80 protein-coding genes and 1 riboswitch (1 of these 81 running past the window's edge) are annotated in these 90868 nt (G+C 71.3%); of the genes, 32 read left to right on the top strand and 48 right to left on the bottom strand.

What is annotated here, in order from left to right; genetic code table 11:
• Positions 1-79 precede the first annotated feature (79 nt).
• Positions 80-217: a hypothetical protein gene (locus G6O68_RS21680; RefSeq protein ID WP_165250740.1), complete on the top strand. Its 138-nt coding sequence runs from the start codon at positions 80-82 to the stop codon at positions 215-217.
• Positions 218-306: 89 nt separating this feature from the next.
• On the opposite strand, the gene G6O68_RS21675 is transcribed toward G6O68_RS21680, so the two are convergent.
• Positions 307-1119, bottom strand: coding sequence for a glycerophosphodiester phosphodiesterase (locus G6O68_RS21675; protein ID WP_165250739.1), 813 nt, complete (start codon positions 1117-1119; stop codon positions 307-309).
• Between the two features lie 104 nt (positions 1120-1223).
• Positions 1224-2450, bottom strand: a complete 1227-nt coding sequence (locus G6O68_RS21670) for an FG-GAP repeat domain-containing protein (protein WP_165250738.1) — start codon at positions 2448-2450, stop codon at positions 1224-1226.
• Positions 2451-2625: 175 nt separating this feature from the next.
• Here G6O68_RS21670 and G6O68_RS21665 point away from each other — a divergent pair, with 175 nt between their 5' ends.
• Positions 2626-3087 carry a hypothetical protein gene (locus G6O68_RS21665; protein WP_165250737.1) on the top strand — a complete coding sequence of 154 codons (462 nt, stop codon included), beginning with the start codon at positions 2626-2628 and terminating at the stop codon, positions 3085-3087.
• 16 nt (positions 3088-3103) lie between these two features.
• On the opposite strand, the gene G6O68_RS21660 is transcribed toward G6O68_RS21665, so the two are convergent.
• Complete coding sequence (locus G6O68_RS21660; RefSeq protein ID WP_165250736.1) at positions 3104-3991, bottom strand: S1 family peptidase; 888 nt, start codon at positions 3989-3991, stop codon at positions 3104-3106.
• 251 nt (positions 3992-4242) lie between these two features.
• Here G6O68_RS21660 and G6O68_RS21655 point away from each other — a divergent pair, with 251 nt between their 5' ends.
• Positions 4243-4695: a TIGR03067 domain-containing protein gene (locus tag G6O68_RS21655; protein WP_165250735.1), complete on the top strand. Its 453-nt coding sequence runs from the start codon at positions 4243-4245 to the stop codon at positions 4693-4695.
• Between the two features lie 30 nt (positions 4696-4725).
• Here G6O68_RS21655 and G6O68_RS21650 read toward each other — a convergent pair whose 3' ends face one another.
• From G6O68_RS21650 to G6O68_RS21615, 8 genes are all read right to left on the bottom strand, one after another.
• Positions 4726-6411, bottom strand: coding sequence for a hypothetical protein (locus tag G6O68_RS21650; RefSeq protein WP_165250734.1), 1686 nt, complete (start codon positions 6409-6411; stop codon positions 4726-4728).
• 390 nt (positions 6412-6801) lie between these two features.
• Positions 6802-7218: a hypothetical protein gene (locus G6O68_RS21645; RefSeq protein ID WP_165250733.1), complete on the bottom strand. Its 417-nt coding sequence runs from the start codon at positions 7216-7218 to the stop codon at positions 6802-6804.
• 19 nt (positions 7219-7237) lie between these two features.
• The gene (locus G6O68_RS21640; protein WP_165250732.1) at positions 7238-8041 is read right to left on the bottom strand and encodes an inositol monophosphatase family protein; all 804 of its coding nucleotides are present in this window, start codon (positions 8039-8041) and stop codon (positions 7238-7240) included.
• A gap of 78 nt (positions 8042-8119) precedes the next feature.
• Entirely contained in the window at positions 8120-9694 is a 1575-nt protein-coding gene (locus G6O68_RS21635) for a hypothetical protein (protein WP_240911427.1), read from the bottom strand.
• A gap of 108 nt (positions 9695-9802) precedes the next feature.
• Complete coding sequence (locus G6O68_RS21630; protein WP_165250731.1) at positions 9803-11002, bottom strand: S8 family peptidase; 1200 nt, start codon at positions 11000-11002, stop codon at positions 9803-9805.
• 167 nt (positions 11003-11169) lie between these two features.
• A complete protein-coding gene (locus tag G6O68_RS21625) occupies positions 11170-12135 on the bottom strand; it encodes a ComEC/Rec2 family competence protein (protein WP_240911426.1) in 966 nt (321 codons plus the stop codon).
• Positions 12132-12377: a DUF3006 domain-containing protein gene (locus G6O68_RS21620; protein WP_165250730.1), complete on the bottom strand. Its 246-nt coding sequence runs from the start codon at positions 12375-12377 to the stop codon at positions 12132-12134. Before G6O68_RS21620 ends, G6O68_RS21625 begins: the two co-directional genes overlap by 4 nt.
• A gap of 30 nt (positions 12378-12407) precedes the next feature.
• Positions 12408-13211, bottom strand: a complete 804-nt coding sequence (locus G6O68_RS21615; RefSeq protein WP_165250729.1) for a hypothetical protein — start codon at positions 13209-13211, stop codon at positions 12408-12410.
• 376 nt (positions 13212-13587) lie between these two features.
• Here G6O68_RS21615 and G6O68_RS21610 point away from each other — a divergent pair, with 376 nt between their 5' ends.
• Positions 13588-14574: an alpha/beta hydrolase gene (locus tag G6O68_RS21610; protein ID WP_165250728.1), complete on the top strand. Its 987-nt coding sequence runs from the start codon at positions 13588-13590 to the stop codon at positions 14572-14574.
• 44 nt (positions 14575-14618) lie between these two features.
• Here the strand turns inward: G6O68_RS21610 and G6O68_RS21605 are convergent, their stop codons facing one another.
• From G6O68_RS21605 to G6O68_RS21550, 12 genes are all read right to left on the bottom strand, one after another.
• Positions 14619-15005: a PilZ domain-containing protein gene (locus G6O68_RS21605; RefSeq protein ID WP_165250727.1), complete on the bottom strand. Its 387-nt coding sequence runs from the start codon at positions 15003-15005 to the stop codon at positions 14619-14621.
• A 158-nt stretch (positions 15006-15163) separates the two neighbouring features.
• Positions 15164-16171 carry a 2-hydroxyacid dehydrogenase gene (locus G6O68_RS21600; RefSeq protein ID WP_165250726.1) on the bottom strand — a complete coding sequence of 336 codons (1008 nt, stop codon included), beginning with the start codon at positions 16169-16171 and terminating at the stop codon, positions 15164-15166.
• A 61-nt stretch (positions 16172-16232) separates the two neighbouring features.
• A complete protein-coding gene (locus tag G6O68_RS21595; protein ID WP_165250725.1) occupies positions 16233-16604 on the bottom strand; it encodes a response regulator in 372 nt (123 codons plus the stop codon).
• Positions 16605-16626: 22 nt separating this feature from the next.
• Positions 16627-17679, bottom strand: coding sequence for an ATP phosphoribosyltransferase (gene hisG / locus G6O68_RS21590; protein WP_165250724.1), 1053 nt, complete (start codon positions 17677-17679; stop codon positions 16627-16629).
• Complete coding sequence (locus G6O68_RS21585; protein WP_165250723.1) at positions 17676-19238, bottom strand: ATP phosphoribosyltransferase regulatory subunit; 1563 nt, start codon at positions 19236-19238, stop codon at positions 17676-17678. Before G6O68_RS21585 ends, hisG begins: the two co-directional genes overlap by 4 nt.
• Entirely contained in the window at positions 19235-20605 is a 1371-nt protein-coding gene (hisS, locus tag G6O68_RS21580; RefSeq protein ID WP_165250722.1) for a histidine--tRNA ligase, read from the bottom strand. The genes G6O68_RS21585 and hisS overlap by 4 nt, the downstream gene beginning before the upstream one ends.
• A gap of 169 nt (positions 20606-20774) precedes the next feature.
• Positions 20775-22400: a hybrid sensor histidine kinase/response regulator gene (locus G6O68_RS21575; protein ID WP_165250721.1), complete on the bottom strand. Its 1626-nt coding sequence runs from the start codon at positions 22398-22400 to the stop codon at positions 20775-20777.
• 9 nt (positions 22401-22409) lie between these two features.
• Complete coding sequence (locus G6O68_RS21570; protein ID WP_165250720.1) at positions 22410-23933, bottom strand: ATPase domain-containing protein; 1524 nt, start codon at positions 23931-23933, stop codon at positions 22410-22412.
• Positions 23930-24349, bottom strand: coding sequence for a hypothetical protein (locus G6O68_RS21565; protein ID WP_165250719.1), 420 nt, complete (start codon positions 24347-24349; stop codon positions 23930-23932). Before G6O68_RS21565 ends, G6O68_RS21570 begins: the two co-directional genes overlap by 4 nt.
• Before the next feature lie 286 nt (positions 24350-24635).
• A complete protein-coding gene (locus tag G6O68_RS21560; RefSeq protein WP_165250718.1) occupies positions 24636-26768 on the bottom strand; it encodes an alpha/beta hydrolase in 2133 nt (710 codons plus the stop codon).
• Positions 26769-26788: 20 nt separating this feature from the next.
• A complete protein-coding gene (gene solA / locus G6O68_RS21555) occupies positions 26789-27919 on the bottom strand; it encodes an N-methyl-L-tryptophan oxidase (RefSeq protein ID WP_165250717.1) in 1131 nt (376 codons plus the stop codon).
• A gap of 232 nt (positions 27920-28151) precedes the next feature.
• On the bottom strand, positions 28152-28814 hold the full coding sequence (locus G6O68_RS21550) for a 3-keto-disaccharide hydrolase (protein WP_165250716.1): 663 nt from the start codon (positions 28812-28814) through the stop codon (positions 28152-28154).
• Positions 28815-28996: 182 nt separating this feature from the next.
• Here G6O68_RS21550 and G6O68_RS21545 point away from each other — a divergent pair, with 182 nt between their 5' ends.
• The 3 genes from G6O68_RS21545 (at position 28997) to accC (ending at position 32186) form a co-directional block, all read left to right on the top strand.
• Positions 28997-30094 (top strand): M24 family metallopeptidase, encoded by a 1098-nt coding sequence (locus G6O68_RS21545; protein WP_165250715.1) that lies wholly within the window; start codon positions 28997-28999, stop codon positions 30092-30094.
• Positions 30095-30235: 141 nt separating this feature from the next.
• The gene (gene accB / locus G6O68_RS21540) at positions 30236-30751 is read left to right on the top strand and encodes an acetyl-CoA carboxylase biotin carboxyl carrier protein (RefSeq protein ID WP_165250714.1); all 516 of its coding nucleotides are present in this window, start codon (positions 30236-30238) and stop codon (positions 30749-30751) included.
• A gap of 79 nt (positions 30752-30830) precedes the next feature.
• The gene (gene accC / locus G6O68_RS21535) at positions 30831-32186 is read left to right on the top strand and encodes an acetyl-CoA carboxylase biotin carboxylase subunit (protein WP_165250713.1); all 1356 of its coding nucleotides are present in this window, start codon (positions 30831-30833) and stop codon (positions 32184-32186) included.
• A 21-nt stretch (positions 32187-32207) separates the two neighbouring features.
• Here accC and G6O68_RS21530 read toward each other — a convergent pair whose 3' ends face one another.
• Positions 32208-32804, bottom strand: a complete 597-nt coding sequence (locus G6O68_RS21530) for a PEP-CTERM sorting domain-containing protein (RefSeq protein WP_165250712.1) — start codon at positions 32802-32804, stop codon at positions 32208-32210.
• Between the two features lie 306 nt (positions 32805-33110).
• Between G6O68_RS21530 and G6O68_RS21525 the strand changes: the two genes are divergently transcribed.
• A complete protein-coding gene (locus G6O68_RS21525) occupies positions 33111-33662 on the top strand; it encodes a PEP-CTERM sorting domain-containing protein (protein WP_165250711.1) in 552 nt (183 codons plus the stop codon).
• A gap of 150 nt (positions 33663-33812) precedes the next feature.
• A complete protein-coding gene (locus G6O68_RS21520; protein ID WP_165250710.1) occupies positions 33813-35153 on the top strand; it encodes a glycoside hydrolase family 71/99-like protein in 1341 nt (446 codons plus the stop codon).
• Between the two features lie 15 nt (positions 35154-35168).
• Here the strand turns inward: G6O68_RS21520 and G6O68_RS21515 are convergent, their stop codons facing one another.
• The 3 genes from G6O68_RS21515 to G6O68_RS21505 all read right to left on the bottom strand — a co-directional run bounded on the left by G6O68_RS21515 (position 35169) and on the right by G6O68_RS21505 (position 38421).
• A complete protein-coding gene (locus tag G6O68_RS21515; protein WP_165250709.1) occupies positions 35169-35912 on the bottom strand; it encodes a hypothetical protein in 744 nt (247 codons plus the stop codon).
• 337 nt (positions 35913-36249) lie between these two features.
• Positions 36250-37650, bottom strand: coding sequence for a mercuric reductase (locus G6O68_RS21510; protein ID WP_165250708.1), 1401 nt, complete (start codon positions 37648-37650; stop codon positions 36250-36252).
• A 90-nt stretch (positions 37651-37740) separates the two neighbouring features.
• Positions 37741-38421 carry a peptidoglycan recognition protein family protein gene (locus G6O68_RS21505; protein WP_165250707.1) on the bottom strand — a complete coding sequence of 227 codons (681 nt, stop codon included), beginning with the start codon at positions 38419-38421 and terminating at the stop codon, positions 37741-37743.
• A gap of 368 nt (positions 38422-38789) precedes the next feature.
• Here G6O68_RS21505 and G6O68_RS21500 point away from each other — a divergent pair, with 368 nt between their 5' ends.
• The 7 genes from G6O68_RS21500 (at position 38790) to fabF (ending at position 45714) form a co-directional block, all read left to right on the top strand.
• Positions 38790-39395, top strand: coding sequence for a hypothetical protein (locus G6O68_RS21500; protein ID WP_165250706.1), 606 nt, complete (start codon positions 38790-38792; stop codon positions 39393-39395).
• A gap of 99 nt (positions 39396-39494) precedes the next feature.
• Positions 39495-39950 (top strand): hypothetical protein, encoded by a 456-nt coding sequence (locus tag G6O68_RS21495; RefSeq protein ID WP_165250705.1) that lies wholly within the window; start codon positions 39495-39497, stop codon positions 39948-39950.
• A gap of 285 nt (positions 39951-40235) precedes the next feature.
• Positions 40236-40928 (top strand): DUF6985 domain-containing protein, encoded by a 693-nt coding sequence (locus tag G6O68_RS21490; protein ID WP_165250704.1) that lies wholly within the window; start codon positions 40236-40238, stop codon positions 40926-40928.
• Between the two features lie 195 nt (positions 40929-41123).
• Positions 41124-42149 (top strand): 6-phosphofructokinase, encoded by a 1026-nt coding sequence (locus G6O68_RS21485; protein ID WP_165250703.1) that lies wholly within the window; start codon positions 41124-41126, stop codon positions 42147-42149.
• Positions 42150-42847: 698 nt separating this feature from the next.
• Complete coding sequence (gene fabG, locus G6O68_RS21480) at positions 42848-43624, top strand: 3-oxoacyl-[acyl-carrier-protein] reductase (RefSeq protein ID WP_165250702.1); 777 nt, start codon at positions 42848-42850, stop codon at positions 43622-43624.
• A 453-nt stretch (positions 43625-44077) separates the two neighbouring features.
• Positions 44078-44317, top strand: coding sequence for an acyl carrier protein (gene acpP / locus G6O68_RS21475; protein WP_082858282.1), 240 nt, complete (start codon positions 44078-44080; stop codon positions 44315-44317).
• A gap of 137 nt (positions 44318-44454) precedes the next feature.
• On the top strand, positions 44455-45714 hold the full coding sequence (gene fabF / locus G6O68_RS21470; protein WP_165250701.1) for a beta-ketoacyl-ACP synthase II: 1260 nt from the start codon (positions 44455-44457) through the stop codon (positions 45712-45714).
• An 82-nt stretch (positions 45715-45796) separates the two neighbouring features.
• Here fabF and G6O68_RS21465 read toward each other — a convergent pair whose 3' ends face one another.
• The 3 genes from G6O68_RS21465 to G6O68_RS21455 form a co-directional block, all read right to left on the bottom strand.
• On the bottom strand, positions 45797-46234 hold the full coding sequence (locus tag G6O68_RS21465) for a hypothetical protein (RefSeq protein WP_165250700.1): 438 nt from the start codon (positions 46232-46234) through the stop codon (positions 45797-45799).
• A gap of 276 nt (positions 46235-46510) precedes the next feature.
• Positions 46511-49468 carry an MMPL family transporter gene (locus G6O68_RS21460; RefSeq protein ID WP_165250699.1) on the bottom strand — a complete coding sequence of 986 codons (2958 nt, stop codon included), beginning with the start codon at positions 49466-49468 and terminating at the stop codon, positions 46511-46513.
• A 213-nt stretch (positions 49469-49681) separates the two neighbouring features.
• Positions 49682-51004 carry a M48 family metallopeptidase gene (locus G6O68_RS21455; RefSeq protein WP_165250698.1) on the bottom strand — a complete coding sequence of 441 codons (1323 nt, stop codon included), beginning with the start codon at positions 51002-51004 and terminating at the stop codon, positions 49682-49684.
• A 254-nt stretch (positions 51005-51258) separates the two neighbouring features.
• Between G6O68_RS21455 and G6O68_RS21450 the strand changes: the two genes are divergently transcribed.
• On the top strand, positions 51259-52242 hold the full coding sequence (locus G6O68_RS21450; RefSeq protein ID WP_165250697.1) for an NAD(P)H-quinone oxidoreductase: 984 nt from the start codon (positions 51259-51261) through the stop codon (positions 52240-52242).
• A 25-nt stretch (positions 52243-52267) separates the two neighbouring features.
• On the opposite strand, the gene G6O68_RS21445 is transcribed toward G6O68_RS21450, so the two are convergent.
• From G6O68_RS21445 to G6O68_RS21420, 6 genes are all read right to left on the bottom strand, one after another.
• Positions 52268-52978, bottom strand: coding sequence for an ABC transporter ATP-binding protein (locus tag G6O68_RS21445; protein ID WP_165250696.1), 711 nt, complete (start codon positions 52976-52978; stop codon positions 52268-52270).
• A gap of 46 nt (positions 52979-53024) precedes the next feature.
• Positions 53025-54245: an ABC transporter permease gene (locus G6O68_RS21440; protein WP_165250695.1), complete on the bottom strand. Its 1221-nt coding sequence runs from the start codon at positions 54243-54245 to the stop codon at positions 53025-53027.
• A gap of 166 nt (positions 54246-54411) precedes the next feature.
• Complete coding sequence (locus tag G6O68_RS21435) at positions 54412-58023, bottom strand: Tex-like N-terminal domain-containing protein (protein ID WP_165250694.1); 3612 nt, start codon at positions 58021-58023, stop codon at positions 54412-54414.
• A 347-nt stretch (positions 58024-58370) separates the two neighbouring features.
• The gene (locus G6O68_RS21430) at positions 58371-58895 is read right to left on the bottom strand and encodes a hypothetical protein (RefSeq protein WP_165250693.1); all 525 of its coding nucleotides are present in this window, start codon (positions 58893-58895) and stop codon (positions 58371-58373) included.
• A gap of 129 nt (positions 58896-59024) precedes the next feature.
• Positions 59025-60083, bottom strand: coding sequence for a hypothetical protein (locus G6O68_RS21425; RefSeq protein WP_165250692.1), 1059 nt, complete (start codon positions 60081-60083; stop codon positions 59025-59027).
• A 274-nt stretch (positions 60084-60357) separates the two neighbouring features.
• Positions 60358-61236, bottom strand: coding sequence for a hypothetical protein (locus tag G6O68_RS21420; protein ID WP_165250691.1), 879 nt, complete (start codon positions 61234-61236; stop codon positions 60358-60360).
• A 420-nt stretch (positions 61237-61656) separates the two neighbouring features.
• Here G6O68_RS21420 and G6O68_RS21415 point away from each other — a divergent pair, with 420 nt between their 5' ends.
• Positions 61657-62451, top strand: a complete 795-nt coding sequence (locus G6O68_RS21415) for a hypothetical protein (protein ID WP_165250690.1) — start codon at positions 61657-61659, stop codon at positions 62449-62451.
• Between the two features lie 47 nt (positions 62452-62498).
• On the opposite strand, the gene G6O68_RS21410 is transcribed toward G6O68_RS21415, so the two are convergent.
• From G6O68_RS21410 to G6O68_RS21390, 5 genes are all read right to left on the bottom strand, one after another.
• Positions 62499-63806: a DUF1501 domain-containing protein gene (locus G6O68_RS21410; protein WP_165250689.1), complete on the bottom strand. Its 1308-nt coding sequence runs from the start codon at positions 63804-63806 to the stop codon at positions 62499-62501.
• 67 nt (positions 63807-63873) lie between these two features.
• On the bottom strand, positions 63874-65829 hold the full coding sequence (locus G6O68_RS21405; RefSeq protein WP_165250688.1) for a DUF1549 domain-containing protein: 1956 nt from the start codon (positions 65827-65829) through the stop codon (positions 63874-63876).
• Between the two features lie 144 nt (positions 65830-65973).
• Positions 65974-66300: a TMEM14 family protein gene (locus tag G6O68_RS21400; protein WP_165250687.1), complete on the bottom strand. Its 327-nt coding sequence runs from the start codon at positions 66298-66300 to the stop codon at positions 65974-65976.
• A gap of 206 nt (positions 66301-66506) precedes the next feature.
• Positions 66507-66950 (bottom strand): hypothetical protein, encoded by a 444-nt coding sequence (locus tag G6O68_RS21395; RefSeq protein ID WP_165250686.1) that lies wholly within the window; start codon positions 66948-66950, stop codon positions 66507-66509.
• 292 nt (positions 66951-67242) lie between these two features.
• Complete coding sequence (locus G6O68_RS21390) at positions 67243-69201, bottom strand: Nramp family divalent metal transporter (protein ID WP_165250685.1); 1959 nt, start codon at positions 69199-69201, stop codon at positions 67243-67245.
• 293 nt (positions 69202-69494) lie between these two features.
• On the opposite strand from G6O68_RS21390, the gene G6O68_RS21385 reads away from it, so the two are divergent.
• The 4 genes from G6O68_RS21385 to G6O68_RS21370 all read left to right on the top strand — a co-directional run bounded on the left by G6O68_RS21385 (position 69495) and on the right by G6O68_RS21370 (position 75358).
• Complete coding sequence (locus G6O68_RS21385; protein WP_165250684.1) at positions 69495-70079, top strand: hypothetical protein; 585 nt, start codon at positions 69495-69497, stop codon at positions 70077-70079.
• Positions 70080-70207: 128 nt separating this feature from the next.
• A complete protein-coding gene (locus G6O68_RS21380) occupies positions 70208-71731 on the top strand; it encodes an RNA polymerase sigma factor (RefSeq protein WP_165250683.1) in 1524 nt (507 codons plus the stop codon).
• A gap of 680 nt (positions 71732-72411) precedes the next feature.
• A complete protein-coding gene (locus G6O68_RS21375; RefSeq protein ID WP_165250682.1) occupies positions 72412-73524 on the top strand; it encodes an MlaD family protein in 1113 nt (370 codons plus the stop codon).
• A gap of 115 nt (positions 73525-73639) precedes the next feature.
• Entirely contained in the window at positions 73640-75358 is a 1719-nt protein-coding gene (locus G6O68_RS21370; protein ID WP_165250681.1) for an ATP-binding protein, read from the top strand.
• Positions 75359-75373: 15 nt separating this feature from the next.
• Here the strand turns inward: G6O68_RS21370 and G6O68_RS21365 are convergent, their stop codons facing one another.
• The 3 genes from G6O68_RS21365 to G6O68_RS21355 all read right to left on the bottom strand — a co-directional run bounded on the left by G6O68_RS21365 (position 75374) and on the right by G6O68_RS21355 (position 78796).
• Complete coding sequence (locus G6O68_RS21365) at positions 75374-76177, bottom strand: class I SAM-dependent methyltransferase (RefSeq protein ID WP_165250680.1); 804 nt, start codon at positions 76175-76177, stop codon at positions 75374-75376.
• A gap of 271 nt (positions 76178-76448) precedes the next feature.
• Positions 76449-77342: a glycosyltransferase family 2 protein gene (locus G6O68_RS21360; RefSeq protein WP_165250679.1), complete on the bottom strand. Its 894-nt coding sequence runs from the start codon at positions 77340-77342 to the stop codon at positions 76449-76451.
• 179 nt (positions 77343-77521) lie between these two features.
• Complete coding sequence (locus tag G6O68_RS21355) at positions 77522-78796, bottom strand: hypothetical protein (protein WP_206108172.1); 1275 nt, start codon at positions 78794-78796, stop codon at positions 77522-77524.
• 255 nt (positions 78797-79051) lie between these two features.
• A riboswitch (cobalamin riboswitch) is annotated at positions 79052-79205 on the top strand.
• 146 nt (positions 79206-79351) lie between these two features.
• Between G6O68_RS21355 and G6O68_RS21350 the strand changes: the two genes are divergently transcribed.
• The 5 genes from G6O68_RS21350 (at position 79352) to G6O68_RS21330 (ending at position 84337) form a co-directional block, all read left to right on the top strand.
• Positions 79352-80203, top strand: coding sequence for a DUF4465 domain-containing protein (locus tag G6O68_RS21350; RefSeq protein ID WP_165250678.1), 852 nt, complete (start codon positions 79352-79354; stop codon positions 80201-80203).
• Between the two features lie 577 nt (positions 80204-80780).
• Entirely contained in the window at positions 80781-81437 is a 657-nt protein-coding gene (locus G6O68_RS21345; RefSeq protein ID WP_165250677.1) for a HEAT repeat domain-containing protein, read from the top strand.
• A gap of 115 nt (positions 81438-81552) precedes the next feature.
• Entirely contained in the window at positions 81553-82773 is a 1221-nt protein-coding gene (locus tag G6O68_RS21340) for an MFS transporter (protein ID WP_240911425.1), read from the top strand.
• 20 nt (positions 82774-82793) lie between these two features.
• Positions 82794-83636 (top strand): GNAT family N-acetyltransferase, encoded by an 843-nt coding sequence (locus tag G6O68_RS33350; protein WP_165250676.1) that lies wholly within the window; start codon positions 82794-82796, stop codon positions 83634-83636.
• Between the two features lie 17 nt (positions 83637-83653).
• Positions 83654-84337 carry a GNAT family N-acetyltransferase gene (locus tag G6O68_RS21330; RefSeq protein WP_165250675.1) on the top strand — a complete coding sequence of 228 codons (684 nt, stop codon included), beginning with the start codon at positions 83654-83656 and terminating at the stop codon, positions 84335-84337.
• Between the two features lie 51 nt (positions 84338-84388).
• On the opposite strand, the gene G6O68_RS21325 is transcribed toward G6O68_RS21330, so the two are convergent.
• Together G6O68_RS21325 and G6O68_RS21320 are read right to left on the bottom strand one after the other, a co-directional pair.
• Complete coding sequence (locus G6O68_RS21325) at positions 84389-84862, bottom strand: hypothetical protein (RefSeq protein WP_165250674.1); 474 nt, start codon at positions 84860-84862, stop codon at positions 84389-84391.
• Positions 84863-84866: 4 nt separating this feature from the next.
• Entirely contained in the window at positions 84867-85442 is a 576-nt protein-coding gene (locus G6O68_RS21320) for a DUF5658 family protein (protein WP_165250673.1), read from the bottom strand.
• A 153-nt stretch (positions 85443-85595) separates the two neighbouring features.
• Here G6O68_RS21320 and G6O68_RS21315 point away from each other — a divergent pair, with 153 nt between their 5' ends.
• From G6O68_RS21315 to G6O68_RS21295, 5 genes are all read left to right on the top strand, one after another.
• Complete coding sequence (locus tag G6O68_RS21315) at positions 85596-86072, top strand: MarR family winged helix-turn-helix transcriptional regulator (protein ID WP_165250672.1); 477 nt, start codon at positions 85596-85598, stop codon at positions 86070-86072.
• A gap of 64 nt (positions 86073-86136) precedes the next feature.
• Positions 86137-86832, top strand: a complete 696-nt coding sequence (locus tag G6O68_RS21310; protein ID WP_165250671.1) for a pirin family protein — start codon at positions 86137-86139, stop codon at positions 86830-86832.
• A 260-nt stretch (positions 86833-87092) separates the two neighbouring features.
• Complete coding sequence (locus tag G6O68_RS21305; RefSeq protein WP_206108171.1) at positions 87093-87530, top strand: DoxX family protein; 438 nt, start codon at positions 87093-87095, stop codon at positions 87528-87530.
• 162 nt (positions 87531-87692) lie between these two features.
• A complete protein-coding gene (locus G6O68_RS21300) occupies positions 87693-88412 on the top strand; it encodes a zinc metallopeptidase (RefSeq protein ID WP_165250669.1) in 720 nt (239 codons plus the stop codon).
• A gap of 104 nt (positions 88413-88516) precedes the next feature.
• Positions 88517-89491 (top strand): DUF1559 family PulG-like putative transporter, encoded by a 975-nt coding sequence (locus tag G6O68_RS21295; protein WP_165250743.1) that lies wholly within the window; start codon positions 88517-88519, stop codon positions 89489-89491.
• 18 nt (positions 89492-89509) lie between these two features.
• Here the strand turns inward: G6O68_RS21295 and deoC are convergent, their stop codons facing one another.
• Together deoC and G6O68_RS21285 are read right to left on the bottom strand one after the other, a co-directional pair.
• Positions 89510-90199 (bottom strand): deoxyribose-phosphate aldolase, encoded by a 690-nt coding sequence (gene deoC, locus G6O68_RS21290; RefSeq protein WP_165250668.1) that lies wholly within the window; start codon positions 90197-90199, stop codon positions 89510-89512.
• A 104-nt stretch (positions 90200-90303) separates the two neighbouring features.
• Positions 90304-90868 carry the 3' end of a hypothetical protein gene (locus G6O68_RS21285; protein WP_165250667.1) on the bottom strand. The gene runs 1253 nt beyond the window's last position, so 565 of the gene's 1818 nt are visible here — the last part of the coding sequence; its start codon lies beyond the right edge, outside the window — the gene reads right to left on this strand; it ends in the stop codon at positions 90304-90306.

Below are 90868 nucleotides of genomic sequence, written 5' to 3'. Positions count from 1 at the left end.
GGGATGATGCCTCACGATCGCCGATTGCGGGCACTTCGCCGAGATTCGGCCGTCAGGGGTACGCCGGGCCGGGGTTATCATGGCTCGCGCGGCCGACGGCACCTCATGGACCCGTGCCGCATCCGGGGCGTCGGCTCCTCCTGCAACGCCGCCGTACTACGACGACGGCTCGCACGACTTCCAGCTTCGCACGTTAGGCTGGAAGGCCGACGCCTGAGGGGGAGGATCTCTAGCGACTCCCCGCTCGGGCCGCCTTCCCCGCGAGGGGGGAAGGACCCTTGGCTCATCCGATCGAAATCCGGCGGTTCACTCGCCGGCGAGCTGTTTCTTGAGCCATTCGGCCTTGTTGGTGGTGATGCCGTCGACGCCGGCGGCGGCGAGGCGGCGGGCGACGGCGGGGTCGTCGACGGTCCAGACGTAGAGGGCCAGGCCCTCGGACTTGACGCGGTCGACGAAGGCGCGGTCGATGGGGCCCTTGAAGTCGAGGTCCAGGCCGTCGGCGTTCAGCTCCTTGGCCCTGGCGATCAGCTCGTCGAGGGTCGGCTTGACGGCGCCGGTCTCCTTGTCGGTCTTGAAGCTGGCGAGGTAGTACGCCTTCAGCTCGGGGAGGCGCTTCTTGGCCTCGGCCACGGTGTCGGCGTGGAAGCTGATGATCACGAGCTGCTCGGGCTTCTTGCCGCTCTTGCGGACGGCCTCGACGACCGCCGGGACGACCTCGGGGCCGGTCTTCAGCTCGATGAAGCAGCGGCCGCCGTCGGGGATCGTCGCGAGCGAGGCCTCCAGCGTGGGCATGGTCTCGCCGACGAACTTGGCGTCCTTCCAGCGGCCGGCGTCCAGGTCCTTCAGGTCGGCCCAGTCGGCCTCCTTGATCTTCCGCTCGACGCCCGTGACGCGCTTCGTGTCGGGGTCGTGGGTGACGACAAGGACGCCGTCGCGGGCGAGGTGAACGTCCAGCTCGATGGCCTCGACTTTGCGGCTCCAGGCCAGGTTGAAGGCGGCCAGCGTGTTCTCGGGCGCGTCGGCCGATTCGCCGCGATGCGCGACGATCTCGACGGAAGGCGGCTCGGCTCCCAGCGTCCCCATCGTCACCACCATGAGCAGGCTCGACATCCAGGCCATCGGCGATCACCCTTCGAAACAGGTCTCGTTCAGTCCTTCGGGATCGTCGAGTGTCCCAGATCCGCCCGGGATTGCAACGGCCCCCGAAGGTCTTCACGAGATCCTCATCGGGGCCGATTCCAGTAGATCCGGACGTTGTGGGTGGCCCGCCCGCCGGCGATCACGTCCGGCCGCCCGTCGCCGTCGAGGTCGGCGGCGACGGCGTCCTCGCAGGCCATGCCGCCGTCGTCGATCGCGTGCCGCTCGAAGCTCGACCCCTCGTCCCCGGCGGGGCCGGGGGCGAAGGCGAACACGCCGGGGCCCCTGGGGGCGTCCGATCCCTCGCGGTTCGGGTCGCGCTGGCCGATGATCAGGTCGTCGTCGCCGTCGCCGTCGAGGTCCGCGCACCAGACGGCGTGGCCCCAGGCGACGGGCGCGGCGACGACCTTCCGGCGCCAGAGCGGCTCGCCTTCCTTCGGGGGCGAGTAGACGACCACCTGGTTGCCGTGCCAGGGCTCGATGGTGGCGATGTAGCGGGAGCCGTCGGCCAGCCGGCCGACCTTGACCTCGCTGGCGCCCTTGAACGGGTCGCCGGCCTCGTCCCCCGCGCCGAGCTTGGTTCGCGCCCAGTCGTTCTTGCCCAGGCGGTCGAGGGCGAACACCCCCTCCCACGCGGCGACGACGATCTGGTTCCGGCCGTTGCCGAGGACGTCGACGACCTGGGCGTTGTGGGTCGTATGCAGCGTGTGGTCGGCGACCTCGGACCGCCAGTGGGGGTGCGTCGGGTCGCCGGGGACGTCGTAGACCACCACGTTCACTCCGGCCCCCGCGCCGAAGTTGGGGCCCTTCGCGCCACGGCCCTGGAGCGGGACGACGACGAGCTGGGGCTTGCCGTCCCCCTTCAAGTCGCCCCAGCGGACCCGGTGGATGGTGGGCTCGTCGCACTCGATGGGATGGACCTGCCAGTCGCCGCCGGCGTCGCGGCCGAGCCACTGGAGGGTTCCGGCGTGGGCCGTGTCCGAGGGCTTCCAACCGGCTCCCAGCGTTAGATCGATGCGGCCGTCGCCGTCGACGTCGTGGGCCTGGATGCAGACGTTGTCCCGCTTCGTGCGGCCCCGGACGACCTCGTGCTTGCTCCAGGACGGGTTTTGATACCAGACCACCGCGTCCTCGGAGGCGGCGACGACGTCGGGCTTGCCGTCGCCGTCCACGTCGGCGACGGTCACGGCGTAGCAGACCTCGCCCACGTGGGGGTCGATCTCCTGCACTTCGAACCGGGGGAAATCGGCCGCGCGGGCGGCGGGCGCGAAGGCGGCCAGCGCGAGGGCCGCGGCGAGGGTCGGGGTGCGCATGGTGGCTCCTGGGGGTGAGAGGTGCCTCCATGGTAAGCGAGCGGCCGGGAGGTCGAAAGGTCCGGGGGAGGGAGGTGGGGCGGTCGGGCCTTCGCGTGCTTCCGCCGCGTCGCGGGGTCGCGTATCCTGGCGGGGTCGAGGCCTCGATCGAGGCCCGTCGCGAGGAGGAGAGCCCGTGAGCGTCCCGACCGAGATCGAGGTCCGCTACGACTGCCCGCACTGCCGGGTCGGGCTGATCGCCGACGCCGACCGCTGGAGCGGCTGGCGGCTCTGCCCGGCCTGCGGCAAGTCCGGCCTGCCCCCGGCTCGCCGCGCGAAGCGGGCGAGGCTCCTTCCCGCCAACCTGCCCGCGAGGGGCTCCGGTCGTCGGGCCGAGGCCTGGATCGCCTCGGGCGACCTCGTCGACCCCGATCACGCCGCCTGGCAGGTCGGTTACGCCAGGGACCTCCCCAGGCCGACGCCGGTCTCCAGGGTCGTGACGGTCGCGATCGCCGCCGGCCTGGCGATCTCCGTGTTCCTGCTGCTGGTGGCCTTCCTCGACCGCAACGGGACGCTCGCCGGTGGCGCCGGCCTGGCCGTCCTGCTCCTGTACTGGGCCAGGGTGCGCCTGCGGGCGCAGGCTCGACGCGGCTGGTGACGAAAGCCGCGCGAGGTCAGTCGCGCCCGGGGTCCGCCGCCGGCGCGAGGCCCCGACGCGGCGCCTCGGCGCGCGGGGCCGATCGCGAGACGGCGGACGCGAGGTCGTGCTCGCGCAGGAGCCGTCGCACGCTCTCGATGGAGGCGAAGACGCCCATGCGGCGGCCCTTGATCATCTCGGCGTGCCCGACGCAGACGCCGACCAGGCGGCCCTCCTGCGTGAACAGCCCGCCCCCCGACCGGCCGTGCTCGGGGATCTTCAGGGTGATGAGGAACGGCCGCTCGACCTCGCCGTTCTCCAGCTGCAACCGCGCGGTCTCGACCACCTTCGTCTTCCAGCTCGACAGCCGGTTCCCCAGGTCGACGCCCAGCGAGGTGACGAGCGTTTCGGGCCGCGGCGGGCCGTCCCCGGACTCGTCGAGCCGGGCGACGTAGGGGAGCTGGAGCGGCTTGCGGACCTTGAGGACGGCCACGTCGCCCGACGGGTCGTCGGCGACGACCTCGGCCGAGACGATCAGGGGCCAGCTCCCGTCCGCCTCGCGCTCCAGGCCGACGTTGTAGCGGTGAAGCTCGATCGCGATCGGCCCCTCGTCGCGGAGGACGTGAGAGGCGGTCAGGACGAGCGTCCCCCCCGCGGACGAGGCGATCACCGTCCCGCTCCCCTGCGAGCCTCCCCTGCGGATCAGGACCGTCGGCCGGAACGTCAGGTCGTCGCCCGGCGCGACGGCGTCCCGGCGACGGGTCGGGACCAGCGCCTCGGCGCGGCGCGTGGGTCGGACCTCGACGTGGGACTCGTCGAGGCCGGGCCGACGCGAGGTTTGCGCGGGCAGGCGAGCCGGCGACCCGACGAGGGCCGCGGCCAGGACCGACGCCAGCTTCGCCCAGAACCTCGAACTGCCTGGCATGCCGGAAGCCGATCGCCGCATGTCGAGCCGCCGTGGTGAAGATCCGCGTACAGGAGGTGGGGGACGCGGCCGCGTCGCCGCCCCGACCCTTGCCACGATACCGACTCGGTGGGCCTCCTGGCGAGATCCCTCCCCGGCGTCGCCCCAGGCTTGCCTCCGCTCCGACGGCGTGCTCCAATCCGTTCGGCGAATCCCGGCGCGGAACGAGCGCCCGCCCTCTTCCCACTGGCCCGATACCGGAGCAATCCCCGATGCCGACCTCGCACCTCTCTCGAATCGTCGCCGTCGCCGCGTTCGCGGCCTCCGCGTGGCTCGCCGGCCCGTCGCCCCGCGCCTCGGCCGACGAGGCGACGACCTCTCCCGCGCTGAAGTCCGTGCAGGGCGTGTGGACGAGCCGCGACGACGCCGAGGTCGCCGCCAAGTGGACGATCAAGGGCGACGTGTTCAAGGCGACGGTCAACGGCGTCGAATACCTGGGCAAGGTCTCGGTCGACGACGCGGCGAAGCCCCACCCGAGCTTCACGATCGACGTGACGGACGGGCCCGGCGAGGTGAAGGGGAAGACCGCCAAGGGGGTCTACAAGATCGAAGGGGACCAGCTGATCGTCAACCTGAGCGTCCCGGGCGGTGATCGTCCCACCGGCTTCGACCCCAACGGCCAGGATGTCTACCTGTTCGAGCTGACGAAGAAGAGCGCCCAGTGATCGACCCCCGCGCCGGGGGATCCCCCCCCGTCAGCGGGGATCCCTCGGCCGGAAGATCCGCACGTCCCCCTCGCGTTCGACGGGGGCGAACCAGCGCGCCGTGACGGCGTCGAGGTCCGGGGCCTCCTTCCAGACGAGCAGCACGTCGATGGCGTCGTGATGCTCGTCGAGGACCCGCTCCCACCAGAGGCGCCGGCGCTCGGCGGTCCTCGGGTCGGTGCCCAGGAGCGCGATCTCCTGGAGGTCCCACGAGTCGGGCCGGTCGAGGCCCTCCCGGAAGTGGACCGGGAAGTAATAGTGGCGGGCCTCGTAGTTCGTCCAGACGATGTTCCCGGACACCCCCAGCCAGCAGTCGGCGTGGAGCATCGGATTGACCCGGAATCGGGTCGTCAGGTCGGCCAGGAGCGTGGCCACGCGACGGCCGCTCCCGACCCGGGGCGCGGCCCCGGCGATCCGCCCGGCGGTCCGCTCCGAGAACAGGCCGTAGTCCCAGACGCTCGCGGACTGGAGCGCCAGGGCGACGAGCATCGCCGCCGCGCCGGCGCGGCCGAGCCACGACCGCGACGGCGGCCCGATCGCCGGGACCGCCGCGACCAGGCCCAGCAGCGAGATCCGCTGGGACAGGTAGTCGCCGTGCCCCGGCCCCAGCGATTCGGGCCCGAAAATCGCCGCCAGCCAGAGCACGGCCGAGAGCCCGAGCCAGGCCCGCCGCTCGCCCGATTCCCGCGTCCGCCCGCCCGAGGCGAGGAGCCCGCCCGCGACCAGCAGGGCGGCCCCCCCGACCGCCCAGAGGATCGGCGAGAACGCCAGGAAGGCCGCGCCCGTCCGGTCGGTGAAGGGGAGGGCCGTCTTGATCCCGAGGGAGACCGGGTCCACCCAGCCCAACCGGCGGAACCACCCCCCGAAGGAGAGGAACTCCTCGACCCGCGGCATCCTGGGGATCATCGCCCCGCCCTGGCGCGACAGGCCGATGTAGACGACCCCGAGGACCGCGAGCGGTGCCAGGCAGACGCCCAGGCGGAGCACGCGGTCGCGCCAGGAGCGCGGCCCCGACGCCCCCGGCGCGAAGAGCGCCAGGAAGCCCAGCGACAGGACGGTCAGGCCGAGGCTGACGAGGTGGCAGAAATAGCCGGCCGCCAGCAGCGCGGCGAGCGCGGCCATCCGGCCGGCTCGCAGGGCGTCGCGGTCCCGCCACCAAACCCCCAGGGTGATCGCGAACAAGCACGCGCCGAGCTGGAAGCTGGCGAACCCCATCAGCCACGAGAAGCTCATCCCCGACAGCGCCGCCGCCGCGTCCGCCGCGAGCGACGGCCGGTCGCCCGCGACCCGGCGACGCAGCCAGACGACCGCCAGGGCGACTCCCGTCAGCGTGATCGTCGTCATCAGCTTGTCGGCCGCCCGGGGCGGGAAGGCCGCGACCAGGGCCATGAGGGTGAGGTGGCCTCCCCAGTTCGGCAGGGGGTCCCAGCGGACCTCGTAGGAGTCGCCGAAGACGGGCCCGCCGCGCAACGAGTCGACGAGGATCGTGGCGTTGTAGAGGTGGGCCAGGCCGTCCTGGGTGACGAACCAGGGGATGGTCCAGATCGCCGCCAGGGCCGGGGCGAGCATCAGGGCGACCCTCGCGGCGTCGCGCAGGGGCGATCGGTGCGAGGCGGGGCGAAAGGGCGGCGTGCCGGCGGGGCGATCGGACGCCTGGGTGCTGGAGGGGGTGCTCACGGGGCTGGTCGATCCGCTCTCTACGGGTAAGCCGACGAGGGCGGGGCTTGGCGAGATCGGTGGGGGCGTCGGCCCGGGCCTCTCTCCCTCGACGTCTCCCCAGCGTGGCCGCCGGGAGAAGCCGAGGTCAAGAGGCCCGGTCGCAGGCTCCTGATAAACCGGACTGACGATCGAGTGGTGTTTCCCCGGCTGTTTCCTGCCGGTCGCGGTAAGTCGAAGCTCGGAGATGCAATCGCTGCCGCCGCAACGCGACAAGGTCCTAAAGATCACGTCCAGCCTGTCCCCGGCCCGAAGGCCGAGAGAACCGACGACCGGCCGCCCCGAAGGGAAGCCGGCTGTTGGGACTACTATACCGCACGGATCGGGGGCCGTCGGAGAAACCGCGAAGGGTCATCCGGCGACGGCGGCCCGGAGCGTCGCCAGCTCCTTCTCGCGGCGGAGGTTGCGCTGGGTGGTTTCGCCTTCCCACTCCAGCTCCTCGCCCTCCAGGAAGGCGATCGCCGAGGCGATCGCGTCGGCCGGCGCGGGGACGCCCAGTTCCACGTGGCGCACCACGATCCCGGCGTAGCCCAGGCGGTCCAGCTCGTCCCAGAGTTCGCGGTTCGACCCGGCCTCGTCGAGGAAGACGTCGAGCGACGCGGCGAGGGTCTCGGCGCTCGCCAGCTGCTTCTGGACGTCCTCGACGCTCATCGGGTTGCGGTCGTCCATGAGGTCGTCGTAGGCCTCGCCGTGGACCCGTTCGAAACCCCGGTCGAGCGCCTCGTGGGCGTCGTCGTTCTCGTAGCTCTTGGTTCCCCAGCATCCCATCGTCGACGGCCCCGTCCGGTCAGGAGAGCTTGGGCGCGGGGTAGGGCCGCGCCGACTTGAGCATGGCGTCCAGGCGTCGCGGCGGGGCGACGAACGTGGGGACGGCGATCGGCGTCCGCGCCACCACGGCGGACGCGTCCAGCCGGCCTTCCTCCAGCGTCCCGAAGGCGCAGCCGGCCTCGGACGAGATCACCACCCCGGCCGCCACGTCGTGGGCCTGCTCGCCCAGGAAGACGCACGCCTGGAGCCGGCCGGCGGCCACGAACACCTGCTCGCAGCAGGCGCTCCCCAGGTCGCGCAGGCGGCCCGTCAGCGAGCGGGGGTCGACCCGACGCATGGCGTTGGTCCCCAGGCAGACGTTGTCCTGGACGTGGAAGGCGTCGGCGTCGGAGACGACCAGCCGCTCGCCGTCGCGCCAGGCGCCGTGGCCCTTCACGGCCCAGTACAGCTCGCCGAGCGGCGGGATCGCGATGACGCCGAGGACCGGCTCGCCCGCCTCGATCAGGCCGATGCTGACCGCCCAGAGGGGCAGCCCGTGCACGAGGTTGCCGGTGCCGTCGATCGGGTCGATCGACCAGCGCCGGGGGCCGTCGCCGCCGCCGGGGGCGTATTCCTCGCCGGTCAGTCGGTCGTCGGGGAAGGCCGCGCCGAGGCGTTCGCGGATCAGCCTCTCCAGGTCGTTGTCCAGGTCGGTGACGTAGCTCTTGTTCGCCTTCTCGACCGGCGTCACGCTTCGCGACCGCTGCAACGCCACCTCGGCGGCCTCGCGGGCCAGGTCCTTCACGAACTCCAGTTCCCGCGCGTAATCCGTCTCGTCCGTCATCGCGACTCCACCTCGGACCTCGATCTTCGTCCCGCGTGAGCAGGCTTCATCTTCGGGTCCGGGGCGATCGGCGACAAGTCACAAATCCCAGACCCGCTCGCCGTCGAGGAAGCACGAGACGACGCCGTCCTCGCTGATCTTGAGGACCGGCCCGAAGCGGCTGGCGACGAGGGCGGCGGTGGTCCGGGCGCCCTCGGCGGTGGCGCGGGCGGGCCCCCGAGCGTCGTCGCCGGAGGGTGAGAGGTCGTGGCGGAGGATCGCGCCGAAGGCGATCAGCCGCCCTTCGCCGTCGACCGCCAGCGCGCCGTCGAGCGACGCCAGGGCCTCGACGACCGAGGGGTCCATCGCCGGCAGGCTGCGGCCCGCGGCCAGGTAGTGGATCGACCGCTTGGACGGCGACTCGCCCCGGCCGGGCCCGTGGAAGGCGGGGATCGCGTACGAAACCGCGTCATCGACGGCGTCCGGCGCGGCGTCGGCCAGGCGCAGGGTCGGGCCGTTCGGCTCGGGGACCTCGTCGCCGTCGTCCCGCTCGAAATCGAGGACGTCCTCGGGGGCGATCAGCCGGCCGATCACCTTCGACGGCTCGGGGACGACGACCAGCAGCCCCCCCTTGCGGTCCTCCGCCAGTTCCAGGGCGGTCTGGAAGAGGACGCGGGCCAGCCGAGGGTCGTCGAGCGCGTCGCGCCAGAGGGCGAATTTCGAGGCCGGGTCGAGCACCCGCCAACGGCCGTGGGCGAAGACGAAGGTCTGCATCCCCCCGGCGAACACCTTGATCTCCTGGTGCGGGCTGAGCACGAGGCAGACGTGGCCGCCCTCCCTCGTGGCGCGGGCGTGGGCCTGGTAGAGCCGGGCGCAGGGGATCTCCAGGCCGGGATCCTCGTCGGTCGAGCGGCCGTCGCGGTCGACCCAGCGGCGGACGTCGATCACGTCGGCCAGCCGGCCGTCGCGGTCGACCAGGAACAGCGTTCGGCGGCCGTCGCAGAGGCGCTGCAGGCTCTTCAGGCTGGTCAGCTCCACGCCGAACGAGAGCGCCCCCGGCGGCGAGCCCGGCGCGGCCTCGTCGTCCCTCGGCCCGAGGACCAGGGCCCCGGTGGTGACGCGACGGTTCTCGTAGGTGGACAGGGCCATCGTGCGGAGCGTCAGGATCGCCTCGGCCACCCGGCTCGGGGCCGAGTTCCCGGCGGCGTAGGCCGACGGCTCCAGGAACGCGGCGACGTAGTGGTCCTCGGGCATCCCTCGCAGGAGCTGGAGGATCGACATCCGCGAGCGCCGGAACAGGATCTGGTAGTTGAGGTCCAGCACCGAGCCCATCGCCCGGATCAGCCGGAGGTCCTCCTCGCCCAGCCCCACCGGCCCCTCGGCGACGATCCGATACCACGAGCCGAAGAGGGCGACGGCGACCCCTCGGGGGCCTTCGGCCATGCGGAAATCCATCCCGCCCCCGGGCCGGCTCCGCGTGCGGGTGAGCCCGGGGCGCGACGGACTTTCGGGCTCGATCGGCTCGACCCGGCAGCCGGGGAAGAACGATTCGAGGTCGCGGAAGAACACTCCGACGAACACCCGGACGAACGCCCGAGGGTCGCGCAGGGCCCCGAAGCGGCGATCCTCGGGCCCGCCTGGGGGCGGCGCCGAGGGGTGGATCGAGAGTGACATCGCCGGCTCCTCCTTGAGCGTCCTCGAAGCGCGTCGCCCCTCTTCAGGCGGGCCCGGCATCCTATCCCGACGCCCGAGGACGGGGAAGCCCGATCCCCGATTCGCCGCTCAACCAGCGGCGGCCCTCATCCCGGGCGACCGCAACCCCAGGGAGACCGCCGCGCGGAGGGGCCGGGGCCCGGGCCGGGCCGTCGTGAGCCCGCGGGAAGTGACCCGCCGCGAGCCGGTCGTCGGCGGCCCCGGGTAGACGTCGCCGTCCGGGCCCGAGCCCGCCACGCCCACGGCTTGCGCCGCGTCGACGAGCCCCCCCGTCGTCGTGATCCCCGCCAGGCTGGGGAGCGGCCGGACGGTCGCCTTGACGTGCTCGACGATCCGCGAAGCCGACCAGTCCGGGTGGAGCCCGGCCACGAGCGAGACCACCCCGGTGACGAACGGGACCGCCATCGACGTGCCCGAGAGGGTCGCGTACCGCGACCGCGAGGAGTAAGTGCTGTAGATCCCCACCCCGGGGGCGGCGACGTCGACCGTCCTCGCGCCGTAGTTCGCGAAATCGGCCAGGTTCCCGGACGCGTCGATCGCCGTCACGACCAGCACGTTGGGGAGGTCGAAGGCGGCGGGGTAGACCGGGCGGGCGTCGGTGTCGGCCGCCTCGTTGCCGGCGGCCGTGACGATCACCACCCCCCGGGCGTCGGCGTAGGCGACGGCGTCGTAAAGGGCCTGGCTGTAGACGTCGGTCGCCCAGCTCGCGTTGACCACCCGCGCGCCGTTGTCGGCGGCGAACACCAGGGCCGCCGCCGCGGCCTCCGGCGTGCCACCGCCCCGGGCGTCGAGCACCTTCAGGATCATCAGCCGCGCGGCGCGGTCGACGCCGACGATCCCCTGGCCGTCATTCGCGGAGGCCCCGATCACCCCGGCGACGTGGGTGCCGTGGCCGTAGTCGTCCTGGACGTCGCTCGTGTTCGCCACGAAGTTCCAGCCGTGGGCCGCTCGACCCCGTCGCGAGGCGGCTGGATTCACCCAGAGCCTCCCCTTGAACTCGGGGTTCTTCAGGTCGACCCCCGAGTCCAGGACCGCGACGATCGTCGAGGCCGAGCCGGTCGTCGCCCGCCAGGCCTCGGGGGCGTTGACGTCGACGTCGGCCCGATTGTTCAGGCCCCACTGCTGGCCGAACTGGGGGTCGGTGGGGTAGCTCGGCGCGACCCGGGGCAGGGGGGCGACGACCGTGCTGAGGACGAGCCGTTCGTCGAGCCGCTCCAGGACGGGGCGGGCCTCGCGCCGGACGCGCCGGGCGGCTGGGCGACACTTCATGTTCGCGATGTCTCGTCAGAGGGTGTTCATCGATCCGTCGATCGCGCCGAGTTTAGCGATCTCGCGGGGCCTTTGCCAGGAATATGCCGGCAAAGTGCATGCGTGACGGCGCGTAGGGGACCGTAGGGCCCGGCGAGGCGTTCAGGCGTCGGAGATGTGGCGGCGGGTCATCGTCGGCGGGAGGAGGCGCGCGACGATCCGCTCTCGGACGCGCCGCCGGCGACGACGGCGTCGCCCCTGGGGGCGCGGCGGCGGGCCAGGGCGGAGGAGACGAGGTTCCAGGTCTCGCCGTCGCTGACGAGGGTGATCGTCCCCCACTCGTCGGTGCGGACGAGCGGGATCTGGGTCCTTCGGAGCAGATCGAGGGTCTCGGAGTGGGGATGGCCGTAGCTATTCCCCTTGCCGAGGCTGACGACGGCCATCTCGGGGCGGACGAGGTCGAGCAGGGCCGCGTCGGTGCCGTTGTGGCTGCCGTGGTGGGCCAGCTTGAGGACCGAACAGTCGCGCATCAGCTCGGGGCAGTTGGCCGCCCACCATTGCCGCGAGGGGGGCTCGCTGTCGCCCGTCGTGAGCATCGAGAAGCCGCCGTACTGGATGCGGATCCCGATGGAGTTGTCGTTCTCCTCCTTGGGGTCCTCCGGGGGTTGGGGCAGGACCGTGAGCGTGACCGATCCCAGCTCGATGCGCCGGGGCTTGGCGGTGGGGACGACGGCGGTGGTGTTCTCGGACTTCACCGTCTGAAGAAGCTTCAGGTAGCTCTTGGACGTGTGCGAGGAGTTGGTGGCGAGGAAGTACTTGGGGCGGAATTCCCGGATCACCGCCTCCATGCCGCCGTGGTGGTCGAGGTGGTGGTGGGTCACGACGACCAGGTCGATCGACTCGATCCCCTTGCGCCGGAGGGCCTGGACGGCGCCGTCGCGGGTGGGCCCGGCGTCGATCAGGGCGGTCTTCCCCTCGGGCGATCGGACCAGGATCGCGTCCCCCTGGCCGACGTCGAGCAGGTCCACGGTCAGGGTCTGGGCGGACCGGGAACGGCCGCCGGACCACTGCGCGTCGGCCGGCGCGGCGAGGCCCAGGGCCGCGACCGCGAGGCCGACGAGGGTCAGGAAGCGTCGCCGCAGGAGGTCGGTCACAGCGAGATGTCCCCCCCCGGGTCGGTCGCCTTGAGTTCGTCCTGGACCTTCTTGGTGTCGGCGGCGAGCTTCCGGGTCGCCTCGTCGTCGCGGCGGAAGGTGACGGTCAGGACGTCGCCGGGGGCGACGCCCGCGGGGAGCCAGGCGCGCGGGACGTCGAGCGACGCGCCGTCCTCGGAGGCGAGGACGGCGATCGACGAGTCGGGACCTTCGAAACGGTCGACCGAGAGCTGGAGGGGCACGGGGGGGCCTCCGTCGGGCGGACGGGAAAGTCAGCGGATGATGATCGGACCCTCGGCCAACCGGGCAGGCAGGTCGGGCCCCCGGCGTGCGGGGGCGGCCGCGGGCGCGGGTCCGACGACGTCGTCGCGAGGGGGCTGGTCGGGCCGCCGGGCGGCGTCGCCGGTGCGGCGCGAGGCCAGGACGATCCGATTGCGCGAGGGGTCGGTCCCGGGACGGACGCGGCCTTCGGGCTCCAGGGCGAATTCGCCCGAGCCGAGCGGGAAGGAGTCGACGTCGCGCCGGGCCATGCGGAACGACTGGGCCGAGAAGAGGCCGGCCCTGCGGCCCCAGACCTCGACCAGGAACCGGTCGCCGCGCCGCCATTCGATCTCGAACGGCCGGTTCGACCAGTGGGCCGACAGCTCGTCGCGGCCGACGACGGCGAAGTTCTCGCCGAACGTCCGGCTCTCCCAGACCACCGACTCGGCCCCTTCGGCGTCGATCCGGCGGACCTGTGCCTGGATGTCGACCGTGCGGCCCGGCGTGAACGACTTGGGGTCGAGCTGGACCGCGTCGATCCTCACCTGATACACGCCCGGGCGGCTCGACGACTCGGTCAGGGCCCCGGCGACGGCCGACTTGAACGAGTCCTTGAGGCTGGCGGCCTCGCCGTCGGCGCCGGCCTCGCCCAGGAACAGCGCGATGATCGGCTGGAGCTGGGGGTAGTCCTTGCAGAGCCAGCCGCCGACGCCGGCGCCCCCGCCGGTGGCGACCATCACGGCGAAGTAGAGAATCCGGCGGATCAGCTGCGACCGATCGGTCGGCGTCGGCCGCCTCTTCCTTGATTTGCTCACGAGCGTGGAGCCCCCGTCCCTGGCTGCGAAATCACGCCGCGCAATCCTCGCGCGACGGAGCGGCCGTCCCTTGGTAAAATCGACAATCGTCCCCCCCGCGCCGGCGTGAAATGGCGATCCGACCGCGGGGGGCGCTGCGGAATTGCGGACGAACGACGTTCTTTTAGCAGGCCCCGGCGGGGGGTCAAGGCGAGTTGGAGCCGGCGGCTGCGGGCCGCACGTCCGTCGCGGCCGGTGCGGCCGGAGCAACCGGCTCGGCCCGCGGTTCGGCGGGGGGACTTCGCCCTTTCGCGACGGCCTTGGAACGGGTCGTGCTCTATGATCACGGCGGCTGCGTCGGCCCGCACCGGCCCTCGGTCCAACATGAGGCGTCTCCATGAGCTGGTCCTACCGCCCTCCCGTATCGGCCGTCGCGGCCCTGGCCTTGCTCGCCCTGCCGATCGTGTTCGACGGACTGGACCGCCTGCGCGACCGCCTGGCCGCGCTCGGCTCGGTGTCGCGCAGGCCCGACCGGGCGGACCTCCGCTACGGCCCGTTCGATCGCAACGTGCTGGACCTCTGGCTGCCGCCGACGCCGGAGGTGGGGCCCCCGAGGCCCGCGCCGGTCGTGGTCTTCTTCCACGGCGGCGGCTTCCTGGGGGGGGACAAGTCGAGCGTGCCGGCCTGGATGATCCGGCGGTGTCGGGAGCGGGGGATCGCCGTCGCCTCGGCCAATTACCGGCTCTCGCGGCAGTCACCCTATCCCGGGCCGATGCGCGACGGCACCCGGGCCGTGCAGTATCTGCGCGAGCACGCGGCGGAGCTGGGGCTGGACGGCGATCGGATCGCCGGGTCGGGGAATTCGGCGGGGGCGGGGATCGTCCTCTGGCTGGCCTTCCACGCCGACCTGGCCGACCCCTCGGACCCCGACCCGGTCGGGCGGCGGTCCTCGCGGCTGGCCTGCACGGCCGTCATCGGGGCGCAGACCTCCTACGACCCCCGGTTCATCCGGGAGCGGATCGGCGGCCGGGCCCACGAGCACGTCGCGATCCGGCCGTTCTACGGGCTCGGCGCGGGGGCGGACCTCGACGAGCCCATGCTCGCGCCGCTCTTCGAGGACGCCTCGCCGTTGACCCACGCGGGCCGCGACGCGCCGGCTTCGTTCCTGGCCTATTCCGAGCCGAAAGGCCCGCTCCCCGCCGACTCGCCGCCGGGCAAGGGGATCCACCACCCGAACTTCGGCGTCGCCCTCAAGGAGCGGCTCGACCCCCTGGGGATCGAGTGCGTCCTGGTGCACGACGACGACTATCGAGATCGGCCCGACCCCGAGGATGGCATGCCGCGCGAGCTGGTCGCGTTCCTGGCCCGCCACCTGGGTCGGTGACGGCCAATCCTCGGGGCCGGGCGGGTTGGGTCAAGGCGGGGTCGTCAGTCCTCGTCGGTGGGCTCCTCCAGGATCCGGTCGAGGAGCCGCGACGGGCAGTCGCGGCTGAACCTCATGTGCACGAACCACCATCCCCGCTCGGACTGGGCGCGGCTGGCCACCGCCCAGCCCTCGACGACCACCCCTTGCGAGCCGGTCAGGACCAGGCGGAGGGGGGCGTCCGGGGGGGGCAGCTCGCGGACGAGCAGGCCGGCGCCCCCTCGGCTCAGGTTCACCACCCGGGCGTCCATGGTCGTCTCGACCATCCGAGACGACCACTCCAGGGTCGCTTCCGGCGATCGAACCTCGCCCCGGGGCCAGGAACGGCGATCGAGGACGGGGGCGTTGAGCTGGGGCGAGTCTCCTCGCAGGTGTTGGCGCACATGTCTCATTTTCGGCGGCTCGTCGGGTGGACGGGTCGTGACCCGGTGCTTCGCGTCGCAACAAGCAGCCGAGCACGTCCTCGGCTTCCTAGAAAAGCCTAGGCCGGGCTTTCCTGGTCGTCCCGAAGATCGCCCAGTTTCTCGGACCCTCGCCGGTCCGCGTCGTTTCAGGCCGACATGGGGGGCGCTTCCGCCAGATTGGACAGGGGGCGGCCCTGTTCGAGGTGGGTGAAGCTTTCGACGACCGTCTGCGCGATGTTGCCGATGGCCTCGCGGGTGAAGAAGGCCTGATGGCCGGTGATGAGCACGTTGGGGAAGGTCAGCAGGCGGGCGAGGACGTCGTCCTCGATGACGCGGCTGGAGAAGTCCTCGAAGAAGTAGTCCTCCTCCTCCTCGTAGACGTCCAGGCCGAGGGAGCCGATCCGGCCCGACTTGAGGGCGTCGACGACCGCACCGGTGTCGATCACGCCGCCCCGGCTGGTGTTGATGAGCATCGCGCCCGGCTTCATCCGGGCGAGCGTCTCGGCGTTGATCAGCCGGTGGGTCTGGGGCGTCAGCGGGCAGTGCAGGCTGACGACGTCCGAGGCGGCCAGCAGCTCGTCCAGCCCCACGTACCGCGCGCCGATCGCCGTGCAGGCCGGGTTGACATAAGCGTCGTGGGCCAGGATCTCGCAGCCGAAGCCGCGGAGGATCCCGGCGGTGAGCGAGCCGATCTTGCCCGTGCCGACCACGCCGACCGTCTTGCCGAACAGGTCGAACCCCATCAGGCCGTCGAGCGAGAAGTTCCCCTCGCGGACGCGGTTGTAGGCCCGGTGGATGTTGCGGTTCAGGGCCAGGATCAGGCCGACGGCGTACTCGGCGACCGCGTGGGGCGAATACGCGGGGACCCGGGCCACGGCGACGCCCAGCTCGCGGGCCGCGTGCAGGTCGACCTGGTTGACCCCCGCGCAGCGGCAGGCGAGCAGGCCCGTCCCGCCGTCCTTGAGGGTGCGGAGGGTGGCGGCGTCGGCCTCGTCGTTGACGAAGATGCAGACCCCGGGGAAGCCCCGGGCCAGGCCGGCCGTGTCGCGGGTCAGCCTGGCCTCGAAGTAGTGGAACTGGTGGCCGGTCCCCTCGGCCGCGGCGTCGAGGGACCTCCGGTCGTAGGGCTTGGTGCTGAACACGGCGACGCGCATGGCGACGGCTCCGATCGGCCGGGACGAGACGAAATGGGGTGGGACGGGCGCGGTTCGGGGCTCAGGGCTCGCGGGCCGGCGCGGCGCCCACGAGCCTGAGCATGCTCTCGATGTCGACGGGCTTGACGAGGTGGCTGGAGCAGCCGGCGTCGCGCGAGCGCTTCCGGGCGGACTCATCGGCGTAGCCGGAGAGGGAGATCAGGAGCGGCGGCGGGGCCTCGCGCCGGAGCGTCTCGGCGAGCTGGTAGCCGTCCATCCCGGGCATGCCGATGTCGAGCAGGACGACGTCGGGGCGGAAGCGGCGGTCGGCCTGGAGGGCGTCGAAGCCGTTGTAGACCGCCTCCGCCTGATGGCCCTCGACGGAGAGGACCATCACGGCGAGGTCGGCCGCGTCGCGGTTGTCGTCCACGATGAGCACGCGGGTCGGTCGCACGAAGCCCTCCTGCTCGGACGTTTCAAGCCCCCGCGGCGCCTCCCGCGGGGACGGCGAGCCGCTCTCGCAGGTCGTCGAACGTCGACGGCGCGTCGCGGTCGAACACGAACTGGGCCGGGAGCCCCACGATCCGGCTGGCCCCCAGCTCGAACAGGGCGCGCTGGCAGGCCGTCAGCTTCTTGGCCGCGACCAGCGCCGTGACCCGCCAGCCGGGGAGGCCGCGATCGTCCCAGACCTCGCCCCGGGCGATGTGCTGCGCCCCCTGGCCGCGCAGGTACTCGGCCACCGCCGAGGCCGTCTCCGGCCCCGGCGCGGCGGGCGAGCCGACCACCTCCAGGTGGAGCAGCCCCTCGGACCGCCGCACGCCGTCCATCGCGTCCAGCAGGAGCGCCAGCGGCCCCGTCTTCCCTTCGGCGACCAAGGCCGCGAGGCTCGGCGCGTGGCCGATCAGGCACGACGCCGAGTCCAGGACGATCCCCCCGGCCAGCTCCCGCAGCCGGTTGTCCTTGAGCGTCACGCCGGAGCTGGTCAGGTCGACGATCACGTCGGCGATGCCCAGGCTCGGGTGCAGCTCCAGCGCGCCGTCGGAATCGATCAACTGGTAGTAATACACGCCCCACTTGCGGAAGTACTGGCGCACCAGCGCGGGGTACTTGGTCGAGACCCGGAACGTCCGGCCCGACGCCTTGAACTCGGCCGTAAGGTCGACCAGGTCCATGACGTGGCCGACGTCCACCCAGCTCTCCGGCACGGCGACCACGAGCCGGCAGCCGCCGTAGCCCAGGTCGGGGACGACCACCGCCGCCTCCTGCGCCTCGAACGCCTGCTCGGCGTAGACGTCCATCCCGGTGACGCCCAGGTGGCAACGCCCCTCCTGCACCTGCAGGACGATGTCGGTCGGCCGCATGAAGACGACGTGGAACCGGGGCTGGCCCGAGATCGTCGCCTCGTACTGGCGGTCGCTGGCGCGCCGGACCTTGTAGCCGGCCGTCTTCAGGATGTCGATGATCCCCTCGTAGAGGTGCCCCTTCGAGGGGATCGCCAGGCGGATGGGGTCGATCAGGTTCTCGGTCATCGGGCGTCCCCCCGGACCACCGAAAGGCGGCCACGGATCTGGTCGATCAGCTCGCCCCCGTCGACGGGGCGGACGTCGCCGTGGTCCAGGTCCCACAGCTCCACGTCCGGGCCGGCGGCGACGATGCGGTTCAGGCCGAGGCCCCGGGCGTAGCCCACGGCGTCGGAAAGCGGCAGGTCCGCGACGACGACCGGGAGGTCGAGCCGGTCGCGGAGGAACGCGGCGAGGCTGGCGGCCTCGCGGCCGAGCCCCCCGTCGCGACCGCCGGTCACCAGGAAGCCCTGGGGGGATTTCGCCCTCGCCCCGCCGTCGCCCGATCGGCCGATCGCCTGGTCGAGCCGCTCCAGGCCGAAGGCGAAGCCGGCCCCGCGGTCGTCGCGGTCGCCGTCGCCGCCCAGCACCCGGGCCAGGCCGTCGTACCGGCCGCCGCCGCAGACCGCGACGGGCCCGTCGGGCGTGTCCACGGCCAGCTCGAAGATCATCTGGGTGTAGAAGCCGATCCCCCGGCCGAAGCCCAGGTCCAGCTCGACCCGGCCCAGGTCGACGCCGTGGTGTTCCAGCATGTCGGCCAGCTCGCGGATCGCGGCGGTCGACTCGGGGGCCAGCTCCGCGAAGCGGTCGTCGAGCCGGGCGAGGACCCCGGCGGCGGGGCCCCGGAGCCCGGCCAGGTCGCGGACCAGCTCGCGGACCTTGCCGAGCGCGTCGTGCAGCGAGTGCTCCAGCGACCACTTGCGCCGCAACCGGCCGACGATCTCGCCGGCCGATCGGCGGCCGGCCACGTCGGGGACGAGGTGGCGGAAGAGGCGGTCGACGGCCGGCTCGGGGGCCGTCGCCGGGGTCGCGAAGGCCGCCTCGGCCTCCTCGGCCGTCCCGCTCGATCCCAGCCAGGTCGTCAGCCGGTCCAGGGCCGTTTCCAGGGAGTTGACCCCCTTGCCCTCGCTGGCGGCCTCGCTCAGCGACTCGACCAAGGCGGCGGTCGCCGCGGACGGCAGCCCGGCGCGGCCCAGCAGCTCCAGGATCAGGCCGACGTGGCCCACGCGGATCCTCGGCTCGCGGACGCCCAGCGCCCGCAGCGACCAGTCGGCCAGCCAGATGATCTCGGCGTCGGCCGCCGGGCCCCCCGCGCCGATCAGCTCGACGCCCGTCTGCACGAACTCGCGGTCGAGCCCCTTGCCCGTCGACTGGAACCGGAAGACCGGGCCCGAGACGCTCGCTCGCCAGGGCAGGGGGGGCGGCTCGTCGGATTCGACGTAGGCCCGCACGACCCCGGCGGTCAGCTCGGGACGCAGGCAGATGCCGGCCGTCCCGGCGCCCGAGACCTCGAACAGCTTGCCCACGATCCCCGCCCCGCTCTTCCGCTCATGCAGGTCGGACAGCTCCAGGACCGGCGTCCGCGCCGGCCGGTAGCCCGCGCGGGCGAAGCGGTCGAGCAGCGTCCGCTCGTAGCCGAGCAGCCGCGCGTAGTCGAGCCCGAGCCAGTCGCGGGTGCCGCGGACCTGGCCGACGTGGCTCTCGGTGGCGACGGCCTCGTCGGCCCTCCTCGGTCGAGGCCCGCTCATGAGGGGAGCCTCCCGTTGTCCAGCAGCTCCAGCGCCCCGTGGACGGAGTCCTCCAGGACCGACCAGGCGAGGCCCTTGTCCTCGTGACGGGTCTCCAGCGAGCGGAGGTTGAAGGACTCGGCGGCGGCCTCGTCGGGGCCGACGATCACCGCCAGTTTGTGGCCGTGCTTGGAGCCGTAGCCCATCTGCTTGCCGACCTGGATCGGCTCCGGATAGATCTCGCAGCCGATCCCGACCTTGCGGAGCCTCGCCGCCAGGCGGACGGCGATGGCCGGGTCGACGCCCGGGAAGTTGGCGAACAGCACCGGTGCGGTCGACGTCGCCGCCTTGAGCGCCCCGGCCTCTTCCAGCAGGGCCAGGAGGCGGTCGAGCCCGATCGAGGCGCCGACGCCGGGGAGGCGACGGCTGGTGTAGAGGCTCGCCAGGTCGTCGTAGCGTCCGCCCGACGCGATGCTGCCGAAACGCTCCCAGCCGTCCACGGTCGTCTCGAAGACGATCCCGGTGTAGTAGTCCAGCCCGCGCGCCAGGCCGAGGTCGATCGCCACCCGTCCCGGGGGCACCTCGCCGGCTTCCAGGAAGTGGAGGACCTGCCGCAGGTCGGCGATCCCCTGAGCGGCCCTGGGGTTCGAGCCCAGGCTCGCCTCGGCGGCGTCGAGGACGGCGGGGCCGCCCCGGCCGGCCTCGGCGAAGTCCAGGATCCGCGCGGCCTGGTCGGGCGAGAGCCCCGCGCCCCCCTCCTCGGCGGGGCGGGCCAGCTCGGCCGTCACGCCGTCGCGGCCGATCTTGGCGAGCTTGTCCAGCGACCGCAGGACGAGGCCGGACTTGCCGGAAAGCTCCAGCGTCTCCAGCACGCCGTCGAGGATCTTGCGGTTGTTGAGCGTGATCGTGAACGGGGGCACGTCGGCGGCGGCGAGCGCCGCGTGGATGATCTGCGCGGTCTCGGCGTCGGCCAGGCGGCTGTCGGTGCCGATCGTGTCGAAGTCGCACTGGACGAACTCGCGGAACCGGCCCTTGGCCGGCCGCTCGCCCCGGAAGACCGAGCCGATGGCGTAGCGCTTGAACGGCACGCCGACCTCGTCCATGTGCTTCGCGACGAACCGGGCCAGGGGGACGGTCAGGTCGAACCGCAGGGCCAGCTCGCCGGGCGTCCCCCCCTTGTTCGTGACCTCGAAGATCTGCCGCAGCACCTCGTCGGAGCCGGCCCCCTTGCCGGTCAGGACCTCCATCCGCTCGATGTGCGGCGTCTCGATCGGCACGAAGCCGAACGACGAGAAGGTCTCGCGGAAGGTCTGGAGCATCCGCTCGCGGGGGATCATGACGGCGGGGAGCAGGTCTCTCAGCCCGCTGGCCACCCGGGGGTCGATCATCGGCTTCTGGCCCTATCGCGGCCCCTCGACGCCGGCCCATCGGCCGGAGTCGGACCGCACTCAACGAGTTGCGACGAGGTATCAGCGCATTGGCGCGGATCCAGCCTAGCAGAACGACGCCCGTCCCGGCAATCGCGACGGCCGGTCCAAGGCCCCGACCGGGCCCGATTCAGGCGGTGGGCGCGACTCCCGCCATGACGGCCAGGAGCCTGGCGAACTCGACGGGCTTGACCAGATGGTGATCGAACCCGGACGCAAGGGCGCGGGCGCGGTTCTGCTCCTCGCCGTATCCCGTCACGGCGACGATCAGGCTCTCCCGGGTCGCCGCGTCCTGCCGTAAGCGGCTGGCGACCTCGTAACCGTCCATGCCGGGGAGGCCGATGTCGAGGATGACGACCTCGGGGGGCCGCTCGCGGGCCGAGGCCAGGGCGTCGGGGCCGTCGTGGGCCACCCGGACGCGATGGCCGGTGAGTTGCAGGAGCCTGGCCATACCCAGGGCCGCGTCCTTGTTGTCGTCCACGACGAGGATCTCCGCGCCCCGGATCGCGGGCCTCTCGGGCTTCGCGGCCGATCCCGACGGGCGGGCTGGCTGGGCCGAGGGCGCGGGGAGGCGGAGGGTGAATTCGCTCCCCTTGTCGAGGCCGTCGCTGGCGGCGGAGACGCCGCCGCCGTGCAGCCCGGCGAGCGACCGGACGAGCGACAGCCCGATCCCCAGCCCCCCCTCCGACCGCGCGAGCGAGCGGTCGGCCTGGGTGAACATGTCGAACATCCGGGGGAGCAGCTCGGGCGCGATGCCGACCCCGTCGTCCCGCACGCGGCAGACGAACTCGCCCCCTTCGATCCCCGCGACCAGGTCGATGCGGCCCCCCGGGGGCGTGTATTTCGCGGCGTTCGCCAGCAGGTTGACGAGCATCTGCTCCAGCCGGGTCGCGTCGGCCTCGACCCAGAGTCGGGTGGACGCGAGGGAGATCCGCAGGTCGTGGCGCCGGGCCTCGATCAGCGGCTTCACGGTTTCCGCGGCGTGCTCGATGACGGGCCCGGCGTCGATCAGCTCCTTGCGGAGCCGGATCTTGCCCTGGCTGATGCGGGAGACGTCCAGCAGGTCGTCGATCAGGTGGGAGAAGTTCTTGAGCTGCCGGGCGGTGACGTCCCGGCTCCATTCCAGGTCGGCCGTCGCGCCCGACCGGGCGGCGAGCGTGACCGCGTTCTGGATCGCGGCCAGCGGGTTCCGCAGCTCGTGACTGAGCACCGCGAGGAAGCGGTCCCGGGCCTCCACGCCCGCCTTCAACTCCTCGGCCAGCGACTTCTCGGACTCCGCGAGCTCGTGCTGCTGGATCGAGGAGATGACGAGCGCCTCGTTCACCGCGCTGGCCTGGCGGCGGAAGAGGGCGATCTCCGTCGCGTCCGTCACCTGGATCAGGGCCACCGCCGGCAGGTCGTCCTCGCCGACGAGCTCCCAGACGGAGTAGGACCAGAAGACGGGCCGAGGTCGATCTCGCGTGTTGTGTTCCTGCTCCGCCAGAATCTCGGGCTGGCCGCTGAGTCGGACGCGGTCGAGCAGGGCGAGGCACCCGTTCTCCGCCCCCTCCGGGACCGCCTCGGCGAAGGGGCGGCCGACGAGGTTCTCCCTCTCCTCGCCCACCAGGCGGGCGAAGGCCGGGTTGACGTACCTGACGACGTGATCCGCCCCCTCGACGACGACGATGGGATGGGGCGAATTTTCGGAAAGATGTCGGCAGTAGCGATCGATCGACGGGTGACCGCCGCCCACGTCCATTTCGAAATCCGTGCTCATGGCTCGCTCCTACTCGGGTTGTTCCGGATCGCCCCGGGGACCGCCCGCGTCCAGGCTCGGGTCCGGGGTGGAGATGGGTTCGGGGAGGCCGGAGATCAGGCCGCGGTAACCCAGGAGTCGATTCCCGATGCGGAGGCCTTCGGAGGAGATCTCGTATTCGCGGATGTCCTTGCTGTGCTCGCCCCCGCGCATCTTGACGACCATGATCAGCTTGCGGAGCTGGGCGTCGACCTCGGCGTAGCGGAGCCGGATGATGTCGTCGCTCAGGAACGAGATCGAGTACGGGCTCAGGGCCAGCTCGGTGAAGCGCTCCACCAGCTCGACCGTGCTCACCACCGTGACGCCGGTGCGCGTCAGGGCGCCGATCATCCGGTAGAGCGACTCGCGGAAATCGGTGCGGAAGCCGGGGGCCAGGGCCAGCTCGAAGCCGGCGAGCGAGTCGATGACCACCCGAGTCGCGCCGGTCCGCTCCACCGCGTCGACGATCTCGCGCATCGTCTCGTCGACCGAGAGGTCGAGGGGCCGCAGGTAGAGCAGGTCGAGCCGGCCCTCGCGGCGGGGCGTGTCGAGATCCAGGCCGAGCTTGGCGGCGCGTTCGCAGTACTCCTCGGGGCGTTCTTCGAAGATGGCCATGATCGCCGACTCGCCCCCGCGGAGCCCTTCGACCACGAACTGGGTCGCGATCACCGACTTGCCGGCCCCCGACGGCCCGGCGATCAGCAGGCTGTCCCCCTCCGGGACCCCGCCCCCCATCATCGCGTCCAGCTCGGGGACGCCGAGCGAGAGCCGCCGCCGCACGGCCTCCCTCTCCACCCGCCCGCTCAGCCCGAAGGTGCGGGGGAAGGCCTGGATGCCCTGCGCGGTGATGCGGAAGGTGTGGAGCCCCGGCACCGACGCCTGGCCGCGCAGCTTCATGACCTGCAGCTTCCGCACGATCGAGTTCCGCTCGGTCTGCTGGTACATCCAGAACAGCCCGTCGGCGACCGTGAAGACGGGGTTGTCGCGGACCTCCCCCTCCGAGTACTCGCCGATGAGGAACGTGGTCGCCTGCCAGCTCGTCAGGTGGAGGGCCAGCCTCTGGATGAAGGCCTGCAGGTCCGCCTCGCCGGTGGCGCCCGCCACCTTCCTCACGACCGTCCGGAAGGAATCCACCACCACGAAGCCGGGGCTGACCGCCTCGACTTCCTTGACGATCGCAGCGAGGACCGCGTCCAGGTCCTCCTCCAGCACCACCTCGCTGAGGTTGATGAACCGGATGGCGTCGTTCAGCTTCTCCGGGTCGAAGAAGCCGAACTGCTGCTGGTAGCGGAGCATCTTGATCGCCGGCTCGCCCAGCACGGTGAAATAGAGCGCGGGCCGCTCCGGCGAGGAGTTCGCGAACACCATCTGATGGGCGAGGGTGGTCTTCCCGCTCCCCGGCGAGCCGGCGATGATGTTGAACGAGTACTCGGGCAGGCCCCCCCCCAGGATGTCGTCCAGGCCCGGCACCCCGGTCGGCAACTTCCGGATCGTCACCCTGTCGTCCGCGCTCATGATGCAACCTCGTCTTCCCTACCCGGTCGATCCAGGGGCACGTCGGGCCACGCCTCGGCCACGATCGGGAACGTCAACCGATCTCCGATGAAGACCGCCAGCAATCCGATCAGGTGGGCCAGCAGGACCGCCCCGGCCTCGACGCCCAGGGCCGGCTCGCCGCCGTCGATCGATTCGAGCGACCCGAGAGCCCCGACGCGGATCGATGCCAGCGCGGGGGCCTCGGCCTTCGCCATCGCCAGGGCCCGGGACAGCAGCGAGCGGAACCCGTCCGCCCCCACGAGCTTCACGAGCGGCCTCCGCAACTTCTCGCAAGCCCGCGCCGCCCCGACCATCCCGCCGGGCGGCTCGCGCGACGACTCGATGGCGACCAATCGCCGCGCGAGCTTCAGGAGATCGGGATCGGATTGGTACATGGACATTAGGGCTCGGATGCGATCAGGGTCCAGGTCGGCGCCGCGCACGCTCGGTCGAGGCGGGTCGCGGCTCGCTCCCGCTCGACTCTGTCGGACCGCCTCGGCTCGGCCGCGTTCCAGCCTTCAGGTCGCGTTGGCCACTCGTGGCCGCGCGCTTCACTCGTCGAACGGCGCGGCTTCGGTTGAGAGTCCTGGATTCTCAGGATTCCATCATATCATTGTTCGCCGAGTCGAGGACAAACAAAGTCGATAAGCCGCGGGGCGGCCGACGTTTTATGGCGAGCCCTCACGGCGAGGCGCGGCCGGCGGGCGAGCAGGTCGGCCAGGGACCGGGCCCGCCCAGCCGCTCGGCGAGCTTGCGAGGCCACTCCCAAAGCTCGGGGCGAGAGCCGACGATCCGGACGTCGATCGGGTGGAGCAGGGCGACGGCCTGCGGCATGTCCAGCACGCGATCCAGGTTCAGGAACGCCGGGCCGTCGCGGACGGTCGCCGGCGGGTCGACGAGGACGACCTTCGCAACGCCCCCTTCGAAGTAGGTCGCCCACAAGGCCAGGGCGGCGGAATCGCCCCGGCCGGCGACCGTCACGGGGGGGCCGTCCGGGCGCGACAGGCCCCGGATGGCGTGCCGGACCTCCAGCACGCGAAGGCTATCGATCGTCTGGCCGAGCAGCGCGAAGCGACGGCGGATCGTCGTCTCCTTCGCCTTCGGCCAGGCCGTCCGGCCGACGCCCCGAGGCGCCACGAACGCCCGCCAGACGCCCGCTTCGGCCGCGGCCTTGAGGGCGGCGAACTCGGCGTGCGTCGACGGATCGGCCGCCTCGTCCTCGAAGGCGTCGAACAGCGGCCCGTAGACTTCCCACTCCTCCGGCCCCAGGACGGTCAGCTCGATGCCGACGGCGGGCTTCTCGCGGCCCGGGTCGTGGAACACCCAGAGGCGGTTCGTCAGGTCCGGGAAGTCCTGAGGCGCGAGGTCGTAGGCCGTCACGGCCAGGCCGTGCTTCGCGATCTCGGTCGCGGTCTGATTGCGGCGCGGCGGGTAAGGCGCGTGGACCGCCAGCGGACGCGAGTCGTCCGACGCCGCCCCGGCGAAGCTCTTGAGGGCCAGCTCGCGCCGCCAGGCGCCCTTGAGGAGGTCCCACTCGCCGGCGTCGGCCGGCACCCGCCGCCAGGCCGCCCGGCGGACGAACGATTCCTGCACCGTGTCGTTCTCGTTGGCCGGCAGCGGCTTCCCGGGGTCGAGCACCTTCAGCTCCGCGTTCGGTACGGCGCGATCCGGCTCCCGGATCGCGGCGAGGGGCTGGGCGGCGTCCCCCTTGAGGTGCTTCTCGAACCAGGCGAAGGCGGGGTGGCGGATCTCGGCGGTGTCCTCGTGGCCCCCCTTGCCGACGACGAGGTCGAGGGCCTCGCGGGCCCCGTACCAGCCGTAGGCCGTTTCGAGCTGGGCGAAGATCCGCCGCACGCCCGCCTCGGGGAAGATCGGGTCGACGTCGGTGTTCTCGACCAGCAGGCCCTTGGGCGCGACGAGCGCCGCGAGCATCGGATAGTCCCACTGGTAGGTGTTCAGGAAGTACATGCAGTCGCAATGGCCGTCGATCACGCCGTTCGGATGGGCGACCTTCGGGTTGCCGGCGACCAGGTGGTCGTGCAGGTCGGTGATGCCGGCGACCGGGACGACGACCTTGAGCCGGTCGTCGACCGCGCCCAGGTACCACGACATCGCCCCGCCGCCGGAACGCCCGGTGACCCCCAGGCGGTCGGGGTCGACCTCGGGACGGGAGACGAGGTAGTCGATCGCCCGGATCCCGTTCCAGACCTCGACGCCGGCGGGGGTGTAGCCGCGCGAGGACCACCACCACATCCCCTCGCGGTAGGTGCCGTGGTGGAGGCCGGGGACCTCGCCGAGCTGGAGCGTGTCGAGCACCAGGCAGACGTAGCCGTTGGCGGCGAACCAGGCGGCGTGGTGCTGGTAATGGGCCTTGTTGCCGTAGATCACGCCGTCCTGCTCCACCTTCGCGTGGCCGCAGACGTACAGCACGGCCGGCAGCGGCTTCTCGACGACCTTCGGCCGGTAGAGGTTCCCCGTGACGTAGAGGGTGGGCGACGACTGGAAGACGATCCGCTCGACGACGAAGTCGGGACGCTCGACGACGCCCCGGATCTCGGCCTTCACGTCCGTCCGCGCGGGGAGCGGGTCGAGGCCGAGCATCTCGCGAAGCTCGCGCTGGAACTCGGGCCGGCGCGCCTTCCATTCCTCGGCCGACGTCACGCCGAGCAGCGGGCGCTGGGCGAGACGGCCGGCCTCGGCGACGAGGTACGCCTTGATCGGCGGCGGGATCGGCTCGTCGGCGGACAGGGCCCGGGTCGATCCGGCCGCGAGGATCGCGGCGAGCAGGATCGTCGTTCGGAGGCGGTTCGTCATGGCGCGGAACTCCCGAGAGGTCAGGGACGGCGCTTCCAGGCTTCGAAGGCGGGGTCGGCCGCGCCGGCGGTCGCCATCTCGGCGATCGCGCGGCCGACGAGGATGGAGAACTTGAACCCGTGGCCGCTGCAAGGGCTGGCGACGATCACGTCGCGGCGCGCCGGGTGGAAGTCGACGAGGAACCGCTCCTCGGGCGCGACGGTGTACATGCAGGTCTCGGTCGCCGCGACCTCGGCCTCGGCCAGCGGCGGGACGTGCCTCGCCAGGAAGGCCCGGAGCCGTCCGACGTAGTCGTCGGCGATCGTCGAGTCCTGGAGGTCGGGGTCGACGTCGGGCCCGCCGTGCCGCCCGACCTTCACGCCCGGCCCGAGGAATTCCGGCATGCCGTAGAAGGCCTCGTCCTCCCCGCCCCCCATGTGGATGAAGGTCGGGAACCGGCCGACCTGGAACGGCGCGGGGTTCGGCGCGCGGAAGTACAGGACCTGCTGGCGCGTGGGGCGGAGCGTCGGGGCCAGTTCCGGGAGCAGGCGGCCGGTCCACGGTCCGGCCGCGAGGATCAGCCGATCGGCCTCGATCGTCAGGCCGTCGGCGACCAGGGTCGGCCGCTCGCCGTCGAGGTCGATGCGGCGGATCGGCGTCTCGATCAGGATGCGGGTGTCGGGACCGCGACGGGCCAGCTCGATCATCGCCTCCTGGGCCTTCGCCGCGGCGAGCATCCCGGCGTCGGGCTCGAAGACGGCCTCGTAGTCCGCCGGCAGCGAGAAGGCCGGCTGCGCGGCGTTCCATTCGTCGCCGGTCATCCGACGATGCGGCACGTCCAGCCCGGCGAGGTTGGCCGCGACCCGATCGGCGTAGCCCACCCCCGGCGGGTTGAACGAGACGCCCCCGGTGCGGACGTAGAAACTCCGCCCGGCGTCGGCCTCCAGCTCCCGCCAGGCGCGGAAGGCCGAGGGCATGAGCCGGGCGTAGTCGGGATCGGCGTACGAGTGCCGGGTGATCCGCGCCGCGCCGTGCGAGCTTCCCCGGGAGTGCCCGAGGCCGAACTGCTCGACCAGGACGACCGGCTCTCCCCGGCTCGCCAGATGATAGGCGACCGCGGAGCCGACCGCCCCCGCCCCCACGACGACGTTCCTGGCGGCGAGATGCTCCATCCGGCGAGACTCGACGAGCCTGAAAGGGCGGGAGACGCGACGCCACGCCAGCCTACATCACCCGTCGAGCGGTTCAAAGGGGGCGGGGTCGCCGGGTGCGACCGAGGCGCGGCGTCCCGGTCGGAGCGATCGAAAAAGTCCACCCCGGCGACTCCAGGCCGCCGCCGGTCGAGAAGCGGCACCCTCGTCCCGACCCGGGGCGCGAGGGGAAGGGACCTCGCAGCCGGCCGGATCAGGGCTTCTTGAGCGTGATGTTCTTGTACCAGCAGTTCTGGCCGTGGTCCTGGAAGCCGAGGTAGCCGGTCCTGGGGAGCTTCTCGATGGCGACGTTCGAGAACTTGTGCTGGGAGCCGTCGGGACGCTTGCCGGGCTCCTTGAACTCGTCGAGGTTGATCGTGGAGACCTCGGTCCCGTTGATCGCGACGGCGATGTGGGCGCCCTTGGCGGTGATGGTCACGTGGTTCCACTCGCCGGCCGGCTTCTGGGCGTTGGACTTCGGCTTCACCAGGTCGTAGAACGCGCCCGAGTCGTGATAGCCCTGGCCGGTGGTGTCGTCGAGGGCGATCTCCAGGCCCGTGTAGACCGGGTTCTTCAGGTCGCCGACGCGGAGGAAGACGCCCGAGTTGCAGCCCTGGCTGAGCTTGTAGTCGAAGTCGAGCACGAAATCGCCGTGCGGCTTCTCGTGGACGACGATGTAGCTGCCGGTGCCGTGGGGGTTGATCGCGCCTTCCTGGACGAAGTCGGCGGGCAGGGGCTTGCCGTCGGTCAGGATCCAGCCCTTGGGCGTGGAGCCGTCGAAGATCGGCTTGGCCTCGTCCGCGCCGCGGGCGAGGGCGGGGAGGACGAGCGTCGCGAGGGCCGCGACGGCCAGGAGCGTCGGCTTGCGGAGCGTCATGGTGGTGGCTCGTGGGGCAGGGGGGAGGGAAGGCGAGGGGCCGCCACCCCTTTGCGGCGGCCTCGGTTCCGGCTAACGTATCATGCGACGGCCCCGAATCCATCCCGCCGGCCTCCCCGTGCCGATTTCGAGGCCCCGCGCGGACGCCCCCCCGCCCGATCGACCGATCCCCGGAGCCCCCCATGGACCGGATCCTCCGCCGCCGCGACGCGCTGCGGGCCCAGCTCGCCGCGAAGAAGCTCGACGCCCTGCTCGTGGTCGCCCCCACGAACGTCGCCTACCTGACCGGGTTCACCGGCGACTCGTCGTACCTGCTCCTCGGCCGCGACCGCGACCTGATCGTCTCCGACGGCCGGTTCACCACCCAGCTCGAGCAGGAATGCCCGGGCCTGGAGGCCCACATCCGGCCCAACGTGCAGAGCCTGAACAAGGCCGTCGCCGAGGTGGCGACCAGGCTCGGCGTCGGCTCGCTCGGGTTCGAGGCCGCGCACCTGAGCGTGGCCGACTGGGAGGCCCTCAAGGGCGAGCTGACCGGGACGAGCCTCGCCGCCACGACCGAGCTGGTCGAGACGCTTCGGGCCGTGAAGGACGACGACGAAGTGGCCCGGATCCGCGAGGCCGTCGCCATCGCCCAGGACGCCTTCCTGAAGCTGAAAGGGGAGTTGCGCGCCGGCGGGCCGGCGACCGAGAAGGACGCGGCCGACCGCCTGGAGGCGCACATGCGAGCGCTGGGGGCGACGGGGACGAGCTTCCCGACGATCGTGGCCGTCGGCCGGCGGGCGGCCTTGCCCCACGCCCGGCCGACGGCCGAGACCCGGATCGGCGACGACGATTTCGTCCTGATCGACTGGGGGGCCTGCCGCCGATCCTACAAGAGCGACTTGACGCGGGTGGTGGTTACCGGTAAGGTCACTCCGGAATTTGAAAGGGTCTATCGCCTCGTCCTGGCGGCCCAGGAACGGGCCATCGCGGCGATCCGGCCCGGGGCCTGCGCCCAAGACGTCGACGCCGAAGCCCGCTCGTTCCTCGAGCAAGCGGGATTCGGCCGTTTTTTTGACCACGGGCTGGGCCACGGGATCGGCATGGACGTCCACGAGGGGCCTCGGCTGCGACGGGAATCGCCGACGATCCTGGAGCCGGGCATGGTGGTGACCGTTGAGCCGGGGATCTACCTCCCCGAGTGGGGCGGCGTCCGCATCGAGGACGACGTGCTGGTCACCCCGGACGGCCATGAGGTCCTGTCCAGCCTCCCCAAGGGGCTCGACGCGGTCCGGGCCTGATCGCCCAGGCGAGACGTGGCCCCCCGCCCGTCCCGTACTCCCGACGAAAACAGCGGAAGCGACGATCCCGCGGCGCAACGGCCCTCCGGCCGAAGGCCGCCGCGACCACGATACGGCCGAAGAGGAGCGGAGCGAAGGCACATGGGCGAACAGGGTCCCGAAGGCAAGGGCGGCGAGCCGCTGGACGTGAAGAAGGTCCACTACCTCGTCCGTCTGATGAAGCAGTACGACCTGAGCGACCTGGAGGTGACGGACGGCCCGTACCGGGTCCACCTCCAGCGCCGCGGGGCGGAAGCCGCCGCCGCGCCGGCGTTCGCCCCGGCCTATCCGCCGGCCGCCTACGCCCCGCCGCCGTCGGCCCCGGCCGCCGCCGCGCCCCGGCCCGAGCCGGCCGCCGAGGCCCACTCCGGGCCCAAGACCATCGTGATCGAGAGCCCGATGGTCGGCACGTATTACTCGTCGGGCTCGCCGGACTCGCCGCCGTTCGTCTCGATCGGGACCGCCGTCCAGCCCTCGACGACCCTCTGCATCATCGAGGCGATGAAGGTCTTCACCGACATCCCCGCCGGCGTCTCGGGGACCATCTCCGAGATCCTCGTCAAGAGCGGACAGCCGGTCGAGTTCGGCCAGCCCATGTTCCGCGTCATCCCCGCCTGACCCGCCCGGGCCGCGTCGATCCCGAGATGTCCGTGATCCCAGGGCGGCCCCGGCCGCCGAGTCGAGGTGGTGAAGTCCGATGTTTCAGAGGATACTGGTCGCCAATCGCGGCGAGATCGCCCTCCGGGTCATCCGGGCCTGCAAGGAGCTGGGCGTCGAGGTCGTCGCCGTCTATTCCCAGGCCGATCGCGACGCCCCCTACCTGGAGCTGGCCGACCGCGCCATCTGCATCGGCAAGGCGCCCTCCGCCGACAGCTACCTGAACATCCCCCGGCTGATCGCCGCCGCCGAGGTCGCCGACGTCCAGGCGATCCACCCCGGCTACGGGTTCCTCTCGGAGAACCCCCAGTTCGCCGAGATCTGCCGGAGCTGCAACTTCGAGTTCATCGGCCCGCCGCACGAGGCCATCCGCAAGATGGGCCTCAAGACCGAGGCCAAGGTCATCGCCGCCCAGGCGAAGGTCGCCAGCGTCCCCGGCTCCGACGGGGCCGTCGCCGACGAGGCCGAGGCCGTCCGCCTCGCCAAGGTCATCGGCTTCCCAGTCCTCATCAAGGCGGCGGCCGGCGGCGGCGGCAAGGGGATGCGCGTCTGCCGCGACGAGGCCTCGCTCCCCTCGTCGATCCAGGCCGCCCGCAACGAGGCCCAGGCCGCGTTCAAGAACCCGTCGATCTACCTCGAGAAGTACATCGACCGCCCTCGCCACGTCGAGGTCCAGATCCTCGCCGACCACCACGGCAACGTCGTCCACTGCTGGGACCGCGACTGCTCGCTCCAGCGCCGGCACCAGAAGCTCGTCGAGGAGGCCGCCGCCCAGCTCCCGCTGGAGGTCCGCGTCAAGCTCGGCGAGGCCGCCGTCCGCCTGGCCAAGGCCGTCGGCTACACCAACGCCGGCACCTGCGAGTTCCTCGTCGACGCCCAGGACAATTTCTACTTCATCGAGGTCAACGCCCGGATCCAGGTCGAGCACCCGGTCACCGAGGAGATCACCGGCATCGACCTGGTGAAGCAGCAGATCCGCGTCGCCGCCGGCGAGCCCCTGCCGTTCCGCCAGGAAGACGTGAAGTCCGAGGGCCACGCCATCGAGGTCCGGATCAACTCCGAGGACCCCGACCACGACTTCCGCCCCTCCGCCGGCCGCATCACCGCGTTGAACGTCCCCGGCGGACCCGGCGTCCGCTGGGACTCCCACATCCGCGCCGGCTACAGCATCCCCCCCAACTACGACTCCCTCGTCGGCAAGCTCATCGTCCACGCCCCCACCCGCCCCGAGGCCATCGCCCGGATGCGAAGGGCCCTCGACGAGCTGTCCATCGAGGGCATCAAGACCACCATCCCCCTCCACCAGCGCATCTTCCGCCACAAGGACTTCATCGACGGCAACGTCGACACCACCTGGGTCGAACGCGTCCTCATGCCGCCGAAGCCCCAGGCCTGAGCCGGGGACGGGCGGCGGGAGTCATGCCCGTCGCCGACGCCGCGCGAGGCCCGCGACCCCCGCGGCCCCCGTCGCGGCGAGGGCCAGCGAGGCGGGCTCCGGGACCGCCGGGCCCGCCACGACGCTGGAGCTGAACTCGCTGCGGTCGGCCGGCGCGAGGAGGATCAGCGAGCCCGCCGTCGTCTCCAACGGCGGATTTGGCGCGAAGATCGTGTCGCCCTCGAACGGCCCATCCGCCGTCGCCAGGTCGTAGCTCGCCAGCCCGCGCGAAGCGACGCCGAGGATCGGGCTCAGCGACGGCCCGTAGAGGAATCCGACCCCGCCGGCGTCCTGGTCCAGGCCGACCACCAGGCCCGTCAGCTCGAAGGAGGCGGCAGGGAAGCCGTCGATGATCACCGAGTTCGCGAAGAGTTGCAGGTTGAAGATGCCCGGCGACGGGCTGACGATCTGCGACGTGTCGCCGTATCCGACGATCAGGAGCGACCGGTCGGCGAAATCCCGGCCCCCCAGGCTGCCCGAAGCGGTCGTCCGCAGCGTGTACTGGATGTATTCCGCATCGGCACGCCCGGCGTCCGCCAGCACGAGCGCGAGGCCCAGGATCATGGCCGCCGACCTCATCGCCATCGCTCCCCGCCGCTCCGAGGCGGCGACACTGGTGGGTCTGTCGCGAAGAACCAGAAGGACCCCCATGCTCGCCCGGCCCGGCGGGACATGCAAGCGGGTCGGCGGGACCGCCCGACGCGTGTCGTCTTCGCGGAACATGGCCCGGCCGACGGCGACCGACGGGCCCATCGCCTGAAAACCGCAAGGTGGAGCTTCCCGTCACGGTCGGCCGTCGTCCTCCGCCCGGTCTCGGCTTGCCCGCCCCCGCGCCCCTTTGGGATCATCGGACTCTTTCGCATGATCCTCCCCGGGGACGCGCCGATGAGACTCACGATCACCCTCTGCCTCCTCGCCGTCGCCTCCCAGGCCGAGGCGGCCGGCGTCACCTACCACCTCATCAGCTACGCCGCCGACCAGGATGGCGCGACGTTGTCGGGCTACTTCACGCTCCGACCCGAGCCCGACGACTCCGACTTCTCCACGGACGACGTCCTCGATTGGAGCGTGACCATCTCGCAGGGGGGCGCCTCCTACACGACGGGCGTGAGCGACCCCTCTTCGCTGCTCACCCCGGTGGGCAACATCAGGCGCACGGCGGCCGGGCTGACCATCGCCCCCGGCCAGGGCGGCCTCCTGATCCAGAGCGACGCCGTCTTGCTCAGCTACTCGCGGCTGGGGGCCGACGAGTACTCGGGCGGGTTCGGCCCCTTCGGCTGGGACGTCAAATCGCCGTCGATGGGTGGGACCGACCCGTGGGTCATCGCCCGGACGCTGGGGGCCCCCGCGGTCCCCGAGCCCTCGACGCTGACGCTCGGCGGCATCGCGGCCGCTTGCGCCGGGGCCGGATGGTCGCGGCGGCGATCGGCGGCGTGAAGGCCGCTCGTCCGGCTTACGATCCCTCGGCCCTCCCGGCGGGGCGGGACCGGCTGGCCCGAGGCGGGCGGGCGCGGTAGCTTCCAGGGTGTGCGTGGTCCGGGACGGCACGTCCCCGATGCCGCCGCCTCACCCCAAGGGAGCCCGACGATGCGCCTCGGCCGACTCTCCTTCGCGGCCGTCCTGGTCGTCCACCTTGCGGCCTTCGGGCTTGCCGCCGCCCAGGCCCCCGACGACCAGCCCTGGCTGAAGCCCTACGACGGGCCTTCGCGGTCGGACGTGGACGCGACGACGCTCGACGGCAAGGTGCTCTGCGGCTATCAGGGGTGGTTCAACACTCCTTGCGACGGCTCGGGGTTCGGGTTCGTGCACTGGGGGGAGGGGCTGGAGCGGCCGGACGAGGGGCGGTTCACGATCGATATGTGGCCGGACGTCTCGGAGTATGCGGCCGAGGACCTTTGCGAGGTCCCCGGCCTGCGGATGCCCGACGGCTCGCCCGCTAGGCTCTACAGCGGATTCTCGAAAGGGCCGACGCTCGTCCATACGCGCTGGATGCGCGAGTACGGGCTCGACGGCGTCTTCCTGAGCCGGTTCGTCGGCGAGGCGGCGAACCCGGACCGAGCCCGGCACGTCAACCGCGTGCTGGCGAACGTGCGCGAGGGGTGTCACCGCGAGGGGCGGGTCTGGGCGATGATGCTCGACCTCTCCACCGGCCGCCGCGGCGACGCGAAGATGGTGATGGACGACTGGAAGTTCCTCTGCGATCGCGTCAAGATCCGCGAGGACTCCCGGTATCTCCACCACCGGGGCAAGCCCGTCGTCCTGCTCTGGGGCCTGGGGTTCAAGGACCGGCCCTGGAGCGTCGAACAGGCGAAGGAACTGATCGCCTTCTTCCGAGACGACCCGAAATACGGCGGCGTTTACCTGATCGGCGGCGTCGACGCCCACTGGCGGACCCTGCGCGGGGACTCGCGGAAGGACGCCGACTGGGCCGAGGTCTATCGCTCGTTCGACGCCATCAGCCCCTGGGACGCCGGCCGCTACCACGACGACGCCTCGATGGACCGCATCCGCCGCGAGGTCTGGGAGCCGGACCTGGCCGAGCTGAAGGCCGCCGGCAAGGGATACATTCCCACCGCCTTCGCCGGCTTCTCCTGGGACAACCTCCAACGCAAGTCCCCCGGGACCACCGTCATCCCGCGCCGGGGGGGCGCCTTCTACTGGCGGCAATTCGCCACGTTCCGCGACCTCGGCGTCCGCACGGCGTTCGTCGGCATGTTCGACGAGGTCGACGAGGGGACCGCTATCTACAAGCTCGCCGACACGCTCCCCGTCGGCCGCCACTTCCTGGGCGCCGAAGGGCTCCCCGCCGACCACTACCTCCGCCTCACCGGCGAGGCCGCTCGGATGATCCGGGGCGAGACGCCGCTCTCCTGGACGATGCCCGCCGACCCGTCGCCGAGGGGCCGAGGAGCCGGGTCGGGGCGATGACGAGCGGACGTCGCCCTACTCGCGGGGACGGCTGACGATGACCGCCCAGCCGCCGTTCGGGGTGAGGGTGACGTTGTCGACCGCGAAGCCCTCCGCCGCGGCCTCTTCGATCGCCTTGAAGCACTCGCCGGGGAGCGACTTGGCGTCGTAACGACGGCCGTCGATCAGCACGCTGGCCCCCCCGCCCGGCGCCAGGGCGACGGCCCGAATCGGCCCCCGTTCGACGAAAGCACGGATGCGACCCTCGAAGTCGCCGCCCGGCCCGATGTTGGTGAAGACGCCGCCGCGATCCGAGGTCACGACCCAGGAGTCGTCCTTGCCGTAAGAGACCGCCAGGAGCTTGCCCCCCTCCGCCAGTTCCTCCTGCCGCTGCAGGCATCCCTGGGGCACCCCGACGTTGCTGTTGCGGAAGGCCCGATCCGTGAACAGGGTCCATCCTCCCGCGTGGGTGAAGGCGAAGTTCAGGATCCGGTGGCCCTGCTGGACGCAGGTCCGCAGCTCGGCGTCGAATCCAGGGGGCGTCCCATCCATGGCGATGCGCCCATCGCCGGAGACGACGGCCCACCCGCCGTTCGGGGCGACCGCGAAGGCCTGAATGCCCGACGCGCCGAAGAGCTGGAGATGCTCGAAAGCCCCCCTGGGGATGTTCGCGGCCCGGAACTGCGACGGCCCCTCGGCCGTCGCCGCGGGGGCGAGGACCAACGAGCCAAGGATGGCGAGCGAGGCGATCCGACGCGAGAGACTTCGTCCCGGATGCATGTCACGGCTCCGTAGACCCGAATGCATGATTTCGACCCGAATGCAATCATTCCATACTTTAGCAACCGCGGCAACCGTCGATTGGACCGAGGGCCGGATTTCCTCATGATGGGCCCGCGTCGTCCTCCTGCGCGGAGGCCCGACGCGCGGCCGGTGCGAATGGTGCGGGCTCGCGGATCCCCATCGCCGTTCCGCCCCGGCGGATGGTCGGCTCGGGCGGGGCGGAGCCGTCGCCGGGGGTCGGTCGATGGCGGCCGCCCCGACCGGCTTGAACGTCATGATCCGGGCGGGCGGGCGCCGGGTCTCGGAAGGCGGGACCGGCGTCGCGGTCGGCCTCTTACTCTTCCTCCCCGATGTGGGAGAACAGCGCGTTGAGGCCCCGCGCCAGGGTGGGGTGGGCGAACATATCATCGCGCAGGCGTTGGTAGGTGAGTCCGCCCATCATCGCCAGCTGGATCATCGACATGATCTCGCCCCCCTCGACCCCCAGGGCGGTGCAGCCCAGGATAAGGTCGGAGTCGGCGTCGATCACCGCCTTGAGGACGCCGCGAGCCTCGCCGACCTCGACGGCCCGCGCCACCTCGGTCATCGGCATCTTCGCGATCCGCACCCGATGCCCGGCCTCGCGCGCCTCGCGCTCGGTCATACCGACCCGGCCGAACTGCGGGTCGGTGAAGACGGTGAAGGGGACCAGCCGGCCGGCGGTCGTGCGGCCGGCGTTGCGCAGCAGGTTCTCGCGGAGGATCTGGTTGTCGTTGTGGGCGACGTGGGTGAACGCCGGGCCGCCGTTCACGTCGCCGACGGCGTACACGCCGGGCGCGTTGGTCTGGAGCCGCTCGTCGACCGGGATGAAGCCGCGATCATCCGCATGGATCCCGGCCGCCTGCAGGTTCAGCCCGTCGGTGACCGGCGTCCGCCCGACGGCGAGCAGCAAGTGCGAGCCCGCCAGCTCCCGATCCCGGCCTTCCTCGCGGACGGTCAGCCGCACGTCGCCCTCGCCCCCCGCGACCTGCGTCGCCTCCGCGTTCGAGACGATGGCGACGCCGTCCTCGCGGAGGACCTCGGCGAGCGCCTCGGCCATGTCGGGGTCCTCGCGACGCAGCAACCGCCCGCCCCGGTGGATGAGCGTCACCCGGGCGCCGAACCGCCGGAACATCTGGGCGAACTCGACGCCGATGTACCCGCCCCCCAGCACCAGCAGATGCTCCGGCGTGGATTCGAGCTGCAGGATCGTCGTCGAGGTGAGAGGCGTGACGGAGTTCAGCCCCGGCAGGTCCGGCCGCGCCGGGCGGCAGCCGACGTCGATGACGACGATCTCGCCGGAGAGCCGACGCACGCCTCCGCCGTTGAGCTGGACCCGAACCGTGCGAGGGCCTTCGAACGCGCCCTCCCCGCGGATCAGATCCAGCCCGTCCGTAGCTTCCAGCTGCTTTTCGCTCCCAGTGCGGAACCGCTCCACGAGGGCCTGCGTTCGCGCCCGCACCTCGGCGAGTTCCACGCGCGCCTCGCCGCAATGCACCCCGAACTCGCCCGCGCGACGGGCCAGGTACGCCACCCGCGCGCTCGCCGCCATCGTCTTGGTCGGCGTGCAGCCGACGTTGACGCACGTCCCGCCGATCTCCCCCCGCTCGACCAGCGCCACGCGCCGCCCGGCCTTCGACAGCGACCGGGCCAGGGGGTTGTTCGCCTGCCCCGCCCCGAGCAAAACCACGTCGAACGCTTCCGAAGACTCGGCCATCTGATCCCGCTCCCACGATCGGCGCCAGGGGTGATTCGCGACGGCCGATCGTTGGCAAAATCCGCGCCGTCGTGGACCGACCGGCCGGCGTCAGGATGCAGGACTGGTCGACGGGATCGTCTCGGTCGGCCCGCCGGGGAGGGGGGGGCCGGGGTCGATCGCGGGGGCCTCGCCTGCGAGGGTCTCGCGGACCCAGCGGACGAACTGGCCGTCCTTGAGGTAGCGGTCGAAGTCCTTGCCGGGGCAGGTCGTCTGGCCCGACGCGGCGTCCTTGTGCCCACGGACCGTCGCCGGGTCGATGGCGAAGCGGTCGCAGAGCCAGGCCGTCAGCTTGACGCACGAGGCGATCTGGCGCGGGTCGGGGCGCTGGGTTTCGAAGCTCCCCATCATCTCGACCCCGACGTTCCCCGCCAGCGGGTACTTGGTGTTGGACTCGGGCTCGTACTCCAGCGGACGGCCCTCGAAGATCCGGCCGTCCGGGGCGATCAGGAAGTGGTAGGGGAGGTCGGGCCACCCCTTGTCCCGCTGCCCCCAGGACTGCATGTTCCGCACGAAGACCTCGGGCGCGACCTTGGCGGTCCAGACCACCCCGGCGTGATGGATCGTCACGAACTTCGGCGTCTGCTTGCGCGAATCCGGGATCGGCTGGGGCTTCGACCCCCACTCCGTCGCCGCGACGATCTCCGGCCTGGCGGTGAGAGCCTTCAGCCCGGACTCGTCGTCCGCGACGATCAACCCGGCGAGGACGGCGACGACGATCGGCGCTCTCATGGCGAAGCGAACTCCCGAGGACGGATCGAAAAGGCGTCGCAGAAGGACGCCACACCTGTCGCGATTATCGACCGACGAGCGTCGGCCCGCAAGCTCCAGGAGGGCTCATCAAGGCCGGCCGGCCGGCGGCGCGTCCGGCGGGCGCATCGCGGCCGTCGGCCCCGTCGATCGATGCGATGAGGTGGTGGGACGTCTCGCCCAGACGTCCTCGGCGGCCGTCAAGTCCTCGATGTCGGCGAGATCGGTCTCGAAGGCCCGATGGGCGAGCTGTCTCGCCTCGTAGAATGGCGGAATTGCGACACCGGACGGGAAGCGAGTCGGAAGGAAACAGGAACTCGGAATCAGGCCCTGACGAGAGGCATCCGCGGATGTTGGAAGGTCTGGACGCACTGGACTGGTCGATCCTGACGCATGCTCATGGCCCTGCCACGGACGTGCCGGAACTGCTCCGGTCGCTGCTGTCCGAGGACCCGGACGTGCGGCTCCAGGCGTTCGCGGCCTTGAGCGAGACGATCTGGCATCAGGGCACCGTATACCCCGCCTCGGCCGCCGCCGTCCCGTTCCTGTTCGAGTTGCTCACTCGCCCCGGCCTGCACGATCCGGGCTGGGCCGCCTCCCTGCTGGGCTGCATTGCGACCGGAGAGGGTTGGCTCCAGTACGGGCTTCGCGTCGACGGTGAGCCGTCGTTGCGAAGGAGGCTCGCCAGGAGGGGCCGATCGTTGGAGGAAGCGGTGGACGAGGAGCGGGCGGTGATGGAAGCGATCCACCGCGATGTCGCCGCGGGGCTGGAACACTTGCTCCCCTTTTTGAGCGACCGAGAGGGACTGGGCTCCCTCGTGGCGGAAACCCTCGGCCTTTTCCCCGAGCACGCGTCGTGGTCGGTTCCGGCGATCGACGCGGCGCTTGCGTCGGAGCCCGACGAGTCGGTCCGGGAAGTTCTGCAGGAGAACAAGGCACGCCTGACCAACCGCTGAAGCGGCCCCGGCCCGCCGCGGCGCTTTGCGGTAGACTCGAAGGGCGCTCGGGCGGGGTGGTCCGCTGAGCTTTTTCGTTCAACGGCGAAGGGAGCCGAGATGGAGCCAATCCTCATCGCGAACGAACTGGCACTCGCCCGAGCCCATGTCGCGTTCCCGGTCGTCATCGAACTGGAGCGACGGATCCCGGAATGGCTGATTCGCCTCTCGACAGAGCCCGGAGTCAGGGAGTTCGAGGCGAAATACGGGGTGGAGATGCCCGATTCACTGCATCACTACTACAGGTCGACCCGGCTGATCTGTCTGTTGCAGGCGGCCTGGGGCGTTGATGTCTTCCTCGAAGACATGAATAACGACGACCCACCCGGGTTGGAGTACTGGAACACCAAGCCGCACGTGGTGATCGGCTACTTTCCAAACGGCGACACACTCTGCGGCGCCGAGCTCACCGGCGATCGTCAGTACATGTACTGGGAGGGCTTCTCCGAGGGCCGAGAACCTGACACGACGCTTTCGGAGTGGGTGTGTAACGCCGCGAGCCGGTTGCTCCCGTGAGTACGGAAGTGGCCCGTAGGCGGGTCCTACATCCGGCGGTCGTGAATCCGCCGCCCAAGCTCTCGCCGCAACGGCCCCGGGGCGGGGGCCGGCAGATGGGCGGGTAGGATCCGACGCCGGAACAGATCGTCGAGTGGGCATTGTCATCCGGGCGGAGCGGGAACTCCGCCGAACCTCGCACGGCATCGGAATCACCCCGCCGCGTCGTCTGCCGGTACAATCAAAGGTCGCACGGGCGGGTCGTTTGCTCAGCGTTTTCGTTCGGCGACGGAGGGCAGCGCGGTCATGAGCGCGTTTCAGGACAGCTTCCAACCCGATCCGGAATGGGACGGCTCGCGGCGACTCTGGCGGACTGCCAAGCCGCTGTTCCGGGACGCAGTTGTCGCGGTCGCCCCGCCGTACCCCGAGTACCCGAAGCTGAAGGTCGCCAAGGCCCGCGGGCCGGGTACCGACCCGAGTTGCCCGTCCGCCCGCGTCGCGAGTCCAGAGGTCGAGGTCGCGATGTATGCCGCCAGCGGCGACGGGTTCGACGGCTTTCAGGAGCGGGCGTGGGATTTCATCCTCGCCAACGCCGCCGCGATCGAGATCGCCCTGCGCCGCAAGCTGTTCGCCTGGCACAAGAAGTCGTTGGCGCAGTTCCGCGACGAAGACTTGCCGCACATCAAGCCGTTGCAGAAGTATTGGAAGGATATCGAGCGGCAGGTGCCGGTCGAAGAGCCGTCGGCGATCGACCACCTGTTCAAACTGGTCGGCATCGGCCTGGCCGACAGCGGGCTGGACGAGTGCGGGTTCAGCTCGTTCGAGTTCCAGACCGGCTGGGACCGGGACCACGGCCTCGGCGTCCTGATGCACAGGGATCGCGTGCTGGCGGCCGGGGGGATGACCGAACTGATCAGCGGCCCCCGCGTCGTGGACGGGGCCAGGGTCGTGCAGTCCTACGAGCTGGACGACGGCGACTTCTCCCTCCCGGCCCCGTAGCGGCGCGGGCCGACCCCAGCCTCGACGCTCGCCATCGGTTCCCAACAGGCTCCAGTCCCTCCGCAGGCTGCACGTTTTCGGTCCCGGCGGGTGGCCGCCTCGACCGGGGCGTGATAGGGTCGAGGTTGAGGGAGCCGTCGACGTCGGACGGGCCCCGGCGTCGCGGACTGGACTCGTGCGGACGGACGGCGACCCATGAAAGTCGGCTTGTTGACGGGGGGCGGGGACTGTCCCGGCTTGAACGCCGTGATCCGGGCGGTCGTGCGCCGGGTCTCGGACGCGGGCGGGACGTGCGTGGGGGTCCTGGAGGGCTGGCGGGGGCTGATCCGGGGGACCTTCCGGCCGCTGGACCCGCGCGAGGTCGAGCCGCTGATCGGGCGGGGCGGGACGCTGCTCGGCTCGTCGCGCACCAACCCTTACAAGAACCCCGACGCCGACGTCCCTCGGGTCCGCCAGAACCTGCTGGAGGCCGGGATCGATGCGCTGGTGGTCGTGGGCGGGGACGACACGCTGGGGGTGGCGGCGAGGCTGGTGAACGACTTCCAGATGCCGATCGTCGGCGTCCCCAAGACGATCGACAACGACCTGATGCTGGCGGACTTCTCGTTCGGGTTCGATACGGCGGTGAACGTCGTGGTCGAGGCGGTCGAGCGGCTCCGCACCACGGCCGAGAGCCACCGCCGCGTGATCGTGGTGGAGACGATGGGCCGCAACACGGGCTGGCTCGCCTGCTTCGCCGGGATGGCCGTGGGGGCGGACTACGTGCTCGTCCCCGAGGTCCCCATCGACGTCCCCCACCTGGTCGCCGCCCTCAAGCGTGTGCGAGGCTCGGCGAAGAACCACGCCATCGTGGTCGTCGCCGAGGGGGCCCGCTACCTCGACGCCGACCCGCCCGTCCTCGACGCCGAGGCGTTCGGCCACCCACGGACCGGCGGGATCGGGGCCCTGATCGCCGACGTCATCGACCGCCAGCTCCGCGTCGAGACCCGCACCGTCGTCCTGGGCCACCTCCAGCGCGGGGGGGCACCCACCGCCCACGACCGGGTCCTCGCCACCCGGATGGGCCTCGCCGCCGCCGAACTCGTCCTCCGCCGCCGTTTCGGGACCGTCCTCACCCTGCGCGGCTCGCAGATCGCCGACGTCCCCCTCGACTCCGCCGCCCTCGCCACCCGCTCCCTCGACCTCGCCTTCTACCAGGACGCCGCCGCCTTTTTCTACTGAGGCGCGACGCCGAGACGGATTCCTGCGCCCGAGGACGACGCAATTCGGTCCAGCCGGGCTCGCCGCCCCCGGATGATGATTCGCGGGGTGCCGAACCCCCATTCGCCATTCCGGTGGCATGGTCACTCTGGAAGGGCTCGCGCGCCGAGCGAGGGGTCGCCCGCGTCCGCTGCGATGGGCGTTCGGCCCGATCCCAGGACGGCTCGCCGCGAGCCGCGCCCCGAGACGAGGCGAAGCGCGCCGAACGAACCCAATCCCTGGAGCCGAGATTCATGGTTAAATGGATATCTGGAAACGACTTGCGTCCGATGGCTTCGTTCTACGCCGCGCCGAACGAACCCAATCCGGCGCTCTCACGCGGCGAGCGAGCGCCGCACGCGAAAGACGCCGAACGAAGCCAATCGTCGAGTCCGTTCGAAGCCCTCCAATAGCAGGGGTTTAGGGCGCAAAAAGCCCGCCGGAAGGGCGGCGAAGGAACCCAAAACGAAGCCGATTCCCGGGCTGAAGGCCGGGGTCAGGGCGGGGATGGGGCCGGGGCGGGGGCGGCGTCGGATTTGGGGTTGATGGGATTCTCGGGGCGGGATTATAACCGGAAATCGAATCCTTGCATCGACGTGTTCAGGCGGGGGGCGGGCCGATCGGTCGTCCCCGACCCGCCTTCGAGACGCGGCGACTCTAGCTGGCAGGACAAGGGCGTCATGGCCGAAGAAGCGGGCTCGAAGGCGGGCTGTCACGTGGACCTGACGGGCCAGACGGCCCTGGTGACGGGGGCCTCGCGGGGCATCGGCCGCGCCATCGCGGTGAAGCTGGCGGCCTGCGGGGCGCGGGTGGTCGGCGTCGCCCGGTCGCTCGAGGCGCTGGAGGGGACGCTGGAGGCGATCCGCGCCGCCGGCGGCGAGGCCGAGGGCTACGCGGCCGACGTCTCCTCGGCCGAGGACGTCAAGCGGGTCGTCGACGACGTCGAGGCGAAATATCAGAAGATCCACGTCCTGGTCAATAACGCCGGAGTCACCAAGGACGGCCTGATGCTGCGGATGGAGGACGACGCCTGGGACGATGTGATGAACATCAACCTGAAGGGCACGTTCCTCTTCTGCCGGGCGGTCGGCGCGGTGATGATGCGCGGCCGTTACGGCCGGATCATCAACATCAGCAGCGTGTCGGGCATCCGGGGGAATCCGGGGCAGGCGAACTACTCGGCGAGCAAGGCCGGCGTGATCGGCCTGAGCCAGACGATCGCCCGCGAGCTGGCCTCGCGGGGGATCACCGTCAACGTGGTGGCGCCGGGCTTCATCACGACCGACATGACCGACGTGCTGCCGGACAAGATCAAGGCGGAGGTTAAGGAACGGATCCCCCTGAAGCGGCTGGGCGCGCCCGAGGACATCGCCGAGATGGTGGCGTTCTTCAGCGGGCCGGCGTCGAGCTACGTGACGGGCCAGGTGGTGGCCGTCGACGGCGGCATGACCGTCTGACCGCCGGGGCGGATTCGCTGCAGAAACCCTGGCCGAATACCGATGGGGGGATTAGCCTGGTAAGGGTCGCGCCGTCCGCAGGGGATCTCGGGATCGCCCGGCCCGCCGGATGGACAAGGCCCCGGGGCCATGCTATTTTACTCGATCGAACGACGGAATCGGGACTCGGCGGGGAGGCTTTCGACCCGAAAGAGGACCCGCCGGCGCGTGGCCGGCCCGGGGGGCATCTGCTCCTCGTCGCCGCCCTCGGACGGGGCCGACGCCCCGAGCCCGACCGGTCGGCCCCGCCTCGTACTCCCCGCCCCCCCCAAGGGCCGTGCGGGAAGTTCGCGATCGTGACAGACACCCTTTACCCGAATCTTGACACCTGCGTCCCCAAAGCTTGCGCCCCGGCACGGGCGATGGACGGCCAGGCTCGAATACTCGAATCGTCTCCAAACAGGAGGTCCGCCCGTGTCCGTGGAAGAGCGCGTGATCGAAATCGTCAGCGAGCAGATGGGTGTGTCGAAGGATCAGGTCAGCAAGGAGACGTCGTTCGTCAACGACCTCGGCGCCGACTCGTTGGACACCGTCGAACTGGTCATGGAGTTCGAGGAAGAGTTCGACATCACCATCCCTGACGACGAGGCCGAGAAGATCCAGACCGTGGGCCAGGCGATCGATTACATCGAGCAGCACGCGCACGCCAAGTGACCCCGGCCGGCCCGCGCGGCCAAGCCGCGCCCGCCCCATTCGGCGGGCGGCCCCGCCGCGCCGCCGTCCCGGGCCCGCACGTCGAGCCGTCGGTCCGTCCGTAACGCCTAGCCAATATTGGGACGAGAAGATCAATCATGGGAGAGCCGCGACGCGTCGTCATCACCGGCATGGGGGTGGTCACGTCGCTGGGTGAGACTCTGGACCGGTTCTGGGAGGCGCTCTGCGCCGGCCGGAGCGGGGTCGGACCGCTGACCCTGTTCGACACGACGGAATTCAAGGTGCACTTCGGCGGCCAGGTCCGCGACTGGGACGGCGCGGCGCGGTTCGGCGTGAAGGAGGCCCGGCACCTGGACCGGTTCGCCCAGTTCGCGCTGGCGGCTTCCGAGGCCGCCGTGGCCGACTCGGGGATCGACTTCGCCCAGCTCCCGCCGGAGAACTGCGGGGTGATGATCGGCTCGGGCATCGGCGGCCTGAACGAGTTCGAAGCCCAGCACTCGGTCTGCATGCAGAAGGGCCCCTCGCGGATCAGCCCGTTCACCATCCCCAAGCTGATGGTCAACGCCGGCAGCGGCCAGGTCTCGATCCGATGGGGGCTGCGGGGGCCGATCTCGGCCATCGCGACCGCCTGCGCCTCGGCCTCCAACGCGATGGGCGACTCGCTGAAGCTCATCCAGTGCGGCGACGCCGACGTGATCATCACCGGCGGCAGCGAGGCCGCGATCACCCACATGGGCCTCGGCGGCTTCGCCGCGATGCGGGCCCTCTCGACCCGCAACGACGACCCCCAGCGCGCCAGCCGGCCGTTCGACCGCGACCGCGACGGCTTCGTCCTGGCCGAGGGCGCCGGCATCCTGATCTTCGAGGCCGAAGAGGTCGCCCGCGCCCGCGGGGCCCGGATCTACGCCGAGGTCCTCGGCTACGGCACCGCCGGCGACGGCTACCACATCACCGCCCCCGACGAGCAGGGCCGCGGCGCCGCCCGCGCCATGAAGCGCTGCCTGGCCGACGCCCGCGTCCCCGCGGACGCCGTCGACTACATCAACGCCCACGGCACCAGCACCCCGCTCGGCGACCTGGCCGAGACGGTGGCCATGAAGTCCGTGTTCGGCCCGCACGCCTCGCGACTGCAGATTTCCAGCACCAAGAGCCAGCTCGGCCACCTGCTCGGGGCCTCGGGCGGGGTCGAGCTGATCGCCTCGACCCTGGCGATCCACCGCGGCGTCCTGCCGCCGACGATCAACCTCGACGAGCCCGGCGAGGGCTGCGACCTCGACTACATCCCCAACGTCGCGCGGGAAGCCCGGGTGGACCACGTCATGTCCAACAGCTTCGGCTTCGGCGGCCACAACGCCAGCCTGCTCGTGGGCCGCTACGAGCCTTCGCGCCGGGCCTGACCCGTTCGCAACTCGGGAACGCAGAAGGCCCGGGGTTTCCCCCCGGGCCTTCGCCTGCGCGGACGCAGCTCGGCCGGACCGGTCAGTCCAGGTCGAAATCGACTTCCAGGACGCCGCCGGAGGAGAGGTCGACCTGTACCTCGCTGTTACGGCTGTAGCGGGCCGGGATCTCCTCCTTGAGTTCGAGGTCCTCGCCGCGCTGGCGGGCCTTCAGCATCCGCTCCATGTCGTCGCTGTGGATGCTGCTGAACTCGACCACGTACCGCGCCGGGACCAGGCCGAACTCCGCGGGGACCTCGTAGCGTCCGTTGTTGACGTAACCCCCGAAACACTTGGGGTTCTCGGCGTCGACCGAGAGGAAGCGAACGGTTCCCTTGGCCAGCGGCTTGCCCTCGAAACGGATGGAACCGGAGAGCCCCTGGACGGACTCGCCGCCGAATCCCGAGTAGTCGTAAACCATATAGCCGAGGCCGAGCAACGTGGCCAATCCCAGGACGGTTTCGAATCGTGAGAACTTCATTGAGTCGGCTCCATGCACGAGGGCTCCGGAACAAACGGCCGGGCGGCCGCAGGCGGAGCGTTGAGGAGGGTGGGGCGGGATGGACGCGTCGACGCGTCCGGGGGAATGCGGAGGTTGAGGCGGGGTTGCCGACCGGTGACGGGCGGGCGATTCCTGTCCCCACCCGGGCGGTTGGCTGAGATCGTTACGTCATCATTGTGGCGTCCCACATAGTATATCGGCGCGGCGGGGCCGTCGCCAGTGGGAAAGTCGTCCCGACCGCGACTACCCCGTCGATCAATCGGGGACGCCGGTCAGGCGGAAGTTCTCGCTGGAGACGCTGTAACGGGGGCCCAGGACCTCGCGCGACCGTCGCAGGAGCCAGTGTCCGCAGGGGACGAGCAGCGGGCGGACCAGGACCGCGTCGATCGTGATGCCGACCACCAGGGCGAAGCCCAGCTGGCGGAGCGAGCCCAGCGGGCTGAACAGGAACGAGGCGAAGCTGCAGGCGGTGATCGCCGCGGCCGACGTGATCAGGCCGCCGGTCTGGCCGATGGCCCGGATGATCCCCCCCCGGAACCCGTGGCCGGCCGTCTCCTCGTGCAGGCGGGTCATCAGGAAGACGTTGTAGTCCACCCCCACCGCCACCAGCAGGACGAACAGGAAGTAGGGGACCTTCCAGTCCAGGCCGCCGCCCCCCATCAGGTTGACGAACACCAGGTGCGTGGCCCCCAGGGCGAAGCCGTAGGTCAGGACCATCGTGGCGACCAGGTTGAAGCAGGCCAGGGGGTCCCGCAGGGCGATCATCAGGACCAGGAAGACCCCGATCGGGACGATGAACCAGCTCTGCACCTGGTCGGCGCGGGTGAGCCTGCGGACGTCGGCCGACTCGGCGTTGGCCCCGGCGACCGCGGCCGTGACGCGGATCCCCTCGTACTCGCCCAGGTAGTCCGCCAGCCGCTTGCGGATCGTCTCCACCTGATTCATCGCGCCGTCGGAGAAGATCCGGTCGGCGAGGGTCACGTCGATCCGGGCGTGGTGCCCGTCCTCGGTGATGTACGCGGCGAAGCTCTCCAGTAGCTCGGGGTTCTCCTTCACGGTCTCCGGCGTGATCAGGAGACGGTCCAGGGCCCGGCGGCCGAGCGGGTCGGTCAGGATCGCGCTGACCTCGCGATGCGCCTGTTCCGCCCCCTTGGCGATCTGGCCGGCACCCTCGGCGGCGCGGGTCAGCTCGCGGAGGAGGGTCTGCGCGGGCTTCTCGGGTGGCGACGGGGTCGGCGTCGGCGTCGCGGCGGGATCGGGGGCCGGCTTCGCGGCGGCCTCCGGCTTCGCGGCGTCCGGGTTCGGGAGAGGGGCGTCGCCGCCGACCAGCCGGACGGCGGCGTCGAGGAAGCCGGTCCCGGAGTCGACGCCCCGGCGGCGGACGCCCTCCTTGGCCCCCTGGACGACCAGCTGATTGAAGGCCGAGCCCAGGGCGGGGGTGTTCCAGGTGGAGGGGACGCCCTGCGACCAGAGCAGGGCGGCCGAGGCCGTGCGCAGGCCTTGCGAGACCGCCTCGGGCGACGGGGAGGACGACGCTTCAGCCGCCTCGGGCTGCGGCGCGGCGGGGGCGGGGGCTTCGGCGGACGGCTTCGGGGCGGCGGGCCCGCCGGAGATGTTCAGGCCCAGCTTCTCTTCGAGCCACAGCGCGGCGCGGAGCTTGGCGGCGCCGGCGTTGAGCCCCCGTTCCAGGCTGACGCTCCCCTCGGCCAGCTGCTTGAAGCCCGCGTTGACCTCGCCCAGCCGGGACGACAGCCGCGCCCGGTTGAGCGGCTCGGGGCTTCCCAGGGGCTGGGTGGCGGAGCGGACCTCCTCGTTCCGGCGCTGGTGCGAGAGGAGCCCGCTGACCTGATCGATCAGCGCGAGCCCCTCCGAGCTCCGGAAATCGACGTCGGCCGTCTCCAGGACGACGGTGAGCGGGGCCGCCATGCCAGGGTCGAACTTGGTCAGGATCAGCCTCAGGTTGTCGGACGATTCGGCCTCGCGGGGCATCTCGCTGAGCATGTCCATCACGAAGCGGGTCTGGGCGCCCACCGCGGCCAGGGGGATCATGGCCAGCAGGGTGATCGACCAGCTCCGCAGCGGCCGGGCCATCGCCTTGCGGCCGACCTTCTCCCAGAAGCCGTTGGAGGCGCTCCCGAACGACTCGAAGCAGGCCGGGCGGACCTTAGCCAGCAGCACCAGCAGCGAGGGGGTGAGCGTCAGGGTGGCCAGCAGCGAGATCGCCAGCCCCAGCGCCACGCTCGGCCCGGTGGTCGAGAAGAGCTTGAAGTTGGTCGTCCCCATCAGCATGAGGCCGATCATGATCGTCCCCGCGCTGGTGACCAGCGGGACGAACGACCGCGACAGCGTCATCCGCATCACGCCGGCCGGGTTGCGGGGGTTGAAGTGCTCCCCGAACCGCCAGGAGAGGAACAGGCAGAAGTCCGTCCCGGTGCCGAACAGGATCGCCACCAGGAACAGCTCCACCAGGGGTGAAATCTGCCAGCCGATCCCGTACATCCAAGCCAGGACGCCCCGCGCGATGATCAGGCTCGCCCCGATCGTGACGAGGGGTACCAGGGCCAGCCAGAACGAGCGGTAGACCGTCACCAGGACGATCAGCAGCAGGATCACGGTGACCACCGCCGCGCGGTCCAGCGAGACCTGGACCAGGTGCATGTAGTCCCGTCCGATCACCGCGTCGCCGGTCCAGCGGACCTGGAGTCCGGCCGCCTCGGGGGTCTGCGCCAGCAGCTCCTCGCCCCGCTCCTGGAGCCAGGCGACGGCCGCGTGGGTGGCCGGAGCCACGTTCGCCGTCCCGAGCGGGGCGAAGACCAGGGTGGTGGTGCCGTCTTCGCTGGTCAGACGCTCGGCGATCTCCCGCCGCGACTCCGGGCCCATGACGCGAAGGATCGTCGCCGGGCGGTCGGGATCCTCGATGCGGCGGGCGAGGGAGGCGGCGTAGCGGCGGTCGGCCTCGGTCAGCCCCTGGGGACGGTGGATCGCGGCGACGACCGTGCACTCGTACGCCTGGTCGCGCCACCATCGGAGGACCAGCTCGGCCGCGCGACGCGACTCGGCCTCGTCGCCCAGCAGCTTCGACTGCCCCTCGGCCGCGAGCCTCGTCAGGTTCGGCGCCGTCAGCCCCACGCCCGTCGCCAGGGCCAGCCAGGCCGCGACGACCCAGCTCGGTCGGCGGCTGGAGAACGTCCCGATCGATTCCAACAGCGGCATCACTCCCGACTCCTGGGGACAGCGTGGCTCCCTGCGCCGAACGTCCCGTCCCTTCATGGAAACCTCGTGCCGAGAGCGGCCGAGCGTCGCCTTCGCGGGCGGATCGTCATCCTCCGGGGCCCGGCTTCGGGTCCCCCGCGGGCCTCTTTCCCACCCTATCCTTTTATAGAGCGGCCGGTTAGTCCCGACAACCGGAATCCTCGGGCCCGACGGTCAATCGTCCGGCGCGGCCGACGGCGGCGACCCGCCCGCCGCCCCGGCGGGCTCGCGTCTCGGCCGGTGAGTATTACAGAAATCGACTCGCTCGCCTATGCTTGGATGCGACGCCCGGAAAATCCGATAGACCCAGCCCGGCCGGGGGTTGCTCAGGTTCTGCGTCTGCAGCTTCACGAACGCCGACGCCCCCGAATGGTTCATCCCCGTCAGCTCGATCGCGAACCGGTCCGCCTCGTGCTCCTGCGCCCGGCTGTAGGCCATCGCCGCCGGGTTCAGGGCCAGCATGGCGACCTGCACCAGCAGCAGGATCAACGGAGCCGACGCCGCGTCCGCCAGCGAATCGAAACCCAGGCGATCCCGGAACCGGGCGATCAACGCCGGCGCGGCCCGGTGCACGAAATACAGCCCGGCCAGCGTCAGGGTGAACGAGAGCAGGATCGACCGGACGACGTGGCCCAGGACGTAGTGGCCCATCTCGTGGGCCATCACGAACAGCACCTCGCGCCCGTTCAGCTTCTTCAGGAGTGTGTCCCAGAGCACGATCCGCTTGGAGCCCAGCAGGCCGGTGACGTAGGCGTTCACCGTCTCGGTGTCCACGCTCTTGTCCACCTCGAACACCCGCCCGGACTCGATACCCGCGCGGTCGGCCAGGTCGAGGATCGAGCGCTCCAGCGCCTTGTCCTTCATCGGCCCGAACTCGTTGAAGAGCGGGTCGATCCAGATCGGCATGACGAACGCCCCTACCAGCAAGAACGGGATCGAGCCCAGGGCCATGTACAGCCACCAGCGCCGGGGGCTGCGGCGGAGCAGGGCGTAGAGCCCCCAGGCGATCAGCACGCCCACTCCCATGTTCACTCCCAGGCCGATCGCCAGATTCCGGAACCACTTCGCGTTCGACTGGTTCGACAGCCCGTAGGCGTGCTGGCGGACGAACCCCAGGTAGTAGTCGAGCGGCAGCTCGATCAGGGCCGTGACCAGCAGATAGAGCGGTATGAAGACGGCGACCGTCCCCAACCAGCCCCGGCCGACCTTCGCCGCGACCGTCCGCAGCCGGGCCGAGAAGCCCGTGAAGACGATCAACGCCGGCAACGCCAACCCCCAGACCCGGTTGAACGCCCACCAGCCCATCCCGGTGCGGTAGTAGGTCATCGCCTTCTCGGAAGGCTCGGGGACGGCGACCGGCTCGGATTCGTCGACCTCCGCGACGGCCTCGGCCCGGGCGGGCGCGGGCACCGTCGGGGTTTCCTTGGCCCGCGCCGCGACGCTCATCGCGACCCCGATCAGGACGACCGCCGCGCCCCATCGCCAGACTCTCGCCATCGGCAGCCCTCGCATCAGTGAGCCGTCGCTTCCCGGAATCAACATGGTTCTATCATGCGACCTCGATGTCGGGACAGACGGGAATCCGCCGAGCGCCCTCCCGCGAGGGCCGGCGCCGGATCGAGGCGCGGGGACCGCCCCTCCGGCCCCCGGGCCGGTTAGACTGGAGGGCGATCCGTCCGAAGGAACATGAGTTGCGTCGTCCGTCCCGGGCCGAGGGCTCGCGGTTCCGTCTCAAGGTCGGGAGATCGTCGATGAAAGCGGTCGTCATCAAGGGCAAGGGTGGGCCGGAAGTCCTGGAAGTGGTGGACCGGCCGAAGCCGGAGCCGCGCGGAGAGCAGGTGCTCGTCCGGGTGCGGGCCTGCGCGGTGAATCGGGCGGACCTGCTCCAGGCGAAGGGGCTCTATCCCGCGCCGGCGGGGGCGCCGGCCGATATCCCGGGGCTGGAGTTCGCCGGCGAGGTGGAGGCGCTCGGGCCCGACGCCGAGGGGCAGGCGAGGGTCGGCGACCGGGTCTTCGGGATCGTGGCCGGCGGCGCCCAGGCGGAGTATCTGACGACCCACCCCCGGATGCTCGCGAAGATCCCCGCCGGGCTGGAGTTCGACGCGGCCGGGGCCGTCCCCGAGGCGTTCCTCACCGCACACGACGCGCTCGTGACGCAGGGGGGGCTGGAGCCGGGCGAGAGCGTCCTGATCCACGCGGCGGGGAGCGGCGTGGGGACGGCGGCCGTGCAGATCGCCCGCGCGATGGGCTGCACCGTTTTGGGGACGTCGCGCACGGCCGAGAAGCTGGAGCGGGCCCGCGACCTGGGCCTGGACGTCGCGATCGTCAACCCGTCCGGGACCTTCGCCGACGAGGTGAAGGCCCAGACCGGCGGCGAAGGGGCCTCCGTCATCCTCGACCTGCTCGGCGCCGGGGCCCTCGCCGAGAACCTGGCGTCGGTCGCGAAGCGGGGCCGGATCGTGGTCGTCGGCCTGCTGGCCGGGGCGAAGGCGGAGATCGACCTGAACGCCCTGCTGGCGAAGCGGGCGACGCTCGTCGGCACGACGCTCCGGGCCCGGCCGCTGGAGGAGAAGATCGCCGCGACCCGCCTGTTCGCGGCGCAGGTCGTCCCCTGGTTGGATCGGGGGACGGTGAAGCCCGTGCTCGACGTCGTCTATCCGCTCGAAGAAGTGCGGAAGGCCCACGAGCGGATGGCCTCGAACGCGGGCTTCGGCAAGATCGTCCTGCGGCCCTGACCGGGCCGGCAGGCGGTCCGGTCGTTCAATCGGCGGCGTGGAGCCCGGTGGCGAACCCGGCGGCGGGCTCGGCGTCGTCGGCCAGCAGGCCGTCCTGGATTTCCAGGACGAGGTCCTGGGGGGTGATGAAGCGGCGGTCGTGGGTGACGACCACGAGGGTCGTCTCCAGCGACTCCTGGAGGCTGCGGAGGATCCGGTAGATCTCGTCGCCGGTCTTGCTGTCCAGCTCGCCGGTCGGCTCGTCGGCCAGCACGACGAGGGGCTGCTTGACCAGGGCCCGCGCGATCGCCACCCGCTGCTGCTCGCCGCCGGAGAGCTGGTAGGGGTGATGGTCCAGGCGGTCCCCCAGGCCGACCCGCTTGAGCAGGTCGACGGCCCGCGCCCGCTGCTCGGCCGTCACGCCCCGGGGCATGAACGGGATCAGGACGTTCTCGACGGCCGAGAGGTTGCTGATCAGGTTGAACGACTGGAAGATGAAGCCCACCGTGTCGCGCCGGTAGTCGTTCTGCTCAGCCTCGGACATCGCCGTCAGGTCGCGGCCCTCGACGAGGATCCGCCCCCGCGAGGGACGGTCGACGGCCCCGAGCAGGTAGAGCAGGGTGCTCTTGCCCGAGCCGCTGGGGCCGACGATGAACGCGAAGCGGCCCTTCTCGATGGTGCAGCTCACGCCGCGGAGCGCGTCCAGGGTCCGCGTGCCGCTCTTGTACGACTTCCAGACGTCCACCACGTCGATCATCGAGCGTCCTCGGAACAGCGGTAGGTGACCCCGATCCGTCGGGCGGTCAGTGCGACCCCAGGCGGATGGCTTCCATCGGCACCATCCTCGCGGCGCGCCAGGCGGGGTACAGCCCCCCCAGGACGCCCGTGGCGACGGACAGCCCCAGCCCCAGCAGGAGCGAGAACGGCGAGACCCCCAGCCGCAGGCCGCCGCCGACGAACTGGTTGGCGACCAGCGTCCCCAGCCAGGCCAGGACGCAGCCCGAGACCCCCGCGAGGAGCCCCAGATAGGCGCTCTCCAACGTGACCAGCCCCAGGACGTTCGCCTGCGACCAGCCGTTGGTGCGCAGCACGCCGAACTCGACGAACCGCTCGGTCGTGCTCATGAGCATCGTGTTCACGATCCCCACGACCCCCACCAGGAGGGCCAGGCTGACGATCATCATGAGGACCTTGTCCACCTGGCCCATCAGCATGCCGAAGTTCGCCTGCACCTCGTTCATGCTCCGGGCGCTCACGCCCGGCTCGGCCGCCTCGATGGCCGCGCACACCGCCTGGTAGCCGGGGGGCGTCTGGGCTTCCACGTAGATGCTGGAGACGGTCTCGACCGGCATCTTGAGGATCCGACGGGCGGTCTGGATGTCCATGACCACCACCACGTCCAGCAGCATCGAGCCGGTTTCGTAGATGCCGACGATCTCGCAATCCTCCTCGCCGACGAGCAGGCGGTCGCCCACCTTCCGGGGCTCGCCCTTGTCGTTCGGGAAGTTGCGGGCGATCTTCCGGCTGATGACGATGCTCGACTTGCCGACGTCGCGTTCGTCGAGGAACCGGCCCTCGCCCCGCTCCTTGAGCGCCCGGGGGAAGACCGCGCTCTTCAGGTCCTTGTGCGTCGGGTAATCCTGGCCGGAGATCACCGGCTGGTCCCAGATCGACCCGGCGCCTTTCTTGGACATCAGGTTGCCGGCGGCCCGCATCAGCATCCCCTGGCCCTCGATGTTGGGGGCGATCCCCCACACCTCGGGCGCCACGGCGCGGACGCCCGGCACGGCGCGGATCTTATCCACCACGCCGATCGACAGCGTGCTGGCGACCGGGCTCGGGGTGTTCTCGCGGAGGACGATCACCCCTTCGATCTGGCTGAGGGTGTCCCCCACCATGTTGCGGAGGCCGTCCGAGAGGCTGAACAGGCCGAGCACGCCCAGGATCGGGATCGAGAGGCCGATCAGGGCGAGCAGCGTCCGCATGGGACGGGTCAGCAGGTTGCGCCAGGCGAAGACACCCATGTTGATTCATCCATCCTGTGTTCGGCCGGGCTCCCGGGATCCCCCCCGGGCGACGCGCTGCGGGCCCTCGCGTCGCGGCTGTCGAGATCGCGACCGCCGGGGTCCGACCGGCCCCCGCAGGGCGAGGGGCCGGCCGGACCGAATGCGGCGGGGTCGTGCGGGACGATCAAGCGTCGCCCGGCTCCGGATGGACGGCTTCCGAGCCGGGCGGGGCCGACTCGGACGGGGCGGATCCCGAGGCCGTCGGGCCTTCGCCCGGGACGTCGTCCTCGCGGGCCTGCCAGAGCTGCTTGAGCTGCCCGAAGGTGCGGAGCGGGACGTTGCCGGTCAGCGCGTCCTTGGAGAGGGGCGGCGGGGGCGGGGCCGGCCGGGCCGGCCGCGGCGGCATGGCCGGGCGCTCGTTGCGCTGGTCGGGCCTGGGGCCGCCGAAGCGGCCGCCGTCGCGCCCGTAGGCCCCGCCGCCTCCGCCGCCGCGAGGCCCGCCGCGGTTCTGGCCCTGGCCGGGTCCGCCGGTGCGATAGCCTCCCGGGCCGGGAGGCCGGCCGCCGGGGCCGGATCGACGCGGTCCCGCGTCGCCCCCTTCGGGCCTGGCGTCGATCGGCGCGGCGCCGACCGGAGGGGCCGTCAGGCTGGACGGGCCGGGGCGAGGGCCCCGGCCGCGGCGTCCCTGGCCCTCGCCGCCCTGGCCCTGAGGGGCCCCTTCGCGGCGACCGCCGCCGCCGCCGGGTCCGCCGGGGCCGCCGCGATGGCGCTCGGTGCCCGGCTTGACCATCGTCAGCGAGACCCGCTTGCGGTCTTGGTCCACCGACATCACCCAGACGGTGACCACGTCGCCCACGCTCACCACGTCGTGCGGGCTCTTGATGTAGCGGTTGGCGAGCTGGCTGATGTGCACCAGCCCGGAGTCCTTCAGGCCGATGTCGACGAACGCGCCGAAGTCGACCACGTTCAGGACCGTCCCCTTCAGCTCCATCCCGGCGGTCAGGTCCTCCAGCTTGAGGACCCCCTTCTTGAAGATGGGCTTGGGGAGGTCGTCGCGGGGGTCGCGGTCGGGACGGCCGAGGGCCTCGATGATGTCCTTGAGGGTCGGCTCGCCGATCTCCAGCTCCGCGGCCAGCGCGGGCACGTCGGCCTCGGCGAGCTTGGCCCGCAGCTCGGGGAGCTTGTCCTTGTCGCGGACCACTTCCGGGGCGTATCCGAACTTCTCCAGGAGCCGGGTCGCCGCCGCGTAGCTCTCGGGGTGGACCCAGGTCCGGTCGAGCGGGTGGGGGCCGTCGCCGATCTTGAGGAAGCCGGCCGCCTGCGTGAACGTCGCCGGGCCGACCCCTTCGACTTCGATCAGCTCGTCGCGGCTGGCGAACGGGCCCTTCTCGGTCCGGCGGTCGGCGATACGGCGGGCGGTGAGCTGGTTCAGGCCCGAGACGTAGCGGAGCAGGGGGACGCTGGCGGTGTTCAGGTCCACGCCGACGAAGTTCACGCAGCTGGCGATCACCGCGTCGAGCGATTCCTTCAGCTGCTTGGGGCTGACGTCGTGCTGGTACAGGCCCACGCCGATGTTCTGGGGCTCGATCTTGACCAGCTCCGAGAGCGGATCCTGGAGCCGACGGCCGATCGAGATGGCGCTGCGGAGCGTAGCGTCGTACTCGGGCAGCTCTTCGCGGCCGATCGGGCTGGCCGAGTAGACGCTGGCGCCGGCCTCGTTGACGATCACGTACGCGAGCTGAGCCAGCAGGCCGTCGGCCGCGTGGGGCGCGGGGGGCGTCTGCGGCGGCGGCTGGTGGTTGCGCGAGCGCGAGCCTCGGCTCTTGCCGCGGCGGCCTTCGCCGCGGGGGCTCCCCCCCTCGGGGCGGCCCGAGGAGGCCCGGACCTCGCCGCCCTCGGCGGGGGCGGGCGTCTCGGCCGGCGGGGCCTCGGGACCCGGGAGGGCCTCGTGGCTCTCCGGTGCCTCGAGGCTCGCCGGGGTCTCGGCGTGGGCGGTCGGCTCGGGGGCCTGGGTCTCGGCGTGGGCCGTCGGCTCGGGGGAGTGGGATTCGGCGGGTGCCTGGGACTCGGGCGAAGCCGCGGGATCGCCCGCCGGCTGGGCCTGGAGGTCGGCGGCGTCGGGCTGGACTTGCTCGCCGGCCTCGGCCTCGGGAGAGCCGCCGGAGATCGGCGGCAACTCCTCCTCCTCCTCGGGCTGGAAGTCGTCCGGCACCGTGAAGCCGTCCGCGCCGGCCTCGACGGCGACCGGGGTCCCGGCCTCGACGGCGACCGGGGTCGCGGCCTCCTCGGCGGTCGGGGCCTCAACCTCGGCCTCGGCCGCGACCTCGGCGGGGAGGTCGTGGGGGTGGGCCGGGCTCTCGGCCTCGGCCTCGACGACCTCGGCCGGAGACTCGGCGGCTTGCGCGACGGCGTCGAACCCCGCCTCGGGCTGGGGTTCGGCCGGCGTCTCGGGTTCGGACGCAGCCTCGGGCTCGGTCGGCTCGTCGGCCTCGGGCCGAGGCTCGCGGGGGGGGCGGGCGGCGGCGTTCGCGAGGGCCGCGGCGTAGGCGGCCTCGGCGGCGGCGCGGGCCTCGGGGTTGGTGCTGAACTCGGTCCCCTCGGAGATGATCTCGGCGACCAGCTCCTCGGTCTCGCGGCAGGCTGTGCCGTTGCCGATGGCGACGACGTTCACGTGGTGCTTGCCGACGAGGTCCTTGATGAACGTCTTGGCCTCGGAACGCCGGCTCTGGGGGGCGTGGGGGTAGACGATCCCTTGCTCCAGCAGGTTGCCGTTGGGGTCGAGCACGGCGACCTTGCAGCCCGATCGCAGGCCCGGGTCGATGGCCAGGACGACCTGCTTGGGGATGGGGGGCTGGAGGAGCAGGCTCCGCAGGTTGCGGGCGAAGACGTCGACCGCGTGCTTCTCGGCGGTCTCGGTCAGGTCGTGGCGGACCTCGCGCTCCATGCTGGGGAGGATCAGGCGCTCGAGCGCGTCGACGGCCGCGGCGTGGAAGGCGTCGGCCTGGGGGTGGCCTTCGAGCGGCAGCTGGCCGAAGAAGGCGGACTCCAGGTCGGGCCGCGAAACCTCCATCTTGACCTTGAGCGGACCTTCCTTGTCCCCCCGGTTGATCGCCAGCACGCGGTGCGGCGGGACCTGGGCGACGGGCTCGCTGTAGTCGAAATAGTCGCGGTATTCCAGGCCCTGGCCCTCGGCGACCTCGCCCTTGGTGGTGACGAGCTTGCCGGTCTTCCAGACGGCCTTGCGCACGGCCTCGCGGACGGCGGCCATCTCGCTGATCGCCTCGGCGAGGATGTGGCGGACGCCTTCGAGGACCTTCTCGGGGGAGTCCAAACCCTTCTCGGCGTCGACGAACTCCGCCGCGGCGGCGGGCAGGTCGGTCAGGGTCTCGTCGCGGGTCCAGATCCGGGCGGCGAGGGGCTCCAGGCCCTTCTCGCGCGCCTCGGACGCCTTCGTCCGCTTCTTGGGCTTGAACGGCAGGTAGAGGTCTTCCAGGCGCTTGAGGTTCTCGGCCGATCGGATCGCGACGTCGAGCTCGGGCGTGAGCTTGCCCTGCTTGTCGATCGTCTTGAGGATCGTTTCTTTGCGCTCGGCGAGCTCGCGAAGCCTTTGGATGCGGATCTGGATCTCGCGGATCACGACCTCGTTGAGGTTCCCGGTCCGCTCTTTCCGGTAGCGCGTGATGAAGGCGACGGTGTTGCCTTCGTCCAGCAACTGGACGACGCTCTCCACCTGAACGCGCCGGATCTGCAGGTCTTGCGCGATTCGGCCCAGGTCGACCTGAATCGGGTTGTCCATGGAGCCTCTACTCTGCACCAAGGTGTGACGACGGCGATGGGGGGAGGCGACGAGGCCGACCGCGTTGGGCCGGGTGCAGCGCCGCACCCCATGGAAGACGGCTCGCGGTTCGATCCGAGCGCACGAAGACGCCTAGCCTGAAAACAAGTCTGGACAACCTATCTCATCGTCCGGGGCCTGTCAAGAACCCCGTCGGGCGGGAACCCGTTCCCAAATCCTGATGCGGCCAAGCTTTCGGACGGCGATTTGGAAAGATGGGCAAGGCGCGTCGTCCTCGACGCGGCGCGCGGACGGGGCCGGTCCGACGCCTCGTCGGACCGGCCCCGCCTCGCGAATCAGGTCCGGCGTCAGCCGCCGTGCCAGTTGAAGTAGAACGGATAGGGGTAGGGGCCCGGGCCGGGGACGACGGGGTCGACGTCGTAGATCGGCACGTAGCTCCCCATGCTGTAGTACATGCCGACCGGCCGGAACGGCTCGGCCATCCCCTGGAAGACGCGGAGGGGGCGGGGCCAGGGCTTGCTCGACGCGGTGACGGTGGACTGGCCGGGATTGCCGTAGAAATACGGATAGACGCTCTCGGTGTCGGCCGCCTTCCAGCCCAGGCCGTAGAGGCCCTGATCCTTCGGCTTCACGCGGAGGTGCTTGACCAGGCCGCGGTCGGCGTAGCGGGTGGCGTAGAAGTTGTCGCGGTAGGGGTCCTGCGGCAGCTTCCCGGCGGGGTTGGTGAACCGCATCACGAGGCCGCTGCGGGTCTCCAGGTCGGGGACGTTGGGCGGGGGGGCCTGGGCCCGGGCGACGCCTCCCGAGAGGGCGAGCGTCAGGGCGACGGCGGCCGCGAGGCGGCCCCCGATGCGGGGCGAGGGCTCTGGCATGGCGTTCCTTTCCGTGAGCGAGGCGCCCGGAAGTCCTGCCCGGGCTCTAATCCCGACGACGACGACGGGCCCGGCGCGGGTCGCGCGCCGGGCGCGTCGGGCCGTCACCGTTCCGTGTTCAGTAGATCGTCAGAAACCGTCCGGGGTCATCGGCGGGAAGGCGAAGAAATCGCGGGGCGAACGGGTCGTGACGATATAGGGGACGTAGCCGGGGGTCAGCGGCACGGGGCCGCCGGCGCCGACGAAGTAGTCGTACTTGGGCCCGACGAGGCCGCCGAGCAGGCCGTGGAGCTTGCCCTTCAGGCCGCCGAGGGCCGCCAGGCAGTTCTTGCACCCCGCGCCGCCGCAGTGCAGGCACTGCTTGAGCTTCGAGAGCAGGCCGCAGCCGCCGCACGCCCCGCAGCCGCCGCCGCCGCAGGAGCCGCAAGGGTCGCCGAACCCGGCGCCGCCGCAGCCCCCGCATCCGCCGCCGCCGCAGAGCTTGCACTTCAGCTTGGCGCCGAGGCCCGCGAGGTGGCCGCCCAGCCCGCAGCCGCCCCGGCCGCAGCCGTTGGGCCCGCAGCCGCCGTGGCCGGCCGGGCTCACGATCGCCTGGCCGGAAGGGACCGACTGGCCGGTCGCGACCACCCCGGCGGGGTGATAGGGCCCGAAGTTCTTGGGATGGCCGGCGACGACGGGAGCGTACGTCGCCGCCCCGTGACCGTGGCCTTTACCCAGGCCAAGTCCGTGGCCGTGGCCGGCGAGACCGGCCAGGCCGGAGCCGACGACCGCGCCGCCGTCCTTGCAGCCGCCCAGGCCGCAACCGCCGCCGAGCCCGCCGTGTCCAAGGCCGTGGCCGTGGCCGAGACCGTGGCCGTGGCCGCCCTCACCGTGTCCGTGTCCCGCCCCCAGGCCGTGCAGACCCGCGAGCTTCCCCTTCAGGTGCCCCGCCGCGCCGTGGATCGGGCCCGCGACGTGGCCGAGGGCCTTGGCCGCGGCCGCGTGCTTGTCCTTGGCGTAGTGGCCGTAGGGGACCGGCGGGGCGAAGTATTCGCCGCCGGTGTTGAAGTCGTAGGCCGGCATTTCCTTGGGGAGCGTGGGGTGCAGATGGTATCCATCCGCGACCGCCCGACCGCCCAGGCTCATCCCGAGCAGGGCGGCCAGCCCCAGGGCGAACGACGTCTCTCGCCGAATTCCGAAACAACGCATGGTTAATCCCTTACCTGAGTCGCATGTCCCCTCCTGGATCGTCCGGAATCAATCGAGCGAGGACCGTGGCTCCCCGCGCGTCCTGCACGGGGCGTCGCCGCCGATCTCCTGCGGCCATCTCTGACCTTGCCTCTTGAGATCGGTGCGGGGCGCGGAGAACCTCGAACCAATCCGGCGTTCGAAACGCGAGGACGGCCCGCCCCCCCGCTACAGGCCGGGGGAACGGACCATCCGAATCAATCAGGCGACGAGCCGGGCTCGGCGGCCGTCCGGCTCAGCGGCCGCCCTTGCCGAAGACGACCGAGGCGGGAAGCTCCGTGACCGGGCCGACGCCGTCCTGGTAGGAGATCGCGGCGTGCGACGAGCGGTCGGCGCGGTCGCGGCGGGCGCGTGCGTCGCGGCCGATCCGGGTGAGGTCGGGGAGGTCGAGCAGGTGGGTGAGGATCCGCGGGCTTCGGGCCGTCGTCCCGCCGATCGCGGTCTGGGCCGGGATCATGCTGGTGGGCGTCACCGAGGGGTCGCGGGGGCCGGCCTGGGGGCCGGCGGCCATCGCCCCCGCGACGGGCGTGAAGTTACCCTGGCTGGCCCGGGCCACGCCGACCGGCTCGGGGGCGGCTCCGCCGGAGACGGCCCGGCCGGTCGGGAACTCGGCCGCGACGGCCTCGCCGCCGACGACGGCCCGGCCCGGCGCCTGGGGATCGATCCGGGAGTCGGTCACGACGATCGAGCCGGGGACGATCGTCCCCCCCATGGCGGCGGCGTCGGCCTCGCACGAGGCGCAGCCGGTCGAGCCGGGGGCGACGGCCGCGACGTGCGCGTGCTGATGCTGGTGACCCGCGCCGACCGGGACGGAGCCCGGCGGCAGGGCGGACGGCGGCGGCGGGACGTCGATCCCGTCGCGCGACTTGGCCTTCGCCCGCTGGCACTCGGTGCAGCTCCGACGGGCCAGCAGGCCCTTGTGGCTGTGCTTGGCGGCGGCCGCCGAAGGCCGGGCGGCGAACGCCCGGGCCGGCTCGCTCGGGGCGGCCCCGTGTTCGAGGACGATCGGGGGCGCCTGCGGGCCGCCCAGCTCCTGGCCCACCGCCTGGGCGGCCAGCGGGGCGGCGAACGCCAGTCCGAGCAGCCCCGGAACCAACCGTGTGGAGAATCGCATGCGGGAACTCCTTTCCCAGGAGGCCGCGCCCGCCGAGTCCCGGATCGGGACCAGCGGCTCGCGGCCGTTTGCGGTCGAAACCGGGTCGGCCGTCTTGCTTGACCAGTTCGGCCGGGCCCTCCGAGGGGCTCCGCCCCTCGTCCCTCCCGACCGTCGCCCCGAGGCCTCCGGCCCCGCGACGCTTCGACGCGTCGCTCTCGTTCGAACGCCCGCGCCGGGCCCTCCCGATACATCCCCTATCATCGGCAGGGCGGGCCCCCGGCTTTCGGGAAAACCGCGCCAGGCGGAACTCGACGGCCGGCGGGCTCCTCCGGGACGTCCGCCCGGCGGTCCGCCTTGACGAAATCCGTAATTGTTACAGTATCGCAATCATCCGGCTGGACGGCGCTCGGCACCACAAGGTCACGGAAGGCGAAAGCGATGAAGGAAGCCGCGATCAGGATCATCCCGCTCTCTCTGCGGGCGCTGGCCCTCGGCCTTGGGCTGACCTCGGCGGCCCACGCCTCGCCCTACACGGCCACCTATCTCGGGAGGTTCGAGGATCTCCGGTCGAATGGATCGAACCTCGACAACGCCTCGAATGGCGTGTCGTATCTGTTCCCGATCACGACGAGGTACCCGGAGCCCGGCGAGATCGCGGACCCGCCCATGGCGACCCTGCCCGACGGAAACGGCGGGACCCGGGCCATCCCCATGGTCGTCACGGCGATCAACGACGCGGGAACCTACATCGGCGGCGTCTCCGACCCCGCCGGCCCCCCGGGCGTAACGACGCGGACCTTCACCGTCCGGTCGGAAGACGGCCGGTACGCCCCGCTCGTCGAGCTGACTCCCGCGACCCGCGGCTGGATCGCGCTGAGCCAGTCGAACCAGATCCTGCTCAGCGACCCGGAGAAATCCTGGCTGTACGACGTGGCGACGCGGACCGCGACGCCCGTCGACTCCCTGGCGCCTCCGCAGTTGCTGGCGTCGTACGCCGCATTCCACCCGACCGGCATCGACGATCGCGGCGACTTGCTGATCCGCGCCTCGCGCCCGAGGCCGGGCGGGGCGGCGGGGGAGTGGGACGTGGACGCGTACCTGCTGACCCCCCCGGGCCTGGCCGCGCCCTCGCCGGTCCCCGAGCCGTCGGCGCTCTGGATCTTCGGGGGCGTCGCCGCGGCCCTCGGCGTCCGGGCCTTCGTCGGCCGACGCCGGGCGATGGAAGCCGCCTGAGGCGGAGCGGGGGGCCCTCCCGAGCCCCCGGCCGGTCCGCTCTCCGATCAGGCGAAGAGTTCGGCGACGGGCTTGCCGCCGTCGACGATCCGGATGGGGCGGCCGATGGCGGTCTGGTTCTCCTTCTCGGCGTCGACGCCGAGGGACTTGCAGATGGAGGCCATCAGGTCAGGGACCGTGACGGGACGGTCCTGGACCTCGGTCCCGTCGGCGCTGGAGGCGCCGACCACCTGGCCCCCCTTCACGCCGCCGCCGGCGAGGGCGACGTTGAAGACGCGGGGGAAGTGGTCGCGGCCGGCGGTGGCGTTGATCTTCGGCGTCCGGCCGAACTCGCCCATCCACACGATGAGGGTGCGGTCGAGCATCCCGCGCCCCTTCAGGTCGTTGATCAGGGTCGCGAAGCCGGGGTCGACCTGGCCGGCGAGCTTGCCGACGCGCTCGTTGTTCTGGTTGTGGGTGTCCCAGCCGCCGCAGCGGACCTCGACGAAGGTGACGCCGGACTCGACCAGCCGTCGGGCCAGCAGGCAGCCCTGGCCGAACGGGGTGCGGCCGTAGGCGTCGCGGATCGCGGAGTCCTCCTGATCCAGGTCGAACGCCTTCATCCGGGGGGAGAGGACCATCTTCGAGGTCTGCTTGTAGAGGGCGCGATGGTCGCGGACCCGGTCGGCGCCGCCGGCCTGCTCGAAGCCCGCCTTCTCCAGCTGATTCAAGAGGCCGAGCCGGCGCTGGAATCGTTCGACGGGGACGCGGGCCTGGGCGTTGTCGGGAGGGCGCTGGACGTTGGGGACGATGAACGGCTCGTACTCGGCCCCGAGGAACCCGGCGCCGACCGTGGGGCCGCCGATGGCGACCATGTGGGGGAGGTCGAAGCCGGAGTCGCCCAGCTCGCACGCGGCGATGGAGCCGAGACCGGGGTGCTTGAGGGTGGCGGTGGGGACGTACCCGGTGTGGAGCTGGTAGTCGGCCCGCTGGTGGTTGCCTTCCTTGTTGGTCATCGAGCGGATCAGGGCCACGTCCTTCATGACGCCTGCGGTCTTCTCCCAGCCCTCGGCGATCGAAATGCCGGGTACGGCGGTCTCGACGACCTTGGTCTCGCCGCCGTTGGCGGTGCCCGGCTTGGGGTCGAAGGTCTCCATCTGGCTGGGGCCGCCGGACATCCAGAGCAGGATGCAGGCGGACTGCCTCTTGCGCAGCTCGTCGGCCCGGAGGGTCAGCAGGTCGGTGAGGCCGAGCGGGGCCAAGCCGCCGGCGGCGAGACCGGCCGCGCCCAGGCCCAGGCTCTTGAGGAACCCGCGGCGGCCGACGACCCCGTGGCGGTTCATGGCCACCTGGACGATGCTCGATTCGGTGCGCATGGACGGTCTGCTCCGTGCATAAGGGGGCCGTGCGGGCCGGTTCGGGTCCGAGGTCGGGTTCGTTCGATCAGCGTCGCGAGAGGAACTCGGTGGAGTTCACGAGGCTCCAGTAGACGTCCTCGAAGGCCTCCTTGCGGTCGCCGGCCTTGCCCAGGTACTCGCCGCACACGGCGACTTCCTTGGGGGTCGGGCGTCGCGAGAGGACCTGGAGGTAGAGGGCGTCGAGGGCCTCGCGGTCGCCGGCCGATCGGGCGAGGATCGCCCCCAGGGGGGTGCCGGGCCGGGCCTGCGTGCGGTTGTGGACGATCGGCCCGTTCATGAGGAACAGGGCCTGGGGGATCGTGCCCAGGACCTCGTCGGGGGTGGTCGAGGGGTCGACGCCGAAGAGCTTGTTGAAGGGCGTGCGGAGCCCGGCGTTGCGGGCGGCGCCCTTGCCGACGGCCCCGGCCAGCCCGGCGGCCTCGGCGGCCTTCTTGCCGTTCTTCGCGGCGGGCCCGGCGGACGCCTTGACCGGCTTCAGCGGCTTGCCGTCGGCCGTCTTCGGCGAGCCGGTCGGCGCGGCGCCGCCGACCGGGAGGTCGAGCGCCACGGCGAGCGCCTCGAAGATCTGGTCGGCCCGCAGGCGGCTGGGGCAGGCGGCGGCGAGCTGGGCCCGGCCGGCGGGCGACGAGGACGACCGCGCCCGGCGCTGGTAGGCCTCGGTGTTCAGCAGGGTGCGGAAGAGCCAGCGGACGTCGTAGCCCCCCTCGCGCCACTGGTCGGCCAGCGGGAAGAGGATCTCCGCGCCTTGGGCCTCGCGCTCGGGCCCGATGTCGTCGACCAGCTCGTAGAAGCCCTCGCCCATCAAGACGGTCCAGATCCGGTTGACGTAGGCGCGGGCGAACCAGGGGTTGTCCTGGCCGGTGATGTAGGACGCGGCCAGCTCGCGGAGCTGGGCGGGGGAGAGGCCGTCGGGCAGCTTCGCGGCCGGCTCGGTCCCGTTCGAGGTCAGGAAGAACCGTGGCTTGACGGGGATGGTCTTGGCCGGGTCCTTCAGGTCGGGCATGGCGTAGCGGGCGCGGGGGGTCTGCTCGACGGCGAAGGCCGCGCGGACGCCCGGCGAAGCCTTCACGACCCGCCGCACCCGGCCGCCGGCGAAGAACGCGGCCAACTCGTGGAACTGTTCGCGCTTCCACGAGTCGGTCTTGTGGTCGTGGCACTCGGCGCACTGGATCTGCACGCCCAGGAAGACCCGCGAGGCCTCGCCCGCGAGCTGAACCGGCGACGCCGTATGCGCCGCGGTGAAGCCGGTCGCGCCGTTCTCGTCGGTCCGGCCGGTCGCCGTCAGCAGGCCGACGGCGATCTCGTCCCAGGGGCGATTGCGCTCGAACTGGTCGGCGATCCAATCTTCGAGGAGGTCGTATCGGACCTGCTGGGCGTTCGCGTTCGAGGCCCGGAACTGGATCACCTCGCGCCAGTATCGCGACCAGTTGCGGGCGTACTCGGGGGTGGCGAGCAACTCGTCGATCAGCCTCGCCCGCTTGTCGGCCGCCTTGTCCTGGACGAACTCGCGGACCTGCGCCGGGGTGGGGGCGACGCCCGCGACGTCCAGGTAGACCCGCCGCACGAACTCCAGGTCGCCGGTCGGCGGGGCCGGCTTGACGTCCGGACTCTCCTTGGCGAGCCGGGCGGCGACGAGGGCGTCGAGGTCGGCCGGAGTGATCGTCGGCGCGACGACCTTCCGCTCCGGCCGCTTCGGGGGCTCGGCGGGGGCGGCCTTGGCGGCCTTCTTCTGCGCCGCCTGGCGGAGCCGCTGGACGGCCTGGACGACCTCACGAGCGGCGGCGGGGTCCAGGGGGGCGTCGGCCTCCGCCTTCATGGCGGCCTTGGCGTCGGACTTCGGGTCGGACTTGGCGGGCTCCTCCGCCAGGCCGAACGCGGCCAGGCCGAGCCAGCCGGCCGTCGCGGCCGCAGCCCACGAGCCCGATCGGGCCCAGGCCCAAGTCCCGGATCCTCGACGATGATCGACGGTTGCCTCGTGCATGACGGCCGCTCTCCCCTTCGACATGGACGACGATCGGTGCGCCGAGGACGCGCGTCCTTCCGACACCCCATTCAACACCACGTCGCCGTGGGGGTGTTGCGTCGGAAAGATTTTTCATCATCCGGGGCGGGGGGGGGGGCCGGCTTAGATGATCGCGATCAACAGCCAGCCGAAGACGACCAGGCTGACGAGGGCGAGCGCGCCGGCGGGGAAGAGGCGGCGGGACTTGGCGACGAATCGATAGTTGAAAAACAGCGTCAGCGCGAGGGCGACGGCGGCCCCCAACTGGAGCCCTCGCTCGGTGTCGAGGAACAGCGACACGAGCAGGGCGATCGCGCAGGCGACCGCGCTGGCGGTCCCGGCGATCAGCGAGGGCCGGCTGCCGGCCTTCTTGTAGCCCATCACCCCGCCGACGGCGAGGAAGGCGGCGTAGAGCGCCAGCAGCACCTGGGCGGAATGGGCGAGCGTCATGACGGTGGGACTCTCGATTGGATAGCGGGATCGCCCGCGTGGGACCCACTGAGGCTAGGCTGGGCCGCAATTCGCGTCAACGGCCCGGCCGGAAACGACCGGAGGGCGACGCCCCCGTCGATCTCCGTGCGTCGGGCGCCGGGATCGTCGGAGGCGTCGCCCTCGCGAGGGCGACCGGGCGGGGGCCCGTTCGGCTTTTGCTCAGGTCACGGGAGGTTGCGCTGGGGCGCGGCCTCGTCGAACGCCGGATTCGGGTCCGGGCCGTTCTGGCCGGGGCCGATCCCCGGGTTCGGCGGCTGCGGGATGTCTTCGAGCGGGCTGGCGTTGACGTCCGTCGGGTTGCCGAACCCGCGCTGGATGGCCGGGGTGGTCCCGGGCGCCACGCGCTGCTGGGTGATCGGTTCGGCGCTTCCGGGCACGTCCATGCCCATGGAACGCATCCGGGCCCGCTGGGTGGCCGCCTGGGTGTTCGCCCAGGGGAACTCGGGACCCTTGGAGAAGTACTGGACGTCGTCGTGCATGTACTTGCCGGAGGGCAAGGTCATGCCGGCGTACTCGACCTGACAGCCAACCGACGGCAGGACGAAGCCCATCGCCAACGCCGACCAGAGCGCCGCCCGTCGGCGCGTGGCTCCTCGCGGCGAACTCATGCCGGGCAACCCCATAGCTTCCACCCTCCTTGGCGTTCTCGGCCGGCCCGCCGTTCCTGAGGCCCCCGGTTGGGGGAGGCGGGCCGCCGCGGGGAGTCGTATTTCTAAAAAACCCGGCGACCGGATGCGATGACGCGGAGGACCGCGGGTCGATCCGCTCTCGAAGACCGTTCCGCGGTCCTCGCGTCACGGTCGCCGGGCTTCTTGCTCGGTTAAGGAATCGGCCGGATCGCCGGGTCAAGCCCAATGATTCCGGCCGTTTCCCCCGAAATCCCCCCGCGGCGGGGGCGTGTCAGGCGTCCTGCGAGGCGTGCGGGTCGTGGCGGGCGATGAGCATGGGGACGTCCAGGCCGTGGCGGACGCGGTCCACGGTCTCGCCGTAGAGGAGGTCGCGGACCCAGCCGTGGCCGTGCGAGCCCACCACCAGGATGTCCACCGGGCGCTCGCGAAGGTGCTCGATGAGGCTCCGGGCCGGGTTCGGCCCGTAGAGCAGGGCGGGGGTCGCGCGGTAGCCCTTCTCGGTCAGGACCCGGACCAGGCTCTCCAGGTACTCGGCGTCGGCCCCGCTCTCCAGGTCGGCCGTCATCGGCCCATGCAGGGCCGAGAGCGGGGAATCGACCACATGCAGCAGCACCAGCTCCCCGCCGCGGCCCTGGGTCTGGGCCAGGCTGATCGCCCGGTTGAGGATCTCGACGTCGGCCGCCGTGTGCTCCAGGGCCACGCCGATCCGCCCCAGCGAGCGCGGCCGGAGGGCCACCGCCCAGTCCATCTCCGCGCGGGTCGGCGGGGTCCACGTCGGCGAAGGTTGCACGATCGGCTTGATGAGCACCCAGCCCAGGAGCGTCGTCACGCCGCCGGCCACCCCCCAGAGGCCCGCTGCGACGGGCCAGGCCAGCGGGATCGGCCCCAGGTACACGCCCGACTCCGCCGCCGCCGCCGTCCACTCCACGATCTGGTCGAAGACGAGGTAGCCGTTCAGGGCCACGATGACCCCCGCGATCGCCCAGGCCAGGATCTGGCCCCACCCGGGGGTCGCGAACGCCCCCATGTTCCGCCGGTTCGAGGTGAAGTGGATCAGCGGGATCACCGCGAACGAGAGCTGCAGGCTGAGGATCACCTGGCTGAGCACCAGGAGCCCCTGCGTCGACTCCTCCCCCGCCAGGGCGATCACCACTACCGCCGGGATCAGGGCGATCAACCGCGTGATCAGCCGCCGGAGCCACGGGGCGATCCGGATGTGCAGGTAGCCCTCCATCACGATCTGGCCGGCGAGCGTCCCCGTCAGCGTCGAACTCTGCCCGGCGCACAGGAGGGCCACCCCGAAGAGGATCGGCGCCGCCGCCCCCAGGAATTCCGGAAGCAGCTTGTGGGCCTCCTCGATCGTCGCCACCTCGCGACCGCTGGCGTGGAAGACCGCCGCGCTCAGGACCAGGATCGCCGCGTTCACGAAGAAGGCCGCGTTCAGGGCGATCGCCGAGTCGAACAGGTAGAACCGGCAGGCCGTCGCCTTGCTCGCCCTGTCGGCCCCGATCCGACGCGTCTGCACCAGCGACGAGTGCAGGTACAGGTTGTGGGGCATGACCGTCGCCCCCAGGATGCCGATCGCCACGAACAGCGAGCCCGGCGGCAGCGACGGCCTCAGCCCGGCCGCCATCGCCCCCAGCTCGGGCCGGGCCATGAACACCTGGATCAGGAAGCAGGCGCCGATCGTCGCCACCAACGCCAGGATCATCGCCTCCATGGTCCGCATCCCCCAGCGCTGGAGGTACAGCAGGAGGAACGTGTCGAAGGCCGTGATCACGCAGCCCAGGAGCATCGGCATGCCGAACAGGAGCTTCAGCGCGATGACCGTCCCCAGGATCTCGGCCAGGTCGGTCGCCGCGATGGCGATCTCGGCCAGGAACCAGAGGACCGCGTTGACCCAAGGCGAATACTCGGCCCGGCAGGCCTGCGCCAGGTCGTGCCGCGTCACCACCCCCAGCCTCGCCGCCAGCGTCTGGAGCAAGAGCGCCATGACGTTCGACATCAAGAGGACCCAGAGCAGGGCGTAGCCGAACCGCGCCCCGCCCTCCAGGTCGGTCGCCCAGTTCCCCGGGTCCATGTAGCCGACGCTCACCAGATACGCCGGCCCCATGAACGAGAACATCCGCCGGAACCGGCCGAACCGACCGCCCCCCGTCGGCACGTCGACCGAGCCGTGGACCTCCTCCAGCGACCGCCGATCCGACCCCGTCTCCTCGACCACGGCCATGCCACCCTCGCTTCCCGTCGGCGTCCACGCCCCCAGGGGGAGCGGCGCCGTTCTTGCTTGGACCTGAATCTTATCTCACCTATGTAACTTTCGTTTCGGCGACTTACAAGGGGAGATCGGAAATCGGCGAAACCGATTTTTAGGGAAACCAAAAATCGGCCGGACTTGCGATTCCGCCCGGATTCGCCGCGCGCCCGCGCCGGGGACGCATTACTCTAGAAGAGGTAGGCGGCCCGACCGCGAAGGCGACGCGGCGGGCGCGAGCCTCGCACCTGCATCAGGAGTGTCCAGCGATGAGGCGGAATTTGCTCGGCGTGACGGCGTGCCTGGCGACGATCGCGGCGGCCTCGGCTTCGGCCCAGGACGTGGGCGAGCCGGCCGCTTACGGCGGCTTCGGCGGGGCCTACGTCCAGGCGCCCTCGCTCTACTACCCTTATCCGGGCGTGATCGAGTCCCGCTTCGGGACCTTCTTCACGGTGCCGGTCGTCCCGGGCGTCCCGGAATCCCACATCGAGGCGGCGACGATCGATGCGACCAACGCCGCGCACGCCGGCGCCGTCGACCCCGCCGCGGCCCTCGCCCCCGAGGCCAAGGACGCGCCCGCCGCCGTCGGTGCGAATCGGAAGCCGACCCGGACCTACGCCCGAGGCTACAGCCGACCCCCGGCCCCGTTCCGCCGGGCCCTGCCGCGCGGCAACCTGGCCGACCTGAACCTCGCCCCCGAGGGCGGCATCCCGGCCTACACCCCCGAATCCCGTTACCAGACCTACGGCCAGGCCTACGGCCTGGGCCCCTACGGGACCAACTACTACTCGGGCTACTGGCACGGCTACGCCCCGATGAACTACTACCCCGCTCCGGTCTACCCGGTGCCCTGATCGCGACTCCCCGCCGCGCCGCTTTCTCCGGACGTCCGGGGAAATCCCGTAGCAAACCCGCCCCAAGCCGGTAAATCCTGGATGAGGCGGAGGGAACGACGGGACGGAACTCGGGGAAACGCGGCAGGATGATCGGAACAGTCCACGGCCTGCAGGACCTTCTCGAAGTCGGCGCCACCGGCCGATTGTCCGACGGCCAGCTCCTGGATCGCTTCGTCGCCCGCCGCGACGAGGCGGTCTTCGGGGCGATCGTCGACCGCCACGGCCCGATGGTCTGGGGCGTCTGCCGGCGGATCCTCCGGGACCACCACGACGCCGAAGACGCCTTCCAGGCGACCTTCCTCGTCCTGGCCCGGCGGGCGGGCTCGGTCGCGCCGGCCGACAGGCTCGGCGCGTGGCTCCACGGCGTGGCCCTTCAGACCGCACTGAAGGCGAGGGCGAATCGGGCCCGACGCCAGGCGCGCGAGGCCTCCGGCCGCCACGCGCCGGAGCCCTCGGAGACGCCCCGCGAGCCGGGCGACGACCTCGCCGAATCGCTCGACCGGGCGCTCGCCGGCCTGCCCGAGAAGTACCGGACGCCGATCGTCCTGTGCGACCTGGAAGGCCGGTCCTACGCCGAGGCGGCCGAACATCTCGGCTGGCCGATCGGCACGGTCTCGGGCCGCCTCTGCCGGGCCCGCGCGATGCTCGCGAAGCGACTCGCCCGCCGGGGCGTCGCCCTCTCGGCCGGCGCGCTCGTGAGCCTGTGCCGAGAAGCCGCGTCGGCGACATTCCCGGCGTCCCGCCTCGCACCGCTCCTCAGGGCCGCGAGCCTCACCGGCCGCGCCTCGTGGACGGCCCTCGTCTCGGCCGAAGCGGCCGCGTTATCCCAGGAAGTTCAAGGAGGAATGTTGATGACCAAGTTCAAGACGACCGCGTTGGGCCTGCTGACGGCCGGGATTCTCGCAACGGGGATCGGGGTGCTGGCGCAGGGGCAGGACGAGAGTCCGACGACTCAGGAGACGCCCGCCCCGAGGCCCAGGTCGAAGGCCGCGCAGACGACAACTCACTATTACGTCGGGGACCTACTCTTCCCCGATCCCAGCATGCCCCCCGTGCTGGTGCACACCGCCGATCCGAGCGAGCCCCCAGTGAGTCGACCTCAGGTCGATATGTCCCCGATCATCGAGCTGATAACGAGCTCGATCGAGCCGGACCATTGGAAGGCCGTCGATGGAAGCGTCCGCAACATCACCCCCTTCTTCCTGAGCATCAGCCTCATCATCCGAGCCGAGCCCGAGGTGCACGAGCGGGTGTCGGCCTTGCTCATGGGACTCCGCCGATTCTCGGAAAGGCATGCCGCCGCGTCCGGGGTGTCGGGCATGTGCTTCCGCAAGACTTTCGCAGTCGGCGACCTGCTGAGATCGCCGGACGACGCCCCCGGCCGACCCGACCGTTTGGATCGACAGGCCCTGATCGAAATGATCACCTCCACGATCCATCCGCGATTCTGGCAGCCGACCGACCAGGGCACCATTTACATCGTGTCGGGCCCCGAGGTCGACACCTTGACCGTCTGCCACACGCCCGTCGGCCATGAGCAGATCGAGGCCCTCCTCACGAGCCTTCGCCGGTTCCGCGACGCGCAGACGGGCGAACCGGCTGCGAAGTGACGAGGCTCTCTCGTGGTGCGGGCAGCCCGTCCGGACCAGCCCCTCGATCGGACTCCTTCGCCGGGTGCCACGGGTTCGGAGAACCCGTGAATCGGCGTCGGGCCGGTCCTGAAGCCGTCGCCGAAATCCTCGGCCTGTCCACGGGTTCTCCGACTCCGGGGTGTCTGAGGGCTTTCCGGCGCGACTCGGTGGTGTCGAGTGAGGGGTGGCCTAAATTTCGCGAGATCCGTGATCCGGGACCATGATCAACCTGGGGGCATCTCGCGCGGGCCAGGCTTGCCGACGCCGAGCTCGGCTCGCCGTGGCACCCGAAGATCGCTTTCCGCATCCCGACGGCGTCGGCTCGGCTACGTGGAAAGCGCGCCGAACGAAGCCAATTCGGTGTGCGAACCCAAGTCTTTTCAAGACATGAATTTAGATCGCATGAGCCGACCAAACACCGCGCGCAATCGAACCCAATCGAAGCCGATCCCCGGGCCGTCGCAGGCCCGACCGTCGATTCGGAGGTTCGACCCCTTCCCGGTGGTCCGAGCGTCGACCTCCATTCACGCCAGCCGAGCGGTCGCCCCGCTTCGCGACTTGTCAGGAATCCCGACGAGGCGAATGATGGATCCGGTCCCTTTACCTACAACGGGGCGGGCGGGTCGACTCCCAGGCCGACGGGCGAGGGGCGGTGCGGGATGGCGCAGTCTATGGGGCGGTGGCGGCTGCTGGCGAACCTCGCGTTCGCGGCGCTGGTGCTGGCGGTCGCGGGGTTCGGCCTGGTGCAGGTCGCGAACCGTCGTTGGCAGGTCCAGCCGACGTTCCACGTCCGCGCGAAGTTCCCCAGTGTCGTCGGGGTCGAGCCCGGCCACCGGGTCCGCTTCCAGGGGATCGACGCCGGCGTCGTCGAGAAGGTCGTCCCGCCTTCGAAGCCCGGGGACCCGGTGGAGCTGGTGCTGCGGATCGACGAGACCCTGCACCGGCTCGTCCGCGAGGACACCACCGCGCGGATCGCCGTCGAGGGGATGATCGGGGCCCGCGTGGTCGACCTCAAACCCGGCGAGCCCGACGCCCCGGCCGCCGTCGAGGGCTCGTTGATCCGGTCCGAGGAGCCGACCGACCTCGCCGACCTGATGCGCCAGGCGGGCGAGTCGCTCAGGAAGTTCGACGCCACCGCGAAGGAGGCCCGGAGTGGGCTGGAGCACCTCGCCGCCCTGGCGAGCGACGTCCGCGACGGCAAGGGGAGCCTGGGCAAGCTGATCCGGGACGACTCGGTCTACGACAACCTCGTCGCCCTGACGAAACGTGGCGAGAAGGCCGTCGAGACGCTCGACGACGACCTCATGGCGATCAAGCAGACCTGGCCGATCTCGCGGTACTTCGAGTCGCGGGCGTATTACGAACGCGACCGCGTCCTGTATCGCCCCGGGTCGGCGCGCGAGAGCCGGTCGCTCCGGGCCGAGGAGCTGTTCGAGCCCGGTCGCGCGGCCCTGACGCCCGTGGGCAAGACCCGCCTCGACGAGGTGGCTCGGTGGTTCCAGAAGACCAGCCGGCAGAAGTCCGAGGTGGTCATCGCCGCCTTCACCGACCCCCAGCTCGACCCGGACCTGGCCGAGACGCTGACCCAGGAGCAGGCGGACGCCGTCCGCAAGTACCTGGTGGACCAGCACGGCATCGGCTCGGCCGGCTGGTTCCGCAAGCGGAAGGTGGCCGCCGTGGGCTTCGGCGGCCAGGCCCCGAGGCTGGCCGAGAACGTCGACCCGGCGCCGGCGCGGCGGGTCGAGATCATCCTGTTCACCCCCCAGGCCTGACCCGCGGCCGGCGGGCGTCTCGCTCCGTTGACGACGCGCGCGCCATGCGGTAGGGTGACGTGCACCGGACGTCCCGGTAAGCATCCCGCGCGCCGAGCCGAGGAGATCGATCCCCGTGGCCTCCTTGTTCGTCATCCAAGGGGCCGATCAGGGCAAGCGATTCGAGTTCCAGGCGAGCCCCGTCTCCCTGGGACGCGACAATTCGAACGCCGTGCGGCTCCACGACACCGAAGTCTCGCGCCGGCACGCCGAGATCCGGCTGGACGACGACCTCTATCGGGTCTTCGACCTGGGCTCGGCCAACGGGACGTACGTCAACGGCCACCTCGTCGACCAGGCCTCGCTGCGCACCGGCGACCGGCTCCAACTCGGCCAGACCGTGATGCTCTACAACGAGGGGCCGCTCGGCGCCCGCCGCGACCTGACGGCGCGGGTGGACCTGCTCGCCAAGAGCAGCCCCGAGGACCGCTCGGCCATCCTCCGGAGCATCCCCTCCGACGAGGGCTCGCGCGTCCTCCAGCAGCCCGACGGGGCCGCCGGCTGGCTCCGCGAACGGCTGATGAGCCTGTCGGTCATGTACCGGGCCACCCAGGCCGTCAGCCACATCCTCGACGTCGACTCGCTCCTGCCCCAGGTGCTCGAACTCGTCTTCGAGTCCATCGGCGCCGACCGCGGCGCGATCCTCCTGCGCGACGAGTCCGGCGTCCTCGTCCCCAAGGCGGTCCGCTGGCGGTCCACCGTCGACGCCGACGAGCGGATGACCATCTCCAGCACGATCACCGACTACGTCCTCGAACAGGGCCAGGGGGTCATCACCACCGACGCCCCCGGCGACACCCGGTTCGGCCCCGCCGAGTCGATCCTCGACCTGCGCATCCGCGAGGCCATCTGCGTCCCCGTCCAGGGCCGCCACACCACCCTCGGCGTCCTCTACGCCGACATCCAGGCCGACGGCTCCGCCCTCATCCCCCTGGGCAAGCCCGGGCGCAACGGCAAATTCTCGCAGGACCACCTGATGCTGATGGTGGCGATCGGCCACCAGGCCGGCCTGGCGATCGAGAACACCACGTTCTACAACGACAAGATCCAGGCCGAGCGGCTCGCCGCCGTGGGGCAGACGATCGCCACGCTCTCGCACCACATCAAGAACATCCTCCAGGGGGTCCGGGGCGGCAGCTACCTGATCGACCTGGGCCTCAACGAGAAGGACGAGTCGATCGTCCGTCGGGGCTGGACGATCGTCGACAAGAACCAGACCAAGATCTACAACCTCGTCATGGACATGCTCTCGTTCTCCAAGGACCGCGAGCCGGCCCTGGAGCCGACCGACCTGAACGAGACCGTCGGCGACGTGGTCGAGCTGATGCAGTCCCGCGCCGACGAGTTCGAGGTCAAGCTGGAGTGGAGCCCCTGCGAAGGCCTCCCCAAGGTCTGGGTCGACTCGGACGGGATCCACCGCGCCGTCTTGAACGTCGTCACCAACGCCATCGACGCCGCCGAGGGATCGACGAACGCCTGCGTCACCGTCTCGATCGAGCACGACGCCGACGCCGGCCTCGTCCGCATCCGCGTGAAGGACACCGGCCGGGGCCTGGAGGAATCCGACGTCCCGGGCATCTTCCAGATCTTCGCCAGCAGCAAGGGGTCGCGCGGGACCGGCCTGGGCCTCCCCGTCTCCCAGAAGATCGTCCGCGAGCACGGCGGCGCGATCCACGTCTCCACCCGGCTGGGGCAGGGCTCCACCTTCACGATCGAGCTGCCGGCCCTCCGCCGACCCGAGCCCAGGGAGCACGCCGACGAGGGCGAGCCCCCCCCCGGCCCCCCCGAAGAGTGAGCCGGCCGCCGCCGCTCACGGGGCGGGCCTGGGCTCGGCGTCCGATCCCGCCGCGGGCTCGGGCGCGGGCAGGGCCTTGAGCTTCTCGAAGACGATGACGTGCTGCCAGGGGAGGAACTCGTGCGACGTCTTGAAGGCGAAGCCGCGGGGTTCCACCTCCCGGCGAGCCTGTTCGAGCGTCATCTTGTGCTCGGGCTTGATGGGGACCTCGGGATCCTCGCCTCGGAACTCGACCAGGACGAGCCGGCCGCCGGGCTTGAGCGCGGCGTGGAGGCCGTCGAGCAAGGTCTCCGGGTCGGAGCACTCGTGGTAGACGTCGACCATCAAGATCAGGTCGACCTCGCCGGCGGGGAGCTTGGTGTCGCGCTGGGTGGCGAGCAGGGGGCGGACGTTGCGGGCGCCGGCGGCGCGGGCGTTGTCGCGGAGCATCCTCAGCATCTCGGGCTGGACGTCGGTCGCCAGGACCACGCCTTTCTCGCCGACGCGGCGGGCCAGGCGAAGGCTGTGATAGCCCACGCCGGCGCCGACGTCGGCCACGGTCATGCCGGGGGCGATCTCGAGCGCGTCGAGCATCGCCTCGGGCTGCTCTTCCTCGATGCGGGTCTCGCGGTAGAGCCACTCCGAGCCCTGCCACGACATGACGTCGGCGATCCGACGCCCCATGTAGAAGCCGGGCCGGTCGCGGGGCGCGGCCTTCGGTTTCGCCTTGGCCTCGCCGGACGACTCCGGGGCGGGCTGCTGGGCCCTCGCGGCGGGAGAGGTAAGGAGGGCGACGGCGCAGAGGGCCGCCGTCAGGAGTCGTCCGGTCGAGTTCGTCATGGTGTGTGTCGCTCGGAGACGGTCGCGAAACGTGGTTGCTCGATCGATTTCACGCCCTTCCCCCCTGGCGGGGGAAGGTGGCCCGAAGGGCCGGATGAGGGGGGGGCGAGCGAGACGACTCTCGGAGTTCCAGCGGGCCTTCCGAGGCCGTGGGGCATGCGGGCGGGGCTACGAAATCCGCAACTCCCCGCGAGCGTCCCCCCCTCATCCGACCCCTGCGGGGTCTGCCTTCCCCCGCCAGGGGGGAAGGCGTCGGAACGTCGGCCGTCGCTCAGTCGCCGAAGGCGTAGCGGACGATGCAGTAAAGGGCCTGGAAGCCGTCCTTGACCCCGATCTTCTTCCCTTCGCGGTAGGTCCGGCCGTGGTAGGAGACGGGGATCTCGTAGATCCGGCAGGCGCGGTCGCCGCCGTTCTCGTCCTTCATGCGGAACCGGGCTACCTTGGCGGTGACCTCGGGCTCGAAGCCGAAGCGGTCGCTCTTCAGGGGGATGTTCTGGATGATCTCGCGCTTGAAGAGCTTGTAGCACACCTCCATGTCGGTCAGGTTCAGGTTCGTGAACATGTTCGACAGGAGGGTGAGGACCTTGTTGCCGACCGAGTGCCAGAAGTAGAGCACGCGGTGGGTCTCGCCGACGAACCGGGAGCCGAAGACGACGTCGGCGCGGCCCTCGATGATCGGCTGGAGCAGCTCGGGATACTGCTCGGGCTCGTATTCGAGGTCGGCGTCCTGGACGATCACGACGTCGCCGGTGGCGTGCTTGAAGCCGGTGCGGAGTGCGGCGCCCTTGCCCCGGTTGACCTCGTGGAAGGCGATGGTCAGGTCGTCGTCGGTCTCGGCGAGTTTGCGGAGGACGTCGGCGGTGCCGTCCTTGGAGCAGTCGTCGACGAGGATGATCTGCTTGCGGATGGGGACGGCGCGGACGCGGCGGAGGATCTCGTGGATCGTCCTGGCCTCGTTGTAGACCGGGATGACCACCGAGAGGACGAAGTCGGGGGGGATGGGGTAGACGCCGATCTTGCGGCAGAACGACTCGCCGAGGTTCTTGAGCAGCCAGTCCCGGCGCTCCTCGTCGATGATGAAGTTCGGCTCGCCCGGGTCGTGCGAGTCGGGGTCGTCGTGGTCGTGCAGGCCGGGCCGGGTCGAGAGCGCGGGGTCGAACGTCATGATGGTGAACCTCCTGGGGTCGAATCCGCCGCGGTCGGCTCGGGAGGCGCTCCTCGCCGCCCGGGGCCCGGTGGGGCGCCGCCGCGGGCCGTCACGTCGCTGGGGGTGGTCCGGCGTTCATAAAATGATACGCCGACGGTCGGAGACAAGGGAAGTCGGTAGCCGGGGCGTCGGTCGGGTCAGGGTTCCTCGTAGTCGAGGTCGGGGCCGCGGACTGCGCGGCCGCCCGGCTTGCGGGCGGCGGCCCGGGGCGCGGGAGCCGGCGCCGGCTCGTCGTCGCGGTCGTCCGGGGCCTGGGCCACGTCGGGGGCGACGGCGCGGGCGCGGCCCTTGGCGCGGCTGGCGACCTCGGCGTCCAGGAAGACCAGGACCTCGGTGCTGCTGGGGGCGCCCAGCGGCGTGCCCAGCCATCCCCCCTTCTTGTCGATGACGCCGGGGTGGATGCCGCCGCTCAGGAGCAGGGTCTGCCCCAGCGGCCAGGTCTTGATCGTCTGATCGAGCCGGGTCTGGTAGGCGACCGGCACGTCGATCGACATCTCGCTGGAGCCGACCTCCCGGGGGGCGATGATCTTGGTCCGCTGGAAGGCCTGCACCGAGTTGACCGTCAGGTCGACCGCCGCGTCCACGGCGTCGCCGTCGTAGGTCAGCAGGGGGCTGAGCCGCAGGACGATGGATTCCTCCAGCTTGTCGGTCTTGGGCTGGAATCCGGTCCCCGCCGCGCTCTCGCGCTGGATGCCGCCGGAATAGGTCCGGGGCTCGAACGTGCGGATCGTCAGGGTCTGGCCGTTGACGACCTCCACCCGCTGGTCGACCAGGCGGCGGAAGCCCTGCTGCATCTGCATCTGGGAGAGGACCAGCGCCGCGTCATCCATGCGGAGGGTCCAGATCTGCTGGCCCTGGGGACCGCCGCCGACCGGCTCAAGCCGCCAGTAGACCGTATGCCGCCAGCGGGTGTCCACCGCCGCGACGACCTGGATGTGCAGCGACAGGACGTCCTCGATCGAGTCGGTGAACCGCTCGACGACCTCGTCCACCTGGTCGAGGATCTCGGGGCTGTTGTAGGCCCGCACCTCGGTCTTGCTCGCCGAGAGCACGGCGGTCTTCTCGCCGTGCCAGTCGGCCGTCCCGGTGCGTCGGAAGATCCAGTCCAGGATCGCCTTCTGGGGCGACTTCTGCTCGGCGGCGACCTGGGTGTAGCGCGAGATCGGGTAGCGCCGCCACTGGAAGCCCGGCTCGTTGACGAACCCGGCCGGAGGCTGCCCGGCGGCGTCCAGGGGGTCGCCGGCATCAGACTGGGGCTCGGCCTCGGCCGGGGCGCCGACGGGGCGGAATTCCAGGTCTTCGCGAGGCCGGGACTTCGGCGTCCGACGCCGCTCCTCCTGGGCCCGGAGCCTCGTCGGCGCGAGGGCGCCGAGCATCGTCGTCAGGTGCAGCAGCGCGGTGCGGCGATCCATGCCACGAGGCCTCCTTGCCGGTTGGGGCGGATCCGGTCGGCTCGCGACGGCTGGGATCGGCCCGGGCTTCGGCCGCGACGCCGATGGACCCGACGCCCCCCGGCGCGATCAATCGACCGGAAACCTAGCAGACCTCGAAAAACGACTCAAGTCCAATCGCCGCCCGGCCGACGACACGCCTAATGCGGCGCTTGACGCCCAGGCCGCCCCGATGATCTAATCGGCCCGTCCGACGGGAGCCCCGGCGGGCCGGCCTCGGGTCGGCCCCGGAGCGGGGAGAATAGGGAAGCCGGTGCGAATCCGGCGCGGGGCCGCCGCTGTGAACGGCCGGAAGCGCGAGCCGCAGGGCCACTGCCGCGAGGTGGGAAGGCCGCTCGTCGCCAGGCCGTGAGCCAGAAGACCTGCCCGTCGAGACCCCATTGCCTGGGATGCTTCGGCCGCGAGCATCCGGCCGGGCGTGCACGCGGGCGATCCGCCCCCGGCCGCCCACCGGTGACGACGGCCCGCCATCCCCGCGCGGCGACCTCCCGCGCGTCTTCTCCTCGGAGTCTCCCCATGCGCCTCGCCGCCGCCTCGACGCTCGCCCTCTCCCTATCGCTGGCCTTCACCTCGGCACCCGCCCTCGCGGCCGACGTCTATAAGAAGACGACCTTCGAGGGCCTCCCCGGCCTGGCCGCGCCCGAGAGCGCCGTGAACGACGCCGGCCCCTCCGGCAGCTTCGACATCGACGGCAACGCATTCAACAATTACTTCGACGGCACCTTCGGCTCCTACTGGGACGGCTGGGCCCTCTCGAACCAGACCCAGCCGCTGAGCAATCAGCCCGACCTGGACTTCCTGAACCAGTACTTGGCGGTCCCGGGTTCCGGCGCGGGGGGTTCGGCGAACTACGCCGTCGCCTACTCGCCCGAGAGCGTCTACCGCACGAACTACGCGGAGATCGCCCTGGCCGACGGCCAGTCCGCCTACTCGATCGACGTGACCAACACCCTCTACGCCTACCAGGCGATCACGCAGGGCGACGGCTGGGCCCGGGCCTTCGGCGCCGGCGACTTCTTCCGGCTGGCGATCGAGGGCCTGGACGCCTCGGGCTCCCTGATCGGCTCGGTCCTCGTCACCCTGGCCGACTACACCGCCGCAGACCCGCTCGACTGGTACGCCCTCGACGACTGGACGACGGTCGACCTGACCTCGCTGGGCTCGGACGCCCGGACCCTCCGCTTCAACTTCGAGTCCACCGACGTCGGCCCCGACGGCGAGGCCCGCACCCCGCTCACCGCCGCCGTCGACAACCTGACCACCTTCGCCCCCGGCGCCGCCGTCCCCGAGCCCGCCTCGTGGGCCCTGATGGGCCTGGGCCTCGCCGGCGCAGCGGCCCTCGGCCGACGTCGCGGGACGAACTCCTGAAGCGGCCGTCGGGATTCGGACCTCTTCCGTTCCCCCCCTCGGTGGGGGAAGGTGGCCGAAGGCCGGATGAGGGGGACCATCAAGGCGGACGCATCAAGAGGCGACGGCGACTCAACGGACTTCCCCCCTCGCGGGGGAAGACAGACCGCGAAGCGGTCAGATGAGGGGGTGAGGCGCGCGGGGAGTTGTGGAGTTCGCAGCCCCGCCCGCACGGCCGACGGCCCGGGTTGACCCGCCGGATCGCCGACGGCTTTCGTGCCCGTCCTCCCTCTCATCGACCGCTGCGCGGCCCTTCCCGCGCCAGGGGGGAAGGGATTTGGATATCAATTCCTCTTCACGGCGGCCCCGGCACGCGGCCCTTGGGGCGGGCGTCGGGGTGAGGGGTCCGTCCGGCGTCATCGACGGCCGGCCCGGCTGATTCTCCAGGGGTTTTCGGGCTCGTCCCCCCCTCATCCGGCCTTGCGGGCAACCTTGCCCCGCCAGGGGGAAGGACGTTTGTTACATGCTCGGCCCGACGACTCTCGTCGCGGCCTACGCGGATCGTCCACGACGGTGAATTTATCAAGAGGCGAAGGCCATGACGTTCACCGATGCCCTGTCTATCATCCGAATGCACGCCGGGACCGAAGACGGGCCGAAAATGGCGACCGGCCTGATCGGGTCGCTGCGTCCCTACTGCGGGCTCGACGACCGGAACTTCGAGGAGGTCTTGGAGGCGATCGCGGCCGTCGCGGAGCACCTCGGATCCGGTCCCCTCGTCGATCGGAGCCTGGTGCACGCCTTATGGGACATGTGCCAGACCGCCCGGCTCTGGGGCGTGAAGGAGTCCGGGATGCTCCCCCGCAACGGCCTCATCACGCCGGACGACCGCCGCAAGCTGGCGACGTGGATCGACGTCATCGAGAGGACGACCCTGCGTCTCTTGTGGGGAAACGGCCTCCCCCTCGCGCTAAGCGCCTACGCCGGCGAAGTCGCCGAGGCGCGCCTCCCCGCCCCCGGGGAGCGGCTCGCCCCGCTCTTCGTCGCGGCGCTCCGCTCCGACGACGCCGACGTCAGGCTCGCCGCGGCGGGGGCGCTGGGCCGGATGGGGGCGGCGGCCCGCGAGGCGATCCCGGCCCTTCGGGAATGCGTGTGGGACGCCGAGCGAGTTGCGGACGCGGAGCGAGAGGTCGGCCGGGCGGCGATCCTCGCCCTCGAAACGATCGAGCGAGCGCTCGGGGACGCCGGGCCTTGATCGCGGCCCCGCCGGGAACCCTCCGGCGGGCTTGGGTGTCTTGCTCGGGATCGTACAATCGGGGATCGGATCGGACGTCCGTTCCGCGCGGGGGTCGTTGGCGGAGGAGGGGACTTTGGCGAGCGCCGAAACGGTCGGGGTGGACGGGAGACGGTTGGCCGAGGGGACGACGGCGGCGGTGCTGGTCGCGCTCAGCGTCTCGCACATGCTCAACGACGCGATGCAGTCGCTGATGCCGGCGGTCTATCCGCTGCTGAAGGACAAGTACGCGCTGACGTTCACGCAGGTGGGGCTCATCACGTTCACCTTCCAGGCGACGGCGTCGCTGTTGCAGCCGGTGGTGGGGCTGTCGACCGACCGCCGGCCGAGGCCGTTCTCGCTGGCCTTCGGGATGGTCTTCACGTTCGTCGGCCTGCTGATGCTCGCCGGGGCGAACCGTTTCGGGGCGATCCTGCTGGCCTCCGGGCTGGTGGGGGTGGGGTCTTCGGTCTTCCACCCGGAGGCCTCGCGCGTGGCGAGGCTGGCGTCCGGGGGGCGGCACGGCTTCGCGCAGTCGTTCTTCCAGGTCGGCGGGAACGCGGGGACGGCGCTCGGGCCGCTTCTGGCCGCGTACATCGTGATGCCGTTCGGGCAGGGGAGCATCGCCTGGTGCTCGGCCGCCGCGTTGACGGCCATCGCCATCCTCTACGCGGTGGGCCGCTGGTACGGCCGCAGGCTGGCCGACGGCCGGGCCGCCCGTAAGCCCGCCCACGCCTTCGGGCACTCGACGCTATCGCGGGCGCGCGTGACCTCGGCCATCGCGATCCTGCTGGTCCTGGTCTTCTCCAAGTATTTCTACATGGCGAGCCTGGGGAGCTATTACACCTTCTACCTGATGGAGAAGTTCGGCGTCTCGGTGCAGGCGTCGCAGCTCTACCTGTTCGTGTTCCTGGGGGCGGTGGCGGCCGGGACGCTGGCGGGCGGGCCGATCGGCGACCGGATCGGGTTCAAGGCGGTGATCTGGGCGTCGATCCTGGGCGTGGTGCCGTTCACGCTGATCCTGCCCTATGCGAACCTCTTCTGGACGGTCGTCCTGACTGTCCCGATCGGTGTGGTGCTGGCCTCGGCGTTCTCGGCCATCATCGTCTATGCGCAGGAACTCCTCCCGAGCCGGGTAGGGTTGGTGGCGGGCCTCTTCTTCGGCTTCGCGTTCGGCATGGGGGGCCTGGGCGCCGCCGTGCTCGGGGTGCTGGCCGACCGGACGAGCATCGAGTACGTCTACCACGTCTGCTCGTTCCTCCCGCTGATCGGCGTGCTGACCGCCTTCCTGCCGGACCTGAAGGCGAGGCCGGCCTGAGCCTCCGGGGAGAGAAGTCGATGAGTACGTTCCGAGTGGAGCCGATGACCCGTCGCGAGCTGGACCTGGCCCTCGAAGCCGCCGCGCGAGAGGGCTGGAACCCCGGCCGGAACGACGCCGAGTGCTTCTGGGCGATCGACCCGTCCGGGTTCTTCATGGGGGTCCTGGACGGCCGAGTCGTGGGCCGCGCCTCGGCGGTGGCCTATGACGACGCCTTCGCCTTCTGCGGCCTCTACATCGTCGAGCCCGAGTTCCGGGGCCGGGGCTACGGCTACGCGATCACGCAGGCCCGGCTGCGGCACGTCGGCGACCGCAACGCGGGGATCGACGGCGTGCCCGCGATGGTCGAGAAGTACGCCCGCCTCGGCTACCGCACGGCCCACCGGAGCACCCGATACGCCTTCACGCCCCGGAGGACGACCGAGCCCCACGCGGCGATCGTGGACGCCCGGCAGGTCCCCTTCGAGGCCCTCGCGGATTACGACGCCCGCCACTTCCCCGCGCATCGGGCGGGCTTCCTGGCGAGCTGGATCGCTCAGCCCGGCGCGGTCGCCCTGGCGTTCGTCGAAGGGGGCTCGATCGGCGGCTTCGGCGTGCTGCGTCCCGCCGCGACCGGCCGCAAGATCGGCCCGCTGTTCGCCGAGGACGGCCGCGTCGCCGAGGCCCTCTTCGCGGCCCTCGCCAACCACGGCCTGAACGAACCGATCTACCTGGACGTCCCCGAGCCGAACCGCGAGGCCCTGGCGCTCGCGCATCGCCACGGCCTGACCCCCGGCTTCGCCTGCGACCGCATGTACCTGCGCGGCGACCCGGGCCTGCCGCTCGACCGGATCTACGGGCTCACCGCGTTCGAAACGGGCTGACCTCGGGGGCCGGGCCCATGCTCGACAACGTCATCTGGAGCGCGCTCGCGACGCGGCACGCCCACCTCGCCCGGGGCGACGACCGCGCGCGCCGATACCCCGCCGACATGGCGCCGTTCCTCGCCGTGGCCGACGAAGGGCCCGAGGCCGCCGCCGCTTTGCGCACGCTGGCGGAACCCGCCGAGACGCTGACCCTCGTCGGCGTCATCCCGCCGGCGCTCCCCGGCTGGATCGTCGAACGCCGGGCGCTGGTGTCGCAGATGGTGTTCGACGGGCCGGCCGTCGCGACGGAGGTCGACGGGCGCGTCGCGATCCTGGGCCCGGCCGACGTCCCCGCCATGCTGGACCTGATGGCCGAGATCTACCCCGGCTACTTCCGGCCCCGGACGATCGCCATGGGCCTGTACCTGGGCGTCTGCGAGGGGGGGCGGCTCATCGCGATGGCCGGGCAGCGGATGGCCCTGGACGGCCATCGCGAGATCAGCGGCGTCGCCACCCGGCCGGAGCATCGCGGCCGCGGCCACGCCGGGCGGCTCGTCTCCCGGCTCGTCGCCGCGATCCTCGGCGAGGACCTCACGCCTTTCCTACACGTCGACGCCGAAAACCACGCCGCGCGGTCCGCCTACGAGAAGGCGGGCTTCGTCCATCGCAAGGACCTACCGCTCGCCCGCGTCCGTCGCGACGGGGATGGTCATTGGTAACGATCGTACGTCGTAAATCACGAATCACAGCCAGCGCTCGGCGTCGCCTCATCAATTCACATGGAGACGCCTCTCTGCGACGGCGAGGAACTGATCGAATTGACTGTTGTTCCAACGTCCTATCAACGCCCGAGCCGTCGACAGGAAGCGGGGATCGCCCAGGAAGCGATCGTATTGGACCGCGTCGTCGAACAACTCCTCGAGGATTTCATCCGGCAAAGGTGCGACGCCGATCGCGGCGGCCAGCATATCGGTCAGGGCTTCGACGCTGCCAGGGAGGTCGGAATGGGCGAGGAGGTCGACGCAATAACCGGCGACCGACGCATCACCCTCGTGGATCGAATCCCGCATGAGTTCGGCGACCACCCGGACGCCACGAGGGCCGAGACCGCGCAGCATGCCCCCGCACGGCGGCGACTCCACCTCTTGATGCAGATCGGCGTAGAAGCGTATCGATTCCTCAAGAGCCTGACTCGAAGCCTCGTCCATCAGAACCAACCCTCCCATCGCTCGGTCGGAGGCCACGCCATCACTCCCCGCCGAGGTGGCCGAAGGCCAGCCGCATTCCCTGGAAGACGACGAGGGCCGAGGCCAGGCAGCCCACGAGGATGACGAAGCGGCCGAGGCCCGGGCGGCGGCGCTCGACGACCTCGCCGACGACGACCACGAAGGCGACGACCGAGAACTTGAAGACGGCCATCCCGGCGATGTCCCAGCGGGCGAAGACGAACTGGGCGATCGGGTTCGACTCGTAGAACTTCGGGTGCGCCCGCAGCAGGTGGTACGTGGTCATGAGGTCGGCCACGCTGAGCAGGACCAGGGCGACGATCTCGCCCTCCAGGAGGCTCCCGCGGCGCGCCGTCTCGTGGAAGAAGTCCCGCCAGGCGACACGGACCGTGCGTCGCGAAGGGGCCGGGGGCGGGACCGGAGGCGGAGGAGCCGGCGGGATCGGCTCCGCCAGTACGTAGGGCTCGGGCGCGCGGGCGGTCGTCAGCGGAGCCCCGCAGTGCGGGCAGCGTCCCGGCCGGCGCGTATCCGCCCCCGACGACTCCAGGCCGCACCAGGGGCAGGGGAGCCGGGCCGTTTTCGCGTCGTCCGTCGCCATGATCGCCCCCCTCGCCGTCACATCCGACCGGTGATCACACCATGCACGCGGCCGCGCCGTCCAGCGGAATCCACCGACGGTACTTGACGCGATATTAATTGACGCGTAAACTAATGACGTGTGAGACAGAGGCCGAGCGACGGGAGGTGGGCGATGACCGGCAGCGACCTGGGGCGGCGGATCGGCAAGCGGGAGCCGTTCGGCACGAAGGAGGAGGCGGCGATGCTGAACCTCGTGCGGACGGCGGACCGGGTGCAGTCGCACGCGGGCCGGCTGCTCCGCGAGCACGGCCTGACGCACGCCCAGTATAACGTGCTGCGGATCCTCCGGGGGCTCGGCGGGCCGACGCCGATCACCGAGATCGCCGGCCGGATGCTCACCGAGACCCCCGGCATCACCGGCCTGGTCGACCGCCTGGAGAAGCTGGAACTGGTCGAGCGTCGGCGTTGCGAGGAGGACCGTCGGGTGGTCTTCGTCGTCATCACGCCGAAGGCCGAGGCGATCCTGGCGGGGCTGGACGGCCCGCTCCGCGAGCTGCAGGGCCGCGTCTGCTCGGTCCTCTCGCCGGCCGAGCTGGACGCGCTCGACCGCCTGCTGGATAGGGTCCGGGAGCCGCTCGAAGGGCCGTAGCGGCGGAGCGTCCGCTTCGACCGTCGTTCCTTCGTGCACGGCATTTATGTAAGGATTTGCAGTCATGATCACGATTCGCAAAGCATCCGACCGCGGCTCCGCCGACTACGGCTGGCTCCAGACGGCGTACACGTTCTCGTTCAACACCTACCACGACCCCGAGCACATGGGCTTCCGGACGCTCCGCGTGATGAACGAGGACGTGGTCCAGGCCGGCGGCGGGTTCGGCGAGCACGGCCACCGCGACATGGAGATCGTCACCTACGTCCTGTCCGGGGCCCTCGGCCACCGCGACAGCATGGGCCACGCCTCGGTCCTCCGCGCCGGGGAACTCCAACGCATGACCGCCGGGAGGGGAGTCCGCCACAGCGAGATGAACGCGTCCGACGAGCCGGTGCACCTGTACCAGATCTGGCTGCTCCCCGAGCGGGCCGGCCTGGAGCCCGGCTACGAGCAGAAGGCGTTCCCCGAGGCCCCGCGCCAGGGCGCCTGGCAACTGGTCGCCTCGCCCGACGCCCGCGACGGCTCGCTGAAGATCCACCAGGACGCGTCGATCCACCTGGCGAGCCTCGACGCCGGCGACTCGCTGACGCGATCGATCGAGCCCGGCCGCCACGCCTGGCTCCAGGTCCTGCGGGGCTCGGTCGAGCTGAACGGCGTCCCCCTGGAGACCAGCGACGGCGCCGCCGTCAGCGAGGAGACGTCCCTGACCCTCCGCGCCGACGGGCCCGCCGAGGTCATGCTGTTCGACCTGAGCTGAGGCGACGGCCTGCTGATAATGCCTTCCCCCCTGGCGGGGGAAGGCAGACCGCAAAGCGGTCGGATGAGGGGGGGACGCTCGCGGGGAGTCGAGGGATTCGAAGCCCGGCCTGCATGGCCGACGGCCTCGGGGAGACTGCCCGGATCTGCGACAGTCTTCTCGCTCGTCCCCCCTCATCCGGCCCTCCGGGCCACCTTCCCCCGCAAGGGGGGAAGGAACAAATCCACAAGTGTTCCCCAAGTTTTATGAAGGAGGTTCCCATGGTTCCGGCGTGGCAGGGTCTGCTCAGCGTGGTGGGGCGCGTGGCGCTCGCGACGATCTTCCTGATGAGTGCGGTGGGGAACAAGATCCCGAACTACGGCGCGGTGACCGAGTACATGGCGGCGCACGGCGTGCCGGCCCCGAAGCTCCTGCTCGCCCCGGCGATCCTCTTCCTGGTCGCGGGGAGCGTCTCGGTGATCCTCGGCTACAAGACGCGCCTCGGCGCGCTGCTGCTGTTCCTGTTCCTGGTGCCCACGACGTATTACTTTCACAACTTCTGGGCCGTGAGCGGCGACGCGGCGCAGGCCGAGACGATCCAGTTCATGAAGAACCTGTCGATGGCCGGCGCGATGCTCTTCCTGGTCGCCAACGGCGGCGGGGCCTGGAGCCTCGACGCCCGCCGGCCCTTCGTTCGACCTGTCGCGCCCGAGGCCTGAACCTCGACCTCGACGCGGATTGCGGCCGGGCCCTGTGGCCCGGCCGATTTTTCGCGCCTCGGCTCATTTTCGGATCGGGATTTGCGTAAGTCTTGCGCATGACGGATGATCGCTTCCGTCCCGAGACGACGTCGCGTCCCGACCCCTGCGAGGCAAGCTCCCATGTTCTTCGGCGCCGATCCCCTCTATCTGCTCCTGGTCACGCCGGCCCTGCTGCTGGCCGGTTGGGCCCAGTCCCGGATCATGTCGGCGTACCGCGAAGGGTCGCGGTACCGCGCGTCCTCGGGGGTGACCGGCGCGCAGGCGGCGCAGGTGGTCATGCAAGAAGGGGGCGTGAGGGGGGTCGCGATCGAGCCGGTCGCCGGCCAGTTGACCGACCACTACGATCCGTCCCATAAGGTGCTGCGACTCTCGGCCGGGAACTACCAGGAAGATTCGCTCGCGGCGGTCGGCGTCGCGGCGCACGAGGCCGGGCACGCGATCCAGGACGCGACGCACTACCCGCTCCTGGTCGTCCGCAACTTGATGGTGCCGCTGGCGGGGCTGGGTTCGAACGCCTCGATGCTGCTCCTGATCGGCGGCATCGCGCTGCAGTGGCCGGCCCTGATGTACGTCGCGATCGCCTTGTTCTCGCTGGCGGTGCTGTTCCAGGTGGTGAACCTCCCGGTGGAGTTCAACGCCAGCCGCCGCGCGCGGGCGATGCTCCAGGAGTCGGGCCTGGTCTCGCCCGAGGAGGACGTGGTCGTCGGCAAGGTGCTGAACGCTGCGGCGATGACCTACGTCGCGGCGACCCTCACGGGCGTCGCCCAACTCGCCTACTTCATCCTCCGCTCGGGCGCGCTGAACCGCGGCGGCCGAGGCGGCGACGACCGCACGGCCTGATCGAGGAGAGGATCTTCCTGGACGGGCCCGCCGATCCTGTTACGATGCGTCGAGCATCGTCCCGAATCCGCCCCTCGCCGTCCTACCCGGGGAGCTGTGGCGCCATGCCCCATCCCGCCCTTCCGGCCGCGCGTCGAGGCTTCACGCTGATCGAAGTGCTGACGGTGGTCGCGATCGTCGGCCTGCTGATCGCGCTGCTGCTCCCCGCCGTGCAGGCGGCGCGCGAGTCGGCGCGGCGGGCGGTCTGCTCCAACAACCTGCGTCAGATGGGGCTCGCCCTGCACGCCTACTCGGGCTCCTGGGAAATCCTGCCGGCAGGGAAGGGGGGCCGGGGCCAGTCCCTCCACGCGGCCCTGCTCCCCCACCTGGAGCAGTCCGCGCTTTACGCCTCGATCAACTTCGAGACGCCACCTCCGTTCCTGTTCTACAACCTCACGGCCGGGCGGACGGCCGTCGCGGCCTTCCTCTGCCCCTCGGACCGGACGCCGCCCGACGGGAGGTGGACGAGCTACGCGGGCAACGCCGGCGACATCGCCCGCTATCGCCCGACGGGCCTGTTCGACTACGGGATCGACGGCGGATCGATCCCGCCCCGGCCGGCCGCGCACTTCGGGTTCCGAGACGCGACCGACGGCCTCAGCACCACGGCGGCGGTTTCGGAATGGCTCATCAACCCGAGGACGCTGGAAGATCCCGGCGACCCCGCCCGCGACATCTATCCGCTGTCGACGGGACCCGTCGCAAGGCCGGACGATCCGGAACAGTTCGCTCGGGCGTGCGCGGCCTCCCCTGCCGATGGCTTTATCGTCGACGGCTACACCAAGGGCGGGTGGTGGATCCTGGGGGCCCACATGGGCACCCTCTACGACCACGGGGCCGAGCCCAACTCCCGCAGCTGCTACGAGGCGGGTGCGGGCTGGGCCTTCATCGGCTCGTGCACGGCGGCCAGCCGACATCCCTCGGGGGTGAACGTCCTCCTCGCCGACGGGCATGTGAGCCTCGTCGGCCGAGGGGTGGACCGGGCCACCTGGCGGGCGATGGGCACGCGCGCCGGCGGCGAGATCGGCCCCGATCGGTAGACCCCGGACGGCCGACACTCAGCGGGCGAGGCGGCCTTTCAGCTCGTCGAGGATCTCGGCGGTCTTGGAGGCCCCGAAGCGGTCGCAGCCAAGCTCGACGACGGCGATGGCCTGGTCGAGCGTGCGGACGCCGCCGGCGGCCTTGAGCTTCACGCCCGGGGGGGACGACTTGCGCATGAGGATCAGGTCCTCGTGGGTCGCCCCGCCGGTGCCGTAGCCGGTCGAGGTCTTGACGTAATCGGCGCCGACATCGCCGCAGATGTGGCAGAGGCGGATCTTCTGCTCGTCGGTCAGGTAGCAGTTCTCGAAGATCACCTTCACCACCGCGTCGCGCTCGTGGGCGGTCTCGACGACGGCCCGGATGTCGACGGCCACGGCGGCCCACTGGCCGCCGAGGACCTGGCCGATGTTGACGACCATGTCCAGCTCGGTCGCCCCGTCGTCGATGGCCTGTTGGGATTCGAACACCTTGACGCTCGTGGCGTGGCCGCCGTGCGGGAAGCCGATCGTCGTCCCCACCTCCACCCCCGTCCCGCGCAGGATTCGAGCGGCCAGAGGGACGGCGAAGGGCTTGATGCAGACGCTGGCGACGCCGTACTCGGCGGCCACGCGGCAGCCGGCCTCCATCTCCTCCTCGGTCAGGGTGGGCTGGAGGAGCGAATGGTCGATCCGCTTGGCGATCAGGTCGTAGGTCAGTTCGAGGGCCATCGCGCGCGGGCTCCGGGAGGGGGGAGGTCTCGTGGGTGGTGGGTCGATCGGGCCGATTGTGGCCCGCGCAGCCCTGACTGGCAAGGGGAGCGTGCGACGAGGCGTCAGCGGATGGGGTGGGCGCTCGGCCCGTCGCCGGAGCGGGCGTTGGAGTCGAGGCCGATGATCCGGCTCTTGGGTCGGCTGCGGTCGACCATGACGGGGTTGGCCTCGGAGGTCTCGGCCCCGTTGCGGTTGCCCGCGTTGTCGACCGCCTCGACCCGGACGTGGAACTTGGGCGGGAAGTTGGGGGGGACGGTCCAGACGAACTGGCCGACCGCGTCCTGCGAGTCGACCACCGGCACCCACGACGCCCCCGCCTGCTCGGGGCGCCAGAGGATCGAGACGGGCTTGGGGGCCAGGTGCAGGTCCCCCGCCCGCCACGAGATCGCGACCTTGCCGGCGTGGACGCCGGAGCCGATCTGGACCGGGAAGAGCTGGACGCTGGGCGGCGTGGAATCGACCTCCACCCAGGTCTGGGGACGGTCGCCGGACGAGGGGGGCTGGTCACCCAGGCCCGAGCTGGAGCGGGCGACCAGGCTGATGCCGAAGGTTCCCTCGCCGCCGAGGTCGACGTCTATCGGGGAGGTGCGGTCGGGGTCCTCGCCGCGACGGATCCAGGTCCGGCCG

The sequence above is a fragment of the Paludisphaera soli genome (assembly GCF_011064595.1).
Lineage (GTDB): Bacteria > Planctomycetota > Planctomycetia > Isosphaerales > Isosphaeraceae > Paludisphaera > Paludisphaera soli.
The sequence above is the reverse complement of the archived record's forward strand: the minus strand, read 5'-3'. Positions and strand labels throughout refer to the sequence as shown.

Coding starts and splice junctions, on each gene's coding strand:
- G6O68_RS21465 (WP_165250700.1), bottom strand. CDS start 46,234: ATGAAGTTCTCACGATTCGAAACCGTCCTGGGATTGGCCACGTTGCTC.
- G6O68_RS21405 (WP_165250688.1), bottom strand. CDS start 65,829: ATGCACGAGGCAACCGTCGATCATCGTCGAGGATCCGGGACTTGGGCC.
- accB (WP_165250714.1), top strand. CDS start 30,236: ATGGGCGAACAGGGTCCCGAAGGCAAGGGCGGCGAGCCGCTGGACGTG.
- G6O68_RS21375 (WP_165250682.1), top strand. CDS start 72,412: ATGGCGCAGTCTATGGGGCGGTGGCGGCTGCTGGCGAACCTCGCGTTC.
- G6O68_RS21455 (WP_165250698.1), bottom strand. CDS start 51,004: ATGGCGAGAGTCTGGCGATGGGGCGCGGCGGTCGTCCTGATCGGGGTC.
- G6O68_RS21295 (WP_165250743.1), top strand. CDS start 88,517: ATGCCCCATCCCGCCCTTCCGGCCGCGCGTCGAGGCTTCACGCTGATC.
- G6O68_RS21415 (WP_165250690.1), top strand. CDS start 61,657: ATGAAGGAAGCCGCGATCAGGATCATCCCGCTCTCTCTGCGGGCGCTG.
- G6O68_RS21570 (WP_165250720.1), bottom strand. CDS start 23,933: ATGAGCGCGGACGACAGGGTGACGATCCGGAAGTTGCCGACCGGGGTG.
- G6O68_RS21485 (WP_165250703.1), top strand. CDS start 41,124: ATGAAAGTCGGCTTGTTGACGGGGGGCGGGGACTGTCCCGGCTTGAAC.
- G6O68_RS21670 (WP_165250738.1), bottom strand. CDS start 2,450: ATGCGCACCCCGACCCTCGCCGCGGCCCTCGCGCTGGCCGCCTTCGCG.
- G6O68_RS21630 (WP_165250731.1), bottom strand. CDS start 11,002: ATGAAGTGTCGCCCAGCCGCCCGGCGCGTCCGGCGCGAGGCCCGCCCC.
- G6O68_RS21445 (WP_165250696.1), bottom strand. CDS start 52,978: ATGATCGACGTGGTGGACGTCTGGAAGTCGTACAAGAGCGGCACGCGG.
- G6O68_RS21400 (WP_165250687.1), bottom strand. CDS start 66,300: ATGACGCTCGCCCATTCCGCCCAGGTGCTGCTGGCGCTCTACGCCGCC.
- G6O68_RS21360 (WP_165250679.1), bottom strand. CDS start 77,342: ATGACGTTCGACCCCGCGCTCTCGACCCGGCCCGGCCTGCACGACCAC.
- G6O68_RS21460 (WP_165250699.1), bottom strand. CDS start 49,468: ATGCCGCTGTTGGAATCGATCGGGACGTTCTCCAGCCGCCGACCGAGC.
- G6O68_RS21515 (WP_165250709.1), bottom strand. CDS start 35,912: ATGCATCCGGGACGAAGTCTCTCGCGTCGGATCGCCTCGCTCGCCATC.
- G6O68_RS21350 (WP_165250678.1), top strand. CDS start 79,352: ATGCGCCTCGCCGCCGCCTCGACGCTCGCCCTCTCCCTATCGCTGGCC.
- fabG (WP_165250702.1), top strand. CDS start 42,848: ATGGCCGAAGAAGCGGGCTCGAAGGCGGGCTGTCACGTGGACCTGACG.
- G6O68_RS21660 (WP_165250736.1), bottom strand. CDS start 3,991: ATGCCAGGCAGTTCGAGGTTCTGGGCGAAGCTGGCGTCGGTCCTGGCC.
- G6O68_RS21505 (WP_165250707.1), bottom strand. CDS start 38,421: ATGAGAGCGCCGATCGTCGTCGCCGTCCTCGCCGGGTTGATCGTCGCG.
- G6O68_RS21355 (WP_206108172.1), bottom strand. CDS start 78,796: ATGGATCGCCGCACCGCGCTGCTGCACCTGACGACGATGCTCGGCGCC.
- G6O68_RS21680 (WP_165250740.1), top strand. CDS start 80: ATGGCTCGCGCGGCCGACGGCACCTCATGGACCCGTGCCGCATCCGGG.
- G6O68_RS21305 (WP_206108171.1), top strand. CDS start 87,093: ATGGTTCCGGCGTGGCAGGGTCTGCTCAGCGTGGTGGGGCGCGTGGCG.
- accC (WP_165250713.1), top strand. CDS start 30,831: ATGTTTCAGAGGATACTGGTCGCCAATCGCGGCGAGATCGCCCTCCGG.
- G6O68_RS21635 (WP_240911427.1), bottom strand. CDS start 9,694: ATGTCACTCTCGATCCACCCCTCGGCGCCGCCCCCAGGCGGGCCCGAG.
- G6O68_RS21525 (WP_165250711.1), top strand. CDS start 33,111: ATGAGACTCACGATCACCCTCTGCCTCCTCGCCGTCGCCTCCCAGGCC.
- G6O68_RS21490 (WP_165250704.1), top strand. CDS start 40,236: ATGAGCGCGTTTCAGGACAGCTTCCAACCCGATCCGGAATGGGACGGC.
- G6O68_RS21675 (WP_165250739.1), bottom strand. CDS start 1,119: ATGGCCTGGATGTCGAGCCTGCTCATGGTGGTGACGATGGGGACGCTG.
- hisS (WP_165250722.1), bottom strand. CDS start 20,605: ATGATCGACCCCCGGGTGGCCAGCGGGCTGAGAGACCTGCTCCCCGCC.
- deoC (WP_165250668.1), bottom strand. CDS start 90,199: ATGGCCCTCGAACTGACCTACGACCTGATCGCCAAGCGGATCGACCAT.
- G6O68_RS21510 (WP_165250708.1), bottom strand. CDS start 37,650: ATGGCCGAGTCTTCGGAAGCGTTCGACGTGGTTTTGCTCGGGGCGGGG.
- G6O68_RS21390 (WP_165250685.1), bottom strand. CDS start 69,201: ATGGCCGTGGTCGAGGAGACGGGGTCGGATCGGCGGTCGCTGGAGGAG.
- G6O68_RS21550 (WP_165250716.1), bottom strand. CDS start 28,814: ATGACGCTCCGCAAGCCGACGCTCCTGGCCGTCGCGGCCCTCGCGACG.
- G6O68_RS21560 (WP_165250718.1), bottom strand. CDS start 26,768: ATGACGAACCGCCTCCGAACGACGATCCTGCTCGCCGCGATCCTCGCG.
- G6O68_RS21575 (WP_165250721.1), bottom strand. CDS start 22,400: ATGAGCACGGATTTCGAAATGGACGTGGGCGGCGGTCACCCGTCGATC.
- G6O68_RS21300 (WP_165250669.1), top strand. CDS start 87,693: ATGTTCTTCGGCGCCGATCCCCTCTATCTGCTCCTGGTCACGCCGGCC.
- G6O68_RS21640 (WP_165250732.1), bottom strand. CDS start 8,041: ATGACGGACGAGACGGATTACGCGCGGGAACTGGAGTTCGTGAAGGAC.
- G6O68_RS21345 (WP_165250677.1), top strand. CDS start 80,781: ATGACGTTCACCGATGCCCTGTCTATCATCCGAATGCACGCCGGGACC.
- G6O68_RS21585 (WP_165250723.1), bottom strand. CDS start 19,238: ATGAGCGGGCCTCGACCGAGGAGGGCCGACGAGGCCGTCGCCACCGAG.
- G6O68_RS21435 (WP_165250694.1), bottom strand. CDS start 58,023: ATGGACAACCCGATTCAGGTCGACCTGGGCCGAATCGCGCAAGACCTG.
- solA (WP_165250717.1), bottom strand. CDS start 27,919: ATGGAGCATCTCGCCGCCAGGAACGTCGTCGTGGGGGCGGGGGCGGTC.
- G6O68_RS21365 (WP_165250680.1), bottom strand. CDS start 76,177: ATGACGAACTCGACCGGACGACTCCTGACGGCGGCCCTCTGCGCCGTC.
- G6O68_RS21430 (WP_165250693.1), bottom strand. CDS start 58,895: ATGCCAGAGCCCTCGCCCCGCATCGGGGGCCGCCTCGCGGCCGCCGTC.
- G6O68_RS21495 (WP_165250705.1), top strand. CDS start 39,495: ATGGAGCCAATCCTCATCGCGAACGAACTGGCACTCGCCCGAGCCCAT.
- G6O68_RS21320 (WP_165250673.1), bottom strand. CDS start 85,442: ATGGCGACGGACGACGCGAAAACGGCCCGGCTCCCCTGCCCCTGGTGC.
- G6O68_RS21410 (WP_165250689.1), bottom strand. CDS start 63,806: ATGCGCACCGAATCGAGCATCGTCCAGGTGGCCATGAACCGCCACGGG.
- G6O68_RS21420 (WP_165250691.1), bottom strand. CDS start 61,236: ATGCGATTCTCCACACGGTTGGTTCCGGGGCTGCTCGGACTGGCGTTC.
- G6O68_RS21395 (WP_165250686.1), bottom strand. CDS start 66,950: ATGAGTTCGCCGCGAGGAGCCACGCGCCGACGGGCGGCGCTCTGGTCG.
- G6O68_RS21530 (WP_165250712.1), bottom strand. CDS start 32,804: ATGAGGTCGGCGGCCATGATCCTGGGCCTCGCGCTCGTGCTGGCGGAC.
- G6O68_RS21440 (WP_165250695.1), bottom strand. CDS start 54,245: ATGGGTGTCTTCGCCTGGCGCAACCTGCTGACCCGTCCCATGCGGACG.
- G6O68_RS21380 (WP_165250683.1), top strand. CDS start 70,208: ATGATCGGAACAGTCCACGGCCTGCAGGACCTTCTCGAAGTCGGCGCC.
- G6O68_RS21565 (WP_165250719.1), bottom strand. CDS start 24,349: ATGTACCAATCCGATCCCGATCTCCTGAAGCTCGCGCGGCGATTGGTC.
- G6O68_RS33350 (WP_165250676.1), top strand. CDS start 82,794: ATGAGTACGTTCCGAGTGGAGCCGATGACCCGTCGCGAGCTGGACCTG.
- G6O68_RS21450 (WP_165250697.1), top strand. CDS start 51,259: ATGAAAGCGGTCGTCATCAAGGGCAAGGGTGGGCCGGAAGTCCTGGAA.
- G6O68_RS21520 (WP_165250710.1), top strand. CDS start 33,813: ATGCGCCTCGGCCGACTCTCCTTCGCGGCCGTCCTGGTCGTCCACCTT.
- fabF (WP_165250701.1), top strand. CDS start 44,455: ATGGGAGAGCCGCGACGCGTCGTCATCACCGGCATGGGGGTGGTCACG.
- G6O68_RS21310 (WP_165250671.1), top strand. CDS start 86,137: ATGATCACGATTCGCAAAGCATCCGACCGCGGCTCCGCCGACTACGGC.
- G6O68_RS21600 (WP_165250726.1), bottom strand. CDS start 16,171: ATGCGCGTCGCCGTGTTCAGCACCAAGCCCTACGACCGGAGGTCCCTC.
- G6O68_RS21605 (WP_165250727.1), bottom strand. CDS start 15,005: ATGAGACATGTGCGCCAACACCTGCGAGGAGACTCGCCCCAGCTCAAC.
- G6O68_RS21655 (WP_165250735.1), top strand. CDS start 4,243: ATGCCGACCTCGCACCTCTCTCGAATCGTCGCCGTCGCCGCGTTCGCG.
- G6O68_RS21610 (WP_165250728.1), top strand. CDS start 13,588: ATGAGCTGGTCCTACCGCCCTCCCGTATCGGCCGTCGCGGCCCTGGCC.
- G6O68_RS21315 (WP_165250672.1), top strand. CDS start 85,596: ATGACCGGCAGCGACCTGGGGCGGCGGATCGGCAAGCGGGAGCCGTTC.
- G6O68_RS21425 (WP_165250692.1), bottom strand. CDS start 60,083: ATGCGTTGTTTCGGAATTCGGCGAGAGACGTCGTTCGCCCTGGGGCTG.
- G6O68_RS21385 (WP_165250684.1), top strand. CDS start 69,495: ATGAGGCGGAATTTGCTCGGCGTGACGGCGTGCCTGGCGACGATCGCG.
- G6O68_RS21645 (WP_165250733.1), bottom strand. CDS start 7,218: ATGGGATGCTGGGGAACCAAGAGCTACGAGAACGACGACGCCCACGAG.
- G6O68_RS21500 (WP_165250706.1), top strand. CDS start 38,790: ATGTTGGAAGGTCTGGACGCACTGGACTGGTCGATCCTGACGCATGCT.
- G6O68_RS21545 (WP_165250715.1), top strand. CDS start 28,997: ATGGACCGGATCCTCCGCCGCCGCGACGCGCTGCGGGCCCAGCTCGCC.
- hisG (WP_165250724.1), bottom strand. CDS start 17,679: ATGACCGAGAACCTGATCGACCCCATCCGCCTGGCGATCCCCTCGAAG.
- G6O68_RS21330 (WP_165250675.1), top strand. CDS start 83,654: ATGCTCGACAACGTCATCTGGAGCGCGCTCGCGACGCGGCACGCCCAC.